Source organism: Bacillus sp. KNSH39, from assembly GCF_052656585.1.
On the sequence record NZ_JBQXYO010000001.1, the window covers coordinates 5,176,080 to 5,290,267 of the forward strand.

General features: G+C 35.3%; 128 protein-coding genes, 1 pseudogene, 3 riboswitches and 1 other annotated feature (2 of these 133 cut by a window edge). Of the genes and pseudogenes, 92 read left to right on the top strand and 37 right to left on the bottom strand.

Going from position 1 to position 114,188, the window contains the following annotated elements; genetic code table 11:
* The 4 genes from ACUL40_RS26565 to ACUL40_RS26580 form a co-directional block, all read left to right on the top strand.
* Positions 1-1,654: the 3' portion of an MMPL family transporter gene (locus ACUL40_RS26565; protein ID WP_000856407.1), read on the top strand. The gene continues 539 nt to the left of window position 1, outside the view; the window shows 1,654 of its 2,193 coding nt (coding positions 540-2,193); its start codon lies off the left edge, out of view; its stop codon occupies positions 1,652-1,654.
* Positions 1,655-1,755: 101 nt separating this feature from the next.
* Complete coding sequence (locus tag ACUL40_RS26570) at positions 1,756-2,172, top strand: hypothetical protein (protein ID WP_000490301.1); 417 nt, start codon at positions 1,756-1,758, stop codon at positions 2,170-2,172.
* A gap of 100 nt (positions 2,173-2,272) precedes the next feature.
* Positions 2,273-3,196: an RluA family pseudouridine synthase gene (locus tag ACUL40_RS26575; protein ID WP_000448351.1), complete on the top strand. Its 924-nt coding sequence runs from the start codon at positions 2,273-2,275 to the stop codon at positions 3,194-3,196.
* Between the two features lie 91 nt (positions 3,197-3,287).
* Positions 3,288-3,899, top strand: a complete 612-nt coding sequence (locus ACUL40_RS26580) for a DUF1648 domain-containing protein (protein WP_006917704.1) — start codon at positions 3,288-3,290, stop codon at positions 3,897-3,899.
* A gap of 40 nt (positions 3,900-3,939) precedes the next feature.
* Here ACUL40_RS26580 and ACUL40_RS26585 read toward each other — a convergent pair whose 3' ends face one another.
* From ACUL40_RS26585 to ACUL40_RS26600, 4 genes are all read right to left on the bottom strand, one after another.
* On the bottom strand, positions 3,940-4,767 hold the full coding sequence (locus tag ACUL40_RS26585; protein ID WP_000747598.1) for a CAP domain-containing protein: 828 nt from the start codon (positions 4,765-4,767) through the stop codon (positions 3,940-3,942).
* 455 nt (positions 4,768-5,222) lie between these two features.
* Positions 5,223-6,551 carry a (Fe-S)-binding protein gene (locus ACUL40_RS26590; protein WP_445422676.1) on the bottom strand — a complete coding sequence of 443 codons (1,329 nt, stop codon included), beginning with the start codon at positions 6,549-6,551 and terminating at the stop codon, positions 5,223-5,225.
* Positions 6,548-7,960 (bottom strand): glycolate oxidase subunit GlcD, encoded by a 1,413-nt coding sequence (glcD, locus tag ACUL40_RS26595; RefSeq protein WP_000890755.1) that lies wholly within the window; start codon positions 7,958-7,960, stop codon positions 6,548-6,550. Before glcD ends, ACUL40_RS26590 begins: the two co-directional genes overlap by 4 nt.
* Positions 7,961-8,077: 117 nt before the next feature.
* Positions 8,078-9,193, bottom strand: coding sequence for a CdaR family transcriptional regulator (locus ACUL40_RS26600; protein WP_000898641.1), 1,116 nt, complete (start codon positions 9,191-9,193; stop codon positions 8,078-8,080).
* A gap of 136 nt (positions 9,194-9,329) precedes the next feature.
* Here ACUL40_RS26600 and ACUL40_RS26605 point away from each other — a divergent pair, with 136 nt between their 5' ends.
* The 9 genes from ACUL40_RS26605 (at position 9,330) to ACUL40_RS26645 (ending at position 17,641) form a co-directional block, all read left to right on the top strand.
* Positions 9,330-10,304, top strand: a complete 975-nt coding sequence (locus ACUL40_RS26605) for a YncE family protein (protein WP_445422675.1) — start codon at positions 9,330-9,332, stop codon at positions 10,302-10,304.
* Positions 10,297-10,968, top strand: a complete 672-nt coding sequence (locus ACUL40_RS26610; RefSeq protein WP_001046398.1) for a response regulator transcription factor — start codon at positions 10,297-10,299, stop codon at positions 10,966-10,968. Before ACUL40_RS26605 ends, ACUL40_RS26610 begins: the two co-directional genes overlap by 8 nt.
* Positions 10,969-10,971: 3 nt before the next feature.
* Positions 10,972-12,372: a sensor histidine kinase gene (locus tag ACUL40_RS26615; RefSeq protein ID WP_000494796.1), complete on the top strand. Its 1,401-nt coding sequence runs from the start codon at positions 10,972-10,974 to the stop codon at positions 12,370-12,372.
* 381 nt (positions 12,373-12,753) lie between these two features.
* A complete protein-coding gene (locus tag ACUL40_RS26620) occupies positions 12,754-13,443 on the top strand; it encodes a FadR/GntR family transcriptional regulator (protein WP_254904515.1) in 690 nt (229 codons plus the stop codon).
* Between the two features lie 168 nt (positions 13,444-13,611).
* Positions 13,612-14,331 (top strand): (Fe-S)-binding protein, encoded by a 720-nt coding sequence (locus ACUL40_RS26625; RefSeq protein WP_000869148.1) that lies wholly within the window; start codon positions 13,612-13,614, stop codon positions 14,329-14,331.
* A gap of 16 nt (positions 14,332-14,347) precedes the next feature.
* Positions 14,348-15,769, top strand: coding sequence for a LutB/LldF family L-lactate oxidation iron-sulfur protein (locus ACUL40_RS26630; protein WP_000061930.1), 1,422 nt, complete (start codon positions 14,348-14,350; stop codon positions 15,767-15,769).
* Positions 15,769-16,479 (top strand): LutC/YkgG family protein, encoded by a 711-nt coding sequence (locus ACUL40_RS26635; protein WP_000147187.1) that lies wholly within the window; start codon positions 15,769-15,771, stop codon positions 16,477-16,479. Before ACUL40_RS26630 ends, ACUL40_RS26635 begins: the two co-directional genes overlap by 1 nt.
* Positions 16,480-16,592: 113 nt before the next feature.
* Positions 16,593-17,315 carry a prepilin peptidase gene (locus tag ACUL40_RS26640; RefSeq protein ID WP_000495726.1) on the top strand — a complete coding sequence of 241 codons (723 nt, stop codon included), beginning with the start codon at positions 16,593-16,595 and terminating at the stop codon, positions 17,313-17,315.
* Between the two features lie 14 nt (positions 17,316-17,329).
* The gene (locus tag ACUL40_RS26645; RefSeq protein ID WP_001103770.1) at positions 17,330-17,641 is read left to right on the top strand and encodes a cyclic-phosphate processing receiver domain-containing protein; all 312 of its coding nucleotides are present in this window, start codon (positions 17,330-17,332) and stop codon (positions 17,639-17,641) included.
* Positions 17,642-17,668: 27 nt separating this feature from the next.
* Here ACUL40_RS26645 and ACUL40_RS26650 read toward each other — a convergent pair whose 3' ends face one another.
* The 7 genes from ACUL40_RS26650 to phaQ all read right to left on the bottom strand — a co-directional run bounded on the left by ACUL40_RS26650 (position 17,669) and on the right by phaQ (position 23,138).
* Positions 17,669-18,520, bottom strand: coding sequence for a formate/nitrite transporter family protein (locus tag ACUL40_RS26650; RefSeq protein ID WP_000893025.1), 852 nt, complete (start codon positions 18,518-18,520; stop codon positions 17,669-17,671).
* A 201-nt stretch (positions 18,521-18,721) separates the two neighbouring features.
* The gene (locus ACUL40_RS26655; protein ID WP_000383314.1) at positions 18,722-19,516 is read right to left on the bottom strand and encodes a TerC family protein; all 795 of its coding nucleotides are present in this window, start codon (positions 19,514-19,516) and stop codon (positions 18,722-18,724) included.
* Positions 19,517-19,811: 295 nt separating this feature from the next.
* Positions 19,812-21,131 carry a TrkH family potassium uptake protein gene (locus ACUL40_RS26660; RefSeq protein ID WP_000822361.1) on the bottom strand — a complete coding sequence of 440 codons (1,320 nt, stop codon included), beginning with the start codon at positions 21,129-21,131 and terminating at the stop codon, positions 19,812-19,814.
* Between the two features lie 109 nt (positions 21,132-21,240).
* Positions 21,241-21,426, bottom strand: coding sequence for an alpha/beta-type small acid-soluble spore protein (locus ACUL40_RS26665; protein WP_000241212.1), 186 nt, complete (start codon positions 21,424-21,426; stop codon positions 21,241-21,243).
* Positions 21,427-21,573: 147 nt separating this feature from the next.
* Complete coding sequence (locus ACUL40_RS26670) at positions 21,574-22,017, bottom strand: MaoC family dehydratase (protein WP_001067916.1); 444 nt, start codon at positions 22,015-22,017, stop codon at positions 21,574-21,576.
* A 101-nt stretch (positions 22,018-22,118) separates the two neighbouring features.
* Complete coding sequence (phaP, locus tag ACUL40_RS26675) at positions 22,119-22,643, bottom strand: polyhydroxyalkanoic acid inclusion protein PhaP (protein ID WP_000448594.1); 525 nt, start codon at positions 22,641-22,643, stop codon at positions 22,119-22,121.
* Positions 22,644-22,685: 42 nt separating this feature from the next.
* The gene (gene phaQ / locus ACUL40_RS26680; RefSeq protein ID WP_000939955.1) at positions 22,686-23,138 is read right to left on the bottom strand and encodes a poly-beta-hydroxybutyrate-responsive repressor; all 453 of its coding nucleotides are present in this window, start codon (positions 23,136-23,138) and stop codon (positions 22,686-22,688) included.
* Between the two features lie 198 nt (positions 23,139-23,336).
* Between phaQ and phaR the strand changes: the two genes are divergently transcribed.
* From phaR to ACUL40_RS26705, 5 genes are all read left to right on the top strand, one after another.
* The gene (gene phaR / locus ACUL40_RS26685; protein ID WP_000566942.1) at positions 23,337-23,819 is read left to right on the top strand and encodes a polyhydroxyalkanoic acid synthase subunit PhaR; all 483 of its coding nucleotides are present in this window, start codon (positions 23,337-23,339) and stop codon (positions 23,817-23,819) included.
* Between the two features lie 150 nt (positions 23,820-23,969).
* A complete protein-coding gene (locus ACUL40_RS26690; protein WP_000250409.1) occupies positions 23,970-24,713 on the top strand; it encodes an acetoacetyl-CoA reductase in 744 nt (247 codons plus the stop codon).
* Positions 24,714-24,797: 84 nt separating this feature from the next.
* The gene (phaC, locus tag ACUL40_RS26695) at positions 24,798-25,883 is read left to right on the top strand and encodes a class III poly(R)-hydroxyalkanoic acid synthase subunit PhaC (RefSeq protein ID WP_000206336.1); all 1,086 of its coding nucleotides are present in this window, start codon (positions 24,798-24,800) and stop codon (positions 25,881-25,883) included.
* 94 nt (positions 25,884-25,977) lie between these two features.
* The gene (locus ACUL40_RS26700; protein ID WP_000772575.1) at positions 25,978-27,174 is read left to right on the top strand and encodes an NAD(P)/FAD-dependent oxidoreductase; all 1,197 of its coding nucleotides are present in this window, start codon (positions 25,978-25,980) and stop codon (positions 27,172-27,174) included.
* Between the two features lie 23 nt (positions 27,175-27,197).
* On the top strand, positions 27,198-28,547 hold the full coding sequence (locus tag ACUL40_RS26705; protein WP_001204705.1) for a TrkH family potassium uptake protein: 1,350 nt from the start codon (positions 27,198-27,200) through the stop codon (positions 28,545-28,547).
* 38 nt (positions 28,548-28,585) lie between these two features.
* Here ACUL40_RS26705 and ACUL40_RS26710 read toward each other — a convergent pair whose 3' ends face one another.
* Complete coding sequence (locus ACUL40_RS26710; protein ID WP_000726025.1) at positions 28,586-28,921, bottom strand: DUF3905 domain-containing protein; 336 nt, start codon at positions 28,919-28,921, stop codon at positions 28,586-28,588.
* 148 nt (positions 28,922-29,069) lie between these two features.
* Here ACUL40_RS26710 and ACUL40_RS26715 point away from each other — a divergent pair, with 148 nt between their 5' ends.
* The 11 genes from ACUL40_RS26715 to cbpA all read left to right on the top strand — a co-directional run bounded on the left by ACUL40_RS26715 (position 29,070) and on the right by cbpA (position 41,665).
* Positions 29,070-29,222, top strand: a complete 153-nt coding sequence (locus ACUL40_RS26715; RefSeq protein WP_000240799.1) for a hypothetical protein — start codon at positions 29,070-29,072, stop codon at positions 29,220-29,222.
* Between the two features lie 228 nt (positions 29,223-29,450).
* Complete coding sequence (locus tag ACUL40_RS26720; protein WP_000750893.1) at positions 29,451-30,527, top strand: putative 2-aminoethylphosphonate ABC transporter substrate-binding protein; 1,077 nt, start codon at positions 29,451-29,453, stop codon at positions 30,525-30,527.
* Between the two features lie 19 nt (positions 30,528-30,546).
* Positions 30,547-31,548, top strand: a complete 1,002-nt coding sequence (locus tag ACUL40_RS26725) for a putative 2-aminoethylphosphonate ABC transporter ATP-binding protein (protein ID WP_445422674.1) — start codon at positions 30,547-30,549, stop codon at positions 31,546-31,548.
* A complete protein-coding gene (locus ACUL40_RS26730; RefSeq protein ID WP_000425519.1) occupies positions 31,549-33,306 on the top strand; it encodes a putative 2-aminoethylphosphonate ABC transporter permease subunit in 1,758 nt (585 codons plus the stop codon).
* A gap of 21 nt (positions 33,307-33,327) precedes the next feature.
* A complete protein-coding gene (phnX, locus tag ACUL40_RS26735; RefSeq protein WP_000687397.1) occupies positions 33,328-34,122 on the top strand; it encodes a phosphonoacetaldehyde hydrolase in 795 nt (264 codons plus the stop codon).
* A gap of 15 nt (positions 34,123-34,137) precedes the next feature.
* On the top strand, positions 34,138-35,235 hold the full coding sequence (gene phnW / locus ACUL40_RS26740; RefSeq protein WP_100651247.1) for a 2-aminoethylphosphonate--pyruvate transaminase: 1,098 nt from the start codon (positions 34,138-34,140) through the stop codon (positions 35,233-35,235).
* Entirely contained in the window at positions 35,232-36,416 is a 1,185-nt protein-coding gene (locus ACUL40_RS26745) for a saccharopine dehydrogenase family protein (RefSeq protein ID WP_100651249.1), read from the top strand. The genes phnW and ACUL40_RS26745 overlap by 4 nt, the downstream gene beginning before the upstream one ends.
* A 40-nt stretch (positions 36,417-36,456) precedes the next feature.
* Positions 36,457-37,239 carry a DeoR/GlpR family DNA-binding transcription regulator gene (locus tag ACUL40_RS26750; protein WP_000117666.1) on the top strand — a complete coding sequence of 261 codons (783 nt, stop codon included), beginning with the start codon at positions 36,457-36,459 and terminating at the stop codon, positions 37,237-37,239.
* Positions 37,240-37,659: 420 nt separating this feature from the next.
* Positions 37,660-39,960, top strand: a complete 2,301-nt coding sequence (locus ACUL40_RS26755; RefSeq protein ID WP_074047889.1) for an NEAT domain-containing leucine-rich repeat protein — start codon at positions 37,660-37,662, stop codon at positions 39,958-39,960.
* Between the two features lie 325 nt (positions 39,961-40,285).
* Positions 40,286-40,915 (top strand): class II aldolase/adducin family protein, encoded by a 630-nt coding sequence (locus ACUL40_RS26760; protein ID WP_000896006.1) that lies wholly within the window; start codon positions 40,286-40,288, stop codon positions 40,913-40,915.
* Between the two features lie 126 nt (positions 40,916-41,041).
* The gene (gene cbpA, locus ACUL40_RS26765; RefSeq protein WP_001264208.1) at positions 41,042-41,665 is read left to right on the top strand and encodes a cyclic di-AMP binding protein CbpA; all 624 of its coding nucleotides are present in this window, start codon (positions 41,042-41,044) and stop codon (positions 41,663-41,665) included.
* Positions 41,666-41,848: 183 nt separating this feature from the next.
* Here the strand turns inward: cbpA and ACUL40_RS26770 are convergent, their stop codons facing one another.
* Positions 41,849-42,619, bottom strand: coding sequence for a divergent polysaccharide deacetylase family protein (locus tag ACUL40_RS26770; protein ID WP_001234107.1), 771 nt, complete (start codon positions 42,617-42,619; stop codon positions 41,849-41,851).
* 475 nt (positions 42,620-43,094) lie between these two features.
* On the opposite strand from ACUL40_RS26770, the gene ACUL40_RS26775 reads away from it, so the two are divergent.
* Entirely contained in the window at positions 43,095-43,376 is a 282-nt protein-coding gene (locus ACUL40_RS26775; protein WP_000495536.1) for an aspartyl-phosphate phosphatase Spo0E family protein, read from the top strand.
* Positions 43,377-43,405: 29 nt separating this feature from the next.
* On the opposite strand, the gene ACUL40_RS26780 is transcribed toward ACUL40_RS26775, so the two are convergent.
* Positions 43,406-44,902: a DUF3149 domain-containing protein gene (locus ACUL40_RS26780; protein ID WP_000865068.1), complete on the bottom strand. Its 1,497-nt coding sequence runs from the start codon at positions 44,900-44,902 to the stop codon at positions 43,406-43,408.
* A 195-nt stretch (positions 44,903-45,097) separates the two neighbouring features.
* On the opposite strand from ACUL40_RS26780, the gene ACUL40_RS26785 reads away from it, so the two are divergent.
* The 4 genes from ACUL40_RS26785 to ACUL40_RS26800 all read left to right on the top strand — a co-directional run bounded on the left by ACUL40_RS26785 (position 45,098) and on the right by ACUL40_RS26800 (position 48,291).
* Positions 45,098-45,544, top strand: coding sequence for a MarR family winged helix-turn-helix transcriptional regulator (locus tag ACUL40_RS26785; protein ID WP_000203336.1), 447 nt, complete (start codon positions 45,098-45,100; stop codon positions 45,542-45,544).
* A 156-nt stretch (positions 45,545-45,700) separates the two neighbouring features.
* Positions 45,701-47,395, top strand: coding sequence for a M3 family oligoendopeptidase (locus tag ACUL40_RS26790; protein WP_000008577.1), 1,695 nt, complete (start codon positions 45,701-45,703; stop codon positions 47,393-47,395).
* A gap of 137 nt (positions 47,396-47,532) precedes the next feature.
* Positions 47,533-48,066 carry a DinB family protein gene (locus ACUL40_RS26795; protein ID WP_000941961.1) on the top strand — a complete coding sequence of 178 codons (534 nt, stop codon included), beginning with the start codon at positions 47,533-47,535 and terminating at the stop codon, positions 48,064-48,066.
* A gap of 108 nt (positions 48,067-48,174) precedes the next feature.
* A complete protein-coding gene (locus ACUL40_RS26800; RefSeq protein WP_000038355.1) occupies positions 48,175-48,291 on the top strand; it encodes a DUF6254 family protein in 117 nt (38 codons plus the stop codon).
* An 11-nt stretch (positions 48,292-48,302) separates the two neighbouring features.
* Here the strand turns inward: ACUL40_RS26800 and kinB are convergent, their stop codons facing one another.
* Positions 48,303-49,511 (bottom strand): sporulation sensor histidine kinase KinB, encoded by a 1,209-nt coding sequence (gene kinB / locus ACUL40_RS26805; RefSeq protein ID WP_000964154.1) that lies wholly within the window; start codon positions 49,509-49,511, stop codon positions 48,303-48,305.
* 206 nt (positions 49,512-49,717) lie between these two features.
* Positions 49,718-49,761, top strand: a riboswitch (PreQ1 riboswitch).
* A 93-nt stretch (positions 49,762-49,854) separates the two neighbouring features.
* On the opposite strand from kinB, the gene queC reads away from it, so the two are divergent.
* Genes queC through queF form a run of 4 tightly spaced genes read left to right on the top strand, consistent with a single transcriptional unit; the run spans position 49,855 to position 52,233 of the window.
* On the top strand, positions 49,855-50,517 hold the full coding sequence (gene queC / locus ACUL40_RS26810; protein WP_000711595.1) for a 7-cyano-7-deazaguanine synthase QueC: 663 nt from the start codon (positions 49,855-49,857) through the stop codon (positions 50,515-50,517).
* Positions 50,517-51,008: a 6-carboxytetrahydropterin synthase QueD gene (queD, locus tag ACUL40_RS26815; RefSeq protein WP_000368414.1), complete on the top strand. Its 492-nt coding sequence runs from the start codon at positions 50,517-50,519 to the stop codon at positions 51,006-51,008. Before queC ends, queD begins: the two co-directional genes overlap by 1 nt.
* A complete protein-coding gene (queE, locus tag ACUL40_RS26820) occupies positions 51,001-51,717 on the top strand; it encodes a 7-carboxy-7-deazaguanine synthase QueE (protein ID WP_000036294.1) in 717 nt (238 codons plus the stop codon). Before queD ends, queE begins: the two co-directional genes overlap by 8 nt.
* 18 nt (positions 51,718-51,735) lie before the next feature.
* Positions 51,736-52,233 carry a preQ(1) synthase gene (gene queF, locus ACUL40_RS26825; protein ID WP_001986050.1) on the top strand — a complete coding sequence of 166 codons (498 nt, stop codon included), beginning with the start codon at positions 51,736-51,738 and terminating at the stop codon, positions 52,231-52,233.
* A gap of 48 nt (positions 52,234-52,281) precedes the next feature.
* Here queF and ACUL40_RS26830 read toward each other — a convergent pair whose 3' ends face one another.
* Positions 52,282-52,467, bottom strand: coding sequence for a YkvS family protein (locus tag ACUL40_RS26830; protein ID WP_001165082.1), 186 nt, complete (start codon positions 52,465-52,467; stop codon positions 52,282-52,284).
* Positions 52,468-52,727: 260 nt separating this feature from the next.
* Between ACUL40_RS26830 and ACUL40_RS26835 the strand changes: the two genes are divergently transcribed.
* Both ACUL40_RS26835 and ACUL40_RS26840 read left to right on the top strand, forming a co-directional pair.
* Entirely contained in the window at positions 52,728-52,883 is a 156-nt protein-coding gene (locus tag ACUL40_RS26835; RefSeq protein ID WP_000461432.1) for a hypothetical protein, read from the top strand.
* 88 nt (positions 52,884-52,971) lie between these two features.
* Entirely contained in the window at positions 52,972-53,574 is a 603-nt protein-coding gene (locus ACUL40_RS26840) for a hypothetical protein (RefSeq protein ID WP_000703101.1), read from the top strand.
* Positions 53,575-53,609: 35 nt separating this feature from the next.
* On the opposite strand, the gene ACUL40_RS26845 is transcribed toward ACUL40_RS26840, so the two are convergent.
* On the bottom strand, positions 53,610-54,188 hold the full coding sequence (locus ACUL40_RS26845; RefSeq protein WP_065212133.1) for a GNAT family N-acetyltransferase: 579 nt from the start codon (positions 54,186-54,188) through the stop codon (positions 53,610-53,612).
* Positions 54,189-54,522: 334 nt separating this feature from the next.
* Here ACUL40_RS26845 and ACUL40_RS26850 point away from each other — a divergent pair, with 334 nt between their 5' ends.
* The 11 genes from ACUL40_RS26850 to ACUL40_RS26900 all read left to right on the top strand — a co-directional run bounded on the left by ACUL40_RS26850 (position 54,523) and on the right by ACUL40_RS26900 (position 64,082).
* Complete coding sequence (locus tag ACUL40_RS26850) at positions 54,523-54,717, top strand: hypothetical protein (protein WP_000356684.1); 195 nt, start codon at positions 54,523-54,525, stop codon at positions 54,715-54,717.
* A 100-nt stretch (positions 54,718-54,817) separates the two neighbouring features.
* Complete coding sequence (locus tag ACUL40_RS26855) at positions 54,818-55,135, top strand: hypothetical protein (RefSeq protein ID WP_000502205.1); 318 nt, start codon at positions 54,818-54,820, stop codon at positions 55,133-55,135.
* A gap of 477 nt (positions 55,136-55,612) precedes the next feature.
* Positions 55,613-55,972 (top strand): class Ib ribonucleoside-diphosphate reductase assembly flavoprotein NrdI, encoded by a 360-nt coding sequence (nrdI, locus tag ACUL40_RS26860; RefSeq protein WP_000959447.1) that lies wholly within the window; start codon positions 55,613-55,615, stop codon positions 55,970-55,972.
* Complete coding sequence (gene nrdE / locus ACUL40_RS26865) at positions 55,959-58,043, top strand: class 1b ribonucleoside-diphosphate reductase subunit alpha (protein ID WP_001215839.1); 2,085 nt, start codon at positions 55,959-55,961, stop codon at positions 58,041-58,043. The genes nrdI and nrdE overlap by 14 nt, the downstream gene beginning before the upstream one ends.
* Before the next feature lie 81 nt (positions 58,044-58,124).
* Entirely contained in the window at positions 58,125-59,093 is a 969-nt protein-coding gene (gene nrdF / locus ACUL40_RS26870) for a class 1b ribonucleoside-diphosphate reductase subunit beta (protein ID WP_001203029.1), read from the top strand.
* 216 nt (positions 59,094-59,309) lie between these two features.
* Positions 59,310-59,690, top strand: coding sequence for a GntR family transcriptional regulator (locus ACUL40_RS26875; protein ID WP_000687512.1), 381 nt, complete (start codon positions 59,310-59,312; stop codon positions 59,688-59,690).
* Entirely contained in the window at positions 59,687-60,385 is a 699-nt protein-coding gene (locus ACUL40_RS26880; protein WP_000137738.1) for an ABC transporter ATP-binding protein, read from the top strand. Before ACUL40_RS26875 ends, ACUL40_RS26880 begins: the two co-directional genes overlap by 4 nt.
* Positions 60,382-61,173, top strand: a complete 792-nt coding sequence (locus ACUL40_RS26885) for an ABC transporter permease (protein ID WP_000080432.1) — start codon at positions 60,382-60,384, stop codon at positions 61,171-61,173. Before ACUL40_RS26880 ends, ACUL40_RS26885 begins: the two co-directional genes overlap by 4 nt.
* A 14-nt stretch (positions 61,174-61,187) precedes the next feature.
* On the top strand, positions 61,188-62,090 hold the full coding sequence (locus ACUL40_RS26890) for an ABC transporter ATP-binding protein (RefSeq protein WP_000528788.1): 903 nt from the start codon (positions 61,188-61,190) through the stop codon (positions 62,088-62,090).
* Positions 62,090-62,866, top strand: coding sequence for an ABC transporter permease (locus ACUL40_RS26895; RefSeq protein WP_445422673.1), 777 nt, complete (start codon positions 62,090-62,092; stop codon positions 62,864-62,866). The genes ACUL40_RS26890 and ACUL40_RS26895 overlap by 1 nt, the downstream gene beginning before the upstream one ends.
* Before the next feature lie 202 nt (positions 62,867-63,068).
* Positions 63,069-64,082 carry a CPBP family intramembrane glutamic endopeptidase gene (locus ACUL40_RS26900; RefSeq protein WP_000558808.1) on the top strand — a complete coding sequence of 338 codons (1,014 nt, stop codon included), beginning with the start codon at positions 63,069-63,071 and terminating at the stop codon, positions 64,080-64,082.
* Positions 64,083-64,110: 28 nt separating this feature from the next.
* Here the strand turns inward: ACUL40_RS26900 and ACUL40_RS26905 are convergent, their stop codons facing one another.
* Positions 64,111-64,293 (bottom strand): DUF3913 family protein, encoded by a 183-nt coding sequence (locus tag ACUL40_RS26905; RefSeq protein ID WP_000707107.1) that lies wholly within the window; start codon positions 64,291-64,293, stop codon positions 64,111-64,113.
* Between the two features lie 100 nt (positions 64,294-64,393).
* A complete protein-coding gene (locus ACUL40_RS26910; RefSeq protein WP_001175498.1) occupies positions 64,394-64,846 on the bottom strand; it encodes an Lrp/AsnC family transcriptional regulator in 453 nt (150 codons plus the stop codon).
* 126 nt (positions 64,847-64,972) lie between these two features.
* On the opposite strand from ACUL40_RS26910, the gene ACUL40_RS26915 reads away from it, so the two are divergent.
* From ACUL40_RS26915 to ACUL40_RS26925, 3 genes are all read left to right on the top strand, one after another.
* Positions 64,973-65,383, top strand: coding sequence for a carboxymuconolactone decarboxylase family protein (locus tag ACUL40_RS26915; protein ID WP_000439756.1), 411 nt, complete (start codon positions 64,973-64,975; stop codon positions 65,381-65,383).
* A 10-nt stretch (positions 65,384-65,393) separates the two neighbouring features.
* Positions 65,394-65,948 (top strand): cysteine hydrolase family protein, encoded by a 555-nt coding sequence (locus tag ACUL40_RS26920; protein ID WP_000184427.1) that lies wholly within the window; start codon positions 65,394-65,396, stop codon positions 65,946-65,948.
* An 86-nt stretch (positions 65,949-66,034) separates the two neighbouring features.
* On the top strand, positions 66,035-66,433 hold the full coding sequence (locus ACUL40_RS26925) for an SseB family protein (protein WP_000435265.1): 399 nt from the start codon (positions 66,035-66,037) through the stop codon (positions 66,431-66,433).
* A 33-nt stretch (positions 66,434-66,466) separates the two neighbouring features.
* On the opposite strand, the gene ACUL40_RS26930 is transcribed toward ACUL40_RS26925, so the two are convergent.
* Entirely contained in the window at positions 66,467-67,387 is a 921-nt protein-coding gene (locus ACUL40_RS26930; protein WP_000640079.1) for a S66 peptidase family protein, read from the bottom strand.
* A gap of 115 nt (positions 67,388-67,502) precedes the next feature.
* Between ACUL40_RS26930 and ACUL40_RS26935 the strand changes: the two genes are divergently transcribed.
* Positions 67,503-68,591, top strand: a complete 1,089-nt coding sequence (locus ACUL40_RS26935; RefSeq protein WP_000495279.1) for an NAD(P)H-dependent flavin oxidoreductase — start codon at positions 67,503-67,505, stop codon at positions 68,589-68,591.
* Positions 68,592-68,612: 21 nt separating this feature from the next.
* On the opposite strand, the gene dltD is transcribed toward ACUL40_RS26935, so the two are convergent.
* The 5 genes from dltD to ACUL40_RS26960 form a co-directional block, all read right to left on the bottom strand.
* Positions 68,613-69,788: a D-alanyl-lipoteichoic acid biosynthesis protein DltD gene (gene dltD / locus ACUL40_RS26940; RefSeq protein WP_001030268.1), complete on the bottom strand. Its 1,176-nt coding sequence runs from the start codon at positions 69,786-69,788 to the stop codon at positions 68,613-68,615.
* Positions 69,785-70,024 (bottom strand): D-alanine--poly(phosphoribitol) ligase subunit DltC, encoded by a 240-nt coding sequence (gene dltC / locus ACUL40_RS26945; RefSeq protein ID WP_000807310.1) that lies wholly within the window; start codon positions 70,022-70,024, stop codon positions 69,785-69,787. Before dltC ends, dltD begins: the two co-directional genes overlap by 4 nt.
* Before the next feature lie 68 nt (positions 70,025-70,092).
* Positions 70,093-71,268, bottom strand: a complete 1,176-nt coding sequence (gene dltB, locus ACUL40_RS26950; RefSeq protein WP_000127933.1) for a D-alanyl-lipoteichoic acid biosynthesis protein DltB — start codon at positions 71,266-71,268, stop codon at positions 70,093-70,095.
* Complete coding sequence (gene dltA / locus ACUL40_RS26955; RefSeq protein ID WP_445422672.1) at positions 71,265-72,779, bottom strand: D-alanine--poly(phosphoribitol) ligase subunit DltA; 1,515 nt, start codon at positions 72,777-72,779, stop codon at positions 71,265-71,267. Before dltA ends, dltB begins: the two co-directional genes overlap by 4 nt.
* Before the next feature lie 12 nt (positions 72,780-72,791).
* Entirely contained in the window at positions 72,792-72,938 is a 147-nt protein-coding gene (locus tag ACUL40_RS26960) for a teichoic acid D-Ala incorporation-associated protein DltX (RefSeq protein WP_000440293.1), read from the bottom strand.
* 337 nt (positions 72,939-73,275) lie between these two features.
* Here ACUL40_RS26960 and amaA point away from each other — a divergent pair, with 337 nt between their 5' ends.
* The 5 genes from amaA (at position 73,276) to ACUL40_RS26985 (ending at position 76,430) form a co-directional block, all read left to right on the top strand.
* On the top strand, positions 73,276-74,445 hold the full coding sequence (gene amaA / locus ACUL40_RS26965; protein WP_001082783.1) for an N-acyl-aliphatic-L-amino acid amidohydrolase: 1,170 nt from the start codon (positions 73,276-73,278) through the stop codon (positions 74,443-74,445).
* A gap of 230 nt (positions 74,446-74,675) precedes the next feature.
* The gene (locus ACUL40_RS26970) at positions 74,676-74,846 is read left to right on the top strand and encodes a hypothetical protein (RefSeq protein ID WP_162494647.1); all 171 of its coding nucleotides are present in this window, start codon (positions 74,676-74,678) and stop codon (positions 74,844-74,846) included.
* Positions 74,839-75,285 (top strand): flavodoxin, encoded by a 447-nt coding sequence (locus tag ACUL40_RS26975; protein ID WP_000041153.1) that lies wholly within the window; start codon positions 74,839-74,841, stop codon positions 75,283-75,285. Before ACUL40_RS26970 ends, ACUL40_RS26975 begins: the two co-directional genes overlap by 8 nt.
* A gap of 24 nt (positions 75,286-75,309) precedes the next feature.
* A complete protein-coding gene (locus ACUL40_RS26980) occupies positions 75,310-76,083 on the top strand; it encodes a hypothetical protein (protein WP_063220225.1) in 774 nt (257 codons plus the stop codon).
* 185 nt (positions 76,084-76,268) lie between these two features.
* Positions 76,269-76,430, top strand: a complete 162-nt coding sequence (locus tag ACUL40_RS26985; protein ID WP_000651086.1) for a hypothetical protein — start codon at positions 76,269-76,271, stop codon at positions 76,428-76,430.
* Between the two features lie 2 nt (positions 76,431-76,432).
* On the opposite strand, the gene ACUL40_RS26990 is transcribed toward ACUL40_RS26985, so the two are convergent.
* Positions 76,433-77,335, bottom strand: coding sequence for an aminoglycoside phosphotransferase family protein (locus ACUL40_RS26990; RefSeq protein WP_065382131.1), 903 nt, complete (start codon positions 77,333-77,335; stop codon positions 76,433-76,435).
* Positions 77,336-77,418: 83 nt separating this feature from the next.
* Between ACUL40_RS26990 and ACUL40_RS26995 the strand changes: the two genes are divergently transcribed.
* Complete coding sequence (locus ACUL40_RS26995) at positions 77,419-77,943, top strand: hypothetical protein (protein WP_000715254.1); 525 nt, start codon at positions 77,419-77,421, stop codon at positions 77,941-77,943.
* An 81-nt stretch (positions 77,944-78,024) separates the two neighbouring features.
* Here the strand turns inward: ACUL40_RS26995 and ACUL40_RS27000 are convergent, their stop codons facing one another.
* The 3 genes from ACUL40_RS27000 to ACUL40_RS27010 form a co-directional block, all read right to left on the bottom strand.
* Positions 78,025-78,174, bottom strand: a complete 150-nt coding sequence (locus ACUL40_RS27000) for a hypothetical protein (protein ID WP_000743742.1) — start codon at positions 78,172-78,174, stop codon at positions 78,025-78,027.
* A gap of 18 nt (positions 78,175-78,192) precedes the next feature.
* Entirely contained in the window at positions 78,193-78,366 is a 174-nt protein-coding gene (locus tag ACUL40_RS27005; protein ID WP_000341062.1) for a hypothetical protein, read from the bottom strand.
* 76 nt (positions 78,367-78,442) lie between these two features.
* Positions 78,443-79,801 (bottom strand): MATE family efflux transporter, encoded by a 1,359-nt coding sequence (locus tag ACUL40_RS27010; RefSeq protein ID WP_445422671.1) that lies wholly within the window; start codon positions 79,799-79,801, stop codon positions 78,443-78,445.
* A 186-nt stretch (positions 79,802-79,987) separates the two neighbouring features.
* On the opposite strand from ACUL40_RS27010, the gene uppP reads away from it, so the two are divergent.
* The gene (gene uppP, locus ACUL40_RS27015) at positions 79,988-80,779 is read left to right on the top strand and encodes a bacitracin resistance undecaprenyl-diphosphatase (protein ID WP_000796256.1); all 792 of its coding nucleotides are present in this window, start codon (positions 79,988-79,990) and stop codon (positions 80,777-80,779) included.
* A gap of 29 nt (positions 80,780-80,808) precedes the next feature.
* Here the strand turns inward: uppP and ACUL40_RS27020 are convergent, their stop codons facing one another.
* Both ACUL40_RS27020 and ACUL40_RS27025 read right to left on the bottom strand, forming a co-directional pair.
* Positions 80,809-81,396, bottom strand: a complete 588-nt coding sequence (locus ACUL40_RS27020; protein WP_002023667.1) for a thioredoxin family protein — start codon at positions 81,394-81,396, stop codon at positions 80,809-80,811.
* Positions 81,397-81,429: 33 nt separating this feature from the next.
* A pseudogene (locus ACUL40_RS27025) lies at positions 81,430-81,860 on the bottom strand (regulatory YrvL family protein).
* A 161-nt stretch (positions 81,861-82,021) separates the two neighbouring features.
* On the opposite strand from ACUL40_RS27025, the gene ACUL40_RS27030 reads away from it, so the two are divergent.
* The gene (locus tag ACUL40_RS27030; protein ID WP_000081434.1) at positions 82,022-82,441 is read left to right on the top strand and encodes a MarR family winged helix-turn-helix transcriptional regulator; all 420 of its coding nucleotides are present in this window, start codon (positions 82,022-82,024) and stop codon (positions 82,439-82,441) included.
* A 155-nt stretch (positions 82,442-82,596) separates the two neighbouring features.
* The gene (locus ACUL40_RS27035) at positions 82,597-82,752 is read left to right on the top strand and encodes a hypothetical protein (RefSeq protein WP_000184928.1); all 156 of its coding nucleotides are present in this window, start codon (positions 82,597-82,599) and stop codon (positions 82,750-82,752) included.
* A 22-nt stretch (positions 82,753-82,774) separates the two neighbouring features.
* Here ACUL40_RS27035 and ACUL40_RS27040 read toward each other — a convergent pair whose 3' ends face one another.
* A complete protein-coding gene (locus ACUL40_RS27040; protein ID WP_445422669.1) occupies positions 82,775-84,010 on the bottom strand; it encodes a dicarboxylate/amino acid:cation symporter in 1,236 nt (411 codons plus the stop codon).
* A gap of 1,186 nt (positions 84,011-85,196) precedes the next feature.
* Here ACUL40_RS27040 and ACUL40_RS27045 point away from each other — a divergent pair.
* Entirely contained in the window at positions 85,197-86,540 is a 1,344-nt protein-coding gene (locus ACUL40_RS27045; protein ID WP_000383524.1) for a TrkH family potassium uptake protein, read from the top strand.
* Positions 86,541-86,575: 35 nt separating this feature from the next.
* Here ACUL40_RS27045 and ACUL40_RS27050 read toward each other — a convergent pair whose 3' ends face one another.
* On the bottom strand, positions 86,576-86,950 hold the full coding sequence (locus ACUL40_RS27050; RefSeq protein ID WP_000136542.1) for a hypothetical protein: 375 nt from the start codon (positions 86,948-86,950) through the stop codon (positions 86,576-86,578).
* Positions 86,951-87,138: 188 nt separating this feature from the next.
* Here ACUL40_RS27050 and ytfJ point away from each other — a divergent pair, with 188 nt between their 5' ends.
* Both ytfJ and ACUL40_RS27060 read left to right on the top strand, forming a co-directional pair.
* On the top strand, positions 87,139-87,606 hold the full coding sequence (ytfJ, locus tag ACUL40_RS27055) for a GerW family sporulation protein (protein ID WP_000204234.1): 468 nt from the start codon (positions 87,139-87,141) through the stop codon (positions 87,604-87,606).
* A gap of 108 nt (positions 87,607-87,714) precedes the next feature.
* A complete protein-coding gene (locus ACUL40_RS27060) occupies positions 87,715-87,804 on the top strand; it encodes a hypothetical protein (protein ID WP_000608227.1) in 90 nt (29 codons plus the stop codon).
* 352 nt (positions 87,805-88,156) lie between these two features.
* On the opposite strand, the gene ACUL40_RS27065 is transcribed toward ACUL40_RS27060, so the two are convergent.
* A complete protein-coding gene (locus ACUL40_RS27065; protein ID WP_000101022.1) occupies positions 88,157-88,396 on the bottom strand; it encodes a YkuS family protein in 240 nt (79 codons plus the stop codon).
* An 82-nt stretch (positions 88,397-88,478) separates the two neighbouring features.
* Entirely contained in the window at positions 88,479-88,718 is a 240-nt protein-coding gene (locus ACUL40_RS27070) for a DUF3911 family protein (protein ID WP_000752514.1), read from the bottom strand.
* A gap of 414 nt (positions 88,719-89,132) precedes the next feature.
* Here ACUL40_RS27070 and ilvE point away from each other — a divergent pair, with 414 nt between their 5' ends.
* The 20 genes from ilvE (at position 89,133) to ACUL40_RS27170 (ending at position 107,365) form a co-directional block, all read left to right on the top strand.
* Positions 89,133-90,029, top strand: a complete 897-nt coding sequence (gene ilvE, locus ACUL40_RS27075; protein ID WP_001005486.1) for a branched-chain-amino-acid transaminase — start codon at positions 89,133-89,135, stop codon at positions 90,027-90,029.
* 15 nt (positions 90,030-90,044) lie between these two features.
* Positions 90,045-90,272 (top strand) — a binding site (T-box leader).
* A gap of 72 nt (positions 90,273-90,344) precedes the next feature.
* On the top strand, positions 90,345-92,045 hold the full coding sequence (ilvB, locus tag ACUL40_RS27080; RefSeq protein ID WP_000095868.1) for an acetolactate synthase large subunit: 1,701 nt from the start codon (positions 90,345-90,347) through the stop codon (positions 92,043-92,045).
* Entirely contained in the window at positions 92,042-92,551 is a 510-nt protein-coding gene (gene ilvN, locus ACUL40_RS27085; RefSeq protein WP_445423111.1) for an acetolactate synthase small subunit, read from the top strand. The genes ilvB and ilvN overlap by 4 nt, the downstream gene beginning before the upstream one ends.
* A 26-nt stretch (positions 92,552-92,577) precedes the next feature.
* Entirely contained in the window at positions 92,578-93,588 is a 1,011-nt protein-coding gene (ilvC, locus tag ACUL40_RS27090) for a ketol-acid reductoisomerase (protein WP_001151740.1), read from the top strand.
* A 1-nt stretch (position 93,589) separates the two neighbouring features.
* The gene (gene leuA / locus ACUL40_RS27095) at positions 93,590-95,110 is read left to right on the top strand and encodes a 2-isopropylmalate synthase (RefSeq protein WP_000809600.1); all 1,521 of its coding nucleotides are present in this window, start codon (positions 93,590-93,592) and stop codon (positions 95,108-95,110) included.
* Between the two features lie 77 nt (positions 95,111-95,187).
* Positions 95,188-96,252 carry a 3-isopropylmalate dehydrogenase gene (leuB, locus tag ACUL40_RS27100; protein ID WP_000415363.1) on the top strand — a complete coding sequence of 355 codons (1,065 nt, stop codon included), beginning with the start codon at positions 95,188-95,190 and terminating at the stop codon, positions 96,250-96,252.
* Positions 96,252-97,646 (top strand): 3-isopropylmalate dehydratase large subunit, encoded by a 1,395-nt coding sequence (gene leuC / locus ACUL40_RS27105; RefSeq protein ID WP_000518109.1) that lies wholly within the window; start codon positions 96,252-96,254, stop codon positions 97,644-97,646. The genes leuB and leuC overlap by 1 nt, the downstream gene beginning before the upstream one ends.
* A complete protein-coding gene (leuD, locus tag ACUL40_RS27110) occupies positions 97,624-98,205 on the top strand; it encodes a 3-isopropylmalate dehydratase small subunit (RefSeq protein ID WP_000433187.1) in 582 nt (193 codons plus the stop codon). The genes leuC and leuD overlap by 23 nt, the downstream gene beginning before the upstream one ends.
* 310 nt (positions 98,206-98,515) lie before the next feature.
* The gene (locus tag ACUL40_RS27115; protein ID WP_000170300.1) at positions 98,516-99,778 is read left to right on the top strand and encodes an ATP phosphoribosyltransferase regulatory subunit; all 1,263 of its coding nucleotides are present in this window, start codon (positions 98,516-98,518) and stop codon (positions 99,776-99,778) included.
* A complete protein-coding gene (gene hisG, locus ACUL40_RS27120) occupies positions 99,754-100,389 on the top strand; it encodes an ATP phosphoribosyltransferase (RefSeq protein WP_001244493.1) in 636 nt (211 codons plus the stop codon). Before ACUL40_RS27115 ends, hisG begins: the two co-directional genes overlap by 25 nt.
* Before the next feature lie 11 nt (positions 100,390-100,400).
* Positions 100,401-101,690, top strand: coding sequence for a histidinol dehydrogenase (hisD, locus tag ACUL40_RS27125; protein WP_000402933.1), 1,290 nt, complete (start codon positions 100,401-100,403; stop codon positions 101,688-101,690).
* Positions 101,690-102,274: an imidazoleglycerol-phosphate dehydratase HisB gene (gene hisB / locus ACUL40_RS27130; protein WP_001249949.1), complete on the top strand. Its 585-nt coding sequence runs from the start codon at positions 101,690-101,692 to the stop codon at positions 102,272-102,274. Before hisD ends, hisB begins: the two co-directional genes overlap by 1 nt.
* On the top strand, positions 102,275-102,904 hold the full coding sequence (gene hisH, locus ACUL40_RS27135) for an imidazole glycerol phosphate synthase subunit HisH (RefSeq protein ID WP_000560360.1): 630 nt from the start codon (positions 102,275-102,277) through the stop codon (positions 102,902-102,904).
* Positions 102,877-103,596 carry a 1-(5-phosphoribosyl)-5-[(5-phosphoribosylamino)methylideneamino]imidazole-4-carboxamide isomerase gene (hisA, locus tag ACUL40_RS27140; RefSeq protein ID WP_000402298.1) on the top strand — a complete coding sequence of 240 codons (720 nt, stop codon included), beginning with the start codon at positions 102,877-102,879 and terminating at the stop codon, positions 103,594-103,596. Before hisH ends, hisA begins: the two co-directional genes overlap by 28 nt.
* Positions 103,590-104,348 (top strand): imidazoleglycerol phosphate synthase cyclase subunit, encoded by a 759-nt coding sequence (gene hisF / locus ACUL40_RS27145; RefSeq protein ID WP_000880108.1) that lies wholly within the window; start codon positions 103,590-103,592, stop codon positions 104,346-104,348. Before hisA ends, hisF begins: the two co-directional genes overlap by 7 nt.
* Positions 104,345-104,650 (top strand): phosphoribosyl-AMP cyclohydrolase, encoded by a 306-nt coding sequence (gene hisI / locus ACUL40_RS27150; RefSeq protein ID WP_000803956.1) that lies wholly within the window; start codon positions 104,345-104,347, stop codon positions 104,648-104,650. The genes hisF and hisI overlap by 4 nt, the downstream gene beginning before the upstream one ends.
* 10 nt (positions 104,651-104,660) lie before the next feature.
* On the top strand, positions 104,661-104,984 hold the full coding sequence (gene hisE, locus ACUL40_RS27155; protein WP_000426358.1) for a phosphoribosyl-ATP diphosphatase: 324 nt from the start codon (positions 104,661-104,663) through the stop codon (positions 104,982-104,984).
* Positions 104,985-104,996: 12 nt separating this feature from the next.
* Positions 104,997-106,013, top strand: a complete 1,017-nt coding sequence (locus ACUL40_RS27160) for a histidinol phosphate phosphatase domain-containing protein (RefSeq protein ID WP_000861839.1) — start codon at positions 104,997-104,999, stop codon at positions 106,011-106,013.
* 68 nt (positions 106,014-106,081) lie between these two features.
* Complete coding sequence (locus tag ACUL40_RS27165; protein WP_001118878.1) at positions 106,082-106,249, top strand: YozQ family protein; 168 nt, start codon at positions 106,082-106,084, stop codon at positions 106,247-106,249.
* 144 nt (positions 106,250-106,393) lie between these two features.
* Positions 106,394-107,365, top strand: a complete 972-nt coding sequence (locus tag ACUL40_RS27170; protein ID WP_001062858.1) for an NAD(P)-dependent oxidoreductase — start codon at positions 106,394-106,396, stop codon at positions 107,363-107,365.
* Positions 107,366-107,395: 30 nt separating this feature from the next.
* Here the strand turns inward: ACUL40_RS27170 and pssA are convergent, their stop codons facing one another.
* Together pssA and ACUL40_RS27180 are read right to left on the bottom strand one after the other, a co-directional pair.
* Entirely contained in the window at positions 107,396-108,097 is a 702-nt protein-coding gene (pssA, locus tag ACUL40_RS27175; protein WP_000285417.1) for a CDP-diacylglycerol--serine O-phosphatidyltransferase, read from the bottom strand.
* A gap of 188 nt (positions 108,098-108,285) precedes the next feature.
* The gene (locus ACUL40_RS27180; RefSeq protein WP_000939078.1) at positions 108,286-110,172 is read right to left on the bottom strand and encodes an LTA synthase family protein; all 1,887 of its coding nucleotides are present in this window, start codon (positions 110,170-110,172) and stop codon (positions 108,286-108,288) included.
* Between the two features lie 254 nt (positions 110,173-110,426).
* Here ACUL40_RS27180 and ACUL40_RS27185 point away from each other — a divergent pair, with 254 nt between their 5' ends.
* From ACUL40_RS27185 to sat, 5 genes are all read left to right on the top strand, one after another.
* Entirely contained in the window at positions 110,427-110,822 is a 396-nt protein-coding gene (locus ACUL40_RS27185) for a DUF3888 domain-containing protein (RefSeq protein ID WP_001228822.1), read from the top strand.
* A gap of 89 nt (positions 110,823-110,911) precedes the next feature.
* Positions 110,912-111,093, top strand: a riboswitch (Lysine riboswitch).
* A 180-nt stretch (positions 111,094-111,273) separates the two neighbouring features.
* The gene (gene lysA / locus ACUL40_RS27190) at positions 111,274-112,590 is read left to right on the top strand and encodes a diaminopimelate decarboxylase (protein WP_000280675.1); all 1,317 of its coding nucleotides are present in this window, start codon (positions 111,274-111,276) and stop codon (positions 112,588-112,590) included.
* Between the two features lie 115 nt (positions 112,591-112,705).
* Positions 112,706-112,814: riboswitch (SAM riboswitch) on the top strand.
* Between the two features lie 72 nt (positions 112,815-112,886).
* Positions 112,887-113,030, top strand: a complete 144-nt coding sequence (locus tag ACUL40_RS27195; protein WP_000116158.1) for a YezD family protein — start codon at positions 112,887-112,889, stop codon at positions 113,028-113,030.
* 87 nt (positions 113,031-113,117) lie between these two features.
* A complete protein-coding gene (locus tag ACUL40_RS27200; RefSeq protein ID WP_000959022.1) occupies positions 113,118-113,822 on the top strand; it encodes a phosphoadenylyl-sulfate reductase in 705 nt (234 codons plus the stop codon).
* A gap of 39 nt (positions 113,823-113,861) precedes the next feature.
* Positions 113,862-114,188, top strand: the beginning of a protein-coding gene (gene sat / locus ACUL40_RS27205; protein WP_000029491.1) for a sulfate adenylyltransferase. It continues 810 nt past the right edge of the window; only the first 327 of its 1,137 coding nucleotides appear in the window; the start codon lies at positions 113,862-113,864; the stop codon falls past the right edge of the window.

Below are 114,188 nucleotides of genomic sequence, written 5' to 3' on the forward strand. Positions count from 1 at the left end.
TTTAAAAGTAGCAGAGATGATTGGATTACCAATTGCGTTTCTTGTATTACTATTTTCGTTTGGTAGCCTTTTGGCATCAATTTTACCGATTTTGAATGGGGCGCTTAGTGTTATTAGTACGATGGGTATATTGTATTTCATCGGTGTTGATAAAGAACTATCTATTTTCGTGTTAAACGTTGCACCGATGATTGGACTTGCATTATCTATTGATTTTGCGCTATTATTTGTGAACCGTTTTCGAGAGGAAGTTGCTAAACGAACGGTAAAAGAAGCGATAGCAATTACATATCAAACGGCAGGACGTGCGATTGTATTTTCAGGATTATGCGTATTTGTTGGGTTATCCGGTTTGTTTTTCTTTAAGATAGATTATATTCAATCTGTCGCGATTAGCGGAATGATTGTTGTCATTATGAGTATTTTATTCTCACTCACACTTCTTCCAGCACTATTATCGTTAATCGGTAAAAGAATATTAAAAAAGAATCAAGTAGCACATACGCCGGCAAAAGCATGGCGTAAATTTGCAAAATTTGTGATGAAACATCCAATTGCAATGATTATTGTTGTTACAACATTTATTGTTATTTGCTTATTACCGTTACGTACAGCTAATTTGCAGTTCCCTGGTGTTGAAGCTTTACCTGAAAAGAGTGATACAAGGATTGCATATGAAAAGTATGAAGAAGCATTTAATGAAACTGTCAAAACACACGCTGATGTTACGTTAGTTGTAGAGACGAAAAAAGATATGAAAGAAAAAGAAAGTCTACAAAAGATAGAAGAAGTCGTTCAAAAGTTAAAAGGTGATAAGAAAGTACATGAAGTAAGAAGTTTATACGACGGGTTAACTGGAATGAAAGCAGATCAAGTTGTTGGAATGTTGCAGTCGCCAGAATCAGCGAAACTAACTCCTGTATTTGAAGCATACACGCAAGGGAATAAGACGACGATAGAAATATTTTTGAAAACAAAACCACGTACAGAGACTGCAAAACAGTGGGTACGTGACTTTAAAAAGAACTATAAAGAAACGGATGTTACGTATTATCTAGGCGGAATGACGACGTTTCAACAAGAATTAGAAGATGAAATTAAAGATAAAGTTGTAATTGGTATGTCTGTTATATTTGGATCGACCTTTGTTATATTATTATTTGCATTCCGATCTATACTCATTCCAATTAAGGCAATTGTTATGAATATACTTAGTTTAAGTGCAACCATTGGAATTGTTGTTTGGTTATTTGAAGGTGGTCATTTCGGTTTAGAAGCAAGTCCGGTTCTGTTTGTCTTACCAATCTTCATTTTTGGCCTCGTATTTGGGCTTAGTATGGATTATGAAGTATTTCTTATTTCACGTATTCATGAGCTCTATGAAGAAACAGGAGATAACGATCAAGCAACATTAGAAGGGCTCGTTTCAACAAGTAGAATCATTACATCAGCTGCTTTAATAATGATTGTTGTAACTGGTGCATTCGCATTTACTGATATTTTACCAGTAAAGCAGATGGGTCTTGGCGTTGCATTAGCAATATTTCTTGATGCAACAATTATTCGTCTTATGCTCGTACCAAGCTTAATGAAGTTATTTGGAGACTGGAACTGGTGGTTACCATTTCGAAAAAAACGAGAAAAATCATCGTAAAAAATGCTCATCAATATGATGAGCATTTTTTATGAATAGCAAAGCCTACATTTTGCAAATAGTATGTGATAAGAACATTACATAATAAGTAGGTGAAGGCAATGTTTCGTTATTTTAAGTTTAAGTTAAATGATACAGTACAGTTTGCCGAGAACGATGGGCATATGTATCGCATTGTCGGTTATCGGTTAGAAAAAGGATTTTATCCAAAAGATGAATGGACTCATATCATTTATGAACTACTTAGAGAATTTGACGGGTATACGATGGATGCAGAAGAGGAAGAACTTGTAAAGGTCGTTCAAGTAGAGGATGAGTATTACAAAATACAAGAAGTATCAGGTTATCGCTATCCAGTAAAAATGAAACAAAAACAACAAGTGATGAAAATAGAAAAGATGGACGATTTATTAGATGCTTACAATGATTATAAAAGGTTGGCGGATTTCTTTAAGGATTTATCGTATGAACAAAAAGCTGAAGAAGTATTGTTAGAAATGAAAAGACTTAGAGCTTGAGGGGCAGTCTATTATAAGACTGTCCTCTATTTTTGACGGTGCATCAAAGTGTGTTTTCCGTTACAATGAGAGAATCAATAGAAATAAGGTGATAAACAGTATGGAAACAAAGAAAAAGGGTGAATGGTGTGAAATTACCGTTCCAGCTAAATGGAATGGTATAAGTATTGAATCGGTATTAAAAGTAGAATGGGAAATACCGAAAAAGCTATTACATCAGCTTCGTATGGAAAAAGGTGTTACGGTTAACGGGGAACAAAGAAGATGGAATGAGCTTTTAAAAGAGAACGATAAGTTACAAGTCCATATGTTTGCGGAGGAAGAGTACGGTGTAGATCCAGAATATGGTGAATTACATGTAGTATACGAAGATGATCACGTACTTATCGTAAATAAACCAGAGCAAATGGACACACACCCTGCTGAAAAAGGTGGAACCGGGACGCTTGCAAATCTTGTTGCTTTTCATTTTCAAATGCAAGGTTTAGAGACGAAGGTGCGTCATATTCATCGTTTAGATAAAGATACGACAGGTGGTGTCGTGTTTGCTAAGCATAGAATTGCTGGTTCAATTATGGATCGCTTATTAATGGAAAGAAAAATTAAAAGAACGTACGCAGCGCTCGTTGAAGGGAAAGTAAAGAAGAAACAAGGAAAGATTGATGCTGCTATCGGAAGGGATCGCCATCATGCTACAAGGCGTCGTATTTCTCCAAAAGGTGACCAAGCTATCACATATTATAAAGTAGAAAAGTATTTTAAGAAGCAAAACACGACTCTCGTAACGTTACAATTAGAAACGGGTAGAACACATCAAATTCGTGTTCATATGAGTCATAATGGTAATCCATTAGTTGGGGATGTATTATATGGTGGACAAACAAAATATATGTCCAGTCAAGCATTGCATGCGATGAAGATACATTTCTTGCATCCAATTACGAAAGAAGCGATTGAAGTTGATGTGCCGTTTCCTACAAAGTTAAATAATAAAATAAAAGAATTTCAAAAAGAAAATGCGTAAAGTATAAGTTTTAACTTGAAAAAAGTAGATTTTTGCAGGGATTTCTCTAAAAGAAGCGAAGCCGTTAAGAGAAAAGAGAGGTGAGAATCACTTGATTAAATATAAGTATGTACTGGGAATATTTTTCGCTTGTCTTTTACTTACTCTATTTCTCTATCCCTATTTACCAAATCGTATGGCAGTACATTGGAATGTAAATGGTCAGCCAAACGAGTTTATGAGTAAACAAGTCGTTGTAGCATTTATTCCCTGTTTTATTATTTTTTCATATGGATTTTTGTATATTATTTCACATAATATATTTAAGTTTAATGAAAGAGAGCATGGTATTATAGGCGGATTTATAAAGAAAATTACGTTATTTATGTTGTTTATTCATACGCTTATCCTCTTTATTAATTTTGGGGATTTGATATCCTTTCAAACAGGATTAACGATTGGGATTAGTATGTTTCTTTTTATGCTGAGTAAAGAATTTAAGAAAATAAAAGGCAAAGAAAAAGAAAAAGATCCAATTAAATTACAAAAAATTTGTTTAGTGAGTAGACGGATTTTTCAAGTGATGGCATGTGGCATATTGTTTTCATTGTTTTTGAACTTAGAGTGGGGATTTTATGTATTGCTTAGTGTAATAAGCTGTGGATCTATGTTGTTTATGTTATATATTTTCTATTCATACATAATAGAAAGCTATGAAACTTAAAAAAGAGTCTTCTCATTATGAGAAGACTCTTTTAATCTATTTACTTCGTAATAAATTGTTGTGTCCAGTAGTTGCCGCTTTCTACATAACCAACACCGATGTGAGTGAAGCCGTTATTTAAGATGTTTGCACGGTGTCCAGCGCTGTTCATCCAAGCTTGTACTACTTCTTCAGGTGTACGTTGACCTTGAGCGATGTTTTCACCTGCAGATGTATAAGAAATACCAAATTTCTTCATCATGTCAAACGGAGACCCGTATGTAGGGCTGTTATGATCAAAGTAGTTGTTTTTTTGCATATCTTCAGACTTAATACGTGCTACTTTGCTTAATTCAGTATCGATTTTTAGTGCTGGTAAGCCTTGTTTTGCACGCTCAGCGTTTGTTAATTCAACAACACGTTGTTCAAACTCGCTTAAAGATTTTGCTTCTTCAGCAGGCTTTTGCTCAGCTGGTTTTTGTTCAGCAGGTTTTTGAGTATTGTTGTTTTCAGCAGGCTTTTGAGTTTCTGGTTTTTGAACTTCTTCAGCAGGCTTTTGCTCGGCAGGTTTTTGCTCAACTGGCTTTTGAGTTTCTGGCTTAGCTGTTGGTTGCTCAGTTACAACATTTTCAGTAGGTTGTTGACCAGGAATGAAGCAGTTTGGTTGGAAGTTTCCTTGTTGCCATTGTGCTAATGATTCAACTCCCATAGATTGTAAGAATGCTTGTAATTCTTGTTGACTCATTTGTTTCATCATTACTTTTGAATGCTGAATATTTTGAACCTTTACGTTAGATGGTTGTACTGTTGCAGCTTGTGCATCTAGAGAAGATACTCCTAAAGTAAGAGCTGTTGCAGCAGCTACAGATAATAAAACACGCTTTTTCATGATGTGTGTCCCCCTATATAAAGTTTTAATTTGTTTTCACACGATTTGTTTTTGACAGCCTGTCTGACTGACAAATTCATCGTAGCATACAATTTGCGAGAAAAAAGATGGAAAAAAATTCATAGACTTTAAAATTACCTAATTTATCCTAAGAGAAGAAGGGAGCAAAAATAAGAGAAATATAGAGTATAAAAGGAATTTATAGTGTTTTTATACTTGGTTTTAAGAGGGGGTTTTTGGATAAAGTTACCTAAATAGAAAATGAAGAATCCTATTGTATCAATGGTTTGAACGTTTTTTTGAGGAATATAATGGATTGATTTTTACAAAACTGTAATGTTTCTGTTGTTCTTTTTTATAATAAAGTAACATATTTTTAATGTTGTAGCAGACAAAAAAGCGGCTATCTCTTTACATAGACGAAGGAGATAGCCGTTTTCCTATTATTACGTATGTTACGAGTTAGTTTCAATTGCTTCTAATAATAAATCCACAATGTGAATTCCTCTCATTTTATGAGAAAGCCCTTCTCGCTCAATACCCAATTTCATTTGTAATAAACAACCTGGATTTGCAGTAACAATGGTTGCTGCTTCTGTTTCATGCACACGGTCCATTTTGTAATCTAGAAATTCCATTGATAACTCTGAATGAACAATATTGTAAATACCAGCAGAGCCACAGCAGCGGTCGGCATCTTTCATTTCTCGATATGTTGCACCTTGGATAGCCTCTAGTAACATACGAGGTTCAGAAGATGTGCGCATAACATTGCGTAAATGACAAGAGTCTTGATACGTAATAACTTGCGGCGTGAGTCGTAAGTCAGTTCGCTTATGGAAGTCTAGTTCTACTAGTATAGCAGTAATATCTTTAATTTTAGAAACAAACTGCTTAGCACGTTCAGCCCAATCCGGATCATCTTTTAAAAGATAATCATAGTCTACGAGATAAGCCCCGCAACCACCTGCATTCGTAATAATATAGTCGATGTTTAAATCTTCGAATGCTTTTATATTTCGCTTTGCTAATTCTTTTGCTCCACTCTTTTCACCAGCATGTCCATGCAATGCACCGCAGCAACTTTGTGTTTTTGGAATAACGATATCACAACCAGCTAATTGAAGAAGTTTCATCGTTGCGTTATTTGTTTCTAAAAACATCGTATCCATTAAGCAGCCTGTGAAGAATGCAACTTGTTTTTTCTTTGTACTTTCTGCAGGTAAAAATGAAGGACGATCTTTCATGGCTTTCATTTTAGGGACTTTTGGTAAAACGCGATCCATCGTTGCAAGTGTTTCAGGGAATAACTTCATAATCCCTGTTTTATGTGTTAGCGTTTGTAAACCAGAACGTTGATAAAATCCGATTAGTCCAGTTAATGTTCTCATTCGATTTTGATGGGGGAATAGTCCTTCAAAAACGACTTTTCGAACAGCTTTCACTGGCACTGAGAATTTTTTATTTTGATTAATAATATCACGAGCTTCTTCTAATAAATGTCCATAATTTACACCAGATGGACAAACAGGTTCACAAGCACGGCAACCAAGACAAACGTTTAATGTATGTTCAACATCTTCATCTGGTTCGATTAAACCATCAACGACTGCTTTCATTAATGCGATACGTCCGCGTGGTGAATGTGACTCTTTATATCCGGATTGAATGTAGGTAGGACAAGTAGGTAAACAAAAACCGCAGCGCATACAGTTTAGTAATTCATCTTCACTTAATCGTTCTTTAAATTCTTTTTGAATATTTTCTTTATTTAATGTGGTCATTGCTCAACCACCACTCTTTTTCGAGTGTCTTTCGCGAACATTTTTCCAGGATTCATAATGTTATTTGGATCGAAAGCTTGCTTTATTCCTTGCATAGCTGCAATACCTTCTTTACCTAATTTCATTTCTAAATATGGAGCTTTCATTGCACCAACACCATGTTCACCAGTAATTGTGCCACCAAGTTCAATTGCTTTCGCAAATATTTCAGCAAAAGCTTGTTCAGCTCGGTGCATTTCTTCTGCATTACGAGCGTCTGTCATACAAGTTGGATGTAAATTACCATCACCAGCGTGTCCAAACGTACAAATAGGAATATTATATTTTTTTGCAATGGCATTAATAGCTTCAACCATCGGAGCGATTTGTGAACGTGGTACAGTCGCATCTTCTAATATTGTAGTAGGTTTTAATCGTGCGAGCGCTGATAGAGCACTACGGCGAGCGGTACGAAGCGCATCTGCTTCTGTTTCGTCTTTTGCAATACGAACATCGACTGCATTCATAGAGCGGCAAACATTAGCCATGTTTTCAATATCTCGATTGACTACTTCGGGAGGGCCGTCTTGTTCAATTAATAAAATTGCTTTTACATCTGTAGGTAAACCGATTTGCGCAAACTCTTCTACTACTTCAATTGTCGGTTGGTCTAAGAACTCCAGTGTTGCTGGAATGATTTTATTTGCAATAATAGAAGAAACAGCACGTGCAGCTTCATTAATATCTTCATATAGTGCAAGCATTGTTTTCTTTGTTTCAGGCATAGGAACAAGTTTTAATATAGCTTCTGTTACCACGCCAAGTGTTCCTTCAGAACCGATAAATAAACGAGTTAAATCGTAACCAGCTACATCTTTTGCTAATTTACCACCAGTGCGAATAATATCGCCATTTGGTAAGACAAGTTCAAGCCCCATTACATAATCACGTGTTACGCCGTATTTCAAACCGCGTAATCCACCTGAGTTTTCATTAATATTACCGCCGATTGTAGAAATTTTCATCGAGCTTGGATCTGGTGGATAAAATAAACCTTTTTCTTCTACCGCTTTAATAATATCAAGTGTAATGACACCTGCTTGTACAGTAATTGTTAAGTTTTCTTCATCAATTTCTAAAATATTGTTCATATGGCGGAAAATAAGGACGATACCGCCTTCAAGTGGACATGTTCCTGCGCAAAGATTTGTTCCAGACCCGCGCACATACACAGGAATTTTGTGAGTGTTACATACTTTTAACACTTCAGCTACTTCATTTGTATTACGAGGAGCAATGACTGCATCAGGCATTGCTTGGAAGTTTGGAGTGGCATCATAACTATAAGTTAAACGCCCCATATTGGATGTATCTACATTATCTTCGCCAACAATAGATACGAATGAATGAATAATTTGTTTTTCTAACATTGGAAATCCCCCTCAAACTGTTAACGTGTTTAGTTATAATAAACAACGTGGTAACAGTGCTTTCATTATAATGATAAAAAAGTCGAGGGATTCTTTCTATGTATAATCATCTAAAGATTAATCTGTTTTATCGTTCTTTTTTGTATGATCATCTAATAGGAGGAGTGCGAAGTATAAAACGTTTAAGTCTTTGAATTGTTTTGGATCAAGTCCTGTATGTTCTTCAATCTTTTTTAGCCTGTAATGTAATGTGTTAATGTGTATATGTAATTGTTTAGCCGTCTGTTTATAAGATTGGTTATAATCGATAAATAAGCGCAAAGTATGTATAAGCTCAGGAAATGATAATAAGTTTTCGATGGTACGCTCTAGAAATTGTTCACGCGTTTCGGCAGAAATATCTTGTAAACACATTTCTAAACGTAAATCTTCATTAAATACAATTTTTTTCGTTTCCAATGATACAGAAAGAGCGCGTAATGCTTGTTCGTAACATATGTTCATATTGTTTGAGGTAACTGTTTGTCCAATCCCGATATATAAAGAAATAGAAAATAAAGTTTCGCAGTCTTGTTTTAACCGTTTTAAAAATTGATAAGTTTGCTCTTTTGAGCTCGTTGCTGTAAATAAAATAAAACGATCATTTCCCCAACGAACAAATAGATGCTCTTTTGTTAAAATATTACGTATGTGTTGCCATATTTTACGCTGGAGCATCGTGTCATTTTTGCCAATAGAAAACAAAATAAGTTGTTTTTTCTTATATAAATCAATGCCAAGTGTTTTGGCGCGATCAAGAAAACTCGGGGACCACTCTGTATTTTGAAGCCAATCAAAGACAAAAGCTTCATAAGAACGGTGCTCAAGTTCTAGTTGCTCTAAAAAGTAGTTTTCATGAATTAATAATTCGGTCATCTTACGCAATATTTCTCCGTAGCGTGAAATATTTTCAGGTTCTCCTGTAATCCCAATGACACCAATTACTTCATCATGAAATAATAAAGGAAGATTCATCCCAGCCTTTACACCTTGCAATCGCCTTTCATCTTCTTTTGTAATGATGACGGTTTTCTTTTGTTTGGCGCAGCGGAGTGCACCTTCATGAAATTGACCAATTCTTTCTGTATCTGTACTTGCGATAATAACGCCTTCTATATTAATGATAATAATATTTTCTGTAATTAGTCTGCGTACTTCTCGTACAATTTTATTCGCTAAATCAGGAAATAGCATAATTGACACACCTCAAATTCTATTTGTTGTACATTATATATGTAAATTGAGTAAGAAAGGGAAATTTCACACTTTCCACACATTTATTTGTTATTTTACAATTATAACGAAATCATCCGAAGATGGAGGGAATCTTTTGAGAAAGTATGTTTTTCTTCTCTGTTTTTTATTTCTACTAATAGGGTGTCAAGGAAGTTCATATACACCAATTGCTAAAGATAAAAATGTTATTATAACTACGAATATAAAAGAAGGCAGCATTAGTTTTATTGATAAAAAAGATAAAAAGTTAATTACGACATGGGAACTAAATGAGCCAATGGCCGGAATCACACTGCTTCCAAATGGCGATGAAATACTTGTATACGGTAAGCAATTAGAATATATGTATGTATATTCACTAGCGGAAGGAAGGCAAGTGGGAAAATATAAAACTGGAAAGGGCATTGTAAATGTGGTGGTATCAGCAGATAAAAAACAATTATTTGCTGCTGATCAAAATGTTCAAAAGGTAAGATTCTTTACGATAAATGGGAAAGAGACAGGAAGTGTTTCAACAGGAAAAGGGCCTATAACGATGGTAGAGTATCAGAATCGGTTATCTGTACTAAACTTTTATGATACGAAACTAACGACAATTGATACGAAGAAAAAAGAAGTTATTCAATCCTTTATGATTCCGCCAGCATCAACAGGAGCGACGATTAGTCCTGATGGGAAAGAAATATGGATTGGCGGACATGGTGATGGAAATCAAGTAAATGAGAAAGTGTTAGTGTATTCTTTACAGAGTGGAGAAATGGTGCGTTCTTTACACGCTCCATTTATGCCTGTGAATATAACGAAGGATAGTAAGTACGTATATGCACTCAGTCATGGATCGAATACACTTAGAAAGTTTGATATTAGCACATATAAAGAAATAGCTTCTGTAGAAGTAGGGTCGAATCCATTTGCATTTTTTGAGAGCGGAGCAGAAGGGTATGTAGCCAGTTATGATAGTGATGAAGTGTGCGTTATAGATATGAAGAATTTGAAAATAAAACAAACAATTAAAGTCGGAAAAGGACCGTTTCAACTCATAGAGAGGGAAGGGAAGGACAATGAATAAATATAGAGTGCTAGTTGTAGATGATGAAAGTGATATGAGACAGCTTGTTGGAATGTATTTGGATAACTTTGGATATGAGTGGGGAGAAGCTGAGAATGGAAAAGAGGCTCTTAAAAAACTAGAAACGGATCATTATGATTTCGTTGTATTAGATATAATGATGCCAGAAATGGATGGACTTTCAGTTTGTAAAGAAATTAGAAAAACGTCAGATGTGCCGATTATATTTTTAACGGCAAAAGGTGAAGAGTGGAATAGGGTGAACGGCTTACGTATGGGAGCAGATGACTATATTGTAAAACCGTTTAGTCCTGGTGAATTGGTTGCCCGTATGGAAGCTGTGCTAAGAAGATATACAAAGCAAGAACAGCAAGAAGAGATTCAATTTGGACCAATTCTTATCAATGAAAAAAGTAGACGAATAGAGGCGGGTGGTGAGCCGATTTCTCTTACTGTAAAAGAGTTTGATTTATTATATTTTCTTTGCCAACATACAGGACAAGTATTTAGCCGGGAGCAATTACTTGAAAAGGTATGGGGATATGATTATGCCGGAAGTACAAGAACGGTAGATACGCATGTGAAAACGATGCGCTTGAAGCTTGGAGAAAGTGGAAACTACATTCAAACTGTTTGGGGTGTAGGCTATAAATTTGAGGTGTAACGTATGTTTACGATGGTACAAAAACTTTGGCTTACAGTAGTATGTGCAGTATGTGTAACAGTGTCCTTTCTTTATTTCGTATCTTTATACTCGTATGAAAAATTATACGTTGATAATTTAAAAGCTTCGTTAGTAATGGAAGGAAAAAGTCTTGCTGCTCAATATGATAAGCGTGAAGGAATATCAACTTTTGAAGAGAAAGTAAGATCGTTTGATCAGATATCTAGTTCAGACGTTATTTTCGTGTCTAATCCGCGTGATTTAAGTGCATGTTTGCCTTTTGATGTGCATCATCATTCTCTTATAAGTGAAGGAGATAGGCAAACGCTATTAGACGGGAAAACTGTGACAAAAATAGGATATGAAGAACATTTTGACCGTAATATTATGGGGGTTGTCATCCCTGTATTGGAAAATAAAAAATTAGTCGGAATTGTCTATTCGTATATTCCTTTAAAAAGTATAAAAGATTTAATCTATGATATGGGTCTTATTTTAGCACCGTTAGCAATTGCTATGATTTTAATTACGATATGGGTTGGAAGGAAAATTATAATTGCAATTACGAAGCCACTTTCGCAAATGGAGCGGGTTGCAAATCATTTGGCTACGGGAGATTTTTCGGAGCGGATTACAGTTTCTTCAGAGGATGAAATTGGACGATTAGGAAAAGCATTTAATAAAATGGCAAATTCATTAGAAACAGAAGATGTAAAGCGTAAGGAATTTTTAGCAAATGTTTCGCATGAACTTAGAACACCACTTAGTTATATAAAAGGGTATAGCGAGGCTATTTTAGATGGTGTTGCAAAGGGACCGCAGCAGGAAAAAGTAACGCAGCTAATTCATAAAGAAGCAGGTCGTATGCAGCGTCTCGTTCATGACTTGTTAGACTTAGCACAATTAGAAGGTGAGCACTTTCCGTTAAAGAAGCAACCTATCGTTTTTTCACAGCTGATTGAAGACGTATTAGATACGTATGAGATTAAGTTTATAGAAAAGGAAATTCATATTTCAACCAATTTAAATCCAGAGGTCATTGTCATGATTGATGAGGATCGTATGCAACAAGTGCTTCATAATGTGTTAGATAATGCGATACGGTATACAAATCAAAAAGGAAATATCGTTATAACTTTAGAGCAAATCGATGATTACTGTGAATTAAAAATAAAAGATACAGGAATTGGTATTGATATAGAACATTTGGAGAATCTTGGAGAACGCTTTTACCGAGTTGATAAAGCGAGAAGTCGTCAACACGGTGGAACAGGTTTAGGCCTTGCTATTGTGAAACAAATTGTTCATATACATGGTGGACAGTGGAAAATTGAAAGTGAAAAAGATAAGGGAACAACGGTTATTATTAAACTGAATGTACAGGATGAGGGGAGCATGTTCTAATTTTTAGGACATGTTCTTTATATTGAAGAAAATATTTATCCCGCTATTCGCCGGGCAGTAAGACCCTCACCTCAAAATTCAACGGAAGCAAAGAAGTTAGGTGGAGGCCCTGCTGCCCGTAAAAGCCCGATTGGTGAGAGCTAATAATCAGTGGGCGATGAACAAAACCCCACTGATTAAAGTTTCACTTTATACGTAAAAATATAAATTAATATGTAATAAATATCGAAAATTTGACTATTTTATGAACAAAACATTTGTACTTCTTATCAATTCGGTCTAAAATAGTTATGATGCAAAGTTCTTATAAATCGTTTCAATTGTTGTTTGGAAGATACTGAGGTGATTTAACTGGAGTACAAATCTATTAAACCGAAAAAAATTTACGAAGAAGTATCTGAAGCTATTTTAACAATGATTAAAAATGGTACGTTAAAACCTGGTGACAAACTACTCCCTGTGCATCAATTAGCTGAGCAGTTTCAAGTTGGCAGATCTGCTGTTCGTGAAGCGCTAAGTGCGCTAAGAGCGATGGGCTTAATTGAGATGAAACAAGGAGAAGGTACATATGTGAAGAACTTCGATTCTTCTTCATTAACGAAATCATTAAACAATAGATTATTAATGAAGAAAGAAGATATTTTGAATTTATTAGAAGTACGAAAGGTGCTTGAAGTGGGGGCAGTTCGAGTAGCGGCGGCAAAACGTACGGAAGATAATTTACAAAATATGAAACATTGGTTAGATGAAATGGCAAAGAGCATTGGAGATGAAAAGGCTGGTGAAAAAGCCGATTTTCAATTTCATATGGGAATTGCAGAGTCTTCGCATAATAACATTTTGCTTGAACTCATGAATCATGTTTCAGAGATGATTGCTGAAACAATTGGTGAATCAAGACGCATTATTTTATATGGTGAACAAACGACATCAGAACGACTTATAGAAGAGCATCAAGTTATATATGATGCGGTGTTAAAACAAGATGTAGAATTAGCGCAGCAAGCAATGCTAGATCATTTAACAAATGTAGAACATATTGTCACAGGTAAAAACGATATAAATTCGTAATTTAATCTTTTAAAAATTTAATTTTCTGATAAAATAGAGAAAGATTAAGTAAGCGTTTTCTTTAGAAGAGGGAGAGGATAGGCCATGGTTGAGCCTATTTCTTCTCTGCTAAGTCATCTGATGACCATATGTTTGTTGGTGAAGTTGTAAAAAGGGGGAGTAATAGTTATGAAAGTTACTTTATTTGTTACTTGTTTAGTCGATATGTTTGAAACAAATGTCGGCAAAGCAACAGTTGAAGTGTTGGAGCGTTTAGGTTGTGAAATTGAATTTCCAGAAGCACAAGTTTGTTGTGGGCAGCCTGCTTATAATAGCGGCCATGTAGAAGCAGCAAAAGAAGCGATGAAACATATGATTGAAACTTTCGAAGATGCAGAATATATTGTTACGCCATCTGGTTCTTGTGCGACAATGTTTCATGAGTATCCGCATGTTTTCAAAGATGATCCAAAGTGGGCTAAACGTGCACAAAAAGTTGCTGATAAAACTTATGAATTTACACAGTTTATTGTAGATGTTTTAAAAGTTACAGATGTTGGTGCAAGTTTACCAGGGATAGCTACTATTCATAAATCATGTCATATGACGCGTATGCTTGGAGTAAAAGAAGCACCAGGAATTTTATTATCAAATGTAAAAGGATTAACTGTGAGAGATTTGCCAAACGTGCAAAATTGTTGCGGGTTTGGGGGAACGTTTTCAGTTAAGATGACTCCAATTTCTGAGCAAATGGTAGACGAAAAAGTAGATAGTGTCATGGAAACAGGTGCAGATTATTTAATCGGTGCAGATTGTGGGTGTTTGTTAAACATTGGCGGACGTATTGAGCGTTTAGGAAAAGAAGTAAAAGTAATGCATATTGCTGAGGTACTGAATAGTCGCTCATGAAGGGGGAACATAAGCTATGTCTATGAAAATCAGTGAGAAAAAATTTAATGATCGCGTTGGTGATGGAATTCAAGATTCGTTTATGCGCGGAGCAGTATCTTCTGCACAAACGCGTTTATATACGAATCGCTTAAAAGCTGCAGATGAATTAGGAAACTGGGAAGAGTGGCGTGAACTAGGTGAACAAATTCGTCAACATACGTTAGAAAATCTGGATTATTACTTAATGCAGTTAAGTGAAAATGTATCAAAAAGAGGCGGACACGTGTACTTTGCGAAGACGAAAGAGGAAGCTGCAAAGTATATTCAAGACGTTGCCAAAAAGAAACAAGCGAAAAAAGTAGTAAAATCAAAGTCGATGGTAACAGAAGAAATTAGTATGAACCATGCGCTTGAAGAGATTGGCTGTGAAGTATTAGAGAGTGACTTAGGAGAGTATATCTTGCAAGTAGATAATGATCCACCTTCACATATTATTGCACCTGCACTTCATAAAAATAGAACGCAAATTCGCGATGTATTTAAAGAAAAGCTAGGCTATGAAAATTCTGATGACCCATATGAAATGACAAAGTTTGTTCGTAAACAACTTCGTGAGAAATTTATGGATGCAGAAATTGGTGTAACTGGTTGTAACTTTGCTGTTGCCAATACTGGATCTCTTTGTTTAGTAACGAATGAAGGTAATGCAGATCTTGTTATGTCAATTCCTAAAACACAAATTGCGGTAATGGGTATGGAACGTATGGTTCCGACAATGGAAGAATTAGATGTTTTAGTTGGTTTACTATGTCGTAGTGCAGTAGGTCAAAAATTAACAAGTTATGTAACAGTAGCAGGACCAATTCAAGAAGAGGAAGTTGATGGACCTGAAGAATTCCATTTAGTGGTTGTTGATAATGGTCGCTCTCAAATTCTTGGATCTGAATTCCGTTCCGTATTACAATGTATTCGTTGCGCTGCTTGTGTTAACGTATGTCCTGTATATCGTCACGTTGGTGGACATTCATATGGATCGATTTACTCAGGACCAATCGGTGCGGTATTAACACCGCTTCTAGGTGGATATGATGATTACAAAGAGCTTCCTTATGCATCTAGTTTATGCGGAGCATGTACAGAAGCTTGTCCAGTAAAAATTCCGTTGCATGATTTATTATTAAAACATCGTCAAGTCATCGTTGAGCAAGAAGGTCGTGCACCACTTGCAGAAAAACTAGCGATGAAAATGTTTAGTATGGGTGCTTCTTCAGCTGCTTTATATAAAATGGGTTCAAAAATGGCACCAGCGGCAATGAGTCCATTTACATCTGGTAATCGTGTATCAAAAGGTGTTGGACCACTTAAAAACTGGACGGATATTCGTGAATTCCCAGCTCCAAGTAAAGAACGATTCCGTGATTGGTATAAAGATCATAAGAAAGGCGGGGATAAATAATGACAGGATTAATTCAAAACCGTGATGCCTTTCTAGATAACATTGCAAAAGAACTTGGGCGCGCACGTAAAACAGAAGGTGTAGAGCGTCCAGTATGGAAAAGTAATGTGAATATAGAAACGTTAAAAGATTATTCACAAGAAGAATTACTAGAAGTGTTTAAAAAGCAATGTACAAACATTCATACAACTGTAGTAGAAACGACAAATGACCGTTTAGGTGAAGACCTTCAAAAAGTAATCATGGAAAACGGCGGGGGACCTATTTTATTATCAGCAGATGATCGTTTTGATGCATATGGTTTAACATCTTTATTTAAAGAAGAACTTCCAAAGCGAGACGTTGAAGTAAACGTATGGGATCCAGAGAGAAAAGACGAAAATATGCGTTTAGCTGAAAAAGCGAATATTGGTATTGCATTTAGTGATTATACATTAGCCGAATCTGGTACAATTGTTGTACAAAGTCATAAAGGGCAGGGACGTTCTTTACACTTTTTACCGACTGTATATTTTGCTATTATTCCACGTGAAACACTTGTGCCTCGTATTACACAAGCAGTTCAGGATATGAACTCACGCGTAGAAAATGGGGAGACAGCGGCATCTTGTATTAACTTTATTACAGGGCCAAGTAACTCGGCTGACATTGAGATGAATCTTGTTGTCGGAGTACATGGACCATTAAAAGCAGTATATTTCATCGTATAAAAGAGGGGAAAGCAGGCCAGAAAATGGCCTGCTTTTTTAGTAGAATAAAGGATAATATGAAGTAGAAGTTCTCTCCTTTTTTTGCTATGTTTTTTGGGAAAGGAGAGGAAGGGATGTTCACTTATTTATATGCACTGTTAGCAGGGATGGTGTTTGGTTCTTTTTTTATGTTAGTTGCGGTGAGGGTTCCATTAGGTGCGTCTATTATTACCCCGCGTTCACATTGTTATTATTGCAAATATGTGCTAAGGCCAAAAGAACTAATCCCCATCATTTCATTTTATATACAAAGAGGCTGTTGTACGAATTGTAAGAGGAAAATTCCAATTATATATGTAGCATTTGAATGTATAACAGGAAGTATATTTCTTCTTACCGTGTATATGATTGGAATAGAACGAGAACTTATTATCATTTTATCCCTTTTTTCGCTACTTCTTATTATTTCAGTTACAGATTACTTATATATGTTAATTCCTGATTGTATTTTAATTTCGTTTGCGGTTTTACTCATTCTCGAAAGTGTTTTTGTACAATTAGTTACTTGGACAGATAGTATAGTTGGTAGTGGTGTTATATTCCTTTTGTTATATTGCATGCAAAAGATATATCCAGAAGGGCTTGGCGGAGGAGATATAAAACTACTTTCGTTACTTGGTTTTATAGTAGGAGTGAAGGGAGTTTTTATCGTTTTATTTTTAGCATCTTGTTTTAGTCTTTGTTTTTTCGGGATTGGTATCGGATTAAAACGTATAGAAGTACGAAAGCCAATTCCATTTGGTCCTTTTATTAGTCTTGGGGCAATGTGCTATGTATTAGCTGTTTATTCAAATTAGAGAGGGAATCGAAAATGAACGTATATATGGATGATCAAAGAAGTTGCCCGTTCGGGTATGTGTCCGCAACTACAGTAGAATGTGCCTTGCAAATGGTTCGGGATTATGATGTGAATATTCTTTCCCTTGATTATAATATGGGCTGGGGAGCAAAAAATGGACTAGATTTTGTAGAAGCTTTTTGTACAGAGGGATTATATGTAAATGAAATTCACCTTCATACGAATGATGTCATCGGTATGCACAAGATGAAACAGAGAATGGATAAGGGAAAGGAAGAAGGAGAAATTAATCCTCACCTTGTTGTTAAATACGTGGGAAGCTAAAAACTCCAAAGTAAAACTTTGGAGTTTTTAGTGTTTCATATGTGCTTGTAAAGGAATAATCTCTTCTTGTTGAGCTACTGCGATTTCAGTTTCTTCCTGTTGAACTTCAGGTGTTTTCTTTGTTAAGTAGTGGTATACCATACCGACAAATACTGATCCGCCAATAATGTTACCGATTGTAACAGGAATTAAGTTATGAATAGCACCTGAAAAAGAAATTGTCTCAGGATGCGGTGAAACTAAAGATAAAGCAAAGAGTGATAAGTTTGCAATACTATGTTCGTAACCAGATAAGAAGAATGTGAAAACAAGTAGCATCATGACTATTATTTTTGCTGTGTCACCTTTAACCTGAGAAGGTAAGAAACAAGCAAGACATACGAGCCAGTTACATAAAATGGCTTTAAAGAATAACTGCATTGTAGGTGTGTTCATCTTTCCTTCAACGACTTTATTCATTAAGTGACCGTGATCAATTGCTTCAAAAATTCCAGTTGCGTAAAATAGTAAGGCAAAGAATAACGCGCCGGCTAAGTTACCTGCATAACAAGCAACCCAGTTACGTAGTGTATCAGAAATCGTTGTTTCTTTTCTTAAAGTTGCTACAGTAAAGTACATTGTGTTCCCAGTAAACAATTCAGCACCGCCATATATAATAAGTACGAGAGCAATCCCGAAAAACATAGAAGCAGCTAAATAAGTTGCTGGTGAATCTGCAATGTGAAAAAAGTTACCTAATTTAAAACATAGTACAATAATAAAACCGATATAAATACCCGCAAGTGCAGCACGAATGAAATATTGCATTGGGTTTGTATCTAGTATTTTCTTTTTGCTTTTAGCCAGTTTGACAACATAATCTAGTCCTTGTTCTAGCATGAGTAATACGCTCCTTTAGTAAATCTTCTATAAATACTCCTTATATGAATAAAGTACATGGAATTGTTCTCACTTTCAATAAGTTTGTGCAATGTTTCACAAAAAGGACATACATACATTAAGAAAACGTTTACAAAAGGTAGTATAATGGAATTTTTTCTGGACATTGAGAGGAAGAAAGAAAAAGAAAAAGCGCTGTAATTACAGCGCTTTTTCGTCTAAATTCTTTTCTACTTTTACTTCTACTTCTTTTGAGAAGAACCAACCACCAACTGCGATTCCGACTAATACAATCCAGAATGTAAGCTTCCACGGAGTGGATTCTGGGAATGAATGTGGAATTACATTTAATGCAGGGTGTGCTAATGTATAAACTGCTAGCTTCACACCAACCCAACCTACAATTAAGAATGCTGCGGTTTCAAGTCCTGGTTTACGTTTTAAGATTTGTACGAAAGCAGTTGCTGCAAATCGCATAATGATTAATCCGATAAGTCCACCTACAAAGATAACAGCGAATTGCCCAGTATCAAGACTACCAATTGTACCTAATCCTGTTTTTGGTAAAGTCATTGCTAGTGCAACAGCAGCTAAAATTGAATCAACTGCGAAGGCGATATCAGCAACCTCAACTTTAAATACAGTCCACCAAAAGTTCTCTTGTTTTTTCTTTGCTTCTTTTTCTTCTGTTTCTTCATCTGTATTCTTTTTAACATATGTTTTAAATAAGTGATTACCAGCGATAAACATAAGGTAGATGGCACCAATTGCTTGCACTTGCCATACATCGACTAAGAACGAAATCATAAATAACGATCCAAATCGGAAAACAAATGCCCCCGCTAATCCATAAAATAGTGCTTTCTTTCGTTTTTCTTCTGGTAAATGTTTTACCATAATTGCAAGAACAAGAGCGTTATCAGCCGCTAAAATCCCTTCAAGTGCAATTAGGATGAGTAATACCCAACCATACTCCAATAATAATGATACATCCATGTACATTCTCCTCTCATTTCTATAAGTTCTAAATAAGTGAAGAATTTCCCCACTATTTAGTTTCCCCATACTCCTGCCTATTAACTTTGGAAAAATCTGGAAGTGAATGCAAAAAAGACCTCTGCCGTTAATAGGCAAAGGTCTTGCTAGACATATGTAATAAAAAATGCCAACAAAGCCGGAAGAACTAAGTTCTACGTAATGACGACTTTGTTTCCAAGAAATATTCTTGGACGCTACTCCCCTTTGGAGATATGTTATTGTATTCTCATTATATGGATAATTTATACGGTTGTCAACCTGTTAAAATATCTTCATTCGGATATTTTATTTTCAGGTTCTTTTTACGAGCAAATGAAAAAGCCAATGTTAAAGGACCCATTTTCCCGAAAAACATCATAAAGATAATAATAGCTTTTCCGATTATAGTTAAGTGGGGTGTTAAATTCATACTGAGGCCAACAGTCCCAAATGCTGAAAATACTTCGAAAGCACTCATCAATAGAGGAACTCGCTCAGTAATACTCAAAATTAAAATAGCAAAAAAGATAAATGAAATTGAAATAATAGTAATGGTTAATGATTTGACAATGAGAGTATCTTTAATGGATTTTTTAAATACGACAATATCCTCTTGTTGTTGTAAAAATTTAAATACGCCAAAAAATATGATTAAAAATGTTGTTAACTTAATCCCACCACCAGTTGAAGCGCTACCAGCACCAATAAACATAAGGAGCATCATTAATAGGAGAGAAGGTTTTGACAATGTAGAAATATCAACTGTATTAAACCCGGCAGTTCGCGTTGAAATTGCTTGAAAATAAGATGCCAATCCTTCTTCAAATGGGGTAAAACCTCTCATAGAAAGGGAGTTATGGAACTCGAATATAAAAATAAAAAGGGTAGCAATAATGTTGACGATTAGAGTAGAAGAGAGCATAAGTTTTGAATGTAGTGTAAGGTTTTTAAAGTTTTTCTTTCTTTTTATGTCTACGATTACTGTAAAACCAATTCCACCTAAAATGATGAGAGAGGAAATGACGAGATTGACAAGAATGCTATGAGAATGGGACATTAAATTATCGCTCCACACAGAAAAGCCAGCATTGTTAAAGGCTGAGATTGAATGGAAAAAACTATAATAGATCCCTTTCATAACCCCATATTTTGGTACCCATTCAAAAGAAAGAATTATAGTAGCGATACATTCGACTGTAAAAGAGAATAAAAATAATGCTTTGGCAAGACGGATGATGCCGCCGATATTCGTTTGATTTAATGCTTGTTGCAGTAAAATCCGATTTTGAAGACCGATTTTTCTTCCGAGCATAATCGCAATTAAGACAGCAAAGCTCATAATGCCAAGCCCGCCAACTTGTATAAGCGTTAAAATGACACATTGTCCAAACAAAGTAAATACTTTTCCAGTATCTACAACACCAAGCCCAGTAACAGTACAAGCGGAAACGGTTGTAAATAAGGCATCGAGCCATGAAATGGACGTTGTCGTAGCAATGGGTAGTTTTAATAAACATGTGCCGACAACTGATAATACAAGAAAAGACAAAGTAAGAACGCGGGGAGGGCTCATGCTAATATTAATCCGTTTCATTTTACAGATCGCTCCTTTCGTTTTGATTAGTATGTGAAAAAGCACCATTATGTATGTTGAAAATAGAAAGAGGCAGAGAATATCTGCCTCTAAGCCATATGTTATATTATTATCCACGTAATTGTTGTTGAGCTAAAGCAACAAGACGTTTTGTTACTTCACCGCCAACTGAACCGTTAGAACGAGATGCTGTATTAGATCCTAAGCTTACACCAAATTCTTGTGCAATTTCATATTTAAATTGTTCAAGTGCTTGTTCTGCACCTGGAACTAATAATTTGTTTGTTTTTACCATGTTGATACACATCCTTATGAGTAGTCCAGTTCAGCTAAGTTCTTATCTAAACTGGTAACGTTATTTTATGTGGAAACGACGTACTCATACGCGGAAGTAATCGGTGCGATTAGAAGTTCTTGGATAGAAAAAAGAGTAGCAAATTTGCTACTCTTTTTTTAGTATTGTCGCTGTTCCTTCCACGACAATATCATCTGATTGATTATATATGTTTGTTTGCAGCGTAATGATTTTTTTATCATCACGCTTCTTAATAACCTCTGCCACAACGCGAAGTGTATCACCGATTTTGACAGGGGCACGGAATGAAACATTTTGGGATAAATAAATCGTATTTTTGCCTGGGAGTTTCGTTCCAAGGATGGTAGAAATAAAACTCGAAACGAGCATACCGTGAGCAATACGTTCTTTAAACATTGTCGTTTTTGCAAAAGAATCTAAAATGTGAATAGGATTCACATCCCCAGTCAATTTTGCAAAATTGATAACATCTTCATCTGTAATTGTTTTTGTAAGGGATGCTTGATCACCGACTTGAATCTCATCATAGCGAAGCTCCGGAACAGTTTGTGCTTCTTGAAATGGATTCATTTTGTCCTCCTTCTTTTCCATATCGAAAAATGTTAGCCATCTTGATGTAGTAGGAGGAAGAAAGAGTTTTGTTTGTGCTGCGGTTAGCTCCCACATTTTTCTTACTTGATGGAAGTAAATAGATTTTTTGAGTTTTCCTCGAACTTTTTTGCGAGTTCCAACTGTTTTGACTTGAACTCTTCCAAAAAACCCTCTAACTGTTTTTGAGCCTCTTCACGTTGTAATTGTTGTTGCTCAATAAATTGTTTTGTTGTTTCTTCAAATTGGCCGCTTGTTTGGGTAAGAATTGACAATGATGTTTTTGTAGGAGAAACAGTAAGCTGATGCATATGAGCAGAAAGTTCCTTCCATTTGTCCTGCCACTCGTTAATTTGATCATTTAAGGAGTTTCCAGTTAATTGTTTCACGTAATCTGTATATTGGTTATTGAACTGAGCAGTGAGTTGTTGTAGTTCTTTTTCTAGTTCATCTACTCCTGATGTTAATTTATGCAAAGCGTCTTGTTGTTGTTTTAATGTTTCTAAAGTAAGTTGCTCTAATTGCTTCCCAGCTGAAGAGAAAAGGGAAAGTGATTGAGACCAGTTTTTCCAAAATGCATCGACTAATTCGTATGGTTTAGTTTCCATTGTTTGACCCCCAAATGTTTTTTTGCATATTGTGAACGCAGATTACTCTGCTGTACCACCAGGTGAAGATGAAGAATCCTTTTCATCCTTTTCTGGAGAAGTAGAAAATGGAAAGAATGCATTGGTGTATAACGTGAAAAACGTTCGCAACATATTTTGATAATGTTCAAAAGAAGTCGCACATGTTGTTAAATATTGCTCTCCATATTCAGTTAAAGAATAAATTCTTTTTGCCGGCCCTCCATCGCTTGTATCCCAAGTAGAAGAAATAAGGTTTTCTTTTTCTAATTTGCGTAGTGTTCTATAAACATTACCTTGGTCAACAGAAGAAAAGCCGATATCCATTAGCATTTGAATAAGTTTGTAACCATGAAGACTCCAGTCTTTTAGACAGAGAAGTAAGAAGGGAACTAAGAAGTTTTTTGGCATGGAGTTTGGTTGTTTCGCTTGGTTGCTCTCCAAACTTTCGCGTTGTTCTGGTTCATTTTGTAGCATGATTGTGCATCACCTCATGAATCAGTTAGATGGAATTTTTTGCTTATAAGTGCAATTTACACCTATCTGTTTTTAAAGTCAACACATTTGTTAGAAAATAGAAAAAAATAAAATATAGACTTGAAGTTTTATTCAGAATATTAGAAAATAGTGAATAGGTTGAATTGTTTCAAAAACGAAAAAGGGAGTGTAGGTAAAGTGATTGATCAAAAATTCGATCCACTACAAGCATGGAAAAATGCTTATGAACAAACCGAAACATTTTGGGGAAAAGCGCTCAATGAAACAATTAAAACAGAAGAATATTCTGCTTGGATGGGCAGCGTTCTAGATTTGAATTTGTTTTATCAAAAAGCATTAAATGATACGACAAAAAACTATTTAGAACAAGTAAATGTGCCGACGAAAGAGGATATCGCAAGAGTGGCTACGCTTGTTATTAACTTAGAAAATAAAGTAGATAACATTGAGGAGTTTCTAGAGGAGAAAGTAGATTCTTTAGGGCAAGCTCCTACATTAAAGCGTGATGTAACGAAAGTAAAACAAGATATTCGTACGCTTGAAACAAAAGTAGATCAAATTTTAGAATTGCTAGAAAAGCAAAATGCAGTACTAGCTAAACTACAAGTACCTGTAAAAGAAGAGGTAAAGCCTGCGAATAAACCAGAAAATAAAAAATGATAAAAGCGCTTGTTTATAACAGATAAAAGAGAGAGGGAGAATCTCTTTTCACGTATAAACAGCGAAACATAATTATATATGGACTCTATAGTATGAGTACCAAAATGATTCATAACAATCGTTCACAAATTCATTTAAGGGGGAAAAGAAATGGTTCAATTAAATGGAAAAGTAGCAATCGTAACAGGTGGAGCAAAAGGAATTGGAAAAGCAATTACAGTAGCATTAGCACAAGAGGGAGCGAAAGTAGTTATTAACTATAATAGCAGTAAAGAAGCAGCTGAAAATTTAGTAAATGAATTAGGAAAAGACGGACATGACGTTTATGCAGTGCAAGCGGATGTTTCTAAAGTAGAAGATGCAAACCGACTTGTAGAAGAAACTGTGAATCATTTTGGTAAAGTTGATATTCTTGTTAATAATGCTGGTATTACAAGAGACCGTACATTCAAAAAGTTAAATCGTGAAGATTGGGAGCGCGTAATTGACGTGAATTTAAGCAGCGTATTTAATACGACAAGTGCGGTTCTTCCATACATAACGGAAGCAGAAGAAGGAAGAATTATTAGCATTTCTTCTATTATTGGTCAAGCAGGTGGATTTGGCCAAACAAACTACTCAGCAGCAAAAGCGGGTATGTTAGGATTTACAAAATCATTAGCGTTAGAACTTGCAAAAACAAATGTCACTGTAAATGCTATTTGCCCAGGATTTATTGATACTGAAATGGTAGCAGAAGTACCAGAAGAAGTACGTCAAAAAATCGTTGCAAAAATCCCGAAAAAACGTTTTGGTCAAGCTGATGAAATTGCAAAAGGTGTAGTATACCTATGCCGTGACGGTGCGTATATCACAGGTCAACAATTAAACATTAACGGCGGATTATATATGTAATGAAGTAAGAAAAAAGTGCATATCCATAGCAGGAATGCACTTCTTTTTTTTAAGAAGGAAATCGACCAAAAAGGAGATAGAAAAATGACTACATTCGCAACAGAATGGGAAAAGCAATTAGAGCTATACCCAGAAGAGTACCGAAAAGCATACCGCCGAGTGAAAAGGGCGAGTGAAATTTTATTACGTGAACCAGAGCCGCAAGTCGGATTAACGCCGAAAGAGGTTATTTGGACGAAGAATAAGACGAAGCTTTATCGCTACATTCCAAAACAAGAAAAAACACAAAGAGTTCCAATTCTGTTAATATATGCTCTTATTAATAAACCATATATTATGGATTTAACTCCTGGAAATAGTTTAGTGGAATATCTAGTGGATCGTGGTTTTGATGTATATATGCTTGATTGGGGCACATTTGGTTTAGAAGATAGTCATTTGAAATTTGATGATTTCGTGTTTGATTATATTGCAAAAGCAGTAAAAAAAGTAATGCGAACTGCAAAATCGGACGAGATTTCTTTACTTGGTTATTGCATGGGTGGAACGCTAACTTCTATTTATGCAGCGCTTCATCCGCACATGCCAATTCGTAATTTAATTTTCATGACAAGTCCTTTTGATTTCTCTGAAACAGGATTGTATGGTCCTTTATTAGATGAGAAATACTTCAATTTAGATAAAGCGGTTGATACATTTGGAAATATTCCGCCAGAAATGATTGATTTCGGAAACAAAATGTTAAAGCCAATTACGAACTTTGTTGGTCCATATGTTGCTCTAGTAGATCGTTCAGAGAATGAACGCTTCGTCGAAAGCTGGAGATTGGTTCAAAAGTGGGTTGGTGATGGTATTCCGTTCCCAGGTGAATCATACAGACAGTGGATTCGTGATTTTTATCAAAATAATAAATTGGTTAAGGGTGAACTCGTTATTCGCGGACAAAAGGTAGATCTTGCAAATATTAAGGCGAATGTCTTAAATATTTCCGGGAAACGTGATCATATCGCTTTGCCATGTCAAGTAGAAGCATTACTAGACCATATTTCTAGCACAGATAAACAATATGTATGTTTACCAACAGGGCATATGTCTATCGTTTACGGTGGAACAGCTGTAAAACAAACATATCCGACGATTGGAAATTGGCTTGAAGAGCGTTCTAATTAAAAATAAAAAATCCAACTAGCCTATGTTAGTTGGATTTTTTTATGAAAAATAACAAAACATAGAAAGGAGAAATTTATATTTTAGGAGTATAATTATGAAACTTATGACAGGTAAGTTGTTTTGGAATACAGGAGTTTCAGTACCTTGTTATCCACCGTTAGGAAATGATATGATATGTGATGTGCTTGTAGTCGGAAGTGGCGAAGCAGGTGCCCATATAGCGTATTCTTTAGCGAAAATAGGTATGAGTGTAATGCTTATTGAAAAAAGAGAAATTGCATGTGGTAGTACATTTGCAAATGTAGGTGTATTACAGTTTCTTCATGATAAATCGTTAACCTCACTTATCCATACATTTGGTGAAGAAAAAGGGGTACGAGCATATAAACTGTGTTACGAAGCGTTACGGACAATGGAGAAAGTGGTACCTACTCTCGATATTGATCCCTATTTTATTCCGAGAAGTAGTTTATATTATGCAAGTAAAAGTGAGGATGTCTCATTTTTACAAGAGGAGTACAATACGTTACAGAATTATGGATTTCCTGTTGAGTATTTTACAGAATCTGATATTAAGAAACGTTATCCTTTCATAAAACAAGCGGCATTATATACACACGGTGATGCCGAGGTGAATCCGTATTTATTAGCGCACAGTCTTTTGCATAAAGCAAATCAAATGGGAGCTAATATATATGAACATACAGAGGCAATACATATAAAAAAACGTAAAAATGATTTAATTTGTTACACGAAAACAGGAAATCAAATTGTAGCAAAGAATATTATTATGGCGACAGGTTATGAAGCGCTTTTTGGAAAGAAAGAAAGAAAAAATACAACAGTAGACACCTCTTATGCAATTGTAACAAATGAAATAGATCAGTTTGAAGGCTGGCATGAGCGATCGTTAATTTGGGAAACGGCACGGCCCTACTTATATTTTCGAACGTATCGAAACCGCATTATTGTAGGCGGATTAGATGAAGCGCTGCAAATTCAAACAATTGGTGATACGAAATTATTGCATAAGCGTGATATCCTTATTAATATTGTAAAAGAGATGTTCCCGCAGTATAAAAATATACAGGCAGACTACTATTGGGCAGCCGCGTTTGGTGGTACTCATGATGGTCTCCCCATTTTAAAAGAAGACGAAAAGATACATAATTTGTTTTACGCATTGCCGTATGGAGGTAATGGAACTGTATATGGAATGGTCTTTGCCAAATTATTTGAGCAGTTATTTACAAATAAAGAAAGTAAAGATTTTTCTTTATTTAATCGATAGAAAAAAGGTAGCGAAGTGATGGAATGAGAGATATAAAAAAGTTTTTACAAAAATTACGTCCTGTACAACTCATCGTTTTGTTTTATTTGTTAGCAGTAGTTGTATCGGTGATATTGCTTAGTTTACCGTTTGTTACGAAGCCTGGTGTGAAATGGACATTTATAGATGCGCTTTTTACATCGGTTAGTGCGGTAAGCGTTACGGGACTGTCTGTTATTACGATTTCAGATACGTTTACTACAGCAGGAATTATTGTTTTAGCCCTTATTCTACAATTAGGCGGCTTAGGAATTATGGCGCTTGGTACATTTGTTTGGATCATTACGGGGAAAAAGATTGGTTTGCAAAGAAGAAGATTAATTATGGCAGACCATAATCAAGGGAATTTATCGGGTCTTGTAGAATTGATGCGTTCTATTTTGATTGTAATTATTTCAATAGAACTTATTGGAGCAATCCTATTAGGTACAAGATTTTTACTTTACTTTCCGACTTGGAAAGAAGCTTATTTTCACGGTTTCTTTGCAGCTGTTAGTGCGACTACGAACGGCGGATTTGATTTAACAGGACAATCATTAATTCCTTATAAAAAAGATTATATTGTTCAAATGATTCATATGTTACTAATTATTTTAGGAGCGATTGGTTTCCCTGTGCTAATGGAAGTGAAACAATTCCTTAGTAAAAGGAGACAACAATTATTCCGTTTTTCATTATTTACAAAATTGACGACAACAACATTTTTTGCACTCGTTGTTGTTGGTACAATTATGATTTTTTTACTGGAGAGAAATCATTTTTTAGTAGGAAAGTCATGGCATGAAACTGTATTTTATACATTATTCCAATCTGTGACGACGCGAAGTGGTGGACTTGCTACGATGGATATACGTGAATTGTCACAACCGACGCTTTTATTTATGAGTATATTAATGTTTATAGGGGCATCTCCAAGTTCGGTTGGGGGCGGAATACGTACAACAACATTTGCTGTTAGTATATTGTCACTATATACCTTTGCAAGGGGTGGTAGAACAGTTAGAGTCTTCAAACGTCAGCTACATGAAGAGGATGTACTGAAAGCATCTGTCGTTATGACGATGGGGATTTTGTTATGTGCTACTGCGCTATTCATTTTATCTATTACGGAAAATGTACCGCTTATGAGCTTAATTGTTGAAGTTTGTTCTGCTTTCGGAACGACGGGACTATCAACAGGTGTTACGCCTGATTTAACAACTGTTGGGAAACTTGTACTTATTGTGCTTATGTTTATCGGACGCGTTGGTATTTTAACATTTATTTTAGCTAGTGGTGGAAGGGAACAACCACCTCGCTATAAATACCCGAAAGAGCGGATTATTATTGGATAGTATGAAACCATTCTACCTACGTTAGGTAGAATGGTTTTTTAGTCGTTAATTCCAAATTGTGGATGCATAAAAGCTTCATTTTTATTATCCGCTTCGTTTTTTAGCAACTCTTGATTTTCTTCTGAAATCCACCCAATATCATTTGTAGGATGGATCCACTCATCGCCAGCCATAATGGCAGGATCTATTTTATCACTCCAATTGTTAAGTGGACTGTTCTCGGAATTATATTTACTGTCTCCAATTACAACATCATATTGATTCACAAAAGGTTGTTGCATCGTTTTTCCTGTTCCTTTAAAAGATGGAAAATTCATTTGATGCGGGAGCGTTTCGTCTAAAATTGGTGATTGAATCTTTTCTTTTTTCTTCAAAATTATCGCTCCTTTTTATAATGATTTCTTCATACGTAGTATTTCCATCTAACGCCTCTTATGTACTTGTTAACACTTGCCAGTAATAATTATTTTAAGTTGTTTCAAACTAGAGTAGAAAGTGATTTCTTGAGAGCAGGTGAATGTATTGGTAAAAAGAAAAGTGAAACAAAATGCGGCAATCAATAATAATAAAACTCCGAAAGAAAGCTTACCAGATGCAGAATTTGCATTAGAGTATGAAGGAGAAAATAGCGCAAAGTATGCTAATCGTAATTCAAAAAAAGGGAAACAAAAATGAGGCGTTTTTTACAAACGCCTCATTTTTTTGTGGGATTATAAAGGTTTTTTTAATTATTTGTAAATTTAGTGTTTTCTATTAGCAGAAAAATGCGAAAAAACATAGAAGTAGCAACGTATTACACAAAAACAAACAACAAACAAAAGATTAATGTTGGTTTAATACTGCTTTTACACTAGTTGTTTATATTTGAGTTGTACATAAGATTTGTAAAAGGAGAGAGAAACAGTGAAAAAAACAATCTTTAAAGCTGTAGCGACTGGAATGGTATTTTCGTTATTAATGGGGTGTGGTGCAAAGAAGGAAGAAAGTGCTGGAGCGAAAGTGAAAGATGACAAATTATCTGGATCATTAACTGTTTACACAGCAATTGAAGAAGAGCTTGTACCAATTTATCTTGATTCCTTTAAAAAGAAATATCCTGATGTGAAATTGAACATTGTACGTGATTCAACAGGAGTTATTACTGCGAAATTGCTAGCTGAAGGGAAAAATACACAAGCAGATGTTGTATGGGGAACTGCGGCATCAAGTCTATTAGCTTTAGATAAAAAAGATATGTTAAAAGGATACTCTCCAAAAGGAGCAGATCGTGTTCTTCCGCAATTTAAAGATGATAAGCAACCTGAAAAATGGGTAGGAAATACTGCATTTATGACGGGGATTGCTGTAAATAAAGAAGAGTTAAAGAAGAAAAATTTACCGATGCCAGAATCATATGAAGATTTAACGAAACCAGAGTATAAAGGAACACTTGTTATGCCACATCCAGCATCATCTGGAACAGGATTTTTAACAGTTTCTGCATGGCTACAAATCATGGGTGAAGATAAAGGCTGGGATTACATGAAGAAACTTCATGATAATATGGCAAGTTATACGCATTCAGGATCAAAACCAGCGAAATTAGCAGGAGCAGGTGAATATCCAGTCGGTGTATCAATGGTTTATAGTGCTTTAAAAGAGAAACAAAAAGGTGCACCAGTTGAAGTTGTACTGCCGAAAGAAGGATTAGGGTGGGAAGTAGAAGCGAACGCACTTATTAAGAAAGATAATGCGAAAAATGATAAATTAGCACAAGCATTTTTAGATTGGGCAATTACTGATGATGTAATGAAGTTATACTTTGAGAAAAATGGATTTGCGACAATTAAAAATGATTATAAACTTCCAGAGGGATTCCCGAAAGATGTTACTGAAAAATTATATAAAAAGAATGACTTTAAATGGGCAGCAGAAAATCGTGACAAAATTTTAGAAAAATGGGAAAAAGAGTTTGGCCAAAAAGCAGAACCGAAAAAGTAAGTGAGTGGGAGAGAGAAAAATGAGCGAATATTTATCAATTCAACACATTCAAAAACAGTTTGATGCATTTACAGCGTTAAAAGATATTTCTTTTACTGTGAACAAAAATGAGTTTGTTTGTTTATTAGGCCCGAGTGGCTGTGGGAAAACGACGTTGCTTCGCATTTTAGCGGGACTAGAGGAACCAACGACTGGCAGTATAGCTGTGAATGGAAAAGATATTACAGCATTGCCTCCTGGAAAGAGAAACTTCGGAATGGTTTTCCAATCGTATGCTTTATTTCCGAATTTAACAGCACTTGAAAATATTGAATACGGCTTAAAGACAAAAAAATATGGGAAAGCAGAAGTGAAAGAGAAAGCGCTAGATGCGTTAAAACTTGTAGATTTGCTGAATGTAAAAGATAAATATCCTGCTCAAATGTCTGGTGGACAACAGCAGCGAGTAGCACTTGCACGTGCGCTCGCTCTGTCTCCAGATATTTTGTTACTCGATGAGCCGTTATCAGCTTTAGATGCAAAAGTGCGTGAAAAATTACGTAGGGAAATGCGTGATGTGCAAGAGAAAATAGGAGTAACGACGATTATGGTAACGCATGATCAAGAAGAGGCATTAACGATGGCTGATAAAATTGTTGTAATGAATCATGCGGAAATTATGCAGATTGGAACACCAGAGGAGATTTATCAAAGACCAGCCAATCCGTTTGTGGCAGATTTTATTGGTTCTATTAATTTCTTTTCGAAAAATAACGAAGAACATGCAATTCGTCCTGAACATGTAACAATTGTACAAAAGGACGGTATTAAAACAGTTGTGGAAAGTATGGAATTTCGCGGATCTGTATATCGGACGGAAGTGCGAGTCTTAGAAGAAAACACACACCTTTATAATGAGAAAATTGTAGTGGATATATTAGCATCAGAAGTAGAAGCAACGGCTATTAGAAAAGGAAAGCCGATTCAAATCTCTTTCTCAGAAAATCATATGTTGTCATATGGAAAGAAGGTCATTGTATAGATGGAGATGTTAGAAAACTATAAGGTAGAAAGTACGAAAAAAAAGATTAAGAGAAGTATAGGGAAAGAGGAATGGATCCAACGGCTCGTAATTATCGGTATGATTTTTTCTTTCCTTATCATACTTGTATTACCGCTATTACAACTATTTACACAGGCTTTTTATAATAAAGATGGAGTTTTCGTTGGTTTAGCGAATTTCAGTAAATATTTCACAACACCAACTTTAGTTCAGTCTTTACAAAATACAGTATGGATTTCGGGCGCAACAACAATTATTTCAGTTGCAATCGCATTCGTTTACGCATATGCAATTGCCCGTACGAATGTTTTTGGAAAGCGTGTATTTCAGTATGTAGCGTTATTACCATTGTTCGCACCAACGATGATGCACGGTATAGCACTTACATATTTATTTGGTAATCAAGGGCTAGTAACGAAAGGAATGTTTGGTTTATTTGAAGGTATACAAATCCCTTTATATGGACCAATAGGAATTGTAATAGCTGAAGTTATGTATACATTTCCACAAGCCTTTCTTATATTGCTAATTGCCTTCCAAGGATCTGATTATCGTTTGTATGAAGCTTCTAATATGTTAGGGGCGAGTAAAACAAAGCAATTTTTCACGGTTACTTTACCTAGTGTAAAGTACGGATTAATTAGTGCAATGTTTGTTGTGTTTACACTTAGTTTTACTGATTTTGGGGCACCAAAAATTGTTGGTGGTCAATATAATGTGCTTGCTACTGACGTATACAAACAAGTAATTGGACAGCAAAATATGCCGATGGGTGCAACTGTCGGAATGATTTTATTAATCCCAGCTATATTCGCATTTGTAGTTGATCGTATTACGCAAAGAAAGCAGGCGAATTTCTTATCTTCAAAAGCAGTACCATACAGAATAATAGCTAATAAGAAAAGAGATGTAATCTCATTCATATATTGTAGTGTGATTACACTTATGATCATTCTATTATTTGTTGCAGTTGGTATTGCTGCAAGTGTGAAAGTATGGCCATATAATATGAGTTTTACATTTGAGCATTTTAATTTTTCAAGTTTAACAGGAGATGGACTTGAAGCATTTAAAAATAGCGTAATTGTTTCAGCAGTTACAGCAGTTATTGGGGCGATTTTAACATTTGTATTCGCATATGCAATTGAGAAAATAGACCAGCTACAATTTTTCAGAAAAACAGGTTACTTTTTCTCTATAGTGCCGTTAGCGATACCAGGTTTAGTACTCGGATTAGGATATGTCTTTTTCTTTAGTCAACCAACGATTCAAATTCTTGGACTATCAGTAACGAATCCGTTTCATTCTTTATACGGAACAATTGCTGTATTAGTACTAGTAAATATCATTCATTTTTATTCTGTAACATTTGTCACGGCAACGACTGCCTTAAAGAAATTAGACCGAGAGTTTGAGCTTGTTTCGCAGTCGATGGGTATTCCGTTTTATAAAACATTCTTCCGAGTAACAGTACCAATGTGTTTACCAGCAATTTTAGAAATGGTCATGTACTATTTCGTAAATTCGATGGTAACTGTGTCAGCGGTTGTATTCTTATACGCAGCTGACTTTAAACTAGCGGCCGTATCAATCGTAAATATGGATGATGCAGGAAATGTAGCGCCAGCAGCTGCAATGAGTGTACTTATTGTTGTTACAAATATTGTAGTAAGAGTTGTATATGAATGGGGAACGAAAGCACTTCGTAACCGAACGTCACAATGGCAAAAAAGATAAGTGAGAAGGGTGATGGATTGAATGAAAATAGAAGCAGTTATTTTTGATTGGGCAGGTACGACAGTTGATTACGGATGTTTTGCACCGCTAGAAGTATTCATGAAGATTTTTCAAAAACGTGGCGTTGAAATTACAGCAGCAGAAGCACGTAAGCCAATGGGATTATTAAAAATAGATCATGTAAGGGCACTAACAGAAATGCCTCGTATTGCGGATGAGTGGAAGCGTGTCTTCGGTCAATTACCAACAGAAGCAGACATCCATGAGATGTATGAAGAGTTTGAAGAAATTCTCTTTTCTATTTTACCAAGTTATGCTACGCCGATTGATGAGGTAAAAGAAGTAATCGCTTCTTTACGTGAGAGAGGCATTAAAATCGGTTCAACAACGGGCTATACGAGAGAAATGATGGAAATTGTAGCAAAGGAAGCAGCGTTACAAGGATATAAACCTGATTTTCTTGTTACGCCAGATGATGTTCCAGCAGGCCGCCCATACCCATGGATGTGCTATAAAAATGCAATGGAACTTGGTGTGTATCCGATGAACCATATGATAAAAGTAGGGGACACAGTATCAGATATGAAAGAAGGTAGAAATGCTGGAATGTGGACAGTTGGTGTAATTCTTGGAAGTAGTGAGCTCGGTTTAACGGAAGAGGAAGTGGAGAGTATGGATTCGGTAGAGCTTCGTGAAAAAATAGAAATAGTTCGTAATCGGTTTGTTGAAAATGGGGCTCATTTTACGATTGAAACGATGCAGGAGCTCGAAAACGTAATGGAACATATCGAGAAACAAGAACTTATTATTTCATAAAAGGGGTACGGGATCATGAATGAAAATCACTACTTATTATTAACACCAGGACCATTAACGACAACAAAATCAGTAAAAGAAGTTATGCTATACGATTGGTGTACGTGGGATGTTGAATATAATACGATGGTGCAAGAAGTAAGAGCTAAACTTGTATCGTTAGCGACGAAGGAAGAAGAGAAATATACAACAGTGTTAATGCAAGGAAGCGGTACGTTTTCAGTTGAAGCAGTAATTGGCTCTGTTATTCCGGGAAATGGGAAGCTTCTCGTTTGTACAAATGGTGCGTACGGTAAGCGCATTGTACAAATGGCAGAGATGTTACAGATTGATGTAGTGGTCAGCCAAACAGAAGAGTGGAAACCTACTAATATTGTAGAAGTAGAAAAGTTATTGGAAGAAGATAAAGAGATTACGCATATTGCAGTTGTTCATTGTGAAACAACGACAGGCATTATAAATCCAATTGTAGATGTATGTAAATTAGGAAAGCAGTATGGAAAGGTTACAATTGTTGATGCGATGAGTAGTTTCGGCGGGATTGAAATAGACATTGCTGATTTACAAATTGATTTTTTAATTAGTAGTGCGAATAAGTGTATTCAAGGGGTTCCTGGATTCGGATTTGTAATCGCAAAACGTGATGAATTATTGAAGTGTAAAGGGCAAGGACGCTCTTTATCTCTTGATTTATATGATCAATGGGAAACGATGGAAAAACAAAATGGGAAATGGCGTTTTACTTCACCTACACATGTTGTACATGCTTTTTATCAAGCACTACTTGAACTAGAAAAAGAGGGTGGAGTAAGAGCGCGTTACAATCGATATTACAACAATCAAAAACTACTAGTGAATAGAATGGGAGAAATCGGATTTAAGCCACTAGTAGATGAGAAATATCAATCTCCTATTATTACATCTTTCATTTATCCAAAAGGGGAGTTCGAGTTTCAACAGTTATATAACGAATTAAAATGCTATGGATTTGTTATTTACCCTGGGAAAATTTCGAAAGTAGATACGTTCCGGATTGGAAATATAGGTGATGTACATGAAGAAGATATTAATCGCTTAGTTGATAGTATTGCTAAAGGAGCTGTTATTGGGTGAAAGTATTTTGTTTAGGTGGAGCAGGTAAAATTTGTCGTGAAGCTATTTTGGATTTAATTCAATTTTCATCTTTTGAGACGATTACTGTAGCCGATTTTAACGAGGAAGAAGGCCGTAAAGTAGTAGAATGGCTCAACGATCCTCGTGTTGATTTTGTAAAAGTAGATGTAACGAATCACGAGGATACGGTTGCAAAAATGAAAGGTTATGACATTGTATTGGATGGTACGACGATAAAGCTAAACAGATTGTCGACTCGCTGTATTGCAGAAGCAGGCTGCCACGGTGTGAACTTAAATGGATTTGGTGAAGAAAATGAATCGCATGCTATATTTGTTCAAAATGAAAAAACATGTTTGCCTGGGTTTGGCATGACGCCAGGTGTAACGCAAATGATGGCAATGCATGCAGCAAATCAACTGGATACTGTAGAGTCTGTCCGCGTAAGTCACGGTTCGTATCGTCCGATTGCTTTTTCTGCTTCAATTACAGAGACAACGACATATGAATATGATCCACATTTACCATCGCGTACAGTGTATGAAGATGGTGAATTTAAACAAGTACTTCCGTTTGCGCGTCCGAGAGAAATAGAATTGCCAGCGCCTTATGGTAAGGAAACGCAGTATATCATTCCGCATTCTGAAACGATTACGTTAGCAAAGGCACTAGAAAATAAAGGTGTCAAACTGATAGAGACGAGAGGAACTTGGCCGAAGCAAAATATGCAACTTGTACGTGCTTTATATGATTACGGCATATTGCGTAATGATCAGATTGAAATAAACGGGAAAGAAATAGGCATTATGGATTGTATTTCGCAGTATTTATTGCAATCGAAAGAAGGACAAGAAACAGAGCTTTATGGTTATGCACTTCATGTAGAAGTAATAGGTATGAAAAATAATGAGAAGCAAAGACATGTGTTATATCATACACATCCGTTATCTGATGGTTCTGTTGTAGGATGGGAAAAATTAAGGGCGTATACGAGAAACGTCGGTATTCCATTTGGGATTGCTGCAGAGTTAATTGCAACTGGAAATGTAAGTAGGGTGGGTGTTGTTACGCCTGAAGAAGCTTTTGAAAATCCACAATTAATTTTTGATGAACTAGCAAAGCGCGGTATTCATATTCATGAAGAAGTTTCTACTTATAAAGAAAATTATAACTTTGTATAAGCAAGGAAGCTTATGAGGGAGATATAAATGAGGTGAATCTATGTCTGTAGTAGGAGAAGAAAGAAAGCGAACCATTCTTGAAAAGGTAGAATTTAAAGGAAAAGTAAAGGTTTCAGAATTAGCGAGAGAATTTGCTGTATCAACAGAAACGATTCGTCGATATTTAGAAGAATTAGATCGTGAAAAGAAGCTGAAAAAAGTGTATGGTGGAGCTGTTCAACTTCCAGGCGCTGGGGTAGAGGCGCCAATGTTAGAAAGAGAAATGTTACATATAGAAGAGAAGAAAAGAATTGGTTATAAAGCAGCGACATTTGTAGAAGATGGTGATGTCATTGCAATTGATGATGGAAGTACACCGCTTCAAATGGTTCCATACCTTGTTCATCGTAAAAACTTAACGATTGTAACAAGTTCATTTCCAGTCGCAACACAATTAATTTCTTCTATTAATAAAAAGATGTTTCACGGTGAAGTTTTATTTATAGGTGGAAAAGTATCTCCAAAGCATTCGCGTGTATCAGGGTCTATTTCTCAGCAAGTAATACAGCAATTCCATTTTCATAAAGCGTTCGTTTCGATTGATGGGTTATTACCTAGTTTTGGAGTTTCCAGCTTTGAATTAGAGAAAGCGAAATTGTCAGAGGCGATGATGAAATTAGCTGAGAAGACATATATTTTATGTGATCATACGAAGGTAGGCGTGAAAGGGAATTATCGTATAGCAGCATTTTCACGTATTCAACATGTAATTTGTGATAAAAAAATGCCATATAGTTTTGAAGAAGAACTTATGAAGCATAATATTCAGTGGACAGTTTGTTAAATAAAGTGAAAGTGCCTAAACTCCCGCCTAATTTTTAGGAGGGAGTTTTATTGTCTGCAAATCGTAAAATAAAAGATTTGCATTTATGCAAAAAGTGGACACATTTTCTCATCTCTTTCATATAATTTACCAATACAAAAAAAGTTGGTCGAAGGAAAGAAGGGAGAACATGTCAGAACGAATATATAATAAACTTGTATTGTACGCGAATATTTTGCAAAAAATTGGTGTCATCAATGAGAAGGAAAAAAGTGAAATTCTTCATACGATAGGTAAAAAAGCCCTTTGAATAAAGGGCTTTTTATTTTTTATCTTTAAAAATATAAATTTAATGTAATATTCTCATTGACAATGATAATGATATTCATTATCATTTATTTATAGGTAATTGATAAGGGTTATCAATTATAAAAATTGTATATGATAGGGGATATTATTTTGAAAAAAAATTATATGAAGGCGCTAGTAGTAGCGACAACATTAGCAATTCCATTTGCTACGTATTCTACTCCAGCATTAGCGGCATTAAAAGTTGAAGCAAATCAATCGGTAGCAGCAGCGAGTGATCGCACGTATGATACTGAAATTAAAATATATAAGGACCAAAAAGACGAGCCATCTATGGTTTCTCAATATATAAAAGATCCTAAAGTAACGATTGCAGCTGGCAAAAAAATTGTCACTGTAACAATGCAAGATAGCGATTATTTTCAATATCTTAGAATAGAAGATAAAAACCAGCCTGGTGTATTTCATGATGTGAAGGTTTTGTCAGAAGATAAGAGGAAGAATGGAACGAAAGTAGTTCAATTTGAAATTGGCGAGTTTGAGAAGAAGCACAATATGCAAATGCATATACTTATTCCAGCTATTGGATATGATCACAAATATCAAGTTCAATTTGAAATTAAAGATCCAACTGTAGGTAACAAAGAAACAGAGAAACCAGATGATAACTCTAATTCAGGAAATACGGAAACGGATAATCCAGTTGATAATCAAAATATGATAACAGATAACAAATTAAGAGAGCTTGTTAATAAAAAAGTATTTAATAGAAAAGATTTAAATACACCAATTACGAAAGAAGATTTATTACAAGTAAAGGATTTGTTTTTAAATACAAATGAGATACTTGATTATAGTGCATTAAAATATATGCCAAATTTAAAATCTTTAACAGTTGCGAATGCGAAGATAAAAGACCCGTCGTTCTTTGCGAACTTAAAGCAATTAAATCATTTAGCTTTGCGTGGTAATGAATTTGCAGATGTAACGCCACTTGTTAAGATGGATAATTTAGAATCTCTTGATTTAAGTAATAATAAAATTACAAACGTTGCACCACTAACTGAAATGAAAAATGTAAAAAGTTTATATCTATCAGGCAACCAAATAGAAGATGTAACAGCATTAGCGAAAATGGAACAACTAGATTACTTGAATTTAGCAAATAATAAAATTAAGAACGTTGCTCCATTAAGCGCTTTAAAAAATGTAACATACTTAACTTTAGCAGGTAATCAAATTGAAGATATTAAAGCGTTATATTCATTACCTTTAACAGACTTAGTATTAACACGTAATAAAGTTAAAGATTTATCTGGCATTGAGCAAATGAAGCAATTAGAAGAATTGTGGATCGGGAAAAATGAAATAAAAGATGTTACTCCTCTAAGTAAGATGACACAGTTAAAACAATTACACTTACCTAACAATGAGTTAAAGGATATTACTCCATTATCAAGTTTAGTAAACTTACAAAAGCTTGATTTAGAAGCGAATTATATTTCAGACTTATCACCAGTTAGTAATTTAAAAAAATTAGTATTTCTAAGTTTTGTTGCAAATGAAATCCGTGATGTCCGACCAGTTATAGAACTAAGTAAGACGGCTTATATTAATGTCCAAAATCAAAAAGTATTTTTAGAGGAAACAGAAGTAAATAAAGAAGTAAAAGTACCTATATATGAAAAAGATGGTGAGATTTCTACGAAAATCCGTCTGAAGAGCGATAATGGTACGTATAGTAATGGTGTAGTGAAATGGAGTACACCAGGTGAGAAAGTATATGAATTTGGTGTGAAAGATCCATTCGCGGATACAGGAATCTTCTTTACAGGATCTGTTATTCAAAATGTAGTAGAAAGTAAAGACGGTAATACATCTAAAGAAGATGAGAAAACAGAAGTGGTAGAATTTAAAGATGTACCAAAGGGACATTGGTCAGAAGAAGCAATTAATTACTTAGCGAAAGAAAAATTATTTATAGGCTATGGAAATGGTGAATTTGGATTTGGTGATAACATTACTCGTGGACAAGTAGCACTTCTAATACAAAGGTATTTAAAATTAGAAAATAATCTAGAACAAAAAACGGCATTTATAGATACGAAAGGAAATATGTATGAAACGGCTATTGATGCAGTGGTTCAAGCTGGAATTATGACAGGCTATGGAAATGGTATGTTCCGTCCGGATGGAGTATTAACTCGATATGAAATGTCAGTAGTACTACAAAGAGTATTTCAGTTAAAAGAAAATGAAAATAGTGCAGAGAATTTTAAAGATGTACCAAATGGCCATTGGGCGAAAGGATATGTGAAAGCTTTAGTGGATAATAAAATATCAAAAGGCGACGGGGAAGGGAATTTTTTAGGAGATAATTTCGTAACACGTGAACAATACGCGCAGTTTTTGTATAATGCAATAAAGAAATAAGGTGAAACTTTATTCAGTGGGGGTTTTGTTCATTCCCCACTGATTAGTAGCCCTCACCAATCGGGCTGCCCGTTAATGCGGAATAAAAAATGAGGAAAATACGCTATTCTTTAATTAAAGAATAGCGTATTTTTTATGTGCAAAATGAAATAGATAGGAGTATAGACATATGAATAGCCTATTTTAAAGAAGAACCACGAAACTATATTGACAAAAAAGCGTTCTCATGTGATAATTCAATTAAATTTTTAGAATAATCAAAAAATATTCCTTTTACATAGAAAGGATTCGAACCTTATATGAATATTATGCCGGGGGTGACGAAATGTTATTTTTTCTGAAGAAATGGAATGAATTAAAAGATGTGAAATCTGAATTGGCACTTCGTGATTGGTTTTATGGTACCAAAATTAGCTTATCGCTATGTACGTCAAAAGAGCCGTTAACATTTTTAGTAAATGTTGAGGGAAGAGATAAAGGGCTATTTTCGGAAGAAGATTTTATTGTCGTAAATTGCATGTGCGAGTCAGTATTTGAAAATGAAGAAAAACCAGCTGCAGAGTCATTTATGCATGCGGATATTTATAAAAAAAGTAGTGCAGGATGTATTTTACAAGTGCAGACTGTAGATAGTCATTTAATATCAGAGTTATATGGGGAAGAAGGAGAAGTAACGTTCGATAAACGCAGTGTGGAGCGTGTTTTCGGAAAAGAAGGTATAACAGAAATGACAATTCCAATTGTAGAAGATGAAAAAAAATTCGCTGATTTATTAGAAAGCAATGTTCCGAATTTCATTGAAGGTGGAGGAGTAGTTCTTGTTCATAATTACGGCATGATTGTGTGGGGAAAAACGCCAGAAGAAGCGAAAAAATGGCTAGAGGGTATAGAATATTTAATGAACTATCATGTAAAGTTATTAATGATTAAGGGTGCAAGGAGCTCTGTTATATAAAAATGGATGTGATATGGCTACAAGTTAATAAACAAATGAAAGCGTTTTAAAAATAATTTCACTCATAAAATATAGGTCTCCTTATTATATATAGATTACATGTTGACATGTAAGGAGGAACATATTTTGCGAGTTAAATATCATTTTCTGCCAAAGCAGCAAGTAACATTTTGCAAGATAAATGATTCTGGTGAAGAGGCACTGCAAATGATGAACGAAACGGGATTTCGAGCCATCCCGGTATTAGCAGAAGATGAGAAGAAATTCACGGGGATTATTTATAAAGTAGATTTATTAGAAAAAAAATGCAATAGCGGATTAGAGCATGTAAGTGCAGGGGATATGCTTGATGATTCCAATGCATTTATTTTTGAAAAGGATTCATTCTTCAGAGCTTTTTATGTAATTCGTCGGCTTCCGTTTTTAGCCGTGCTAAATGATTATAATGAATTTGTCGGTATGTTAACGCATTCGAATATATTTGATGTTATTGAAGATTCATTTGGTATGCGAACAGGTGGTTATATATTAACAATTGCAACACAAGATTGTAAGGGAACGATTAAAGAGCTTGGGACATTGTTAAAAGCATATAATATCGGTGGCCTATTTACGTTAGATAACGGTGATCAATATATCCGCCGCGTTATTGTAAATATATCAGATGAGTTAGATGAAACAAGATTAAAGCAATTAATCGGAAAAATAGAGAAAAAAGGATTCAGAGTGAGTCATGTAGATTATATTTAAGTTAAAAAAAGTACCTATCTGTTATATATAGATAGGTACTTTTTTGTCCCGCCATTTGTGGGCAGTAAAATCCGAGCCTCAAAATTCAGCGCAAGTAAAGAAGTTAAGTGGGGGGACGGATTGCCCATAAAAGTCCAATTGGTGAGGGCTGATTAAAGTTTCACTTTATGTGAGTAATGAACTTTATTTTGAAACAGGGGGCGGGGATAATGCTAGATCAGATAAGAAAATAAAGTCTGCATGCTCACGAATTTTAGGGATAGAAGTTTCAATAACGCGTGATGTAATTTCACCTGGAGGGCCCACATGCCCGATAGCTACCATAATAGGTTTTTCTTGAATTTTTTTGATGAGTAATTGGGCTTGTTTTGAAATATGTCCTGCTGTATACACATCATCAAAAAATAGTTGGTTTTCAATAATAGGAACTCCTAATTCTTTTCCGATTTTTGGGACGACACTATTAGGATTCGTTTTACTATCTAAGTAAAATAAACCGTGTTTTTTACAAGCAGCAAGTATAAGGCGAACAATTCTTTCATCCGCTGTTACTTTTGACCCCATATGATTGTTCATTCCAATTGCATGCGGTACTTCTTGAATCGCTTGTTCAAGTCGGTTGTTTATTTCTTCATCGCTTAAATCAGTTGTAATTGCTTTCGGCCCAAGCCATTCTTTTTTACCTTTTATAGGTTCCATTGGCATATGTATAATAACTTCATGGCCTTTCTTATGGGCAGCTATTGCATCTTCTTTTGTGGAAGGAAGAAAAGGCATAACAGCAACAGTGAGTGGAATGGGAAGTGATAACATTTGATTAGTCCCCTTCATATTATTTCCGAAATCATCAATGACAATAGCAACTTTATTCGTATGAGCATTTGCTTGAATAGGAAATAAGAAGGACGGTAAAAACAAAACAATGATGAATAATGCAATCGTATATTTTCGCATATAAATATTTCCTTTCTATTGTTATCCCGCTATTTGTGGGGAGTAAGACTCCCACCTCAACATTGGGCTGGATAGGTGGGAGATTCACTGCCTACCCGATTGGTGAATGCTAATAATCAGTGGGGGCTGAACAAAAAACACTGATTAAAGTTTCACTTTATCAATCATCATTATGTTTTGCTTTTTTATATAAATTAAACAAAAAATGTCGAAGAAAAGTAGGTGGAAAATTAAGAATCCACGGTTTACGTAGCATTTATAAAAAAACAAGATGAAAAAAATGTCTATTATTGCGAATGTATTTACAAAGATAGAATAATTTGTAATAATTCTCAAAGTGAGGGTAAAGATTTGTAAATTACAGGGAGAAAATGTTAAAATTTCTGATTCTTCAAATTTGCATATGATTAAGTAGTTAAAAAAGTCAATGGAGAAGTGAAGTTAAGAGCATGGAAGTATAATAAGGGGGATATGGATGTTTACTGTAAAAAGGAAGTACACATTAGAAAAGCTTTCACGTGATATTCATATGAAACGTGAAGAAATGATTCAACTAGGATTAACAAGTGGGCTAAATAGTAGGGAGACAATTCAAGTTAGTCAAGAATTGGACAAGCTTATTTTACAATATCAATGTTATAAAGAAAAACAAACACCGAAATGGTTTTCAATTATAAAAATACCTATTTTCCAAATCGGGTATGAAGGAAAATCAAATAATTTTTGGCGAATGCTTGTGGCTGGTTTTATGAAATAAGTATAATTACCCTTATAGGATAAGGATAATTATACTATGTGTAACGGAATTTCGATATGAACTGTTGTTCCTTCGTTTTCTGTACTGTCAATAAAAATATGCCCATTATACATCTCTACAATTCGTTTACATATGACAAGTCCAAGACCTGTTCCAGTATCTTTATTAGTAAAGAACGGATGAAAGAGGTGTTTTTGAATATGTTGCGGAATCCCTTTTCCAGTATCTATAATCTGCAATTGTGCGTGTGTTTCATTGTTTTTTACTACAATGGTTAGTGTATCACTAGAAGTCATGGCCTCAATTGCATTTTTTGTAATGTTTAAAACCACTTGTTTCATATGGTCTTTCGAACAACGGATATGAACAGGATGGTCTGGCAGATGTAAATGGAATACAATGTTATGTAAATTCGCCTCAGATTGAATAATTAATGCTACCTCATTTAGAATTTTTCTTACATCATACGTTTGTTCGATGATGGCGGTTGGCTTTCCGAGAATAAGAAATTCACTTACAATTTCATTGATTCGCTCTATTTCTTGTTCAATTACGGAAAAGTAGAACTGATCTTGCTCATCTTTATATTTCTCTTTTAATAGAGCGACGAGTCCTTTAATTCCAGTAAGAGGATTACGGATTTCGTGTGCTGTACTCGCTGCAAAAGTTCCAACTAATTCAATTTTTTGTAGTTCATTTTGTTGCCTTTCAATTTTTGTTTGACGTTTTAACAACATATATTGAGCAAGTAAAAATAAAATAGACATTAAAAATAAAGTAGCTATACACTCTATTGCAACCCACTGGTATAAGGTTTTTTGATGAATAGGTAATGGAGAAACAGAGACCTTCCAATTTAATCTTTGGAGTGGGGTAGTAAGCATATTAGAATGCGTATCACTTGTGTCGTTATTATCATCGGTTAGAAAAACTACATCATGTTTATCAGTTACCTCAAAATGGTATTGTGGTTTAATGGCATTTAAAGAAGATGAAATGTAATCAAAGCGTAAACTAGCTAATAATAATCCTGAGAGCTCCTTCTGTTTATTAAATATGGGGGCAGCAATCATAATAGCTTTATGTCCAAGAACGCGATCAGTAATGACTGATGATACAGTGGTTTTTTTAGTTTGGAGCGCGTCTTGAATATATTTACGGTCTGAAACATCTATAGGCTTTGATTCATCTTCAGATGCGATTGTAATGACTCCTTCTGGTGTAGCGTAATATAGACCAGAAAAGCGTGCATCGTTTCCATCTGTATCATGTACAATTTGTTTAATACCATTTATATTACCAGTCTCGGTGCCTACAACTTTTGCAAGCATGTCTAAAGCAGAAATTGCTTCACCAAGATGATGATCCAAATAATCTCTATATAAAAAGAGAACTGTATGAGCAGATAATTTGTTTTCCTGTTTCATTTTATATGTATGATACGAATAAAATGTAGCACCAATCCCTATTGTCGGTAGGATAACAAGCAATATATATACAATTATGCTTTGGAATTTGACTTTCAAATGTGGTACTCCTTCTTTTTTTATTATCATTATATATAAACTATGTTAAAATTGTCATGTTTTTATTCAAGAATGATTCTTAATATATTAGGGGAGAGGAAATGGATGAGTGAATGCTCATTCGGAATCCACAGGAAGTATGAACTGGCATTTTCTTTTTATTGCTGAGAATTTAAGTGAAGGGTTGAAAGTTGTATGACATCAAATAATGAACGAGAAGATATTTCTCAATCTTTAAAAGTATTTATTGCATTATCTCGTGTACATCGTTCTGTTATGGATACTACAAATAAATCTATACAAAGTAACGGGTTAAATCCAACTGAATTTGCTGTATTAGAACTGCTATATCATAAAGGCGGTCAACCACTTCAGCAAATTGGTGAGCGTATTTTAATAGCTAGTGGCAGCATTACATATGTTGTAGATAAGCTGGAGAAAAAGGGATTAGTAAAGAGAATTCCATGTCCGAATGACAGACGTGTTATTTACGCGCAATTAACTGAGTCTGGCGAGAACTTTATTGCTTCTATTTTTCCGGGGCATGAGAAAGTTATACATCAGTCTTTTGAAATGTTAACGAAAGATGAAAAAGATGAATTACTTGATTTATTAAAAAAAATTGGGAAGTATGAAAAATAATATGTTCCAAAGGAGCTTTGGATAAATAAATCCAAGGCTTTTTTATTTGTAATGAGCTCAGGGCAATCACTGCCGAAATTTGTTGAAAATTAAGAGGGAATTCAAGAATACGTATTGAATTATAATAAAGGTATGTAATGGAGAGGAGGCTCGTTCATGTCATTTAAAGACTATGAATATAAACGCCCAAATATTGAAGAGTTAAAAGAGAAATTTACTGTTGCTTTAGAGAAGTTTGATAACGCAAAAACTGTAGAAGAACAAAAACAAGTCATTCATTCAATTAATGAGATTCGCAACGATTTTGGTACAATGGGAAACCTTTGTTACATTCGCCATTCTGTTGATACGACGGATACTTTTTATAAGGAGGAGCAGGATTTCTTTGATGAATTCTCTCCAGTTGTACAAGGATATGGTACAAAATATTATAAGGCACTCATTAATTCTCCATTTCGTGAAGAATTAGAGGCGTATTATGGAAAACAATTATTTGCTCTAGCAGAATGTGATTTAAAAACATATTCAGATGAAGTCGTGAAAGATTTACAATTAGAAAATAAATTATCATCGCAATATACACAGTTATTAGCATCTGCAAAAATTGACTTTGCTGGAGAAGAAAGAACGTTATCGCAACTGATTCCGTTTATGCAAGGAAAAGAAAGAAGCGAACGTAAAGCAGCAAGTGAAGCATACTACGGATTTTTAGCTGGAAATGAGGAAGAACTAGATCGTATTTATGATGAGCTTGTTAAAGTGAGAACGAAAATCGCAAAATCTTTAGGTTTCAAAAACTTTGTTGAACTTGGATATGCAAGAATGTACCGTACAGATTATAATGCGGAGATGGTGGCTAATTACCGTCAGCAAGTGCTAGATTATATCGTTCCCGTTACAACGGAATTAAGAAAGCGACAACAAGCACGTATCGGTGTAGAGAAGTTAGCTTATTACGACGAAAACTTTGAGTTTGCTACAGGTAACCCAACTCCAAAAGGAGATGCGGATTGGATTGTTGATCATGGAAAGACAATGTATAAAGAGTTATCGGCTGAAACAGATGAATTTTTCAATTTCATGCTAGATAATGATTTATTAGATTTAGTTGCGAAAAAAGGAAAAGCTGGTGGCGGATATTGTACATATATTGAGAATTATAAAGCGCCATTTATTTTCTCAAACTTCAATGGAACATCTGGTGACATTGATGTATTAACACATGAAGCAGGTCATGCTTTCCAAGTATATGAAAGTCGTAAATTTGAAATTCCAGAATATAATTGGCCAACATATGAGGCGTGTGAAATCCACTCTATGAGTATGGAATTCTTTACATGGCCATGGATGAAGCTATTCTTTGAAGAAGATGCAGATAAATATTACTTCTCTCACTTAAGTTCAGCACTTCTGTTTTTACCTTATGGTGTATCTGTTGATGAATATCAACATTATGTATATGAAAATCCTGAAGCATCACCTGAAGAGCGTAAGACAGCATGGCGTAACATAGAGAAGAAATATTTACCACATCGTGATTATGAGGAGAATGATTATTTAGAGCGCGGTGGTTTTTGGCAACGTCAAGGGCATATTTATAGCTCACCGTTCTATTATATTGATTACACGCTTGCTCAAATTTGTGCGCTACAATTTTGGAAACGTGCAAGAGATAATAGACAAGAGGCGTGGGAAGATTATGTGAATCTGTGCCAACAAGGTGGAAGTAAATCGTTCTTAGAATTAGTAGAGGTTGCAAATTTAACATCACCATTTGCTGAAGGCTGTGTGAAAAGTGTTATTACAGAAATTGAAGCATGGTTACATGCGATTGACGACACAAAATTGTAAAAAACATGCGCTTTTTTTCACATGTTTAACATCGACATAATGGGAAAATGATGAGATAATAAAAGAAAATTCAGAATACTAAAGGGGTGTTTCTAATAAGGAGCACCTCTTTTCACCAACAAAAGGGGGGAACAAGTATGCTTCAATCTAATATGGATGTAAGTTTAGAAAGTTTAGTAAACTCATTACAGGCTACTCGAAGCACGCTATTATCAGAAATTGAAATGTTAAATGACACAGAAGTGAATGTAAAGCCACGCCGTGATAAATGGAGTATTATTCAAATTTTACACCACTTGCATTTAGTTGAACAATCTGTCACGTCTGCCCTTGTATATGCTTTACAAAAAAATGAAAGAAACATGACTCCATTTAAAGACCTCCAGCTTACGCTTGATCGCACACATAAACGAGAAGCTCCTCAGCAAATGCAACCAACAGAAACTTTAATGAAAAAACAGCAAGGAATTCAATTGCTAGAACATTCACGCCAAGAACTATTACACGCGCTTCATAGTGTTATAGATGAAAAAGATCTATTTGAAAATGGATTAAAGCATCCTGTTTTTAATGATCTGAATTTGTATCAATGGGTTCAATTTCTTGATTTGCATGAACAAAGACATCTTACGCAGTTAAAAGAGGCGAAACATGCAATTTTGCAACGCTAAAGTGGAAGAAGTGGGAAACCACTTCTTTTTTGATACGTGCATAGTTTTCTTTCTTATTTTGGAATACTACATGGAGAAATAAGAAAGAAAAGAAGGAGTTGAAAAAACATGTCTAAGAAGAAGCGAGAAGAAGAGCGCGCCTGGAAAGCACGTAAAGAAAATCAACAACCGCACGGAAAAGTGAAAGCTTTTGCTGAATTAGTTGAAGGAACAGAAAAAACGTGATGAGTATTTCATCACGTTTTTTGTATGAGTGGAAAAGTTAATAAAAAGGTTGTACCGATTCCTTTTTCACTTATAATATCAATTTTTCCATTCATAGCTTGAACAACACTGAATACGACCATCATTCCAAGTCCAGTACCTTTTTCTTTCGTTGAATAAAAGGGCGAACCAAGACGTTTTACTTGTTCTGAATCCATACCGACTCCTGTATCTTTTATATATAACTGAATATGCTTATGATCAGGAACTAATGTGAAATAAAGATCACCGCCTTTTGGCATAGCCTCAATGCAATTTTTTAAAATATTTAATAAACATTGATTTAGTTTTTGCTTTTCTCCAGCGATAAAAAAAGAAGTGCTTTGCTTTATATAATGAGTACGTACATTTGTTAAATTAGCAAGCGGTGTAATTAGCGACAATGCATGTAGTAATTCTTCTTCTAACTGTAATATTTGTTCTTTTTCAATGCTTGGTTTAGCAAAGGTTAAATAATCTGTAAGAACATGATTTGCTTGTTCGATGCCATTAATGGCAATGTCGATATATAATTTTCGTTCCTGCTCAGTGCATGTATCTGATTGTAACAGTTGTAAAAAACCTTTCGTTGAAGTTAATGGATTGCGAATTTCATGAGAGATAGACGCTGCCATTTCACCAATTAAATGAAACTTTTCAGCATTTATAAGTTCATTTTGGAGACGAACTTGAGTTTGTAATATGTGTAGTAAATATAAAATTAGAATCGTACCAAGCATTGAACATAATTCATACACAATAATATGCGGTATATAATCAGTCTTATTTGTAACCTTTGAAAGGAAGAAGGGTATCCAACTAAATCCGTATGTGAGACTGTAGATAATAGCAAGTGTTATTTTTATACGATTAGAAGTTCGATTGAAAAATTTATATGTTAATAATAGAACAATAAACAGAAGAACAGAACCGATAAGAGATGGGAAAACACCTACCCCACCTAATAATAAGCGATATATGTTTAATACAACTAAGATAGAACCACCAGCAATAGGCCCTCCCGTTAATGTACCGACAATTAATACAATATGGCGCATATCAAATTGAAAACCATTATTTGTTTTTGCTGCAAATGTAATACAGAGTACGGTAGCGAGGCAACAGAGTACAATGAATATAGCTGAATTTAATTTAGGAGAGCGTTTCCCTTTTTGATTCCAAAATAAATGATATACGAGCATTGTAATCAGGATGAATAATATATTTAAAAAGAGATAAATAATAAAAGATTTCAGTGGGATGCCTCCTCTCTTCTTATATTAAATTAATCATACTATAAAATGAAAGAAATGAAATAATAAATAGCGGAAAAATCAGAAATTTTTACGCTAGTATACAATATGTTACAATAAGCTATGTCAATGAAAGAAGAAATTCCGTGCACCGCGCGGGAGAGGTTCGCGAACTCCCTCTATAAAAAACTATGGAAACAACAATATCCTTAGGTATTGTTTTGTTTTTTTATTGTGACAGTTCAAGAACGTTCTTTCTTCTTATTTATAGTAGAGAAGGAGAATGAGTGAAATGAAAAAAGAAAAAGCAGTTGTTGTTTTTAGTGGAGGACAAGATAGTACGACATGTTTATTTTGGGCAATAGAGCAGTTTGCAGAGGTAGAAGCTGTAACGTTTAATTACAATCAACGTCATAAGCTAGAAATTGATTGTGCAGCGGAAATTGCAAAAGAACTAGGAATAAAGCATACGGTACTAGATATGAGTCTATTAAATCAACTTGCTCCAAATGCGTTAACGAGAACGGATATGGAGATTACACATGAAGAAGGTGAATTGCCATCGACATTTGTAGATGGACGAAATTTACTCTTCTTATCATTTGCTGCTGTATTAGCAAAACAAGTTGGAGCACGTCATATTGTAACGGGTGTATGTGAAACTGATTTCAGTGGTTATCCAGACTGCCGTGACGTGTTTGTGAAATCGTTAAATGTTACTTTAAATTTATCTATGGATTACCCGTTTGTCATTCACACGCCACTTATGTGGATTGATAAGGCTGAAACATGGAAATTATCAGATGAACTTGGAGCATTTGAGTTTGTTCGAGAAAAAACATTAACATGTTATAACGGAATCATTGGTGATGGTTGCGGTGAATGTCCAGCATGTCAACTTCGTAAAGCAGGATTAGATACGTACCTACAAGAACGCGAAGGAGCGAACAACTAATGGATAACTTTTTTGGATTTCGCATCGTAGAGAATTTGCAAAAAATGGACAAGGATATTCAGCGTAAACAACTCAAATACCATAATAAAAGAGTAATGGTCAGCAAGGAATTTACATTTGATGCAGCACACCATTTACACTGTTATGAAGGGAAATGTAAAAACTTACATGGTCACACATATAAAGTTGTATTTGGAATTAGTGGATATGTAAATGAAATAGGTCTTGCAATTGACTTTGGAGATATAAAAGAAATTTGGAAGAATGAAATAGAAATTTATCTAGATCATCGTTATTTAAACGAAACGTTACCTGCAATGAATACGACTGCTGAAAATATGGTCGTTTGGATTTATGAAAAGATGGCAGAAGCACTAACAAAAGAGAATCGAGTGAACGAATATAAAGGAGCTCGCGTTGAATTTGTTCGTTTATTTGAGACGCCGACTAGTTATGCGGAAGTAAGACGGGAGTGGATGCTTGATGAGTAAAATCCCTGTCTTAGAAATATTCGGTCCGACTATTCAAGGTGAAGGAATGGTTGTAGGGCAAAAGACAATGTTTATTCGTACAGCTGGTTGTGATTATAGCTGTGCTTGGTGTGATTCTGCTTTTACGTGGGATGGATCAGCTAAAGATCAAATTAGACAGATGACACCAGAAGATATTTGGGATGAGCTTGTTGCAATTGGAGGAGAAAATTTTTCTCATGTTACGATTTCAGGTGGAAATCCGGCATTATTGAAAAATATTGAGTTTCTTCTTTCTATATTAAAAGAAAATGGAATGCGAACGGCAATTGAAACGCAAGGGAGTAAATGGCAAGATTGGTTACTTCAAATTGATGAGATAACAATTTCTCCAAAACCACCAAGTTCAACGATGAAAACAGATTTTCAGAGGTTAGATGCTATTATTCAGAAACTAGCAGGAAAAGATATTAGTTTAAAAGTAGTAGTATTCGATGATCATGATTTTGAATATGCAGTTAAGATGCACGAACGTTATCCAAAGGTACCATTTTTCTTACAAGTAGGAAACGATGATACAAAAACAGTGGATGATGCGATGCTTATAAAAAAATTATTAGATAAGTATGAATGGCTGATTGATAAAGCTGTAAATTGTAAAGAGATGAATGATGCAAAAGTATTGCCTCAGCTTCATGCGTTAGTATGGGGAAATAAGCGCGGCGTATAACGAGAAGGGATGTTTAAAATGACAGGAAGATTAGATGAAGATTTAAAAGATGTAACATTACTAGGGAATCAAAATACAAAATATTTATTTGAATATAGCCCAGAAATATTAGAGGTATTTGATAATAATCATCCAAACCGTGATTATTTTGTAAAATTCAATTGTCCTGAATTTACAAGTTTATGCCCGAAAACAGGACAACCAGATTTTGCAACAATTTATATTAGCTATATTCCAGAGCAAAAAATGGTAGAGAGTAAATCTTTAAAGTTGTATTTATTTAGTTTCCGCAATCATGGTGATTTCCATGAAGATTGCATGAACGTTATTATGAACGATTTAATTAAATTAATGGATCCACGTTATATTGAGGTATGGGGGAAATTCACACCACGTGGTGGCATTTCAATTGATCCATACTGCAACTACGGGCGCCCAGGGACGAAGTATGAACAAATGGCTGATTACCGCATGATGAACCACGATCTATATCCGGAAACAATTGATAATCGTTAATAGAAAGAAAGGGCCTGTATACTATACAGGCCCTTTCTTTCTATTATATTATGCATTTTGATTAATGACAGTATAGTTTTTATGACTTACAACTGTAAGAGGTTCCATATCTAGTTCTCTAAAATTCTTCATAATTGTTATATCAACAATAACAGAGTTTTGATTTACTTTTTGAACACGGCCTTGCATTCCACCTTTAAATTCGATGATATCTCCAGTTTCTGCGATCTGCATAAGCAACTCTCCTTGTTACAGTTTTCCCAAAAAAAGAATAAATTTGGGTTTTTTTATTTCCTCCTATTTTGAACCATATTTCCTACTTTGTAAATGTTTCCAAAGTAAAAATTCGAAAAATATTCACTTTTTGTAAGAAAATATGTAGAAAATCCATGTTTTTTGAAAAAAATAGCAAAAATGCGAGAATCTTTATATCGAGGTATAATGAAAAAGTAGAATAACCTGCTGAAGTGGGAGAAATTAGAGGCGGTAAAATGATGTTTGAATTTGTGGGGAGTGTTATAGCTTTAATTTTATTTTTATTTTCTTATATGCATTTAAAAAAGATTCGTCAATATGATACGAGTACATATTTTGATGGGATGGATGGTATCCATGCTTCGATAACACATGATAGTGGTGGGGAGATGTAAAGGTATATAACTTTATTTTCTTGCGTGGTATGATGTTTAGAACTAGTGCATAATAGAGTTCATAAGTGATGAATGGAGAGTGAAAAGAATGAAGATTTCTTTTATTCGTCATGGTCGCTTAGATTGTACTATAGAACCAATGACGGTTACATCCTTTCATGAATGGATAAAAGGATATGACTTACATACTATAACAGAAAAACAACCTATACCATTGGAAACAAGAGAAGCGGTTGAAGTAGCGAAATTGATTGTAACGAGTGATCAAAAGTGTGCTGTACAGTCAGCAGCTGAATTAATGGATTCTTTATGTTTTATACAAAATTCTCTTTTTAGGGAAGCGGCAGTTCCGGCGAGCTTTTATGCGCCAAAATGGTTGAAGTGTAAACTTAACGTATGGATGTGTATTGGACGAGCATTATGGATACTTGGTTACCATAAAAATGTTGAATCTTATAAGGAAGTAAGAGAGAGGGCAAGGCAAGCAGCTTACGTATTACATCGTTATGCTCTCGTACATGGAAGTATTGCTCTTGTAGGTCATAATTATTTTAATTCGATGATTGGAACGGAGCTGAGGGCAATGGGATGGTCTGGTTCGCCTATTTTGCATAGAAAGCCATGGGGATGTACAACATATACGTTTCACGAGGCGATGGATGGAAATATATTAAATACGAATTTAACATAAAAGCACACGATTTATATAAATCGTGTGCTTTCTTTTTAAGATACAGAAATTTTGACGTTTAATGGTTTTACGAGATGAGCATAAGGTTCGCCTACTAGCATAACAATTTCATCTTTTTTATAACCTAACTTTTCGTATAGTGAATAGGCGCGTGTGTTTTCTAAATTAACAAGTAAAGCGATTTTTTCATGCCCTTTTTCAGTTGCATAGATTTCGGCAGCTTCAATTAATTTAGAACCGATACCTTTTCCGCCGTGTGCACTTGAAACTGATAGTGTATCAATGTAATACTCATCAAGCTCAGCTTCTTTTTCTAACGTAATTGATTCATCTTTATGTAATTTTCTTAAGTGATGTACAATTGGTGCGTCAAGCTGTGTTGCTTCACTACCGTGATAAGCGACAATAACTCCAACTGCACTCTCGTCTTGTTCATAGACAAAACAGTTTTCGTAGCTCAGACGGTTATTTTCTTTTGAGAACCATGTCTCAAGTCCTAGTAATACTTCTGCTTCATCTGTGCTACCTGTGATTTTTTCAGCAATTTCATGCAGAGCATTATACAATAAAGGAGCTATTGCCATTGCATCTGTCTTTTTTGCTTTCCGAATCATAGTATCCCTCCTAGTTCTATTTGTATATTGTAGCATAGTGGTATGGAACTTTGCATAATTGAATGCCGAAATGTTTGATATAGAGAAGTAGCTATGTTAGTATATGATATTTAGTGGACATATAGTAAAACGATATTGTTTGCGAAATAACGAAAATAAAATCATGACATAACAACGAGATAAAGTGAAACGTTAATCAGTAAGATTTTTTGTTCATTCCACGACTGATTAGTAGTCAACACCAATCGCACTACCTGCAAATAGCGGGATAAATTTACAGTTGTTGACCTATAGAATATACGATAAAATAAAATATTGCAGAGAGGTGAAATACATGGATAAAGAATTAGCAAATACAATTTTAGATCAGCTAAAAAATGGTGAAATAAAGGAGTATGTTGTTACGAAAGATGTATTTTATACGTTCAGAGAAGTTGTTGTAAATAGAGAAGACTTTAAGCATTTCATTGGTAACGCACAGCGAGGCGGGCAAGTGATTTATACATATTCAGAAACGCCACGTTCATAAAGAGGAATTTTGATCAGCAGGGCATCTCTCACTGATTAGTAGCCTTTCACCAATCGGACGTTTAATGCGGGATAAATAAAAGATAAAGGAGAGGGGAATTATGGGCGATTTTAAACAAGGCATTTTACCACATTGGGATTATATGTGGAAAGATAGAGCCGGCAATCGATTTATGGGAATGGTTATGTATCCAGAGAAACGAAAATGTTCAGCAAAAATGCTTCAGAAAATAAAAAGAGCATATGAAGAAGCAGTAGAAATTAAAGTAACTGTACAAGTTCGACATACATATCAGTACGTAGAAGGAATGATTGTATACTTTGATGAAGAGGCTCCGGTATGTACAATGATTGATAAAGATGAAAATCCGCATCATATATTTGTAAAAGATATTTTGCGCATTGAGCACTCTGAATAAACTTTTCATAAATAAATTGAAGTTCCATAATAATAATCTTTTTCTATAATAGTTATCTTTTAGTATGTAACGAGAAACGAAAGTATATGTATAATATATTTAATAAGGTAAATTTGATAAATGTAATCGTTTTTTAGAGCAGATTATAGTTTCATATCTGTTCTTTTTTGCGTGATGCTGGAGAAATATATTTCTTCAGCATCTAACGTTTTATGACAAAATATATTGTTAACTTTTTTAAAAATAAGGTTAAATTCGTTGACAACTTTTTTGAAAAGCACTTTATTGACATGAGTTTTAGAATGTTGTTTCATAGTCATTGTATTGAAAAAAAACGGCTATCATGTCGAAAAGTAAAAGTTAAAAAAAGAAAGAATTTATACATATATCTTGTGTCTTATTTTGAAACGTAATACAATATATAGAGAAATCAAGAACAACATATAGAGAATATAGATTTGAGAGGGAGGGTCGGAAATGTTAGTTGCATATGATTCTATGACAGGAAACGTGAAGCGTTTCATTCACAAATTAAATATGCCGGCCGTTCAAATTGATGAAGATCTAGTAATAGATGAAGACTTTATTCTTATTACGTATACAACAGGTTTTGGCAATGTACCAGAACGTGTTTTAGACTTTTTAGAGCGCAATAATGAAAAATTAAAAGGCGTATCTGCAAGCGGCAATCGTAACTGGGGAGACATGTTCGGTGCAAGTGCTGACAAGATTTCTACTAAATATGAAGTGCCTATTGTATCAAAATTTGAGTTATCTGGAACAAATAACGATGTAGAATATTTTAAGGAAAGGGTGCGGGAGATTGCGACACATTGAACTGAATAATGAAATCACGCAAATGCAGGACGGTTTTTATCAGCTTCATAAAGATAAAGAGGCATTAGAAGTCTTTATGGAAGAAGCTAGAGAGAATACCGTTCCTTTTAATAGCGTGGCAGAGCGAATGGAGTATATGAAAGAACATGATTACTATTACAACGTTCTGGACGAGTATAGCTTGGAGGAAGTAGAGGAAGTATATAACATCGCTTATGGTGAAAACTTCGAGTTCCAATCTTATATGGCAGCATCTAAGTTCTACAAAGATTATGCGTTAAAAACGAATGATCAAAAACAATACTTAGAAAGCTATGAAGATCGTGTAGCAATTGTTTCATTATACTTAGGACGCGGTGATGTTTCGAAGGCAAGACAATTCGCAAGCATGATTGTAAAACAAAACTACCAACCAGCGACACCAACCTTTTTAAATGCGGGAAGAAGCAGAAGAGGAGAAATGGTGTCTTGTTTCTTGTTAGAGATGGACGATAGCTTAAATTCGATCGGCTTTAACATTAATACTGCGATGCAATTATCGAAAATCGGCGGGGGAGTAGCTTTAAACTTATCTAAGCTACGCGCACGCGGTGAGCAAATTAAAGGTATCGACAACGCTGCAAGTGGCGTAGTACCTGTTATGAAATTGCTTGAAGATTCGTTTTCATATGCGAATCAGCTTGGCCAACGAAAAGGTGCCGGTGCAGTATATTTAAACATTTTCCATTGGGATATTATTGAATTCCTTGATACAAAAAAAATAAATGCCGATGAGAAGAGCCGTATTCAGTCTCTATCAATCGGAATTATCGTTCCAAGTAAGTTCTTTGAGCTTGCTGAGAAAAACGAACCTTTCCATGTTTTCGCGCCTTACACGGTGTATAAAGAATACGGAAAGCATTTAGATGACATTGATATCGATGAAATGTACGATGAATTAATGAGCAATCCGAAAGTGAAGAAGAAGCCACTAGATATTAGTGCACGTGATATGCTTATTAAAATCGCTATGATTCAGCTTGAGTCTGGTTACCCATACTTAATGTTTAAATCAAATGCAAATAATCAACATCCATTGAAGGATATTGGAACTGTGAAGATGTCGAACTTATGTACAGAAATCTTCCAGCTTCAAGAAACTTCAGAAATAAATGATTACGGTACAGATGACATTATCCGTCGTGATATTAACTGTAACTTAGGATCGTTAAATATCGTAAACGTAATGGAAAATAAAGAAATTCGTGAAGCAGTTCATGCGGGAATGGAAGCTTTAACAGCTGTTTCTGATATGACGATTATTCCGAATGCACCAACTGTGAAAAAAGCAAATGACGAGCTTCATTCAGTTGGACTTGGAGCAATGAACTTACACGGATATTTAGCAAAAAATAAAATCGCTTATGAAAGTGCAGAAGCGAAAGAATTCGCTCGTACATTCTTTATGATGTTAAATTACTACTCTATTGAGAAAAGTATGGAAATCGCTACAGAAAAAGGCGAGACATTTAAGGACTTCGATAAATCTGATTATGCGAATGGCACATACTTCGAAAAGTATGAAACGACAGATTACAGCCCAGTAACTGAAAAAGTTCAGCAACTATTTGAAGGAATTCATATTCCAACAAAAGAAGATTGGACAAGTTTAAAAGAGCAAGTGCAGAAGAATGGTTTATACAACTCATATCGTCTTGCCATTGCTCCAACACAATCAATCAGTTACGTTCAAAATGCAACTTCAAGCGTAATGCCGATCGTAAGTCAAATCGAATCAAGAACATATGCGAATGCGACAACATATTATCCAATGCCGTATTTATCAAAAGATACGTTCTGGTACTATAAATCTTCTTACGATATGAATCAGTTTAAATTAATTGATTTAATCGCAGAAATTCAAGAACATATTGACCAAGGAATTAGTACAATTCTTTACGTTAATAGTGATATTTCAACACGTGAATTAGCACGTTACTACATCTATGCACATAAAAAAGGCTTAAAGAGTCTGTATTATACGAGAACACGTAAATTAAGCGTGGAAGAGTGTGTGGCTTGTACCGTTTAATATAAAAAGTGAGACATGATGAGCAGGGTTTTCTGAACCCTGCTCATGCTTAGTTATCATATTTAGAGAAGGGGCGATTTAATGCGTGCGGTAAACTGGAACAAAAAAGAAGATGATTTTAGTTTAATGTTTTGGAAGCAAAACATCGCTCAGTTTTGGACAGAAGAAGAAATTGCGGTTTCGTCTGACAAAAATACTTGGGTGCAATTATCGAAAGAAGAGCAAATTGCTTATAAGCGTGTATTAGGTGGTTTAACACTTTTAGATACGAAACAAGGTGGCGAAGGAATGCCACTTGTACTGGTTCATCTTGAAAATTTACAAGCGAAAAGTGTATTAGCTTTCATGGGAGCTATGGAAGAAGTACATGCGAAAAGTTATAGTCACATTTTCACAACATTAGCTACAGAAGAAGAGATTGATGATATTTTTGACTGGGTAGACAATCATCCGTTACTTGAGAAAAAAGCTGGTATTATTACTAGTTACTATCGTCGTTTATTAAAGCCTGAAGTAACAAAAAAAGAGTTATACATGGCAATGGTAGCAAGTGTGTTCTTAGAAAGTTACTTATTCTATAGCGGATTCTTCTATCCACTTTACTTAGCTGGTCAAGGAAAACTAACAGCAAGTGGTGAGATTATCAACTTGATAATTCGTGATGAGTCAATTCACGGCGTATTCGTCGGTATTTTAGCACAACAAATCTTCGCAGAACTTTCTGCAGAAGAGCAACAAGAAGTGCAAAAAGAAACACAAGAGTTATTAATGGAACTATATGAAATTGAAATGGCCTATACAGAAGAAATTTACACTTCTATCGGTCTTGTAGAAGATGTAAATCGTTTCGTTCGTTACAATGCGAATAAAGGGCTTATGAACTTAGGACTTGAGCCGAAGTTTGAAGAAGAAGAAATTAACCCAATCGTTTTAAATGGTTTACGTACAGATACGAAAAACCATGATTTCTTCTCTGTAAAAGGAAATGGTTACGTAAAAGCAACGAACGTTGAAAAGTTAGCTGACGATGACTTCGTGTTTAACTTTTAATATAGGATTATAAAGAAAAACTGTCTTATTCATTGATAAGACAGTTTTTCTTTATAATTTTGTTTACATAACACTATTATTTTTGTATAGCGATTTATATTTGGGAAGTTCTATTCGTTTAACGGATAGAACTTTTTTGTAATTAAATGGGTATTTACAAACTTTTTGTATCGGTGTATTATTTAACTAGTACACTGATACAAAAGGAGGGAAGAAATGAAAATAGAGTTTTCTCCAAATACACCAATTTACATTCAGGTAATGGAATACATAAAAAAAGAGATCGTAACAGGACATTTATTACCTGGTGATAAAATTCCCTCTGTCCGTGAATTAGCGAGTGAATTACAAGTGAATCCAAATACGATTCAGCGTACATTTCAAGAGCTAGAACGGGATGGAGTTGTTGTCACACGTAGAGGAATGGGACGGTATGTAACGAATGAAGGGGAGAAAATTATGGAGCTGCGAAAAGAGATGGCGAAAGAATTACTTCATTCTTTTATAGATGGAATGGACAATTTAGGTTTTTCAGAAGAAGAAATTCTTACAATTCTTCGTTCTTCATTACATGATAAGAGGGAGGAGAGCCAATGACAGAGCTATTGAAAATAGAAAACTTATGGAAGAGATACGGATTAAAAGCAGTGATCCGTGAATTAAACATAGAGATTACGGAAGGGAAAATCGTTGGGCTTGTTGGAGATAACGGGAGCGGGAAAACGACGTTATTGAAAATGATTGCAGGCTTGCAACACCCTTCTGAAGGTAGTATTACAATAGACGGTAAAAAGGTAGGGTTACAGACGAAAGAAATTGTTTCATTTATGTCCGATAAGCCAATCTTTGATGATTGGATGACTGTAAAAGACGCTTTATTTTTCTACCGAGATTTTTATAAAGACTTCGATATTCAAAAAGCGGTAGATACGATTGCAGAATTTAAAATACCGTTAGAAGAAAAAATTACAGCATTGTCAAAAGGTATGGTTGAGAAGCTGCAGATTATTTTAACGTTTTCTCGAAAAGCGAAGCTATATGTACTGGATGAGCCATTGGGCGGGATTGATCTTGTTTCTAGAGAACATGTACTTGAGTTAATACTTAAATTTTATCGTGAAGATTGTACGCTACTTATATCGACTCATTTAATAAGAGAAATCGAAAATATATTCGATGAAGTAATCTTTTTGAAAGATGGAGAAATAATATTGCATGAAAATGTGGAAGAACTACGATTTCAAAAGGGTAAAGCAGTACATGAGCTGTTTAAGGAGGCCTATGAGAAATGAGTCAGCTTTTTCTTTATCTATATAATTGTAATAAGAGAAAGATAGCCATTATTTACTTTGGTTTTATTACAGTTTCATTAATTCTTTTATTTAATATGAAAGGAGTTTCAGGAGTTAGAATTTCAGGTAGGCAAGATATAATTATTATTATATTCTTTATCGTACTAGGTATAAATGGATTTGCAATTCTTTTAACAGGTATATCGTCTTTTCGGAAAATGTTAAAAAACTCTATGCTACGTTATACTTCTATTTCAGCAAAAAAGTATATATGTGCAAATAGTTTATTCTGTGTACTACTCTTTATGATTTTGCTAGGAATAGGAATCATTTTTCTATACTATTTTTCTTTAAATATTTACAATGGAAAAACTAATTTAGGTATTCAGCAAGCAATACACAGTTTATATAATTATGGAATATTACATCATATGTTATCTATTTTCTTATGGGGACTAGATTTTCTTAATATGCTAGTTTCTATTTATTTCATTATAGTAATTGTAAAACTATTAAATGTGAAATCATCTATGAATAAAGTTGCTTGTTTAGTTTTATTCGTCATTTTTACCGCATTTAATGGAGGAATAACGTATATTTTTCAGCAAATAGAAAAGTATGTGTTTGCTATAAATAATATTGGATTTATAGATCAAAATGGTTTTTTAAATACATCATTTTATTCTGGTACAGAGGTTACAATTTTAAATCTATTTTTTAATTGTTTATTAACAATTATATTACTAGTAGTTACAGGTCACATAGTCGATAAAAAACTAGAAGTCTAAAGGAGGAATCAGCATTGGGAAACGTAGTAGTAAAGTTAGAGAATGTTCGAAAAAAGATTGGTGGAACGGAAATTATTCGTGGTTTATCATTTGAGGTTCGTGAAGGAGAAGTATACGGATTCCTTGGACCGAACGGTAGCGGTAAGACGACGACGATCCGTATGATGACAGGTCTTATTTCAATGACAGAGGGCGATATTACAATTTGTGGACATAGTATTCGCTCGGAGCGTGAAAAGGCACTAGAGCAAATTGGAGCGATTGTAGAAAATCCTGAACTATATGATTATATGACAGGAATGCAAAACTTAAAGCATTTTGCGAACATGGCCATTACACCAATTAGTAAAGAGCGCATTGCTGAGATTGTAAAGCTTGTTGAGTTAGAGCATGCGATTCATAAAAAGGTGAAAACATATTCACTTGGTATGAAACAACGTTTAGGAATTGCACAGGCATTACTGCATCAGCCGAAAATCTTAATTTTAGATGAACCGACAAATGGATTAGATCCAGCTGGTATTCGCCAAATTCGTGATTATTTACAACGTTTAGCGAAAGAAGAGAATATTGCTGTAATCGTATCAAGTCACTTATTGAGTGAAATTGAATTAATGTGTGATCGCGTCGTTATTATTAAACAAGGTGAGTTTGTACAAGAGTACAACTTACATGAAAAAGTGAAACATGATGAGGCAGTCGTTGTAGCGTTTGAAGTAGATGAAGTTCAGAAAGCAAATGAAATCATTAAAGGTAAAGCAAAAGGGAATGTAATTGTAGCATCTGTAACAAAAGACAACATTCCGCAACTTGTAAAAAAACTTGTTCATGCTGATGTGCTTGTATACGGAGTTACTGTTCAAAATAAAACGTTAGAGGATGAGTTCTTAGCGATTACTGGGGGAGTGAAAGCGTAATGTTTAAATTAATTCAAAATGAATTTTTAAAGTTGCATGCGAAAAAAGGTATGTATATTTTAATGGGTGTCATTGCGGCACTCGAAATTTTAGGTACTTTAGCAATGTTGAAGTGGGGAAAAGGTGATGAGTTTAAGGGATCATATTTAGATTATGCAAACTCAGAGATTGGCTTAATTGTTTTATTTACAACGATTTTTGGGATTACACTTGCTGCCCGTACTCTTACTGATGAGTTCCAAAAAGGTACAATTAAACAATTGTTAATCCGTCCAAGAAAAAGACTTGCAGTTTTATTTTCTAAATATATTACAGTGTTATTAGCAATGTTATTTATCGTATTAGCTGGTATGCTAATTGCAATGATTATTGGCGGTATTGTAATGGATGGTAGTAAAACAGAATTAACATTAGGAATCGTTATGAAGTCCACTTTATATCAACTACTTTCACCGTTCTTTTTTGCAACACTTGCATTTTTCCTAGCAAATGTCTTTAGAAAATCTGTATTACCATTAATTATTACGATGTTCCTATTCTTCTTACAAGGTGCAATTAATATGGTATTAATAATGTTTGCAAAAGGTGTAGCGAAGTTTGTAGTATTCAACCATTTGGATTTAAGAGCTTACGATAGTAATAAATTAATCAATGGTGGAATGGAACCAACATTTACAGAATTTACGTTTACAACTTCATTATTACTTGTAGCTGCATACTTTGTTGTGTTACTTGTAGCATTAAGTGCATTATTCCAAAAACGTGACGTATTATAATAAAAGAAATCCCCGCTTGTAAAAACGGGGATTTTTATTACATAAATTTCACTTGGATTGCAACTTGAAGAACAGCGATATGGTATTTTAAGAGCTATGTTGTTTGAAAGTAATTGAGAAAAATAGGAAGAGTTTCAACTATATTCATATTATAATGTAGTTATCCGACCATTTACTTTTACTATCTTTGGAGGTGTTCTATATGCACTATGCATTTTCACGTATAAGGCTACGTAGCTTTTTTGGATGGATGATTATAGGGGTGTTCCTTATAATGATACCATTAGGTCTAGCAAATGTTTCTGAGAATACGATGGAGGTTATTTCACAAATAACTGTATTTTTTGTATTTCCGTTACTTTGGCTATACGTAAAAACAAATAAAAATAATATTGTATTTAACAGTTTTTTTGATAAGCCAGGACGTTTATCTTGGGGATTAATTGTATTAGCAACGATAATGGGGATGATTTTTTCAGTTGGCATATCTCAGATTCAATTTTACATATTAGCACATACGTTACCGAATTTCTTAGTTACTATGCTAGAAGACGGAAATGTTATTAATACGAGTAACGTATATATGACGATATTTACTTTCATTTCAGCATGTGTGTTAGCACCTATTATGGAAGAGGTTATTTTTAGGGGATTTTTCTTACAGCGAATGGCTCATAAATGGGGAATTAAAAAAGCTGTAATTATATCTTCAATTATTTTTGGCCTAGGACATTTTGATGTTATTGGTGCGTTCATGTTTGGTGTCGTTATGTGTCTTTTATACATAAAGACAAAAAATATATGGACGAATATAGCTGTGCACGCTCTAAATAATTTGATTGCAACAAGTATGCAATTTTTCGGTGGAGAAGAAAGTGGTACAATCTCAATTACTGAATTACAAGCGCAAAGTAATTTATGGATTGGTATCGGTCTTACAGTTGTTGGATTACTATGGTTAATTCCGTATGTTTGGAAACAATGGCGTACAGTAAAAGAAGTTGGCGTGCCACCAGTACGTTTTATAAATGAGCAAAAAGTAGTGAATTCATCACAAGAAAATGAAGTGTATAGTCAAGTGATCGTAACCGATAGATTGATGGCCATAGAGTTACCAGATGAGGCTGTAAATAAGCTTCGGTTAGAAGAAAATGATTATGTAACAGTAGCTGTAGAAGAAGATAAAATCGTTATAAAGAAAGCACATAATAGATAATTAAAAAGTAGCTCTTAGGAGCTACTTTTTAATTTGTAATAATTTCTACACGAAAATTATTACCGTTCTTTACATATTTAATATCTGTAACAGTGCGGACTGTCTTTAAAATCTCCACTTTTTCACCAATTCGCGGGATGGTCGGAACATTGTCCCAAATACCAAGCAAGTCATCTAATTGTGCCGTTTTTTCATAAAACCAGATTTTCAATGTAAAGCCCCTTTCTCGAATATTATGTATTTTAATACATAATATATTATTTTTATTCTTATTGTAAGGGGTTTTTTTATAATTTATGAATAAAAATAAATTAATCTTCTGGGAAGATATGTTCAATATCAGGAGTAAGAGATACTTCTGATAATACGATATGAGAAACTGTCGTTGCATATGAAGAAACATCATTGATAAATTCTTCAAGTTCAACGAGTGAAGGAACAGAAATTTTTACAATGTAGCATAAGCTTCCTGTTACTCGGTAACAAAAACTTGCAGATGGATAAGACTGAATAAACTGTTGCATACGTGTTGTATCACCATTTTTTAAAGTGATTTCTAAAATACAATCTAAAACTAGTCCTGCTTTTTTATAGTCGATATCGATTGTATATTTTTGAATAACGCCTTCACTTTCAAGTTTACGAACACGTTCTGCAGTAGACGGAGCAGATAAGTTTACTCGTTTCGCCAATTCACGCATAGAAAGGCGACTATCATTATATAATTCATTTAAAATTTTTCGATCAACACGGTCTAGTTGCATTTGTAAATATACCTCCAGTAAAATAATGATTTTTGTAAAGGGAAAATATAAATTAAGATTCATATGAAATGTAAAGTGAACGTTATTTATTTTACAATAAAACAGAAGGAAATAGGAGGGGAAATGATGGAGAGAATTTCATTATCAAATGTAGGAGATACAAAGTTTCAAAAGTTATTAGGGCATAATTCGGATATATTACACTCGTGGAGTACGTTAGAAGATACACTGTACAATAAAGGAACTCTTTCAGCAGAGTTGAAGGAGCAAGTGAGAAGAACATTAGCGTATGGGAATGAATGTCCGTACTGTATGGCAAAGGGAAGACCTGATGATGTGCAAAAGGCAGAGGAGATTGGTGTAGCTGTTACTTTTGCGCATACATTTGTTCATGACCGAAAAGCAATAGATGATACTATGTTTCACGCTTTAAAACAATATTGGACAGAAAAAGAAATTGTAGAGCTTTGCGCCTATGTTTGCTTTATTACTGCGTCACAACAACTTGGTTTTCTATTTCAATTACAGCCAAATTAAGGGGGAAATGATGACAAATCAAATAGCACTTATCATAATCGATGTACAAAAGGCATTTCAATTACCAGATTGGGGCGAGAGAAATAATATTTTTGCTGAAGAAAACATGAGAATTTTGTTAGAAGAATGGAGAAAAAGGGAACGACCAGTTTTTCATATTCAACATGTAAATAAAGAAAATGCTCAGTCAATGTTTTATGAGAGAGCGGAAACGGTAAACTTTAAAGAAGAAGTGCAACCACTACTTGATGAAGTGGTTATTCAGAAATTCGTTAACAGCGCGTTCATTGGGACAAATTTAGAAGAGCAATTAAGAAAGAACAAATGTAATGCAGTAGTGGTTGTAGGATTAACGACAAATCATTGCGTGGAAACTACGACACGAATGGCAGGGAATTTAGGATTTACAACATATTTAGTGAGTGATGCAACGGCTACTTTTAACCGTAAAGGTTTAGATGGTAAGGAGTATAGTGCAGAGGATATTCACAATATGACACTTGTAAATTTACATGAAGAGTTTGCTACGATTGTGACGACAAAAGAAGTGTTAAAATTATTTTAAGAAAATAATTGCGAATTATGTAGAAAAAAATAAGAATATTTCGTATAATCTAAGTACAATCATTTTGAAAATAGGGGTGGCATCATATGGAGCAAATTTCAGTAAAGAAATTAGAAGAGGTACTTGTTGTAGCAGGGGATGATAAACAGAAGCAAAAGGAATTTTATGAATTGCTCTTATCTACTGAGTTTTATGTTGCTGGTTCACTAGAAGCAGAGGACGGGGCAACAGAAGGAATACTTCGTTTGCGTCATTTCCAAGGAGAAGGTAGATGGATCGTTCCGTTCTTTACACAAATGGAATTTGTAAAAGATGTGTTGCCAGAAGGAACGCCCCTTATTACGATACGTGGGAAAGAGTTATTTGGTAGCATTGAGAAAGATGCTACAGCTGTATTAAATGTTGGCACTGATATAAGTAAAACATTTATTCCAGAAGAAATTGCAGATATCGCATCTGGACGAATTTTTAATTATTATAAGTAAAAGGAAAAGCGTAATCGCTTTTCCTTTTACTTTTTAATTTGAATATGAAGTGGCTATACCAGAAGAAATAGAGACTGTTTTATTATTCGTGTTTATTGTCGCTGTAGCTCCAAGTGGAATACCGATGTTTGGACTTATATGTCCAATTGGTAAATCGAATAGGACAGGTATATGATATGGCGCGAAATATTCATATAATATTGTTTGCAATGATTGAGAGGGCTTTGAAGGAGTGCAGTCGTGACAACTTGTGAAAATAACGCCCCTGCATTCATTAAACTTTCCAGATAAAAGTAGCTGATTTAACATACGGTCAATGCGGTACGGTTCTTCACCAATGTCTTCAAGTAATAAAAGTGTATTGTTCGTAATTATCTCGTAGGGCGAGCCAATTATACTTGTTAACACAGCTAAATTTCCTCCAACTAACGTACTTGTAACTGTACTGTGAGAGCTAGGTACGATACATTCTGATGCAGATAAAATGGTTGAATACGGATGGAATAGCTGATTAAAAGAGGATAAAGATAGGGAATCAATACCTTTTCCTAGTTCTTCAATCATCGGACCATGAAATGTTATAAGCTTTGCATAACGTGAAACAGCAGTATGTAAAGCTGTAATATCGCTATATCCCCAAAAGATTTTTGGATTTTGCCTAATAACTTCATATTGAATGTGAGGAAGAAGACGAGCACTTCCATAACCACCTCGTGCACAAAAAATTGCCTTCACTTCATTATTTGTAAATGCTTCATGTATATCGTCAAGCCGAACTTGATCACTTCCGGCTAAAAATCCATATTTCTCGTAAACACTCTTCCCGATTATTACGGATAACCCCATCTCTTGTAATACATTCACACCTTTTAATACACTTTCGATTGTAGGTGGACCAGATGGTGCAATAATCATTACTGTATCACCTTGTTTTAATGCATTTGGATAAATCATTAAGCTCAGCCTCCTTCTCTTTCAATATATTCGCTTCATATGAAGTTCAACCCTTGCAAAAGCAGGGGAAAGCTTATCAAATAAAGAAGATATAAAGGAAATAGGAGGGGAAATGATGTTTACAAGTCGAGTAACAGACATATTAAAAATTGAGTATCCCGTTGTTCAAGCCGGTATGGCAGGCGCGATTACGACGCCAGAACTTGTTGCAGCAGTAAGTAATAGTGGAGGATTAGGGACGCTTGGAGCCGGCTATATGAGCCCAGAACAAATTCGTGAAGCGATTTATAGAATAAGAGAACTAACAGATAAGCCTTTCGGTGTTAATTTACTTGTAACGAAAGAGATAGAAATAGAAGAAGAGAAGGTAAATGAGGCGAAAGTATTACTAAGCGGAGTGAATAGAGAATTAGGTATAGAAGTAGAAGGAACGTTAAAGCTTCCAAAAAGCTATAAGGAACAATTACAAGTGCTATTAGATGAAAAAGTACCGGTCGTTAGCTTTGCATTTCAAACGTTAGAAAAAGAAGAAATAAATGATTTAAAAAGAAGTGGAATAAAAGTTATCGGAACAGCTACCCATGTGAAGGAAGCGAAAGTACTTGCTGAACTAGGAGTAGATATTATTATTGGGCAAGGTAGCGAAGCAGGAGGGCATAGAGGAACGTTTATTGGGAAAGAACGAGATGCTATGATTGGTACTTTTGCGTTAATACCTCAGTTAGTAGGGGTTATTCCGCATATCCCAATTGTCGCAGCAGGTGGTGTAATGAACGGACAAGGGCTTGTTGCGGCATTGGCACTAGGAGCAGAAGGTGTTCAAATGGGATCAGCCTTTTTAACAAGTGAAGAGAGTATTACGCACGATGTGTATAAAGAAGCGGTTTTACATAGTACAGATACGAGCACAACTGTAACTCGTGCGTTTTCCGGGAAATATGCACGCGGTATTCGGAATGAATTTATAGAAAGACATGAAGGAAAAGAAGAAGGGCTTCCGGTATATCCAGTGCAAAACGTATTAACTTCTAAAATACGCCAAGAGGCAGCGAAGCAAAATAAGGAAGAATATATGTCACTTTGGGCAGGACAGGCAGCATCATTGGCACGAATCGAATCAGCTCAGCATGTAGTGGAGCGAGTTATGAAAGAAGCGGCGAATGCAATCGAGCAATTACAAAATATATACAAAAAGACCACTTGAGTAATTCAAGCGGTCTTTTCGTTAGTTTGCTTTATAAAATTGTTGGATGGCTTCGTCGATGTAAACCCAGCCTTTCCAACCTAAGTGCATATGATCTTTTAAGAAGTATTTATCGTATTCATGATTTGAGAAGTCGGCAATTGGATAACCAGCTTTTTCAATTTGCTCATGAACTTTCTTATAGTATGCTTCGCGGCGTTCTTTCGGGAAGCCAGCGTAGTCGTACCAAGGACCTTTGACAGGAACAGAAATGAAGAGTGGTTTTGCACCAGATTGTTTTAATAAATCAAGTACAATTTGTAAATCTTCATATTCTGGCGATTGGTCATAAGCATCATTTTTTAAGTAACCTTCACGTTGCTTTAATTTTTTCTTAATTTTGCTATTGAAGTAACCATCTTCGATACCATATTCATTAGATCCAGATTCTGCTGCACCTGTTTGATCCGCATGTTTACGAGCCTCTTCCCAGTTCATTTGTTTTAATGAAGGATCGAGCTTCTCTTTGTGCGGTTTAATATTAAACATAGCTGTAAATAAATCTTTACGATCTAAAATGTTACGATAAATATAAGCGAAAGGTTTAGCAGCAAGTGCTTTTACTTTATACTTCGTATCATCATAAGCGATACCTTCAAGCGAAATTTTTAATAAAGTTTCTTTTTTTACAATCTCAAAGTTTAATAAACGCTTTGCAATTTGTTTTTTCATTTCAGGTTTTAAATCATTGTTGAAAATGAAGTGGTAACCTTGTTGTTTTGAAAAGTTAGGTGCAAAGTGCGTTTCGTCAATACCTTGTGGTACAAACCATTGCGGAGAAAGAACGAATACCATTTTCTTATCTTTCAATTGATCCATTGTAGATGCGAAGTTTAATACATGTACAAGGTCTTGTGTTCCGCCGCGTCCAAGAAGGAATGGCGTAAATCCTTCAGGCTTTACTTTAAAATAATTAGATGGATGGAAAGCATCCATACGTGCGAATTCCGATGAACCGTACATCGGAAGATATTTTGGATCTGCTAACATCTTTTGCTGTAAAATCATACTTTGAATTTTTTCTTCTTTTAAAGAAGTAGCAGCTTGTTCTACTTTTTCATCACTTAAAAGTGGAAGTAGGAAGCGCGTTGGAATAAGTAAGAATACAGCAAAAAGGGCCAATGCTAAAAGCATCGGACCAAATTTTGCTTTGTTCATCGGATTTCTTCCAACTTTTTAATAACCATGTTTGGTGTAGCCCACTCGTCACGGTCAAAATCAGAAATAGAAACTTCAATATCTAAACGCTCTTGGAATTCAACTAATAAAGATACTACAGCGAAAGAATCAAGGATACCTTCTTCAAATAATTGAACATCTAAGTTTTCTTTCACAATATCGTTTTCACATACTTCTTCTAAAATATCTAATACTTGCTCTTTGAATTCTGCCATTTTTAAAATCTCCTTTATATCCGAAATATATTATATGTGCAACTTCTTAATGGAATAAGAAGGGTGCATTAAAAGTATCTGTTAAGGTGTCCAGAGAAGATTAGGAAACCGAAACATACAACGTGGAACGTAATTACAATCGCAAGGATGTGTGTAAATTTATTGTTTGGCCAAAACTTATGCTTCTTGTTTTTTCGTTCAAAAATATCGAATAAAATAAACAGTGCGGCATGGTATAGACCATAAATAACATACTGCGCAACAGCGCTTCCTTGGATGTGCCAAATTCCCATAATGAAGAAGTTTAAAAATGCCCCGATATACGAAATAGTGTAACGGTTCTTAATTAACTTTTTCTTCGTTGCAAAAAAGACGAAACGCATGTAAATAAAATCACGGAACCAGAATGATAAACTCATGTGCCAGCGGTTCCAGAAGTCTTTAATATTACGACTAAGGAATGGCTTATTGAAGTTTTCTGGCGTTTTAATTCCCATCATATAACTTACACCAATTACAAAAGAGCTATAACCAGCAAAATCAAAGAATAGATATAAGCTATAGCTATACATGTAAATCATATTTGAAAATATTGTATCGTGTTGAGCGAATGCTGGATCCATACAATATTGCTTTATTAAGTAAGCAATAATAAATTTATACAAGAAACCTTGGAAAATACGATTTAGTCCTGTATATAGTAAATTTTGATATTCTTCAGCGCTAGGTGGCTTTTGAATATCTTTTTGGAATCTTCGGTAACGATCGATAGGTCCTGTTGAAATCGCAGGGAAGAATAAAACGAATTCCCAGAAGTTAAAGAAAGAAAGCTCTTTAATTAAACCATCACGAACTTCAAATACCATTTGAACTGCTCTGAATGTTACGTAAGATATACCTAGGAAAACAACAAGTTTTAACTCAGGTAAAAACGATGCAAACGGCGCGATTTTTGCCAAAATAAGAGGCAAAATCGATAAAATAACAGCTATGCAAAATGTGAATGTACTATTATTTTGTTTTCTTAAAATTAAGTAGCCTTTAATAAGGACATATTGCCAAATAATAAATGCAGCTAGCATCATTGCTTGCTTTGGTTTATCTGAGAAGATAATAGCAATCATGACTAATGTTAAAACGGCATTATATTTGCGCAACATTTTACCTTTTAATCCAGCTATGATAGTAGGTATTAATAAAATGCCCACTATAGCGAAAAAATAAAATGATCCATATGCGGTCATGCTGTAACCTCACTCAATAATTTTTTGCGATCTACCTTTCCATTTGGTGTCATTGGAATAGAAGATTGATACATGAATTTACGTGGAATCATGTAGTTTGGTAATCGCTCATTGAGTTCTTTTTTGATTGCAGATGTTAATTTGAATTCTTTTTCAAATGAATGTTCTCCAGGAACAACAACCGCTAATAAATAATCGTATTTCTCACCTTTTTTAATTGGAACGATAACTGCTCCTTCTACGTAAGAACACGCACGAAGGTGATGCTCAATTTCTTCTAATTCCATTCGATAACCATGCAGCTTAATTTGGAAATCAAGACGACCATTATAGAATAGAAGACCATTTTCAACATAGCCAGCATCGCCTGTTTTATAGGCGCGCTCACCGTCAATCATAGTAAATGCTTTTTCTGTTAATTCAGGGCTTCCTAAATATCCAACGCTTACGCTTGGACCGACAATTACGATTTCACCTTTTTCACCATCAGGTGCGATCGTGCCATCTTCTTTCATAATAAGAAGGCGACAGTCTGATTTACAATAGCCAACTGGAAGTGATTTGTATTGATCAAGCACTTCTTCTGTAACGTGAATACCTGTTACAGCGACAGTAGCTTCTGTTGGACCATACGTATTCATAATTGTTACTTTAGGGAAACGTTCAATTAATTTTCTAGCCACTTCATTTGGTAACACTTCGCCGCAGAATAAGAATGTTTTCATGTTCGGTAGCATACTCTCAGAGAAAGATGCTTCCATTAAACACATTTCAGCGAAAGAAGGTGTGGAAGTCCATACTTGAATATCCGATTGCTCTAAAGAAGCAAACAAGTCTTTTGGACGCGCAATCATATCTTTATCGATTGCCCAAAGTGTACCACCTGTTACTAATGATGGGTAAATATCCATTACAGATAAATCGAATGAGAAAGGTGCTTGGTTTAAGAATACTTGCCCTGTTTGTAAGTTGAAATCTTCTACAGCCCATTTTGTAAAGCTAACAAGGCAGTTATAAGTAATCTGAACCCCCTTCGGATTACCTGTGCTTCCTGATGTGTAAATAATGTAGAAATTCTCATCACCTTTTACCGCATGTTCAGGATTTGGAGTGTTCCCTTTATGAGTAAAGAAAATATCTTTTAAGTTGTCTTCACTTACGATGCGAACTGGTAAATCAGTTACAGTTACTGCTGTTGCCGATAAAAGTAATTTCGCACCAGAATTTTCAGCAATACGTTGTACACGATCAGCTGGGATAGATAAATCTACAGGAATGTAAGCATGTCCAGCTTTTACACATCCTAAAAAGTTAATAATCATTTCAGGTTGCATATGGCCATACACCATAATTGGTGAACGATCGTCTGGATACTCAGAAGAAATCCAATGTGCTAACGCATCAGAATCTTCCTTTAATTGTTTGTACGTAATTTTCGCATCTCGCCAAACAAAAGCGGTTTGATCAGGCGTTTCTGCAGCCCACTTTTCAATTTGTTCTAATAACTTCATAACGTTCCCACCCTAGAATTCATTGTAAATAAATGTACTTGTGTTTGTATCATGGAATCCATACAACCAAAGCAATGCAAATAAAATTGCAAGATAATAAACCGTCTTTGCAACCCATTGTGTGAGTGGTCGAGACCATATCTCTTTTAATCTTTCCATGTCTTTCCCTCTCTTAATGAAATAATAGCTCTTTGTAGGTATCATGTCCTACATTATTGTGAAAAAAACAAAATCCCACATTTTAGGTAAAAATAAGTCAAAAGGCTCTTTTCTGATATTAGCACTAAATACTAAAAAAGAAAATCCCTAACTTAGCAATTATATTACATTCAGCATGAATTTGTAATGGGTTTGACATGTAAATAGAAAGTGGATTGTGTGAATACATAAAAGTGGACTATAAGAATACGTAAAAATACAGTGTTTGTTTTTATTAATCATTTAAGACGGAGTAAACTTTTAAATTTCTAGTTCTTTTGAAAAGGAGGAAATTATCATGAATAGAGTGTGGAAGAATCTAATTTCGGAAGAAAATATCGTGAAATGGAGAAGGCATTTCCATAAGTATCCGGAATTATCATTTCATGAAAAAGAAACTTCGCAATTTATATATGATACATTATGCTCATTTTCTTCTTTTGAAGTAACGAGACCGACGAAATATAGTGTACTAGCAATTAAAAGAGGTGTGAAGCAAGGGAAAGTAATTGCGATTCGAGCTGATATAGACGCTTTGCCAATTCAAGAGGAGACAAGTAAATCTTATACATCTGTGAATAAAGGAATGATGCATGCATGTGGGCACGATGCTCACGCAGCTATTTTATTAAGCACAGCAGAGGTGTTATCAAATATAAAGGAAGATTTTGCAGGTGAGATTCGTCTATTCTTTCAGCACGCAGAAGAGGTGTATCCAGGCGGGGGACAAGAAATGGTTGAGGCAGGTGTAATGGACGGTGTTGATTATGTAATAGGTTTACATGTTATGTCAGGACTTGAGAGTGGAAAGATAGGAATTGCATATGGACCGATGATGGCAGCTCCAGACGTATTTACAGTTGAGATTCAAGGCAAAGGAGGACATGCGGCGCGACCAGAAGAAACGATAGATCCTATTGCTATCGGAGCACAGATTATTACAAATCTACAACATATCGTATCAAGAAATACAAGTGCTTTTATGCAAAGGGTTGTTTCAGTTACACAATTTCATGGGGGAACGGCTGACAATATTATTCCTAGTACAGCAACTTTAATGGGAACTGTTCGTTCATTTAATCAAGCATTGAGGGTGGAAGCAGAAGGGAAAATCGAGAAAATTGTGAAAGGAATTACAGAAGCACATGGAGGATCGTATACATATACGTATCGATATGGATATGATCCGGTTATTAATGATGAATATATTACGAAAATAGTAGAAGAAAGTGCACTACATTTGTTTGGGAATGAGCGTGTTGTGAAGCTTGAACCTTCTATGGGTGGAGAAGATTTTTCAGCATATTTAAGAAAAGCACCTGGTTGTTTCATTAAATTAGGAACAGGTAATGAAAATATATATACTTGTTATCCACATCATCATCCGAAATTTGACTTGGATGAATCAGCATTAATTTGTGGAGTGGAGCTATTTTTAGAGACGACTATAAGATTACTAAAATCATAGAAAAACAAAAAAAGGCAACTGCACTCTATTGCAGTTGCTTTTATTTCTTTCCGTCAGAGAGGGCTGAGAAAGAACTATGCTCATTCATAGTATATGAATAGCTAACGGACAAGCTTGTACATTTTAATCATTTTTTTAAAAATAGTTATTGACATTGATAATCAATGTCAATTAATCTAAATATAGTTGGAATTGATAATTATTATCAATAGAATGGATGCGACATGTTAATGAGAAAGAATTTTCACCTTCTGCGGAGGGGATTAAAAGATAAAAATAAAGATGTTGATCAGCATATGAAATGGCAAAGAAATGTAATTCGGTCTGAATATGTAGATGAGAAGAAGAGCATTCAAACAGAAAAAGAGATACAAAGTAAAGGGAGAGGTTCAGTTGAGTAAGTTAGTAATGATTTTTGCAAGTATGAGTGGAAATACAGAGGAAATGGCTGACCATATTGCCGGCGTAATTCGTGAAACAGAAAATGAAATTGAAGTTATTGATATTATGGATTCACCAGAAGCTTCTATATTAGAACAGTATGATGGAATTATTTTAGGTGCATACACTTGGGGAGATGGCGATCTTCCTGATGATTTCTTAGATTTTTATGATGCAATGGATTCTATTGATTTAACTGGGAAAAAAGCGGCAGTATTCGGATCATGTGATTCGGCTTATCCGAAATACGGAGTGGCAGTTGACATTTTAATAGAAAAGCTACAAGAGCGCGGGGCAGCAGTTGTGTTAGAAGGACTAAAAGTAGAATTAACGCCAGAAGATGAAGATGTAGAAAAATGTTTACAGTTTGGAGCTGAATTTGTAAAACACCTTTCTTAATGGCAGAAGGGAGATGAAGAGCAAGTGCATGAGAAAATCTCAATCAAAACGATGACAGATTATCATTTGTATGATTTTATGCGTTGTCCGCATAAATTTTATTTTCGTCACATAAAAAGAAGAGAACCTTCTTCATTTGAATGGCAACAAATAGCACAAATGATTGTCAATCAAATTATTAACGAGTATTACACGCTACCTGCGGGTCAACAAACGAAAATTGTACTTTTAATATTAATAGAAAAGTATTGGAAAAAAGTAAGGATTGATATGTTTGCTTCGAAGACGGAGTACTATATTGTATTAGCGAAGCTAACGGATCACTTATTACAGTTCGTTGAAAAGGATGATAGTCAGACACCACCATTGTTTTTATACGAGAAGTTTCAAACATATATGGAAGAGTTAGGTGTCCACATGTCATTGACATTTGAAGTTGGTGAGTGGAGTGCTGAGTCGTTTGTAATTAAAAAGTATGTTGTCGATGCAGATGAGGAAATGCTTGCTCTTTGTCAGAAGCTAATGACAGTATTCAGTTATAAAGCTTTCGGAGTTCTTCCAGGAAAAATTGAAGTTGTTAATTTAATAGAAGGAACTAAGTATGAGTACATTCCGAAACAGGAAGATATTATAACTGGAATGGCTGATTTATCTAGAATGAAAGAAATGTTAGAGCAACCTGAGCATTATACAGAGCGTCATTTTCGTTCTGAGTGTATAAGTTGTGCGTTTCGTAGTGAATGCCAAGGGGAAGAAGTAAAGACAGAAGCGAAACAGAAGAAAAATATAGTTCATTAAAGGATGCAACTTTGCATCCTTTTTTGTTATTGACATGAAAAGCTTTTCATCATTTACGGTATATTTGTAGCAGATTTTAATAAAGTGAAACTTTAATCAGTGGGGGTTTTGTCAATCACCCACTGATTATCAGCCCTCATTAATCGGGCTACCCACAAATAGCAGAATAAAGGGAGGAATAATCAATGAAAGATGAAACAAAAGTATTTCAATGGTTAAAAGAACAAAATGCTCCTTTTGAAATTCAACTGCAAATTTTACAGGCGTTTCAATTGTATAAAGTTATTGTTGAAATGGATAAAAAGTTAATGATGTATGAGGAGAGAGTATATAGGGAGAGAATGTAATCTCATCCCTGTAATATCGTTTTTAGCTGTTCTGTGCCTGTAATGAATTCGAGTTCATTCTCTGACTCAAAGTTATAAATAATATTATGTAGTAAAGGACTGTATTGATAAAAGGTAGTAATACGATGAATGAGTAATGGATCATGATGAGAAATAAGTGTACTGTACTGTTCATATACAGATGTAGTAAACTCATCTCCGAAATCATAATATAGTCCTGCAAAATCAAAAGCAGGATCGCCAATTTGCGCATCACCAAAATCGATAACACCTGAAATGCGTTTGTTCTGCTTGTTAAATAAAATGTGATGATGTGTAAAATCAGCGTGAATGATTGTATTTTGAAATTTAGATGTAGCTAGACAGGCAAAGAAATTCTCGAATAAACGATTTAAGGCTGATTTCTGGAACGAAGTAAGATTGTTAGTAACATACTGATTTAATTTAGTTTGTAGCTCTTTCCAGTAGGTAAGTGTTTTTTCAATAGGGAATCCTAACGCTGTAACACTTTTTAGAGGAATACTATGTAGAGCAGCAAGGAAAGTAGCTAATTGTGTAATAATTGCTTTCAGCTTTGGATCCTCCAGCGTGGCAACTGTTTCTGTTTTTAATGGTTCACCATGAATGAGAGTATAGTAACTACAAAGAGGAACCTCATCAGATTCATTTTTATAAATTAGGTGATATTGTGGAACTTCGATTTCTTGTAGTGATTGAGTGAGAATTGCGCATAGTTCTTTTTCTAACGGAATTCGCATCGCATATTCCTGTTTTCGCGGGAAACGAAACAGTAGCTCATCATTTACTATAACTGCTACATTATCCCATCCTTCTTCATTTTGTTTATATGAATGTATAGAAAGATTAGGCAAAGCTTCTTTTATATAATGTTTGTAAGAGTCCATAATTGTTCCTCGTTTCTGAGTTAAGTTATTCTATTTTATGATATCAGAATTTTCTTTCTATATGTTAAAATATATCTATTATTATGAAGAAGGGCGGGAGTATTACGAAAAAAAGACTGTTAATCATTTCTCTATGTATCGCTTTTGTATTGTTTTGGTCATATAAAGAGGAGGTTTTTGCTACCTTTAAACCGATTGATCAGTACGAGTTAAATAAGGAGTTAAAGAACAAAAGTATAGAAAACTTAACTCATAATGAAATGAAAAAGGTAGGAGAGCATTTTGTGACCGAGCAACTATCAGTGTTTGGGTCTACTAATAAAGAAGATGTGAAACGAAAAGGTGAAGAACTATTTTTAAATAGAGGGTATGAACAATTAATGGGAAATTATTATCCAAATCGTTTTCAAGATTTAGAGTATAAATTTACAAACGAGGAGATACGTGAAGAGACCAATGAGAGTTTTCTTTATCAAGCTGTAGCGTACGTTGCGGGTACTGAAAATGGTAAGAGTAAGAGAAGCGAAATGAAATTGAATTATGAAGTGAAAATTGTAAAGGTTAATAATATATTTATGGTGCTAGAACAAAAGCAGCGCGTACAATAAAGGAAATTCATTGCTCAATAGAACATTTGAGGGTGTATTACTTAATGCGGAATAAAAAGACCCTTAAGGAATAAAGGGCCTTTAAAGATTTTCATTTTGTTGACCAAGTTCTTTTTGAGCAATATATAAATTCCCTTGCTCGACTTGTTTAAGAGTATGAACAGAATCTCCTGCATATCCTTTTTGTGTTTTAACAGTTCTTTTTGAACGATTGGAATCTTGTTTCTTCATATAATAGGCCACCTTTCATCAAAAATAAACGAAAATGATAAGTATGAGTAATACAGCAGCGAAAATGGTAATGCCCATTAAAAACGAAGTGTTTTTATATTTAGGTGGCTTATGTACATCTTGCCGATATCCAGGTGAAATTTCAGGGGCAAATTCTTCATCGAATGATTGCTTTTTTTCTTTGTCGTCCATATGTACCCACCTTTCTTTTTCATTATATTATACGTTACAAGAAAAAATATGCATAAAGAAAACAGCCGCTTTATTATTAGCGGCTGTTTTGTGTTGTATATTTTCGTTGTACTTGAAAGAGACGGATAAGTAGGAAGGCAGCGCCAAATGCTAGACCGATAATAAGACCGATCCAATAGCCTTTCGCGGCCCATTCTGTATACGTCGCTAATATGTAACCTAGTGGTAGACCTATTATCCAATAAGCAATTAAAGTCATAATTAGAGCAACATTTACATCTTTATAACCACGCAAAGCTCCTTGTACAGGGGTTGCAATTGCATCTGAAATTTGAAATAAAATTGCAAAGATAAGAAATTCTTTTGCTAAATGATGAACTTTTGCATCTGTCGTATAAATAGAAGCAATTTGATCATCAAAGAAGTAGAGAAGAATCGAATATAATAAAGCAAAGGCAAGGGCTAATCCAATTCCAATCAGTCCGTATTGTTTTGCATTATCGTAACGTTTTGCTCCAACTTCGAATCCAACCGCAATAGTCATTGCCATTGCTAAACTTAGCGGAGTCATATATAACAAGGAAGCAAAGTTCATAGCTGTTTGGTGAGCTGCAATAGTTGTCGTACTAAAATTACTCATCATGAGCGTTACCGCAGCGAAAATACTCGTTTCAAAAAAGATAGCAAATCCGATAGGGACGCCAAGTTTTAAGAATGCTATCCAACTCGAAAGAGAAGGTCGGTATAATTGTTTGAAAATGTTGAAAGAGGCAAAAGGCTCTTTCGTCTGAATAATAATGACTGTAATAATTAAAATGCACCAATATGTTGCAGTGGAAGCAATTGCTGCTCCGACACCACCGAGCTTTGGGAAACCGAAGTTACCAAAAATTAATAGGTAATTTAATATTACATTAATTGGTAATGATAATAATGTAATAATCATCGTTGTTCGAGTTTTTCCTAATGCATCAATAAATCCACGTAAAACAGTGTAAGTGAATAAAGGTATAATTCCTATTGCGATAATACTTAAAAATTGAGCTGCAATACGTTCCACAGGTTCTTCTAAGCGCATGCCATTTAAAATAGGTGAAACGACGAAAAAACCGATGAGGATAACAACGAAGCTAGCACAAATTGCTAAATAAACTGCTTGTATGACAACGTGGGGAACGTCCTCTTTTTTCTTGGATCCAACGAGCTGTGCAACAATGGGAGTAGTAGCCATTAAAATTCCTGTTAACCCCGTACTAACTGGAATCCATATACTTGTTCCAATTGCCACACCTGCTAAATCAGTTGGACTTGCATGTCCTGACATCGTTGTATCAAAAAAACTCATCGCAAATAATGACATTTGCGTTACGAAAATCGGAAAAAATAGTAATACAAATTGCTTTAACTTTTGTGAGAATGAAGTAGTTTCTTTCATAAAATCCCCTTTCCGTATAAAAAAACAAACTCTTACTATCATACAATTTAATCAAAGATTAGAAAAGAAATACGCGCCTATAACATATGAAGCCAATAAAAAAAGGATGCACTTTGAAAAGGGATAAGGTATTATGATAAGGTGTGAAAAAATTACATATTATTTGTTATTAAGGAGGCACTACTTGTGGCTGATTGGTTAATTGGTTTAATCATGGGTGCTGTTGAAGGGTTAACAGAGTTTCTACCAGTATCATCAACAGGACATATGATTTTAACAGGACATTTAATTGGATTTGACGATGAGAGAGCGAAAGTTTTTGAAGTTGTTATCCAATTGGGATCGATTTTAGCAGTTGTTGTTATATTTTGGAAGCGTCTATGGTCGTTAGTTGGAATAGGTAAAGTAACAGACGGACCATCGTTAAATTTATTACATATTATTATCGGGATGATTCCTGCCGGGGTACTTGGCGTATTATTCCATAGCACTATTAAAGAGGTTTTATTTGGTCCAGGACCAGTTGTTATTAGCTTAGTAGCCGGTGGTATTTTAATGATTGTTGCTGAGAAGTTTTCGAAACCAAGTACAGCAAGAACGTTAGATGAAATCACATATAAACAGGCATTTACAATTGGAATGTTCCAATGTTTAGCTCTTTGGCCAGGATTTTCTCGTTCTGGTTCTACAATAAGTGGTGGTTTATTAGCTCGCGTGTCGCATACAGCGGCAGCTGAATATACGTTCATTTTAGCGGTACCGATGATGGTAGCTGCAAGTGGCTTAGATTTAATTAAAAGCTGGGATGTATTAAGCTCAGCAGATATAACGCTATTTGTAACAGGATTTGTAACTGCATTCGTTGTTGCGATGCTTGCAATTGTTTCATTCTTGAAATTATTATCTCGTGTAAAACTAACACCGTTCGCTTATTATCGTTTCATTTTAGCTGCGGTATTCTATTTCTTCATTATGTAATAAAAAAACCTGCCGAGCTCGGCAGGTTTTTATTTTACTACTTTTTCCATCATGTTTTCCATTACATGTTCCCAAAGAGAAGTATCATCAGCTAATGTAGCACGGAAATTAGCATACATTTCTTTTTGTTTTTCTTCGAAAGTTGGATCTTCTTTTTCAGGTAATGTAGCGCGCATTGAAGTTACTAATTCTTGTACTTTTGGAGCGCGTGGTCCCCAAACAGCTTGTTCATTTCCATCTTTATCAATGAAAATAAAGATTGGAATCGCACGTGCTGTTCCATTTGTTAAATATTGATCCATTAATTCTAAGTTTTCATCGCGAATTAATAAACTCATATCAATATTTGCAACTTCAGAAATTCGTTTCATAACAGGTACGCATAAAAGAGCATCGCCACACCAATCAGCAGTTAATACGATAACACGCCAGCCATCATTTTGACGTTCTTCTAATACAGGAAGTAATTCATTTGGAATTAAAAAATTATTGTAAATGTGTAGTAGCTCGTATTGGTTTACTTGCATTTCATTCACATATGTATCAAAGGACATACCTTTATCAGCCCATTGTTGTAAGTTCATAATTAACACCTCTTTAGTAAGATTTGCTTTCATTGTACCAATTTTTATATAGAAAAGCTTGTATTCTTACTCTTTCTTGTCACTTAATAATTTATTTAATAGAAAAAAGAATAGTACGACACATAATTCAGTTAAGTTGGACATTTGTACGCTTTCTATCCAATCATCAGCAGTATGAATGACGAACCAATCTAGTGTAATTTCAATGAATGAGAAAAGAGTGAGAGAAATCCAATTTGACATGTTTTGAGTCAATGGATATAGCAGCGCTTTGAAGAAACTGAAAATAAATAATGTAATACCATCTAAGAAAGTGATTAATAAAAAAAGAGAAGTAAAGCAGTACGTGAACTATACTCTATACCTGTAATTTGAAAGATTCCTACATATACAAAAAATATAAATGCAAAAATTATAATGAGAAAAAGAGCAATAATACTAATGATAATCGTTTTATCTTTTAGGCTGAGATTTGAGAATTTCTCCTCCTCATGCATTAAGATACCCCCTTTTTCTGGAAGTTAACTTCATTTTATCATGAACTACATATTAAAAAACTACGAATTATGGGAAAATAAGGTGACAAAAAGTAAGATTTCATGTAAAATTATTAATAAGGTTTTTATTTAACTAAATGAAATAAAAGGAGCTGTCAAAGTTGTCTCAAAATCGAGAGCAATTAATGGAAGAACTATCGACAAATGTGTTTGCTATGTTTCGCACATTGCGTAATGATATCGGAAAAATATTCGGTGGTTACATACCGTGGAATGAATTCATCGTCCTGAGAATATTAAATCGTACGAATAAAGAAATGGTATCGCGTGTAGCAAATGAATTAAATGTGTCGAATAGTCATATTACAGCTGTTACAGAAAAATTAATTAATAAAGGTTTTGTAACTCGTTCACGTTCTACATCAGATCGCCGAGTTGTGTATTTAGAGATTACAGAACAAGGGAAAGATTTAGTTGCGAAAATGGAAGATGCGAAAAAACAATATTTACAAGAAAGATTCTCTACACTTTCAGAAGATGAAATGAATGTAATGATTTCGATTTCCAAAAAACTTATTTAAGTGATTATAAACAAGAAAACGCTTACGTGATGAAAGAGAAGATCTTCCTTATATATGGAAGGTCTTCTTTCATGTGTAATAGATGTTAAAAAATAAAATGTGTATGAAAAAAGATAGAGCGCCATACTACTAATACAAGGAAGGGAGGGAGAAATATGACGAATCGTAACGGTAGTAAAGGGAGCGGTAATCAAGGATCACCAAAGTCCGGCCAGTTTAATCAGGAATTTAGCACTGAATTTGAAACTGGTAATGATAATAAAGGGAAAGAATATCGTTCTAAAAAAGGGAGTAAATCAAAAAAGGAGTGAAATTCATCACTCCTTTTTTGATTTAAGATGCTGCCGATTGATCCGTATTATATTTTTCTTCTGATTTTGCGACAATCATTGCGCAAATTGCATCACCAGAAATGTTTACAGCTGTTCTAGACATATCTAAAATACGGTCAATACCGATAATTAAAGCGATACCTTCTACTGGTAGATTTACTTGATTTAAAACCATTGTAAGCATTACAAGTCCAACACCAGGTACACCAGCAGTACCGATACTAGCTAGTACAGCAGTTAATACGACCATAGCTAATTGCGGTAATGTAAGTTCAACTCCGTATACTTGAGCGATAAATACAGTGGCTACCCCTTGCATAATGGCAGTACCATCCATATTAATAGTTGCCCCTAGTGGTTGTACAAATGAGCTTATCGCTTTTGGAACGCCAAGTTTATCTTGTGCTGTTTTCATTGCAAATGGAAGCGATGCATTAGAGCTAGATGTACTAAATCCAATTGCCATTACTGGTCCGAAATGTTTAAAGAAACGAACAATACTTTCTTTTGCTAATACCTTTAATAAGCCGCCATATACAAAGACCCCGTGAATAATGAGTACTAACATAACGACAATCATATACTTGAACATCGCAGCGACGCCTGCAAGCCCCATTTTACCAACGGATGAAGCGAGCAAACCGAATGTTCCAATTGGGGCTAATTTCATAATGAGATTAACAAGATACATCATTAATTCGTTGCCCTGTTCAAGTAATGAATGGATACCTTGAACTCGTTTTCCTAAAATAGCTATACCGAGTCCAATCAATACGGCAAAGGCAATGATTTGTAACATGTTTCCGTCAGCCATCGCTTTTGCTGGGTTATCTGGTACGATATTTAGCAATGTGTCGACGAAAGATGTTTCAGTTTTTGCACCTTCATACTTAAGACCTTCTGTTTTAAAATTACCGCCAGCTCCTGGTTTTATAATAAGTGCAAATGTAACCGCTATAGAGATGGCAACCGCAGTTGTTACGAGAAAGAATGAAATTGATTTTAAACCGATTCTTCCAAGTTGTTTCGGATCTCCAAGGCCGGCAGCACCAAGTACGATAGAAATGAACACAACAGGAACAACTAGCATTTTAATAAGTCGAATAAACAATTGACCAATTGGGTTGAACACAAATTGATTTAGTGGCTCAAAGATAGATGGAGCAGCTAAATTTAGAGTGAGTCCAACAACTAGACCTAGAAATAATGCGATTAAGATTGCTTTTGTTTGTTTCAATAAAATCCCCCCTTTTGTTTTTGCGAAATTTCTTTCTAAAGTAATTATACCGAAAAAATACCTAATTTGACAATATTTTCTGAATTTTTCATTTTTGTTTAAGTGTAGATAGACTGATTTTGTGTTTGGAAAATAAAATAGACCATCACATAGGATGGTCAAGGGAAGGGGACAATTTATGTCAATTTAATTAGGGATGGAAGTTGCTTTAAGACACTGGGGAATGTCTTATAAATTAGGGAGGAACAACTTCGATACATATACTATAAAAGGTAGGTGTGACTCTCATGTGAACATAGGGTGAAAGAGAGGGGGAGTTTTAAATAAAAGATAGAAAGACAAAAAAATAAGACCATCATATATAAGATGGTCAAGGAAGGGGACAATTTATGTCAATTTAATTAGGGATGGAAGCTGCTTTAAGACACTGGGGAATGTCTTATAAATTAGGGAGGAACAACTTCGATACATATACTATAAAAGGTAGATGTGACCTCTGTGTGAACATAGAGTGAAAGAGAGAGGGAGTTTTAAATAAAAGATAGAAAGACAAAAAAATAAGACCATCATATATAAGATGGTCAAGGAAGGGGACAATTTATGTCAATTTAATTAGGGATGGAAGCTGCTTTAAGACACTGGGGAATGTCTTATAAATTAGGGAGGAACAGCTTCGATACATATACTATAAAAGGTAGATGTGACCTCTGTGTGAATATAGAGTGAAAGAGAGAGGGAGTTTTAAATAAAAGATAGAAAGACAAAAAAATAAGACCATCATATATAAGATGGTCAAGGAAGGGGACAATTTATGTCAATTTAATTAGGGATGGAAGCTATTCAAAGACACTGGGGAATGTCTTATAAATTAGGGAGGAACAGCTTCGATACATATACTATAAAAGGTGGATGTGACCTCTATGTGAACATAGAGTGAAAGATATGGGGATTTGAAAAATAGTACATATGAAATTGTTATTGCTAGCAATATTGAGTTAGGATATAGAGTTTTCCGGCATAAAACGAAAAGGAATCTGAATATAAATAAAAGTTGTAATCTATGAAAAAAAGGATTATGCTCAACTATATTATGAGAATATAAGGTTTGTCCCAATTATTTAAGGGCTTTTAAAAAGCTTTTTATTGTATGAGGGGAAAGCTTCACTTTAATAAGGGAGTTAGTGATATGGACGTAACAAAAAAACAAGGGCTGTATAATCGTCTTATACGATTAAACCCACCACAAATATTAGCATTAGGCTTTTTCTGCTTAATTGTGGTTGGCGGTTTGTTATTAAAATTACCATTCGCAACGAAAGTACATATTAGTTGGGTAGATGCTTTCTTTACAGCAACGTCAGCAGCGACCGTAACTGGTTTGGGAGTAGTGGATACAGCAAGTACATTTACGATGTTTGGCGAAATTGTTATTATGTTTTTAATTCAAACAGGTGGTCTAGGCCTTATGACAATTGCCATTTTAATTGTTTGGGTACTAGGTAAAAAAATCGGATTACGCCATCGTTTATTAATTGGAGAAGCATTTAATCAAACAAATATAGGTGGTCTTGTAAAATTAGTAAAGCGTGTCTTTATATTTTCGATTTGTATTGAACTTATTGGGGTCATCTTTTTATCGTTTCGCTTTATTCCAGAGTTTGGTTTTGGAAAAGGTTTATACTATAGTATTTTTCATGTAATTGCATCTTATAATAATGCAGGATTTGCTTTATGGCCAGATAATTTAACAAGATATGTAGGGGATCCCATTATTAATATTGGGATTTGCTCTTTAATTGTAATTGGGGGACTCGGTTTTACCGTATTAATTGATATATGGTATAGCCGCAGTTTTCGAAAATTATCACTTCACTCAAAAATAATGATTATTGGAACAGTAGTGCTAAATATTATAGCAATGATTGTGATTTTTGTATTGGAATATAATAATGTGAAGACGTTAGGGAATTTATCTTTAAATGAAAAACTATGGGCTTCCTTCTTTCAAGGTATTACTCCGCGGACAGCTGGATTTAATACGGTTGACTATGGAGGTATGGAAGAATCATCTATATTATTTACGATGATTTTGATGTTTATTGGTGCAGGAAGTGTATCGACAGGTGGAGGAATTAAATTAACGACGTTTGTTATCTTAATTACATCTGTCCTTTCTTTCTTTAGAAAAAAGGAGGAAATTGTTTTATTTCAGCGTACAATTAAAATGTCAACAGTAACGAGGGCCTTAGCGATTGCTGTTGCCAGTCAAATACTTATTTTAGCAGCGGTATTCATATTAATGCTTACAGAAAACTTCAGCTTTATTCAATTATTATTTGAGACAATATCAGCGTTTGGCACAGTCGGATTAACGATGGGAATTACTGCAAAGCTATCGGCATTCGGAAAATGTATTATTATGTTTGTTATGTTCTGCGGATTAATTGGACCATTAACACTTGTGTTCTCTTTAGCGCGACCAGCAAAACAAAAAATAAAATATCCATCGGAAGATGTGTTTACAGGATAAGGTATCCCGCGTTAAGCGAGATACCTTTTTCTTTTTTAGAACAGGGAGAACAATAGACCAATAAGTGCTACTCGGAATAAAATTGCGATAAGTGCAGCAATTCCACCGACAACTGCAGCGATACCACCAGTTACAGTAGCTCCGCGATTATAAGCGTAAATACCGAGTAAAACAGAAACAAGACCAAATAGTGTTGGAAATGTAAATAGCGATAAGATAGATAGCGCAAGAGCGATAAAACCAGCAGTTGATCCAGCAGCGGACGATTTTACAACATCTTTATCGTCTTTATCATTGTAATCATAATCAATGCGTTGTGGTGCAACCTCAGCGGCGTACTCTTCTTTATAGTCACTATAATCACTATCTATTCTATCTTTTCTTTTATAATCATCAAATTTCTCAGTCAAAGTCATGACTCCTTTCATAACAAGGTTCAATAGTAGTATGTATCTCTTTTTCTTTTTTATCCCGCTATTTGTGAGAGTCGAGCTACGTACACATCCCACTGATTAAAGTTTCACTATACCGGAGCATGTACAGGGAGTAGTATCTTTTAAAAGGAGGAAAATGTTTTCTTGAAATAGGAAAAGTTAGTATGACTTCCTCTATTTTGGAAAATATAAAAAGGAATAATGAGGAAAGGGTGCAATACATAATGGAACATCCAATTGAAAATTTAATGAAAACGGCAATGACAAATTTAAAAGAAATGGTAGATGTAAATACAATTGTTGGGAGCCCGGTTTCAACAGCTGACGGAAATGTAGTATTAACAGTATCTCAAGTGGCTTTTGGTTTTGGAGCTGGTGGAAGTGATTTTAAAGGGGATTTCATTACTGAAAAACATAACGGTGGGCAAAATCAGCATAAAGAGAACAAACAAGGGCATCCATTTGGAGGAGGAAGCGGGGCTGGGGTTTCCATTAGTCCAGTAGCTTTTTTAGTAGTTGGTTCTAATGGGGTGCAAGTATTACATCTCAACAGCAGTACACATTTAATTGAAAAGGCTTTAAATACTGTACCAAGCACTGTAGATAAATTTGTGAATGGTCGTCAAAAGTGAACTTGCATTTTTTAGGAATTATGATATATTAGAAAAAGTGCGCTTTAGGATGATCGGAATAATTGAAATGTAAATATATATGATGTGTGGAATAAGGGAGAGGAATTTATGATTAATATCAAAAACTTAGTAGTTGGCTTATTTATGTTAGTAAGCGGCTTTGTTGTATATGTAATAAAAGAAAAAGCTCCATTCTAAAACAGACAAACCGTTAATGTCTGTTTTTAATTTGCGGAAAAATATTGACAAGTTATTGTATTGGTGTTAGAATTTTAATTCGTGTCTCGGTTACAGCTAGTGTAAAGTAAATATCTCTTATGAATGCAATACGAAAAGTTTGCGAAAGATCGGGTAATTTTATCAACAACTTTTGTGAACAAACCCTATAAATTGTATTTGTAAGCTATATATGTATACTAGTGAATCAAGGAGCGGTCAGTGGAACCGTAATGATGAGAGAGAGGTAGGGCTTTCATCCAGTATATGTTACTTTCCCGTTAGGTGAATATAAAAAAGAGGACTCCTTTTAAAAGGAGTCCTCTTTCATTTTTTAAGTGCGACTTTCAACTTGTTGACAAATTTCATCCGTTGTTAAACCGTGAGCTGTAATGACTGATCCTTTAATTGATGTATCTGCAATGCCCATCACATTAGAATCTTGCCCAGTTACAACGCAACAATCACAACCTTGTGCATCCTGTTCTGAGTTAAGTGTAACAACTTCATGACCTTGTTGCTGAAGAGCTTGTTGAACGTCTGTTAATGAGTTTTCAACGCCAATTCTAGCCATAATTCTCACCTCCTACCATCTAATTGCTAGTATGCTCAAGTTCACTGCATTTATGAAAAGACGGTAGGAAGTAAATCTTTGTTTAGTCGTTATATACGCCAGTAAGCATTTGACTAACGAATTGATCGTTTAATGTATCTTGGGCAGAAGAAGTATTTGAATGGATGTCGATTGAAGCAATAAAATGATTATGTTCTTGCGTATTTGGTTCTACCTCTACGTAATTATCGAATTTACAAAAACCTTTCGTATCCATTAGATCAAATAATTGCAGCATTTCTACTACCTCTTGTCTAGTTCCTTTAATTTGTACACACGCCATATTTATTTCCTCCTTCATTTTGACAAATTGTTTTTTAAAAATAGGATTATGATTACGAAATGAAAAATATGAATGTTATTTTTAGACAGCGCTATTTTTGTTATTTTCCCCCTTTTTCAGCAAAAGTCGTTATATATTCCCGGATTTATAAAATCGGACGTCCGTTTATTGAATACAATAGATTCGCATCAATTGATGAAAATCCTTCTTTTAAACAAATATTTTTTTAGTGGAAATTGGCGAAAAAAATTTTTTGACTTTTTGTAAACGTTAACAATGTTGTTAAATCAATATAAGTAAAGAAGTACGTACGATTAAAAATTATAAATTTTCTAAAAATTCACTTGATTTATTTAGAAAGGAGAGTAAACTAGGAAACAATAAAAAATTCATAGAACATAGGAGGCGCTTCTAGTGAATGAGCAATGGATTTTCTTAAATGGAGAATTTGTTCCAAAAGATGAGGCAAAAGTTTCAGTATATGATCATGGCTATTTATATGGCGATGGAGTGTTTGAAGGAATTAGAGTTTATAGCGGTAATGTTTTCCGTTTGAGAGAGCACCTTGTCCGGTTGTATGAATCAGCAAAATCAATCCTTTTAGAAATTCCATATTCATTAGATGAAGTAACAAATATTGTTGTTGAGACGATTCGACAAAATAAATTATCTAATGGATACATTCGCCTTGTTGTATCAAGAGGAGCAGGAAATCTTGGATTGGATCCCGATTCATGTAAGAAGCCGAATGTAGTAGTAATTGCAGAACAATTATCTTTATTCCCACAAGAATATTATGAGAAAGGGATTCCAGTTGTAACAGTTGCAACGCGCCGAAATCGTCCCGATGTTTTATCCCCTCAAGTAAAATCTTTAAATTACTTAAACAATATTTTAGTTCGTATTGAAGCGAAATTAGCTGGAGTACAAGAAGCACTTATGTTAAATGATCAAGGATATGTAGCTGAAGGCTCAGGAGATAACGTGTTTATTGTTAAAGGAAATAAATTAATTACACCACCAAGTTCTGCTGGAGCGTTAGAAGGTATTACACGAAACGCCATTTTAGAAATCGGCGAAAAACTTGGATATGACGTAAGAGAAGAGTTATTTACAAGACATGATGTATATGTAGCTGATGAAGTGTTTTTAACAGGAACAGCTGCTGAAGTTATTGCTGTTACGACAGTAGATGGTAGAACGATTGGCTTAGGGCAAACAGGTCCACATACGAACCGTTTATTAGAAGAGTTTCGTAAGTTAGTTGTAGAAGATGGAGAGAAAATTTACGAAGAAAATAAAGTTGGATAAAAACTTTTTTAACATAAGAAAGCGTTGATAGGGAGGAGTAGTTGATTGTGAAGCCTCACAGAGAGTCGGTGGTTGCTGAAAACCGATGGTTCACGTCGACGAACATCGCCCTTGAGTGCTAAGCTAAAGCATTTGTCTAGGCTTAGACGGTAGCTCCGTTATTAGCTAGATCCATTTATGGATCACTGAGGCAAGAGTATTCTTGCAAAGAAGGGTGGTACCGCGAAATCTTTCGTCCCTTCAGCACATAGCTGGAGTGTGGACGTAGGATTTTTTTATTGTATAAAAGTTTGAAAAAGGGGGCTTATAAGAACAATGTCTTCAAAAACGGAAGAGAAACTGGCAACTGGTGCACAGCTATTGTTAGAAGCGCTAGAAAAGGAAGGCGTAAAAGTGATTTTCGGTTATCCGGGTGGTGCCGTTTTACCTCTCTATGATGCACTGTATGATTGTGAAATTCCGCATATTTTAACAAGGCATGAGCAAGGGGCAATTCACGCTGCTGAAGGGTATGCCAGAATTACAGGGAACCCAGGGGTTGTAATTGCAACGAGTGGACCAGGTGCTACAAATGTAATTACGGGTCTAGCGGATGCGATGATTGATTCATTGCCACTTGTTGTATTTACAGGCCAAGTAGCAACAACGTTAATTGGGAGCGATGCTTTTCAAGAGGCGGATATTATGGGACTTACGATGCCAGTGACAAAACATAACTATCAAGTGCGAAAGGCCTCAGATTTACCTCGAATTATTAAAGAAGCATTTCATATTGCTAAAACAGGAAGACCAGGACCAGTCGTTATTGACCTTCCGAAAGATATGGTAGTCGAGAAAGGTGAGCGATGTAGCAATGTACAAATGGATTTACCAGGATATAACCCTAATTATGAACCGAATCTACTTCAAATAAACAAATTACTACAAGCAATTGAAACCGCAAAAAAACCGTTAATTTTAGCTGGAGCAGGTATACTGCATGCGAAAGCTTCGAAAGAATTGACAAGTTTTGCCCGTAAATATGAAATCCCTGTTGTGCATACGTTACTTGGACTTGGTGGTTTTCCGCCAGATGATGGGCTATTTCTAGGGATGGGGGGAATGCACGGTTCTTACACAGCCAATATGGCGTTATATGAATGCGACTTACTCATTAATATAGGTGCGAGATTTGACGATCGTCTTACTGGGAATTTAGCTTTTTTTGCTAAAGGGGCGACTGTTGCACATATCGATATTGATCCAGCAGAAATTGGGAAAAATGTGCCAACAGAGATTCCTATTGTTGCAAGTGCTAAGCGGGCGTTAGAAGTATTGCTTCAATCAGAAGGAAAGAAAGAAAATCATCATGAATGGCTCTCTTTATTAAAGAGTAGAAAAGAAAAGTATCCATTCTCTTATAAACGAAATTCTGAAAGTATTAAACCTCAATACGCGATTGATATGCTATATGAAATCACGAAAGGGGAAGCGATTGTAACAACAGACGTTGGGCAACATCAAATGTGGGCAGCACAATACTATCCGTTGAAAAATCCAGATAAATGGGTAACTTCTGGCGGATTAGGAACGATGGGGTTCGGATTTCCAGCAGCAATCGGTGCGCAAATTGCAAAGAGAGATGAACTAGTTATTGCAATTGTTGGTGATGCTGGGTTTCAAATGACTCTGCAAGAATTAAGTGTATTAAAAGAACACGCTTTACCCGTTAAAGTATTTATTTTAAATAATGAAGCTTTAGGAATGGTAAGACAATGGCAAGATGAATTTTACAATCAAAGATATTCACATTCTTTATTGCCATGCCAACCAGATTTCGTCGCTCTTGCGAATGCGTATGGTATAAAAGGTGTTCGTATTGACGATCCACTTCTTGCAAAGAAGCAAATCCAGCATGCGATCGAATTACAAGAGCCAGTCGTAATCGATTGTCGTGTACTTCAATCAGAGAAGGTTATGCCGATGGTTGCACCAGGAAAAGGTGTTCACCAAATGGAGGGAGTGGAAAAAGGGTGAAGAGAATTGTTACAGCGACAGTTCGAAATCAAAGTGGTGTGTTAAACCGAATTACAGGGGTTATGACACGAAGACATTTTAATATTGAAAGTATTTCAGTAGGTCATACAGAATCATCAGATATATCGCGAATGACGATTGTTGTACACGTTGAAAGTGAACAGCAAGTTGAGCAGTTAATTAAACAACTTCATAAGCAAATCGATGTTCTGAAAGTATCAGATATTACAGAAGAAGCAATGATTGCTAGAGAGCTTGCTCTTATTAAAGTAGCAACTTCTGTAGCGAGGGCAGAATTATATAGTTTAATTGAACCATTTCGAGCCGCTGTAATAGATGTTGGGAAGGATTCCATAGTTGTGCAAGTAGCAGGTACGCAAGATAAAGTAGAAGCGTTAATTGAATTACTTCGTCCATACGGTTTGAAAGAAATTGCTAGAACAGGTGTAACAGCATTTACACGTAGTATGAAAAAACAAGATAAGCAAGTTATGTTAATTCAATAATCATTTAAATATAGGGGGAAATGAAAATGGCAAAAGTTTATTATGAGAAAGATGTAACAGTAAATGTATTAAAGGAAAAGAAAGTAGCAATCATCGGATATGGCTCGCAAGGTCATGCGCATGCGCAAAATTTACGTGATAACGGATTTGATGTAGTAGTAGGTTTAAGAAAAGGTAAGTCTTGGGATAAAGCGAATGAAGATGGGTTTTCTGTATATACAGTAGCAGAAGCAGCGGAAAAAGCTGATGTAGTAATGATTCTATTACCTGATGAATTACAACCAGAAGTATATGAAGCTGAAATTGCACCAAATTTACAGGCTGGAAACTCTCTCGTGTTCGCACATGGATTTAATGTTCACTTTGATCAAGTAAAACCACCAGCGAATGTAGATGTATTTCTAGTAGCGCCAAAAGGACCGGGGCATCTCGTACGCCGTACGTTCGCCGAGGGAGGGGCTGTTCCTGCATTATTTGCAGTATATCAAGATGCAACAGGAGTTGCGACTGAAAAAGCACTTTCTTATGCTGACGGAATTGGAGCAACGAGAGCTGGTGTATTAGAAACGACGTTTAAAGAAGAAACAGAAACAGATTTATTTGGAGAGCAAGCTGTACTCTGCGGCGGAGTGACTGCACTTGTAAAAGCAGGATTTGAAACGTTAGTTGATGCGGGATACCAGCCTGAACTTGCATATTTTGAATGTTTACATGAACTGAAGCTAATCGTTGACCTTATGTATGAAGGTGGACTTGAAAATATGAGATATTCAGTTTCAGATACAGCGCAGTGGGGAGACTTCGTATCAGGACCACGCGTTGTTACTGAAGATACGAAGAAAGCGATGGGGGCAGTATTAGCAGAAATTCAAGATGGTACATTTGCAAGAGGCTGGATTGCAGAGCATAAAGCAGGAAGACCAAATTTCCACGCGACAAATGAGAAAGAGAATGAACATGAAATCGAAGTAGTAGGACGTAAATTACGTGAAATGATGCCTTTCGTACAGCCGCGAGTAAAGGTAGGGATTAAATAATATGAAGCAGATTTTGTTCATGGATACAACGCTTCGTGATGGCGAACAATCACCAGGAGTAAATTTAAATGAACAAGAGAAGTTACAAATTGCTAGGCAATTAGAGAGGCTTGGTATTCATGTAATGGAAGCTGGATTCGCGGCAGCTTCCGAAGGTGACTTCCAATCGGTAAAACGCATCGCGAATACAATTCAAAACGCTACGGTTATGAGTTTAGCTAGAGCGAAAGAAAGTGACATTCGAAGAGCATATGAAGCTGTGAGAGGCGCTGTATCTCCTCGTCTACACGTATTTCTAGCTACGAGTGATATTCATATGAAATATAAACTTTGTATGTCAAAAGAAGATGTGTTAAATAGTATTCATCGCTCGGTTACGCTCGGAAAATCATTATTTCCGACAGTACAATTTTCTGCAGAAGATGCGACAAGAACATCGAGAGCATTTTTAGCTGAAGCAGTAGAAATTGCGATTCGAGCAGGAGCGAATGTAATTAATATTCCGGATACAGTTGGATATACAAATCCGGAAGAGTATTATTCTCTTTTTAAATACTTACAAGAATCCGTTCCATCATATGAAAAAGCGATTTTTTCTTGTCATTGTCACGATGATCTTGGTATGGCAGTAGCAAATTCGTTAGCTGCGGTTGAAGGGGGAGCAGTGCAAGTAGAAGGAACGATTAATGGCATTGGAGAAAGAGCAGGGAATGCAGCGTTAGAAGAAGTTGCAGTAGCTCTTCATATTAGAAAAGATTTTTATAAAGCAGAACCTTCGATGACTTTAAAAGAAATTAAGGCGACGAGTACATTAGTAAGCAGGTTAACGGGTATGGTTGTACCGAAAAATAAAGCAATCGTTGGAGCGAATGCATTTGCTCATGAATCAGGCATCCACCAAGATGGGGTTTTAAAAGAAGTAACAACTTATGAAATTATCGAACCAGCGCTTATAGGAGAATCTCAAAATCTCTTTGTACTTGGGAAACATTCTGGCCGTCATGCGTTTACGGAAAAAATGAAAGAGCTTGGTTATGAATTTACAAATGAAGAGCGAGATGCGGCATTCGAAGCATTTAAAAAATTGGCGGATCGTAAAAAGGAAATTACTGAGGAAGATTTACGCGCAATTATGCTTGGTGAAGCAGCATTTGCAGCCCAGCAATATAACATTACGCAATTACAAGTGCATTTCGTATCAAATAGTACACAATGCGCAACAGTTGTGCTGAAGGATGAGGAAGGAAATGTATATGAAGATGCAGCCACTGGTTCTGGTAGTATTGAAGCGATATACAATGCGATTCAAAGAATTTTAGGATTAGAATGTGAATTGGCAGATTATCGCATACAATCTATTACACAAGGTCAAGATGCACTTGCTCACGTTCATGTTGAATTAAAAGAAGGTAGTCACCAAATATCAGGTTTCGGAGTTGCGCAAGACGTATTGGAAGCGTCGGCGAGGGCTTATGTCCATGCAGCAGGGAAATTAAAATCTCTTATAGCGCTTGTGAAATAAATAATTGATAGGTGAGAGAAGCTTTCCTCACCTATCAAATTAAAGTTCTGAAAATTCAGTTAAAAGGAGTGTTAAAAATGGAAAAACGTATCGTTTGTTTAGCTGGTGATGGTGTCGGTCCAGAAGTAATGGAGAGTGCGAAGGAAGTATTGCATATGGTAGAAAGGCTATATGGACATCATTTTCATTTGCAAGATGAGTACTTTGGTGGTATTGCTATCGATTTAACTGGGCAACCATTACCACAGCGAACACTTGCCGCCTGTTTAGCGAGTGATGCGGTTTTACTTGGCGCAGTAGGTGGACCAAGGTGGGATAGTGCGAAAGAAAGGCCTGAGAAAGGATTATTAGCATTAAGAAAAGGACTCGGTGTATTTGCGAATGTTCGCCCTGTAACGGTAGAAAGTGCAACTGCACATTTATCACCATTAAAAAACGCTGATGAAATTGATTTCGTTGTCGTTCGTGAATTAACAGGCGGAATTTATTTTTCTTATCCGAAAGAGCGAACGGAAGAAGTGGCGACAGATACACTTACGTATCATCGCCATGAAATTGAACGTATCGTTTCGTATGCTTTTCAATTAGCAAATAAGCGGAAGAAAAAAGTAACATCTATTGATAAAGCGAATGTTTTAGAGTCTAGTAAATTATGGAGAACTGTGACAGAAGAAGTAGCACTTCGCTACCCAAATGTGGAAGTAGAACACATTTTAGTAGATGCAGCAGCTATGGAATTAATTCGGAATCCAGGAAGATTTGACGTTATTGTAACGGAAAATTTATTTGGTGATATTTTAAGTGATGAGGCTTCAGTATTAGCTGGATCATTAGGAATGCTTCCATCAGCAAGTCACGCTGAAAAGGGACCTTCATTATATGAGCCTATTCACGGATCAGCACCGGATATTGCGGGGAAAAATAAGGCGAATCCAATTGCGATGATGCGTTCTGTTGCAATGATGCTTGGGCAATCGTTCGGATTAACGAGAGAAGGAGATGCAATTGAAGAAGCAGTTTCTGCAGTCCTTAAATCAGGGAAATGTACAGCAGATATCGGGGGGACTGAAACGACAACTTCATTTACAAAGGCAGTTATTCAAGAAATGGAAGAGCAAGCGTTAGTAGGGAGAGGAAGATAATGGGAAAAAGGTTACTAGATAAGCTTTGGGAAAGACATGTAGTTGCGACTAATGAAAATGGATTGGATTTATTATATATCGATCTACATCTTGTTCATGAAGTAACGTCACCGCAAGCCTTTGAAGGCTTGCGGCTTACAAATCGAACAGTCCGCAGACCAGATTTAACATTTGCAACGATGGATCATAATATTCCAACGAAAGATGTTTGGAATATTACCGACCGCATTGCGAAGCAGCAACTAGATACACTTCGGCAAAACTGTAAACAATTTCAGGTGCCATTAGCGGATATCGGAGATGAAGAGCAAGGGATCGTTCATGTAATAGGACCAGAACTTGGACTCACACAGCCAGGAAAAACGATTGTTTGTGGTGATAGTCATACAGCAACACACGGTGCTTTTGGCGCACTAGCGTTTGGTATTGGTACGAGTGAAGTGGAACATGTATTGGCAACGCAAACGTTATGGCAACGAAAGCCGAAAGCGATGGGCATTGAGTTAAAAGGAAAGTTACCGCAAGGTGTCTATGCGAAAGATATTATTTTACACCTTCTTTCAAAGTACGGAGTAGCAGTTGGAACAGGTTACGTAATGGAATTTTACGGAGAGGCCATTCATGCTATGGATATGGAAGAGAGGATGACGCTTTGCAATATGGCAATTGAAGGGGGAGCAAAGGCTGGCATTATTGCACCAGATGAAAAAACGTTTGCTTACGTAAAAGGGCGTAAATATGCACCGAAAGACTATGAATCTATTAAGGAAAAATGGTCAGAACTTTATACAGATTTAGATGCAGTTTATGATTTACATATTCTAGTAGATGTTACGGATTTAGCGCCGTACGTTACGTGGGGAACAAATCCTAGTATGGGTGTTCGGATCGATGAGAAATTGCCAGAAAAGCATGATGCAAATGATGAAAGAGCGTTTTCTTATATGGGATTGAGTCCCGGACAAAGTACGTATGACATTCCAGTTCAACATGTTTTCATTGGATCTTGTACAAATTCCAGGCTTTCTGACTTAGAAATTGCTGCATCTGTCGTGAAAGGTAAAAAAGTAAAAGAAGGTGTGCGAGCACTTGTTGTACCTGGATCTCAAAGGGTAAGAGAAGCAGCGATGCATAAAGGATTACATCGCATATTTGAAGAAGCTGGATTTGAATGGAGAGAGCCCGGATGCTCAATGTGTCTAGGTATGAATCCAGATCAAGTGCCTGAAGGAGAACATTGTGCCTCTACGTCCAATCGCAATTTTGAAGGAAGACAAGGAAAGGGAGCACGAACGCATTTAGTTAGCCCGGCAATGGCGGCAGCGGCTGCGTTATATGGTCATTTTGTTGATATTAGAAAGGAGAGTTATGATGGAGCCATTTCGTATTCATAAAGGTACTGCCGCAGTACTGATGAATGATAACATTGATACAGATCAAATTATTCCGAAGCAATATTTAAAGAGAATTGAAAGAACTGGGTTTGGGAAGTTTTTATTTGATGAGTGGCGATATGATAATAATCGCCAAGAAAACCCTAATTTCCCGCTTAATGCACAAGAAAGAAAAGGAGCCAGCATATTAATCACAGGTGATAATTTTGGATGTGGCTCGTCTAGAGAACATGCTCCATGGGCACTTGCTGATTATGGTTTCCGCGTTATTATCGCTGGAGGATTTGCCGATATCTTTTATATGAATTGTATGAAGAATGGCATGTTACCGATTGTAATGGATAAAGATATGCGTGAACAACTTGCAAAAACAGATGCGAGGGAACAAATTACAGTTGATTTAGAAAATGAAATAATTATAACGAATATGCATAGATTCCATTTTACAATCGAGAAAATGTGGAAAGAGAAGTTATTGAATGGTTTAGATGAAATTAGTATTACAATGCAATATGAACAAGAAATAAAAGAGTATGAAAGAAAAGTGGCTTTACATTAAAAAAAGTGACGGAATATTAAAAATGTATTTACATTCAAAATTAACTGTTATATACTATGTGAAAATCAGAGGAGAAAGGGAGTAAGTATTATGAATACAATAAAATCTATTACAATGCTTACACAACTACATCATCATACATGAAACCCTTGAACCTAGCGTGAAAACGTGTAGGTACAAGGGTTATTCCCGTTGTACCTACACTCTACTGAAGAGCCTTGTAGGTATTTTGTCTACAAGGCTCTTTTTATTTTCGGCTTAGGGGAATGAAATAGGCATACATTAGAAGGGGAAAGGTGTGAAAATTTAGATGACAAAATGGAAACGAGCAAACCCGAATGGAACGAGAGATTATTTATTCGAAGAATGTACGTTAATTGAAGAAGTGGAGCAAAAATTAAGGCTTACTTTTTTAGAGAGAGGTTATGAGGAAATAAGAACACCTACAATTGAATTTTATGATGTTTTTGCATTTCAAAATAGACCGATAGATGAAGAGAAGATGTATAAATTTTTTGATGAAAAGGGAAGGATTATCGTTTTACGTCCAGATATGACAATTCCTTTAGCAAGAGTGATTGGAACACAGAGATGGGATACGCCACTTAAAGTGACGTATAGCGGGAATGTATTTCGAGCGAATGAATCCCATTCTGGAAAATATAATGAAATCGTACAAAGTGGTATTGAAGTTATCGGGATTGATAATGTAAGAGCTGAAATTGAATGTGTAATAAGTGTCATTCAAGCACTTCAAAAGTTGAATGTGCAATCTTTTACAATTGAGATTGGGCAAGTACAGTTATATAAATGTATTGTAAAAAAGCTCTCCATCCATGATGAAGAAGAAAGAGTACTTAGAACGTATATAGAAAGTAAAAATTATGCTGCCCTCTCAAATTTTATCGGAGAAAAGAAATTAGATCGATGCGATGAGACAGTAAGATTACTTGAGAAATTACCAAGGCTATTTGGAAATTTAGAAGTTATTGAGGAGGCAGAAAAGCTTGCTTCAAGTAATGAAATGAAAATGGCAATTGCAAGAGTAAAAGAAATGTATGAAACAATTGAAACGTTAGGATATGGTTCTTACATATCAATTGATTTGGGCATGATTCAACACTTAGATTACTATACGGGTGTTATTTTCAAAGGATATATATATGAAATTGGAGAAGAAATCGTTAGTGGCGGAAGATACGATGAGCTAATTGGGAATTTTGGAGAAATGCTGCCAGCTGTTGGACTCGCGGTACAAGTAAATCAAATTGTGAAGGCGCTGCAAGAGCAGCAAGAACCATATGAACGAAATCAAATTGATATTGTGATTCATTATGAGTTAAATAGATTAGCGGAAGCAGAAAGGTTACGAAATTTACTTCGAAAGGATGGGAAAAATGCTTGGTTATCTCTATTCTCTAATTTAAGCGATACCTTTCAATTTGCAAGAAAAAATAAAATAGGAACGGTCGTTGAGGCAAAGAATGAATACTTAGTGGAATATGTATGGAATGAGAAATGGGTAGTCCAGAAAGAAGGAGAGGCTTCATGCGTAACATTCAAATTGCGTTAACGAAAGGAAGATTAGAAAAACATGTCATTCCACTTTTTGAGCAGATTGGAATTGATTGTTCCGAGCTCAAAAATAAAGGTCGGAAGCTTGTATTTCAAAGTAAAAATACAAATGTTTCATTTATTTTAGTAAAAGCGGTTGATGTTGCTACTTATGTAGAACATGGGGTAGCTGATATTGGCATCGTTGGAAAAGATATTTTAATGGAAAACGAGAAAGATATTTATGAAATGCTGGATTTAGGAGTGGGGATTTGTAAGTTTTGTGTTGCTTCTATTCCTACGTATAATCCGAAGAGTTACCGGAAGAAAAGAATCGCTACGAAATACCCCCATATTACTTCTACTTATTTTCATGATAAGGGAGAGGATGTAGAAATTATTAAGATAGAAGGTTCTGTAGAAATCGCTCCTCTTCTTGGATTGGCAGATGCGATTGTAGATATTGTTGAAACAGGAAAAACATTACAAGAGAATGGACTCATTGTATTTGAGGAAATGTACTTTATATCGGCTCGGATGATTGTAAATAAGGCAGCCTTAAAAACTAAAAAAGACGAAATATTCAGCATTATAAATATGATGGAGCAAGAAATCTTATCAGGGAAATAGGAGGATTTAAAATGGAAATCATTTATGAAGAATTTAAGGAGGCATTATCTAAAATAAAAGTGCTAAGAGAAAACGCTAATATAATAGAAGAAACTGTTCAAAGAAGTGTAAGAGAAATCATTAGACATGTAAGGGAAGGGAAAGATGAGGCTTTATCTTTCTATACAAAAAAGTTTGATGGTGTAGAGATGAAAAATTTTCGTGTAAGTGAAGAAGAAATACAGCAAGCGAGTATGTTTGTAGAGAATTCATTTTTAGAAGCTTTAAAAGAGGCGAAGAAAAACGTTGTTTCGTATCACGAAAAGCAAAAGAAGCACTCAATATTCGATTGTGAAAGTAAAGGGATAATTAGAGGGCAACTCATTCGGCCGTTAGAAAATGTAGGTGTATATGTACCGGGTGGGACAGCCTCATATCCTTCTTCAGTATTAATGAATGTATTGCCGGCGAAACTCGCAGGTGTGAAAAAGATTGTAATGGTAACACCGCCGAGGAAAGGAGGAATTGATCCACATATATTAGCTGCTGCAGATCTTGCGGGAGTAGATGAAATTTATACGATAGGTGGCGCACAAGCAATTGCTGCTTTAGCATACGGGACGGAATCGATTCCGAAAGTGGATAAAATAGTTGGACCGGGAAATTTGTACGTCGCTCTAGCGAAACGAGAAGTATACGGAATAGTAAATATCGATATGATTGCTGGTCCATCAGAAATTGTAGTTGTCGCGGATGAAACAGGTAATGCAAAATATATCGCAGCGGATTTATTATCGCAAGCAGAGCATGATGAGAGAGCAACGGCGATTTGTATTACAACGAATATGGAACTAGCTAAAGAAGTAGAAAAAGAGGTAGAAAGACAGTTAGAAACGTTACCAAGAAGTGAAATTGCACGTGAATCAATAAATAGAAATGGAGCCATCTTTATCGTTCCTTCTTTAGAGGAGGCGCTAAAGTTATCAAATGAAATTGCTCCAGAACATTTAGAGTTACATATAAAAGAACCAATGAATGCTCTAGATTATGTGAAACATGCAGGCTCTATTTTCCTTGGGCCATATTCACCTGAACCGCTCGGGGATTATTTAGCGGGACCGAATCATGTATTACCAACGAGCGGAACGGCAAGATTTTTTTCTCCGTTATCAGTCGATGATTTCGTGAAAAAATCAAGTTTTATTTCTTATACGGAGGAAGCATTAAAAAATGTACAGCATCATATTGTAGAGCTTGCAAATAAAGAAGGGTTACATGCACATGCGAGAGCAATCCAAATAAGGTTTGAGGAGGAAAAATAATGCGTCAGTCCAGTCAAGCACGTGAGACGACAGAAACAAAAATTAAATTAAATTTGCAGCTTGATGAAAGTACAAATGTATCTATTCAAACAGGAGTTGGTTTTTTCGATCATATGCTTACTTTATTTGCTAGACATGGAAGATTTGGATTGCAGGTTGAAGCAGAAGGTGATGTATTTGTCGATGCACATCACACCGTTGAAGATGTTGGAATTGTACTCGGAAATTGCTTGAAAGAAGCATTGCAAAACAAAGAGGGAATTAATCGTTACGGTTCTGCGTATGTACCGATGGATGAATCTTTAGGATTTGTCGCAATTGATATAAGTGGACGCTCATATTGTGTATTTCAAGGGGAATTAACAAATCCGAAGCTCGGGGATTTTGATACAGAATTGACGGAAGAATTTTTTAGAGCAGTTGCACATGCTGCCAATATTACATTACATGCGCGCGTTCTATACGGAAGTAATACACATCACAAAATTGAAGCATTATTTAAAGCTTTTGGTAGAGCGCTTAGAGAAGCGGTCGAAAAAAATGCCAACATTACTGGTGTAAATTCAACGAAAGGAATGTTGTAATTGATTGCCATTATAGATTATGGAATGGGGAATATTCGCAGTGTAGAGCAAGCATTAAAATATATTGGCGCAGAGTACATTGTAACGAGTGATAAAAAAGAGATATTGAGAAGCGATGGCGTGATTTTACCGGGAGTAGGTGCATTTCCGAAAGCGATGGACGTATTAGAAGAAAGAGATTTAGTGTGTGTACTAAAAGAGGTTTGTGATATAGGAAAACCACTCCTCGGTATATGTTTGGGCATGCAGCTTTTATTTGAACGAAGTGAGGAACTAAAAGATTGTAGCGGGTTAGGTTTACTACCAGGGGAAATTCGTAAGTTAAAAGTTTCGTATAAAATTCCTCATATGGGATGGAATGAATTAAGGAAGGAAAGAGAATTTCCGCTTTGGAATGGATTAGTGGATGGTTCTTTCGTGTATTATGTTCACTCATATTACGCGGATTGTCCAGATGAAATTGTATGCGGAGTAAGTGATTATGGAATGCAAGTACCAGGGTTTGTCGCGAAAGGAAATGTATTTGGTGCACAGTTTCATCCAGAAAAAAGTGGCGAAATTGGCATGCAAATATTAAAAAATTTTCAAGGGGTGGTAGAAGCATGGAAATCTTCCCAGCTATCGATTTAAAAGAAGGACGATGCGTTAGACTTTATCAAGGAGAGTTTAGTAAAGAAACGGTGATGAATGAAGATCCAGTAGCGCAGGCGATCATATTTGAAAAGCTTGGAGCGGAAATACTACACATTGTTGATTTAGACGGTGCAATTGCTGGCGAGTCTTTAAATTTGCCCGTCATTGAAAAAATCTGCAAGGCGGTACGTATTCCTGTGCAAGTGGGAGGAGGAATTCGTTCACTTGTAACGGTGGAGAAGTTATTGTCAGCAGGTGTAGAAAAAGTGATTTTAGGAACAGCAGCTCTTTATGATAAGTCATTTTTAGAGGAAGCAGTTCGTCTATATAAAGAGAAAATCATTGTTGGAATTGATGCGAAAAATGGTTTCGTAGCAACGAGAGGTTGGCTTGATCTATCTGAAATTTCTTACGTTAGTTTAGCGAAACAAATGGAAAGTTTAGGTGTTCAAACGATTGTGTTTACAGACATTTCGAAAGACGGGACGCTTGCAGGTCCAAATTTTGAACAATTAGCGATACTTCAAAAAAGTGTGGGCATTCGTCTCATCGCCTCTGGAGGAGTGGCATCTATTCAAGATGTGAAAAAGTTAAATGATATGAATATATATGGTGTCATAATTGGAAAGGCGCTTTACGAGAAAACGATTGATTTAGAAGAAGTATTACAGGTAACGAAGTTATGTTAGCGAAACGAATTATTCCATGTCTAGATGTGAAAGAAGGGCGAGTCGTAAAGGGTGTAAATTTTATAGGATTACAAGATGTCGGTGATCCGGTTGAAATAGCTGAAGCATATAACGAGGCAGGGGCAGATGAAATCGTATTTTTAGATATTACGGCGACTCATGAAGGAAGAAAAACGATTATAGATGTTGTAGAAAAAACAGCAGCAAAAGTATTTATTCCTCTTACGGTTGGCGGGGGGATATCAAGTGTGAAAGATATGTACAATTTACTAAGAGCTGGGGCAGACAAAGTTTCAATAAACTCAGCGGCAGTGCGAAACCCGAAGTTAATAGAAGAAGGGGCAGAACACTTTGGATCACAATGTATTGTCGTGGCAATTGATGCTAGAAAAGTAGCAGAAGGTAAATGGAACGTATATGTCAACGGCGGAAGAGTTGACACAGGAATGGATGCCATAGAATGGGCGAAGCGTGTTGTTAAACTTGGGGCAGGTGAAATTTTGTTAACGAGTATGGATGCAGATGGAACGAAAAGCGGATATGACCTTCGTTTAACAGAAGAAATTTCAAAAAGTGTTTCTATTCCAGTCATCGCATCAGGAGGCTGTGGTCATACGGATCATATTATAGAAGTTTTTCAAAAGACAACGGTTGATGCAGCGTTAGCGGCATCCATCTTTCATTATGGTGAGGCGACAGTGCAGAGTGTAAAGCGAAAATTAAGAGATGCAAATATTGAGGTGCGGTTATGAAACCTAATTTTTCAAAAGGATTAATACCGGCAATTGTCATCGAAGAAGGTACGAAAGACGTTTTAATGCTAGCTTATATGAATGAAGAAGCATATAAAAAAACGTTAGAGACGAAAAGAACATGGTTTTATTCTCGTTCGAGGCAGTCGTTATGGAATAAGGGGGAAACATCAGGGAATGTTCAATATGTGCAATCTTTATATTTAGATTGTGATCAAGATTCAATTGTTGTGAATGTGAAACAAGTAGGACCTGCTTGTCATACGGGAGAGAAGACATGTTTTCACTATCAAATTATATAGGGGGATACATATGGAAAATGCCTTTAAGTTGCTGTATAAAACAATTGAAGAACGAAAGGGAAGCCCACTTCCTGAATCGTATACAAATTATTTATTTTCAAAAGGAGAAGATAAAATTTTAAAGAAGATTGGTGAAGAGTGTGCTGAAGTAATTATCGCATGTAAAAATAATGATAAAGAAGAAGTAGTGAAAGAAATGGTTGATGTATTTTATCACTGTTTCGTTTTATTAGCTGAAAAAAATATTGCATTGGAAGATGTGATGCGAGAGGTGAAAGAACGAAATGGAAAGCTTTCGAGAGTTGGGGATAGAAGGGAAATAGATACATTATAAGGGGGAATGTATATGAAAGTAGATTATCATCTTCACTTAGAAGAAGGACCGTATTCAATAGGATGGCTTGCTAAAATAAATGAAGCGTTGGAATGTTATGAACCGCTTCAAGAAAGACATTCTATTGATTGGCTTATGAAAACACAAGAGCGTTTGCAAAAGCGTGTGAAGGAAGGGCCATTTACAACAGAATGGATAGATCTATATTTAGAAGAAGCTGTGCGAAAAGGAATAAAAGAAGTGGGAATTGTTGATCATCTATATCGTTTTCATGAAGCAAAAGGATATTATGAAAAATATGTAGATATTAGTGATTCTAAGCTCGGTCGTATACAGAAAGAATGGTTAGATCAAGTAAGGGTAGTTTCACTGTATGATTTTACAAAGGCAATTGAAGAGGCGAAAGAACGATGGGGGAAAAGAGGTGTCACACTTAAACTTGGAATTGAAGCGGATTATTTTATTGGTTGTGAAGGAGAGTTAAAAGAATTATTAGAGCTAGGAGACTTTGATTATGTAATTGGTTCCGTTCATTTTCTAAATGGCTGGGGATTTGATAATCCAGATACGAAAGAATATTTTGAGGTGCATGACCTACGCGCATTATATGATATGTTTTTTAAAACAGTTGAGAGTGCGATTCGTACCGAGTTATTTGATATTATCGCTCATCTTGATAATATAAAGGTATTTAATTATCGATTGGATGAGAATGAACAGCTTTCTTATTATGAGGAAATTGCCTGTGCATTAGTAGAAACGAATACGGCAACAGAAATAAATGCAGGATTATACTATCGTTATCCTGTTCGTGAAATGTGCCCAAGTCCACTATATTTACAAGTATTAGCTAAGTATGGTGTTCCAATTACGATTTCTTCGGATGCCCATTACCCAAATGATTTAGGGAATTATGTACAAGAAAATGTACAAACATTACGAGCTCACGGTGTTACTCAGGTTGCAACATTTACGAAGCGAGCAAGAGTAATGAGGTCGCTTGAAGAAGAAGTAACAAATTCAAAATGAAACGCAATTTTTTGATGAAAACTGTCCTTTTTGTTCAAAATAAGAAAGAATGAAAAGGAGGGTAAGAAATGGCGAAACAACAAAACAAACAAAATGTACAAGGTGCACAGCAACAAGCTTATACTTCTGAAACGAATGCTGCATCTCAATCGGTTATTGAGGAGCAAATTAGCGATACGGTTGCAGAAGGAACTATTGATGTGAAGCTTGGAAAAGAATCGCAGGAAAAAGCGTAAGAAGAGGGGAGAGTTGCATCTCCTCTTTTTTCATGGAAAAGTGTCGATTTTCAAAACTATAATCAAATTCCTTGGTTTTTATATGTGGATTTCTTACAATGAAATATAAGAGATGTCTTATTTTCTATAGAAGAGGTGTTAGTAGTGGCAAAAATATTAGTAGCGGGAAAAATTCCGGAAATTGGATTAGAACTATTAAAAGATCATAATGTAGAAATGTACAATAAAGAGGAGTTAATTTCTATAGATGAATTAACAGAGCGTGTAAAAGATAAAGATGCATTGTTAAGTTTACTTTCGACAAAGGTGCCAAAAGAAGTTATTGATGCAGCGCCTCATTTAAAGATTGTTGCAAACTATGGTGCTGGTTACGACAATATTGATTACACGTATGCGGGCGAAAAAGGAATTGCAGTTACGAATACACCGAAAGTATCAACGGAAGCGACTGCAGAATTAACATTTGCACTTCTTTTAGCAGCGGCGCGTAGAATTCCTGAAGGGGATACGTTATGTCGTACGACTGGATTTAACGGATGGGCACCGTTATTTTTCTTAGGACGAGAAGTCCATGGTAAGACAATCGGAATTATAGGTCTTGGAGAAATCGGGAAGGCTGTTGCAAAACGTGCGAAAGCATTTGGAATGGATGTTTTATATACAGGGCCAAATCGTAAGCTTGAAGCTGAAAGTGAACTGGGAGCAACGTATGTGACGTTGGAAGAATTATTACAAACAGCAGACTTTATTACAATTAACTGTGCTTATAATCCGAAATTACATCATATGATTGATGAAGAGCAGTTTAAAATGATGAAGAAAACAGCGTATATTGTAAATGCTTCACGTGGACCAATTATGAATGAAGCAGCACTTGCTCATGCATTAAAAACGAATGAAATTGAAGGAGCAGCTCTTGACGTGTTTGAATTTGAACCGAAAATTACAGAAGAGCTAAAAGAATTAAAGAATGTAGTACTTGCTCCACACGTAGGGAATGCAACATTTGAAACTCGTGATGCGATGGCTGAAATGGCTGTCAGAAATATTTTAGCTGTATTAAACGGCGAAGAGCCAGTAACACCTGTAAATCAAAAGGTATTAGTTACAAAATAAAAAGAAACCTTCCGGACTCGGAAGGTTTTCTTATTTTTCTTTATTCGCTTTTTTAGACGGTCTTTGTCTAATGAATTGAGATAACATGTACAAAATATATAGTGGAATGGCAATGAATAAGAAAACAGAAAAATTTCCAAATCCTGTTTGATACATTGTAATAATGATTCCAACTAAAAATAGTGTAATAATGATGCTATATCGTGGAATTGGTACATCTTTTAAACTTGGGATACGAATGCGGCTCACCATTAAAAATGCGAACGTTACAAATACGGTAATAAGAACGATTTTTGGAATGGTATGTGAAAATAATGTTAAGAAAGCAACAAGCCCTCCCGCTGCTGTAATCGGTACTCCAGTGAAATATTTCATTGAAGTAGAAGATGGTGTTACATTAAATCGTGCTAAACGATATGCTCCGAAAAGAGGGAATAATCCCGCTATGTATAATCCGATGATTCCGTAGTTTGAGAAAGATGTGTAATACATTAAAACAGCTGGTGCTGCACCAAATGTTACGACATCTGCAAGCGAGTCGAGCTCTTTTCCCATTTGTGAATCAACACGTAATAAACGAGCAACACGACCATCAAGACTATCTAACATCATCCCGATAAGTACTAAAATAGCAGCTGATTTATAATATCCTAAAGATGCATAGCCGATTGATAAAAATCCGCTATATAAATTTCCGAGCGTAAATAAGTTTGGAATAGCTGCTCTATACAAAATCTGATCCCTTGCTTTCTGTAATAAATTCTTAATTAGTGTATGAAAGTTTACTTATTTTATCATACCATAAATTTATTCCTCATACGAAAGAAATTACCAATTTGTGAAAGATTTCATAGAAGGATGGTTCGAAAATTAAGTGAAAATAAAAAGAGGAAGCAACTTGTATAAAGTTGCTTCCTTTACTATTCAAATTTCGTTGTCATCGTTCCGGTTTTATATCGATTATTAGGATCGAAGCGTAATAAATCTCCATAAATTAATTTATCGGAGAGTTTTAATTCTGTTTTTGCTTTTTCAATATACGGCTGACATAACGTCATGTCAGCTTCTTCACCCGTACTTCTTTTGTAGCACATATTTTTTGTATAAACATACTCTTCAGAAACAAAGCTACCATCACGCATTACCATAAGCGGGTCTTTCTCTTTAATAAATAAGTCAGTTCCAAATTCAACGGATTTATTTGTTTTAATACCAAGTAAATGAAGGAGCGTTGGCTTAATATCAATTTGACCGGATACTTTAGAAACAACTTTTCCTTCTTGGCCAGGCACATGAATAATAAGAGGGACTCGTTGTAATTGCATAGAATCGAATGGTGTAATAGTATCTTTTCCTAGGAACTGTGCCATAGCTGCGTTATGGTTTTCGGAAATACCGTAATGATCACCATAAATGACAATAACGGAATTATCATATAATCCTTCTTCTTTTAATTGTTGAATAAATAATTTAAGAGCTTCATCTGTGTAACGAACAGTTGGGAAGTAGCGGTTTACAACACCACTTTCCGAGTTGAATTCATCAACATATTGATCTTCCGGATTTAGAAGAAATGGAAAATGATTTGTTAATGTAATAAATTTTGTATAGAACGGTTGCGGTAAAGATTTTAACTTTGGAATAGATTGTTCAAAGAACTCTTTATCTTTTAATCCCCAACCGACAGACATTTGCTCCGTTCCTGCGTAATCATTTAAATTAAAATAACGATCATATCCAAGCGCAGGATACATTACATCCCGATTCCAAAACGTTTTATCGTTTGAATGGAAGACGGCAGAAGAATATCCGTATTTCTTTAATTGTTCTGGTGTTGCTGTGTATTCATTTGTTGCATGAGTAAAGAATACAGAACCACGATCTAGTGGATAAAGTGAGTTTTCAACGATAAATTCAGCATCAGAAGTTTTGCCTTGTCCAGTTTGATGATAGAAGTTATCGAAATAGAAACTATCCTTAATAAATTCATTTAAAAATGGTGTAATTTCTTTTCCATTTATTTTTTTATTAATAACAAAGTTTTGTGTAGATTCCATTGAAATTAAAATTACATTTTTACCTTTTGCAGCTCCAAATAAGTTCTTATCAACTTGTTTGTCTTTTGAGTCTGTATAGTTTTTAATTTCAGAAAACCCATCCCCACTTGCAAATACACGCTCAGCTGAAGACTTGGATTGAAGCGTAATGTCAAATAGATGGTATGTGTATAAACCTAAATTCTTCACGACAGTTTGACGGTCAAATGAGCGCGAGAACATTTGTGGTTTATAAATAACTGATACAACAATTTGTAGTGCTAATAAAGCTGTTACACCGCTAAAGAAAGTTCGCTTCTCTGAGCGGGAAAGTGGTGTTTTGTCGCCAAATGATGGGAATTTACGTGAAATAAACATTAAAATAATTGCATCTGCAAATAAAAGTAATGTTTTGTACGTAAAGAGTTCTTTTATACTTGTCCCTAAATCAGCCATATTGTTTGTTTGGAATAAAACCGGGAAAGTAACGAAATCGTTATAGAACCCATAAAACATTGCGTTTCCAAATAAAATAAATGACAGTATAAAACTGATTCCAATTATAATTCGGTTTCGGTGCTTAGATGCAAGTAAAGCTAAGCCAAAAAATAAAAGTAACGCAGCTAGTGGATTGATAAAAAGCATGAATTCTTCAAAGAAATTATCAATTTTAATATCAAATGCTAGCTTGTACACAATATATGTTTTAATCCATAGTAAAACGACTGCAACGAGTGCAAATCGCAGTTTTGGAAACAGATGTTGTAGCATAATATACTCCTCTCCTAAAAAGCATGACAGTTCTTGTGAATCAGTTTGCTTAACGACTCATTTTATATATACGAACAGTCCTTTGTTATTATGATTATTATACTATGAGTATCATTATACGAAAATAAAAGAAGGTTGTGGGCTTTTTTATAATAATCGAGTAGAAAAAGAGTGGTGGGAGACAATAAAACAGAATTTCTATGTATGATAATTATCGTACGCAGAAAGAATCGCGTGATAATACGGAGGTTATAATGCGAAAATTATTATATTTTATAGCATGCAGTAGTGTTATACTTTTTACTTCACCGAGTGTGTCGGTAGCCCAATATGATGCACCTCTTATGGAAGATGCACTTTATTCTGTTTTATTTCCAAAAATAAATAAAGCAATTGAAAAACAATATGGAAGTTTGAAACCTTATCAATGTCCTAAAATTATTAGTTTAAAAAAAGTGTATAGCGGTACATATTTATTTCAAGCAAGTATTGAAGTGACAAAGTATGAACGTGTTGCTGGGAAAATTGCTCCACCATTTGAGAAGGTAACGATTACATTTAATAACGAAGAAGGCGAATGGGAAGTGACAAAGATTTCAGTAAAGCGCTTACCAAATGATACGAAACTAAACTGTGAAAAAACAATATGAAAAATTGTTTGACAAATAAAATGGTCCTTTGGTATTGTTAATAGCAACAATTAGATGTTTGAAAATTAAATAGACTTACCTCATCTACTCTCAAAGGTAGAGGCCGCGATAGGAAAGAGTAAGCTATGGGAGATTTAATGGAATCTGTGATCATAGGTTGAAAGGGACTATTGCCGAAATATAAGAATAACCATCTTATTCATATATTGGGACTGCATTGAATAAATGTAGTACTGTCATAATATTTATTTTATGGAGAGCTATTTGGAGATGTTGATGCGGTTTCTTATTTTGAGGAGATAACAACTCGTTTATTTTTTCAATATATATTTTTCCTAATAAGAAACGCGTGTGAACATTGTTCCGCGCGTTTTTTGTCTATCTAAAAGCGTGCTGCAATGAATAGAAGATTGGGGTTATGAGTTTTAGAGGAAATAAGGGAGGAATTTAAATGTATTTACACGGCACAAGCCGAATTAATGGGCAAGGACACTTAGAAATTGGAGGGTGCGATACGACGCAGCTAGCAAAGCAATACGGAACACCACTTTATGTATACGATGAAGAGTCTATTCGAGGAAAATGCCGAGCATTTCATCGTGCTTTTAAAGAAAGTGGTTTCTCTTATCAAGTAGCATATGCAAGCAAGGCGTTCTTGTGCATGGAGATGTGCCGAGTAGCTCGTGAAGAGAGTATGTCATTAGACGTTGTTTCTGGGGGAGAATTATATACTGCGCTCCAAGCAGGATTTCCGGCATCACGTATTCATTTTCATGGAAATAATAAAACAGAAGAAGAAATAGTGATGGCTCTTCAGGCGAATATCGGTTGTTTTGTCGTAGATAATTTCTTTGAATTAGAAGTTTTACACGATTTAGCGATGCAACATGGGAAATTTGTGAACATATTAATTCGTGTAACGCCTGGAGTAGAGGCGCACACACATGAATATATTACAACAGGTCAAGATGATTCGAAATTTGGATTTGGTGTTTCAAACGGTCAAGCGATGCAGGCAATTGGATTTGCTTTACAAAAATCAAATTATAATGTGCTAGGGATCCATTCACATATTGGGTCGCAAATATTTGAAACAGCTGGTTTTGTTCGAGCAATTGAAGTTCTTCGCCAATTTTTAGAAGAAGTGAGAGAGCAAACAAACTATGTAGTAAAAGTGTTAAATGTAGGCGGGGGATTTGGAATACGTTACACAGAGTCAGATACACCATTAACTCTTGAGACATATGTGCGAGCTGTAACAAGTGCAGTGAGAGAACAATTTACTGTATGTGAATATCCATTGCCAGAAATATGGATTGAGCCAGGCCGTAGCATTGTAGGTGATGCTGGGACAACAATTTATACAGTTGGATCTGTGAAAGATATTCCTGGTATTCGGAAATATGTATCAGTCGATGGTGGAATGACAGATAATTTAAGACCTGCTTTATATAATGCGCGTTATGAAGCGATGTTAGCGAATCGAGCGAATGATGAGAATGAGGAACTCGTTTCGATTGCCGGGAAATGCTGTGAGAGTGGAGACATGTTGATTTGGGATATTCATTTACCGAAAGTCGCTGCTTCTGATTTACTAGCAGTTTCCTGTACAGGAGCATACGGGTACTCGATGGCGAATAATTACAATCGGATTCGAAGACCAGCCGTTGTCTTTGCAAAAGGCGGAACATCGCAAGTAGTTGTGGAACGCGAAACATATGAAAATATTATTGGGAACGATCGCATACGTATTAAAGAGCTTGTCTAAATAGGAAAAGGAGTTGTTCGAATGGGCAATTCCTTTTTTATAAAATAAAATAATTAAAATATATCGGAAAACTAGGATTGAAAAAAATCAGAATTGTGATAAAATACAAATACAAAGCTTATCAAGAGAAGCGGAGGGAACTGGCCCGAAGAAGCTCGGCAACCTGCTTATAGAAAGCAAGGTGCTAAATCCAGCAAAATGGGATCCATTTTGAAAGATAAGGTAAAATATATTACCGAACAGTCTTTTCGAAATGGGAAAGATTTTTTTTATGAATAAAAAGGGGGGCTGTTCGCGTGAGTGTACGGGAACATTTTGATGAAGTATCCGAGAAGATTGAAGCGATGCTTGCTGATATGAAATATGGTTCAATTACAATTGTTGTGCAAGATGGAAAAGTAATTCAGTTAGAGAAAAGTGAAAAAGTACGTTTAAAGTGAAAAGCGCTGACTAGAAAAACTAGAGGCGGTTTTAACCTATTTTCATTAGGTTAAAACCGTCTTTTTGCTTTTACAGGGGGAAAAAACATGTTGACGTATGAAACGTGGGAAGAAAATGTTGTTTCGTTTTCGGAAGAAGATGAAACAAAAGGTGCGTTATCAGTATTAAATTGGGCTTATAAAGAATATAAAGATGAGGTTGTCTACGCATGTAGCTTTGGGGTGGAAGGTATGGTATTGCTGCACATTATAAACCAAGTAAATCCATCTGCTAAAGTTGTATTTTTGGATACAAATGTTCATTTTCAAGAAACGTATGAATTAATTCGAAAAGTGCGGGAACGATTTCCTTCATTGAATATTATAGAAAAACAGCCAGAACTTACACTTGATGAACAGGCGAAGTTGCATGGTGAAAAACTGTGGGAGAGCAATCCGAATCTTTGTTGTAAGATTAGAAAAATTTTACCTTTAGAAAAATCATTAGTCGTGGAAAAAGCATGGATATCGGGCTTAAGAAGGGAACAATCAGAAACACGTAAGCATACAAAGTTTATAAATCAAGATCATCGTTTTCAATCTATTAAAGTTTGTCCACTCATTCATTGGACGTGGAAAGAAGTTTGGCGATATGTATACAAACATAGCTTGCCGTATAACCCGTTGCATGATGTTGGCTATCCAAGTATTGGGTGTGAGAAATGTACGTTACCTGTAGGGGATGGTGGCGATTCAAGAGATGGTAGATGGGCTGGAAAAGTGAAAACTGAATGTGGTCTTCATTACCAATAAGATGAATCTTGAAATAAAGCTAAGAGAGGATATAGAAAAATGAGCATAGTAAACGAATTAGTAAACCGTATAGATGAGACATATGACGTATCACAAATTGAAAAAGAAATTAAATTAGACAATATTGCGTTAAGTGATTTAGAACTATTGGCGACAGGTGGATATAGCCCCCTTACTGGTTTTTTAGGGAAGGAAGATTATGATTCTGTTGTAGAAACGCTTCGTTTAGCAAATGGTAGTGTGTGGAGTATACCAATTACATTACCGGTAACAGAAAAAGTCGCAGAAAGCCTGAAGGCTGGAGAGGAAGTAAAGCTTGTCAACAATGGAAATATATACGGTGTCATTCAAATAGAAGATATTTTT

What these genes read in the sequence shown, in the direction of transcription:
- ACUL40_RS26570 (WP_000490301.1), top strand. Translation starts at nt 1,756, where the DNA reads ATGTTTCGTTATTTTAAGTTTAAGTTAAATGATACAGTACAGTTTGCC.
- ACUL40_RS26575 (WP_000448351.1), top strand. Translation starts at nt 2,273, where the DNA reads ATGGAAACAAAGAAAAAGGGTGAATGGTGTGAAATTACCGTTCCAGCT.
- ACUL40_RS26585 (WP_000747598.1), bottom strand. Translation starts at nt 4,767, where the DNA reads ATGAAAAAGCGTGTTTTATTATCTGTAGCTGCTGCAACAGCTCTTACT.
- ACUL40_RS26590 (WP_445422676.1), bottom strand. Translation starts at nt 6,551, where the DNA reads ATGACCACATTAAATAAAGAAAATATTCAAAAAGAATTTAAAGAACGA.
- glcD (WP_000890755.1), bottom strand. Translation starts at nt 7,960, where the DNA reads ATGTTAGAAAAACAAATTATTCATTCATTCGTATCTATTGTTGGCGAA.
- ACUL40_RS26600 (WP_000898641.1), bottom strand. Translation starts at nt 9,193, where the DNA reads ATGCTATTTCCTGATTTAGCGAATAAAATTGTACGAGAAGTACGCAGA.
- ACUL40_RS26610 (WP_001046398.1), top strand. Translation starts at nt 10,297, where the DNA reads ATGAATAAATATAGAGTGCTAGTTGTAGATGATGAAAGTGATATGAGA.
- ACUL40_RS26615 (WP_000494796.1), top strand. Translation starts at nt 10,972, where the DNA reads ATGTTTACGATGGTACAAAAACTTTGGCTTACAGTAGTATGTGCAGTA.
- ACUL40_RS26625 (WP_000869148.1), top strand. Translation starts at nt 13,612, where the DNA reads ATGAAAGTTACTTTATTTGTTACTTGTTTAGTCGATATGTTTGAAACA.
- ACUL40_RS26630 (WP_000061930.1), top strand. Translation starts at nt 14,348, where the DNA reads ATGTCTATGAAAATCAGTGAGAAAAAATTTAATGATCGCGTTGGTGAT.
- ACUL40_RS26635 (WP_000147187.1), top strand. Translation starts at nt 15,769, where the DNA reads ATGACAGGATTAATTCAAAACCGTGATGCCTTTCTAGATAACATTGCA.
- ACUL40_RS26640 (WP_000495726.1), top strand. Translation starts at nt 16,593, where the DNA reads ATGTTCACTTATTTATATGCACTGTTAGCAGGGATGGTGTTTGGTTCT.
- ACUL40_RS26645 (WP_001103770.1), top strand. Translation starts at nt 17,330, where the DNA reads ATGAACGTATATATGGATGATCAAAGAAGTTGCCCGTTCGGGTATGTG.
- ACUL40_RS26650 (WP_000893025.1), bottom strand. Translation starts at nt 18,520, where the DNA reads ATGCTAGAACAAGGACTAGATTATGTTGTCAAACTGGCTAAAAGCAAA.
- ACUL40_RS26655 (WP_000383314.1), bottom strand. Translation starts at nt 19,516, where the DNA reads ATGGATGTATCATTATTATTGGAGTATGGTTGGGTATTACTCATCCTA.
- ACUL40_RS26660 (WP_000822361.1), bottom strand. Translation starts at nt 21,131, where the DNA reads ATGAAACGGATTAATATTAGCATGAGCCCTCCCCGCGTTCTTACTTTG.
- ACUL40_RS26665 (WP_000241212.1), bottom strand. Translation starts at nt 21,426, where the DNA reads ATGGTAAAAACAAACAAATTATTAGTTCCAGGTGCAGAACAAGCACTT.
- ACUL40_RS26670 (WP_001067916.1), bottom strand. Translation starts at nt 22,017, where the DNA reads ATGAATCCATTTCAAGAAGCACAAACTGTTCCGGAGCTTCGCTATGAT.
- phaP (WP_000448594.1), bottom strand. Translation starts at nt 22,643, where the DNA reads ATGGAAACTAAACCATACGAATTAGTCGATGCATTTTGGAAAAACTGG.
- phaQ (WP_000939955.1), bottom strand. Translation starts at nt 23,138, where the DNA reads ATGCTACAAAATGAACCAGAACAACGCGAAAGTTTGGAGAGCAACCAA.
- ACUL40_RS26690 (WP_000250409.1), top strand. Translation starts at nt 23,970, where the DNA reads ATGGTTCAATTAAATGGAAAAGTAGCAATCGTAACAGGTGGAGCAAAA.
- phaC (WP_000206336.1), top strand. Translation starts at nt 24,798, where the DNA reads ATGACTACATTCGCAACAGAATGGGAAAAGCAATTAGAGCTATACCCA.
- ACUL40_RS26700 (WP_000772575.1), top strand. Translation starts at nt 25,978, where the DNA reads ATGAAACTTATGACAGGTAAGTTGTTTTGGAATACAGGAGTTTCAGTA.
- ACUL40_RS26705 (WP_001204705.1), top strand. Translation starts at nt 27,198, where the DNA reads ATGAGAGATATAAAAAAGTTTTTACAAAAATTACGTCCTGTACAACTC.
- ACUL40_RS26725 (WP_445422674.1), top strand. Translation starts at nt 30,547, where the DNA reads ATGAGCGAATATTTATCAATTCAACACATTCAAAAACAGTTTGATGCA.
- ACUL40_RS26730 (WP_000425519.1), top strand. Translation starts at nt 31,549, where the DNA reads ATGGAGATGTTAGAAAACTATAAGGTAGAAAGTACGAAAAAAAAGATT.
- phnX (WP_000687397.1), top strand. Translation starts at nt 33,328, where the DNA reads ATGAAAATAGAAGCAGTTATTTTTGATTGGGCAGGTACGACAGTTGAT.
- phnW (WP_100651247.1), top strand. Translation starts at nt 34,138, where the DNA reads ATGAATGAAAATCACTACTTATTATTAACACCAGGACCATTAACGACA.
- ACUL40_RS26750 (WP_000117666.1), top strand. Translation starts at nt 36,457, where the DNA reads ATGTCTGTAGTAGGAGAAGAAAGAAAGCGAACCATTCTTGAAAAGGTA.
- ACUL40_RS26755 (WP_074047889.1), top strand. Translation starts at nt 37,660, where the DNA reads ATGATAGGGGATATTATTTTGAAAAAAAATTATATGAAGGCGCTAGTA.
- ACUL40_RS26760 (WP_000896006.1), top strand. Translation starts at nt 40,286, where the DNA reads ATGTTATTTTTTCTGAAGAAATGGAATGAATTAAAAGATGTGAAATCT.
- ACUL40_RS26770 (WP_001234107.1), bottom strand. Translation starts at nt 42,619, where the DNA reads ATGCGAAAATATACGATTGCATTATTCATCATTGTTTTGTTTTTACCG.
- ACUL40_RS26775 (WP_000495536.1), top strand. Translation starts at nt 43,095, where the DNA reads ATGTTTACTGTAAAAAGGAAGTACACATTAGAAAAGCTTTCACGTGAT.
- ACUL40_RS26785 (WP_000203336.1), top strand. Translation starts at nt 45,098, where the DNA reads ATGACATCAAATAATGAACGAGAAGATATTTCTCAATCTTTAAAAGTA.
- ACUL40_RS26790 (WP_000008577.1), top strand. Translation starts at nt 45,701, where the DNA reads ATGTCATTTAAAGACTATGAATATAAACGCCCAAATATTGAAGAGTTA.
- ACUL40_RS26795 (WP_000941961.1), top strand. Translation starts at nt 47,533, where the DNA reads ATGCTTCAATCTAATATGGATGTAAGTTTAGAAAGTTTAGTAAACTCA.
- ACUL40_RS26800 (WP_000038355.1), top strand. Translation starts at nt 48,175, where the DNA reads ATGTCTAAGAAGAAGCGAGAAGAAGAGCGCGCCTGGAAAGCACGTAAA.
- kinB (WP_000964154.1), bottom strand. Translation starts at nt 49,511, where the DNA reads ATGCTCGTATATCATTTATTTTGGAATCAAAAAGGGAAACGCTCTCCT.
- queC (WP_000711595.1), top strand. Translation starts at nt 49,855, where the DNA reads ATGAAAAAAGAAAAAGCAGTTGTTGTTTTTAGTGGAGGACAAGATAGT.
- queD (WP_000368414.1), top strand. Translation starts at nt 50,517, where the DNA reads ATGGATAACTTTTTTGGATTTCGCATCGTAGAGAATTTGCAAAAAATG.
- queE (WP_000036294.1), top strand. Translation starts at nt 51,001, where the DNA reads ATGAGTAAAATCCCTGTCTTAGAAATATTCGGTCCGACTATTCAAGGT.
- queF (WP_001986050.1), top strand. Translation starts at nt 51,736, where the DNA reads ATGACAGGAAGATTAGATGAAGATTTAAAAGATGTAACATTACTAGGG.
- ACUL40_RS26830 (WP_001165082.1), bottom strand. Translation starts at nt 52,467, where the DNA reads ATGCAGATCGCAGAAACTGGAGATATCATCGAATTTAAAGGTGGAATG.
- ACUL40_RS26835 (WP_000461432.1), top strand. Translation starts at nt 52,728, where the DNA reads ATGTTTGAATTTGTGGGGAGTGTTATAGCTTTAATTTTATTTTTATTT.
- ACUL40_RS26840 (WP_000703101.1), top strand. Translation starts at nt 52,972, where the DNA reads ATGAAGATTTCTTTTATTCGTCATGGTCGCTTAGATTGTACTATAGAA.
- ACUL40_RS26845 (WP_065212133.1), bottom strand. Translation starts at nt 54,188, where the DNA reads ATGATTCGGAAAGCAAAAAAGACAGATGCAATGGCAATAGCTCCTTTA.
- ACUL40_RS26850 (WP_000356684.1), top strand. Translation starts at nt 54,523, where the DNA reads ATGGATAAAGAATTAGCAAATACAATTTTAGATCAGCTAAAAAATGGT.
- ACUL40_RS26855 (WP_000502205.1), top strand. Translation starts at nt 54,818, where the DNA reads ATGGGCGATTTTAAACAAGGCATTTTACCACATTGGGATTATATGTGG.
- nrdI (WP_000959447.1), top strand. Translation starts at nt 55,613, where the DNA reads ATGTTAGTTGCATATGATTCTATGACAGGAAACGTGAAGCGTTTCATT.
- nrdF (WP_001203029.1), top strand. Translation starts at nt 58,125, where the DNA reads ATGCGTGCGGTAAACTGGAACAAAAAAGAAGATGATTTTAGTTTAATG.
- ACUL40_RS26875 (WP_000687512.1), top strand. Translation starts at nt 59,310, where the DNA reads ATGAAAATAGAGTTTTCTCCAAATACACCAATTTACATTCAGGTAATG.
- ACUL40_RS26880 (WP_000137738.1), top strand. Translation starts at nt 59,687, where the DNA reads ATGACAGAGCTATTGAAAATAGAAAACTTATGGAAGAGATACGGATTA.
- ACUL40_RS26885 (WP_000080432.1), top strand. Translation starts at nt 60,382, where the DNA reads ATGAGTCAGCTTTTTCTTTATCTATATAATTGTAATAAGAGAAAGATA.
- ACUL40_RS26895 (WP_445422673.1), top strand. Translation starts at nt 62,090, where the DNA reads ATGTTTAAATTAATTCAAAATGAATTTTTAAAGTTGCATGCGAAAAAA.
- ACUL40_RS26900 (WP_000558808.1), top strand. Translation starts at nt 63,069, where the DNA reads ATGCACTATGCATTTTCACGTATAAGGCTACGTAGCTTTTTTGGATGG.
- ACUL40_RS26910 (WP_001175498.1), bottom strand. Translation starts at nt 64,846, where the DNA reads ATGCAACTAGACCGTGTTGATCGAAAAATTTTAAATGAATTATATAAT.
- ACUL40_RS26915 (WP_000439756.1), top strand. Translation starts at nt 64,973, where the DNA reads ATGGAGAGAATTTCATTATCAAATGTAGGAGATACAAAGTTTCAAAAG.
- ACUL40_RS26920 (WP_000184427.1), top strand. Translation starts at nt 65,394, where the DNA reads ATGACAAATCAAATAGCACTTATCATAATCGATGTACAAAAGGCATTT.
- ACUL40_RS26925 (WP_000435265.1), top strand. Translation starts at nt 66,035, where the DNA reads ATGGAGCAAATTTCAGTAAAGAAATTAGAAGAGGTACTTGTTGTAGCA.
- ACUL40_RS26930 (WP_000640079.1), bottom strand. Translation starts at nt 67,387, where the DNA reads ATGATTTATCCAAATGCATTAAAACAAGGTGATACAGTAATGATTATT.
- ACUL40_RS26935 (WP_000495279.1), top strand. Translation starts at nt 67,503, where the DNA reads ATGTTTACAAGTCGAGTAACAGACATATTAAAAATTGAGTATCCCGTT.
- dltD (WP_001030268.1), bottom strand. Translation starts at nt 69,788, where the DNA reads ATGAACAAAGCAAAATTTGGTCCGATGCTTTTAGCATTGGCCCTTTTT.
- dltC (WP_000807310.1), bottom strand. Translation starts at nt 70,024, where the DNA reads ATGGCAGAATTCAAAGAGCAAGTATTAGATATTTTAGAAGAAGTATGT.
- dltB (WP_000127933.1), bottom strand. Translation starts at nt 71,268, where the DNA reads ATGACCGCATATGGATCATTTTATTTTTTCGCTATAGTGGGCATTTTA.
- dltA (WP_445422672.1), bottom strand. Translation starts at nt 72,779, where the DNA reads ATGAAGTTATTAGAACAAATTGAAAAGTGGGCTGCAGAAACGCCTGAT.
- ACUL40_RS26960 (WP_000440293.1), bottom strand. Translation starts at nt 72,938, where the DNA reads ATGGAAAGATTAAAAGAGATATGGTCTCGACCACTCACACAATGGGTT.
- amaA (WP_001082783.1), top strand. Translation starts at nt 73,276, where the DNA reads ATGAATAGAGTGTGGAAGAATCTAATTTCGGAAGAAAATATCGTGAAA.
- ACUL40_RS26970 (WP_162494647.1), top strand. Translation starts at nt 74,676, where the DNA reads ATGAGAAAGAATTTTCACCTTCTGCGGAGGGGATTAAAAGATAAAAAT.
- ACUL40_RS26985 (WP_000651086.1), top strand. Translation starts at nt 76,269, where the DNA reads ATGAAAGATGAAACAAAAGTATTTCAATGGTTAAAAGAACAAAATGCT.
- ACUL40_RS26990 (WP_065382131.1), bottom strand. Translation starts at nt 77,335, where the DNA reads ATGGACTCTTACAAACATTATATAAAAGAAGCTTTGCCTAATCTTTCT.
- ACUL40_RS26995 (WP_000715254.1), top strand. Translation starts at nt 77,419, where the DNA reads ATGAAGAAGGGCGGGAGTATTACGAAAAAAAGACTGTTAATCATTTCT.
- ACUL40_RS27000 (WP_000743742.1), bottom strand. Translation starts at nt 78,174, where the DNA reads ATGAAGAAACAAGATTCCAATCGTTCAAAAAGAACTGTTAAAACACAA.
- ACUL40_RS27005 (WP_000341062.1), bottom strand. Translation starts at nt 78,366, where the DNA reads ATGGACGACAAAGAAAAAAAGCAATCATTCGATGAAGAATTTGCCCCT.
- ACUL40_RS27010 (WP_445422671.1), bottom strand. Translation starts at nt 79,801, where the DNA reads ATGAAAGAAACTACTTCATTCTCACAAAAGTTAAAGCAATTTGTATTA.
- ACUL40_RS27020 (WP_002023667.1), bottom strand. Translation starts at nt 81,396, where the DNA reads ATGAAAGCAAATCTTACTAAAGAGGTGTTAATTATGAACTTACAACAA.
- ACUL40_RS27035 (WP_000184928.1), top strand. Translation starts at nt 82,597, where the DNA reads ATGACGAATCGTAACGGTAGTAAAGGGAGCGGTAATCAAGGATCACCA.
- ACUL40_RS27045 (WP_000383524.1), top strand. Translation starts at nt 85,197, where the DNA reads ATGGACGTAACAAAAAAACAAGGGCTGTATAATCGTCTTATACGATTA.
- ytfJ (WP_000204234.1), top strand. Translation starts at nt 87,139, where the DNA reads ATGACTTCCTCTATTTTGGAAAATATAAAAAGGAATAATGAGGAAAGG.
- ACUL40_RS27060 (WP_000608227.1), top strand. Translation starts at nt 87,715, where the DNA reads ATGATTAATATCAAAAACTTAGTAGTTGGCTTATTTATGTTAGTAAGC.
- ACUL40_RS27065 (WP_000101022.1), bottom strand. Translation starts at nt 88,396, where the DNA reads ATGGCTAGAATTGGCGTTGAAAACTCATTAACAGACGTTCAACAAGCT.
- ACUL40_RS27070 (WP_000752514.1), bottom strand. Translation starts at nt 88,718, where the DNA reads ATGGCGTGTGTACAAATTAAAGGAACTAGACAAGAGGTAGTAGAAATG.
- ilvB (WP_000095868.1), top strand. Translation starts at nt 90,345, where the DNA reads ATGTCTTCAAAAACGGAAGAGAAACTGGCAACTGGTGCACAGCTATTG.
- ilvC (WP_001151740.1), top strand. Translation starts at nt 92,578, where the DNA reads ATGGCAAAAGTTTATTATGAGAAAGATGTAACAGTAAATGTATTAAAG.
- leuA (WP_000809600.1), top strand. Translation starts at nt 93,590, where the DNA reads ATGAAGCAGATTTTGTTCATGGATACAACGCTTCGTGATGGCGAACAA.
- leuB (WP_000415363.1), top strand. Translation starts at nt 95,188, where the DNA reads ATGGAAAAACGTATCGTTTGTTTAGCTGGTGATGGTGTCGGTCCAGAA.
- leuC (WP_000518109.1), top strand. Translation starts at nt 96,252, where the DNA reads ATGGGAAAAAGGTTACTAGATAAGCTTTGGGAAAGACATGTAGTTGCG.
- leuD (WP_000433187.1), top strand. Translation starts at nt 97,624, where the DNA reads ATGGAGCCATTTCGTATTCATAAAGGTACTGCCGCAGTACTGATGAAT.
- ACUL40_RS27115 (WP_000170300.1), top strand. Translation starts at nt 98,516, where the DNA reads ATGACAAAATGGAAACGAGCAAACCCGAATGGAACGAGAGATTATTTA.
- hisG (WP_001244493.1), top strand. Translation starts at nt 99,754, where the DNA reads ATGCGTAACATTCAAATTGCGTTAACGAAAGGAAGATTAGAAAAACAT.
- hisD (WP_000402933.1), top strand. Translation starts at nt 100,401, where the DNA reads ATGGAAATCATTTATGAAGAATTTAAGGAGGCATTATCTAAAATAAAA.
- hisB (WP_001249949.1), top strand. Translation starts at nt 101,690, where the DNA reads ATGCGTCAGTCCAGTCAAGCACGTGAGACGACAGAAACAAAAATTAAA.
- hisA (WP_000402298.1), top strand. Translation starts at nt 102,877, where the DNA reads ATGGAAATCTTCCCAGCTATCGATTTAAAAGAAGGACGATGCGTTAGA.
- hisF (WP_000880108.1), top strand. Translation starts at nt 103,590, where the DNA reads ATGTTAGCGAAACGAATTATTCCATGTCTAGATGTGAAAGAAGGGCGA.
- hisI (WP_000803956.1), top strand. Translation starts at nt 104,345, where the DNA reads ATGAAACCTAATTTTTCAAAAGGATTAATACCGGCAATTGTCATCGAA.
- hisE (WP_000426358.1), top strand. Translation starts at nt 104,661, where the DNA reads ATGGAAAATGCCTTTAAGTTGCTGTATAAAACAATTGAAGAACGAAAG.
- ACUL40_RS27160 (WP_000861839.1), top strand. Translation starts at nt 104,997, where the DNA reads ATGAAAGTAGATTATCATCTTCACTTAGAAGAAGGACCGTATTCAATA.
- ACUL40_RS27165 (WP_001118878.1), top strand. Translation starts at nt 106,082, where the DNA reads ATGGCGAAACAACAAAACAAACAAAATGTACAAGGTGCACAGCAACAA.
- ACUL40_RS27180 (WP_000939078.1), bottom strand. Translation starts at nt 110,172, where the DNA reads ATGCTACAACATCTGTTTCCAAAACTGCGATTTGCACTCGTTGCAGTC.
- ACUL40_RS27185 (WP_001228822.1), top strand. Translation starts at nt 110,427, where the DNA reads ATGCGAAAATTATTATATTTTATAGCATGCAGTAGTGTTATACTTTTT.
- lysA (WP_000280675.1), top strand. Translation starts at nt 111,274, where the DNA reads ATGTATTTACACGGCACAAGCCGAATTAATGGGCAAGGACACTTAGAA.
- ACUL40_RS27200 (WP_000959022.1), top strand. Translation starts at nt 113,118, where the DNA reads ATGTTGACGTATGAAACGTGGGAAGAAAATGTTGTTTCGTTTTCGGAA.